Origin of the sequence: Thermoanaerobacterium xylanolyticum LX-11 (genome assembly GCF_000189775.2) — a bacterium.
Classification (GTDB): domain Bacteria; phylum Bacillota; class Thermoanaerobacteria; order Thermoanaerobacterales; family Thermoanaerobacteraceae; genus Thermoanaerobacterium; species Thermoanaerobacterium thermosulfurigenes.
Genome location: NC_015555.1, coordinates 1,829,117 through 1,944,459, shown reverse-complemented (window position 1 = coordinate 1,944,459; position 115,343 = coordinate 1,829,117). Strand labels below are relative to the sequence as shown.

The following is a 115,343-nucleotide window of genomic DNA, read 5'->3' as shown; positions in this document are numbered from 1 at the left end:
ACGACGAGTCCAACTCTGACAGATAAACGTAGTAAATATTTCTGAGTGCTTCTTTTGATATTTTTGTTGCAATGGCATTTTGTACTTTATTGGATTTATCTATATCTGTTGATACGAATACATCATGTCCAAGAAAGTTTATCTGATGATTGACTTCAGAAAAAATATCATTGGGATGTTGATGACGGTAATATGATTCGTATACAACAGTCATGAGGCCATCAAACGACCCGTCGAATATGTAGTTTACCATATATCTACTCTCCTAACTAAGCTATACAATTATCGGCAAATTTTTTAATGTATTATTGACGTCGAATATGCTAAGCTGTCCATCTAAAATGCGATTCTTATTGGTAGTTAGTTTGTTTTTTATTTTGTCTTTTTCTATTTCGCATTCACCGTAGTACTTTCCATTGCATGTTATAAAATACTTTGCTCTTTTTAATACAACTCCAAGCTTTTTAAGTGAATCATAGTTTAGAGAAGATGCTTTTCTTGCTGAGACTATCCGCTTGGCTGTTCTGACACCGATTCCCGGTACTCTGAGAAGCATATTGTAGTCTGCAGTGTTAACTTCAACAGGAAATAGGTTTAGATTTTTCATTGCCCAGTTGATTTTCGGGTCCAATGATACATCAAAATTTGGCTCTTCTTCAGTCAGCAATTCATCAGCCTTGAAATTGTAGTACCTTAAAAGCCAATCAGCTTGATACAAGCGGTGCTCCCTCAAAAGAGGTGGCGATGTTACTTTAGAAATATTGCTGTCATCAGAAACGGGAATGTAAGCAGAGTAATACACTCTTTTAAGGTCATAATATTTATACAGATTTTCTGACAATTTTAATATGGTCCTGTCGCTTTCTGGTGTTGCGCCTATGATAAGCTGTGTCGTTTGCCCTGCGGGCACAAATTTATACGTGTGGCGCATCAGCTTTTTTGACTCACTTTTTTCCAACAATTGATTGTGTATGAAACTCATTGGCTTTATTATTGATTCTTTTGTCTTTTGAGGCGCCAATAGTTTTAAAGATCTCTCCGAAGGAAGCTCGATATTTACGCTCATGCGATCTGCGTAAAGACCAGCCATTCTAATGAGATTTACATCTGCACCGGGAATAGCCTTTAAGTGTATGTATCCGTTAAAATTGTATTCCTCCCTCAGTTTTTTGACAGTCTTAATGAGAAGCTCCATCGTGTAGTCAGGGCTTTTGTATACAGCCGAGCTTAAGAACAATCCTTCTATGTAATTTCTGCGGTAAAAATTTATCGTAATGTCAGCAAGCTCCTCAGGTGTGAATAATGCTCTCTCTACGTCATTTGAACATCTATTTACACAATATGAGCAGTCGTAGATGCAGATATTTGTAAAAAGTATTTTTAGAAGGGATATGCACCTGCCGTCTTCAGACCAACTGTGGCATATACCATAGAAGGATGCATTTCCTATTCCGCCATTTTTGTTTTCTCTATCGCTTCCGCTGGATGAGCATGATACATCGTATTTTGCTGCATCAGCCAATATCCTTATCTTTTCAAGAAGGTCCATATTAAAACACCTCAATGATATTATAACACAAACATACGTTCAGATAAAAGCGCTTATATCATCTTGAAAAAAATTTAATAAAAATTTCTTAAAGCCGATATATAAAAATGAAGTAAATTACAATAGCTTATATGGAGGAGAAAATGGCAAAGATCATAAAGGAACATTACTATAAAAATGATTCAGTGGAGGAGAAGATAAAGCTATTGAAGAAAGAGCTTAATAAAAACATAGTCGACATGGCAAAAGCCCTTGAGATAAGTCAAGAATTAGATAAGCTTATTGTAGAATACATGTCTTGCCAAAAAAGCGTCAAATAAATTCACTAATTTTTTCAAATATTTTGCCGATATAGAAAATAACATGTGAGTTTTGGGAGGTATATATATGATTCAAAATATATCATTAGAAGGAGGAAGTGGAAAGTTAAATAGCTTATTGACTGACAAGATTGATGACGTTAAAGAGATTTTCAAAAATCCTGTCGATGAGAAAACTGTAAAAGACGAAATAAACGACGTCAACAATAAAATCAAGAAAGATGATGGTACATATTTTGAATTTTCTGTACACAAGCCTACAAATACAATAGTGGTGAAAATTGTAGATAGCAGGACAAACGAGGTTATCGACGAGATCCCGCCAGAAAAAATATTGGATTTGGTGGCGGGATTGTGGAAAATAGCAGGGCTTTTTATCGATAGAAAAATTTAGGAGGAGTGTAGTATGGATCCTATTACAATGCAAAACTCTACTACCAGCAACTTGCTTAGAATAAGCGGACTTGCATCAGGAATTAATACTGATCAAATCGTGAGTCAGCTTATGCAGGCTGCGAGTCAGCCCCTTTATCAATTGGAGCAGCAAAAGCAGTGGCTTCAGTGGCAGCAAGAGGACCTTCAGGACATAAATACAAAGCTTTTGACACTAAGGGACAATACACTGTTTAGCATGAAGTTGCAAGGGACATATCTTGCTAAGACGGTTTCATCAAATACCTCAATTGCGACGGCTACAGCAGGTGTAAATGCTGTAAATGGGACATATCAATTAAATGTTAATCAATTGGCGACAGGAGCAACTTCTGCCAGCACTGCTGCCATTGGTGCTTACACGAATAATTCTGATGGTAGTGTGACTTATAATCCTTTAATAAGCTCGGATGTCACAATTCGATTAAATAACAATAGTATTACATTCAAAGCAGGATCAACTATAAACGATATTGTTTCAACAATTAATAGCGTATCAAGTACAACCCACGTTAATGCGACTTATGATACGACCACAGATAGACTATTCTTAATAACAAATTCAACAGGTTCAAGTTCAAAGATTGATTTTAGCGGTACAGATTCTACAGGACTTACATTCTTGACAAGTACATTGAAATTAGGTTTCAATTCCAGTTCATACACTGGAACAGCAGCGTATACTACATATACTGGAAGTGGCACAAGCATATCAATAAATGGTACACAAATAAATATATCAACTAATGAAGATATTAATAGTATAATTAGTGATATAAACAACAATGTTTCTTCTGTAAATGCAAGTGTTGATAGCAATGGTGTTATAACAATAAGTAGCAAAAATGGTTCACAGGTTAGTATATCTGGAGATTATGATTTTTTGTTGAATAATCTTCATTTGCCATTTTCTCAAGGTACAGATGCTTCATTTTCATTTAATGGAGTCAACATGACTACTTCGACAAACAATGTATCTGTTGCAGGTATCAATATAAATCTTACAGGGGAAGGCAAAACAACCCTCTCTGTTCAAACAGATACAGATACGATCTACAATAGTATTAAAAGCTTTGTGGATGCGTATAACGATGTGATCACAACTATAAATTCAAAGTTGACAGAGCAAAGGTATTATGACTATCAACCATTGACAGATGATCAAAAGAAGCAGATGACGCAAGACGACATTACCGCGTGGCAGCAGAAAGCCAGAAGCGGTGATTTAAGTGGAAATGACAATCTTACATCCATATATTACAGCATGAGGACAGCCATATCAGGTACTGTAACAGCTACTGATGGCACACAGATGACATTAAGTTCTATAGGGATAACTACAGGTCAATGGTATGAAGGTGGTAAGCTCTACATAGATGATACGAAACTTAAAAATGCTATACAAAATAATCCGCAGGAAGTCATGGATCTTTTTACGAAAATAACGGAATCTACTACGGATGTAAATGCTACACCTGGCTCAAGTTCAAGTGATGGAATAGCTGCAAGGCTTTACTACATAGTCAATAATGGCATAAACTCTATAACACAAGAAGCTGGTGGGGGGCAGTATCAGCTATATGATAATAGCTTTTTGGGTCAGCAGATAAATGACTTAAATCAGAGGATGTCGGACATGCAAGACCAGTTGAATACATTAGAGCAACAATATTATGATCAGTTTACGCAATTAGAGACGTACATGTCGCAGATGAATTCTCAAAGCCAATGGCTAAGTCAGCAGCTTAATGGATAGAAATTCTTTGCATTACAAAGGAAGGGGAATTGATAAATGATCGATCCGTATATGGAGTACAAGCGAAATTCTGTCATGACAGCAAGCCCGGAAGAATTGGTCTTGATGCTCTACAATGGAATTATTCGCTTTGCAAATGAAGCGAAACAAGCGATAGATGATAAAAACATCGAAAAAGCTCATAACAGCATAACAAGAGCGCAGGACATAGTATTAGAGCTTATGGCTACTCTTGACATGCAGTATGATATATCGAAAAATCTTTACAGCATCTATGACTTTATTTCAAGAAGGTTGATAGATGCCAATTTAAAAAAAGATAAAAAGCCGTTAGACGAAGTGATATCTTTGATAACAGAGCTTAGAGATACATGGGGAGAAGCTATGGGAAAAGTTCGAGCAAAAGTATATTCTAAAGGTTGATATAGTATGGTAAGCGATGTAAAAAAATTGATAGAGTTGGCTGAAAAAAAATTAAATTATTTGAATGAAATGCTTAAATTAAACAATCAGTTAAACATAGCTATAAATTCACAAAAGCTTGATGACATAAAGAACATATTGGAGAAAAAGCAAAACATCATAGAAAGCATTGATGAGATAGACAGTGAATTTTTGCCTATGTACAATCTGTACAAAAAGGTAAATAGGATTGACAGCATTTTTAATACGCCCAGTAATAGTGCAGATAAAAGCGTGTTAAAGGGAATACTGATAGATATAAAGGGTACATTAGAAAAAATAAAAGAAGTCGAAGATAAAAATTTAGAGGATATAAACTGCGCTTTTAAAAATCTGGAAGAAAAAATAAGCGACATATCAAAAGGTAAAAAAGGATATATAGAGTATCTTAAGTATTATACACCTGGCAGCTATTTTGTAGATAAGAAGCGCTAAATGTTTATGCAGTAATAATTATGCAATTTTTAAAATTTTAAAATTTATTGATAAAACTCTTGACTGGTGGTATAATATTACTGTATAGTCTAATTGGCTATACAGTAAATAAATGTCAAAGTGAGGGGATTATTTATTATGTATCAAGACAAGACATTGGTCTGCAAAGACTGTGGGGCAGAATTCGTGTGGACTGCCGGCGAACAAGAATTTTATGCTCAGAAAGGATTTCAAAATGCGCCAGTAAGGTGCAAAGCATGCAGAGATGCTAAAAAGCAGAGAAACAATCAGTTTAACTCCAGGAGAGGAAGAGTTGCTGGAGCAAATAAGTAATCCCCTTCACTTTTGCAAGAAGTAAAGAGGATTATTGAGGGTATTCCGAAAGGGATGCCCTTTAATCATTTTATCCACTTTTCCATAAAAAATTTTTGATGAGTTAACAGAGATTTCGCATTTAAAAATTTATAGAGTGATAAACACGTTGATTTATATAATTTAACTAAGAGCAGCTAGAAATATGTGATTTTCCGTTTTTTACTGGAAATTAAAAGAAAAAATTTGCAAAATAAAAGCATCCTTTCTATAATATGTTTTGCGACAACCTAAATAGAAAGGATGCTGATAAAATGAACAAAAGTTATTTAAAACAAATGCTTATTTACTTCTCTAAGATATACCATCTTGGAGAAAAAATCAATACCCTAAAAGATAAAAGAGCAAAATCTTCAGTAAAAATTTCAACAGTTACCTTTGTAGTATTATTTGGATTTATGCTTCAAATAAGGAGTTTTAATAGGTTGGAACATTGGCTTAAAAAAGGTAAATTTAAAAAAGTATTACCTAAAAAGACTAAAATTCCTCGTATTGACACTATTAGGCGTGTTTTAAGTAATTTTGATTTAGATGGCTTAAATGAACTTAATAATAGTATAATCAAGACAAGTACAAAAAATAAGGTTTTTAGAAAAGGAACTATAGATGGACTAAAAGTTGTTGCAATAGATGGTGTAGAGTTATTTGAAAGCACTAATAAGTGCTGTGATAATTGTCTTACACGAGTCCAAAAGGACGGGATTACTCATTACTTTCATAGGTCAGTAATATGTGCATCTGTAGGTTCTGATCCACATCTTATCATAGGTCAGGAAATGCTTGAACCAAAAAGAGATGCTTCAGATAAAGACGAAGGAGAAATCACAGCAGGCAAGCGTCTAATTAGAAAATTGCATAAAGAATTTCATCATTTTGCAGACATTATAGTAGCTGATGCATTATATTGCAAATCTACTTGGATTAAAGAAGTATTATCAATAGGGATGGATGCAGTAGTAAGGGTTAAAGATGAAAGACTTAATATAGTTAAGGATGCACTTGGTTTATTCAAGTGTCGAGAAGCAGATAAAGAATGGACTGTTAAGAAAAAAAGTAACAATTATATTAAAATAAAGGCCTGGGACGAAGACAATTTTCAAATGCCTAATTCCGACATAGAAGTAAGGTTTATAAAATTTATAGAGGAGATACATAGCTCAAGCAAAGTAGAAACAAAAGAATCATGGATAATAACTACCTCTAAAGTTACTTCAGTAGAAACTCTATGGAAAATAATACATAAAAGATGGGAAATTGAAAACAATGCTTTTCATCAACTAAAAACAGAATGGCACTTAAATCACTGTTTTATGCACAGTCCTGAGGGTGTAGAAACTGTGTTAATGTTTATAATAATAGCATTTAATTTGATGCAATTATATTTCTTCAGGTGTATAAGAAATTTTAGGGAAAAGCATATGCTTCAAATAGATATTATTGAAGATATAAAAGATGAGATATTTATCATAGAAACTGGATGGAGTAATCCACTGTTTGTGAAGACATAATTTGAAACAAAACTGGAAATTCATTATTAAAATTCATGGGGTAAGGGGAAAGTGCAACTTTTTTAGCATCTAAATGGATTTACTATTACCATATATTCAACTAGATGTAAAATATAAAAATTCTTGTAGAGATAAATTTTTTGCTGGAATTTTGATGCGAAATCTCTGTTAATGCTCCTATGAGATGGTATCCTCTTTCAAAATGTTTTCTATTACTTTCTTGTTTATGTACCATGAATCACATAGTCCATATGCTGGTCCTTTAGGTATTGGAAGCATAGATACCATTTCGCATATTCTTTCGATTTTGCTTTTACCACCTTTTTCATAGCGTTCAATACAGTAAGGCAATACTACTTTACCGCAAGATAGCATAATGGTAAGAAGCTGGTGTCCCCAAACTTGCTTCCCTTTTAAATGTGATTGATGAAATCCTGTTGCCTGGATAGTATGTTTAGCCTGTAACGAAGGCTTTGTCTTCTCAGCAATAGTATCATCAAAAATCACAAATATCGGCTTGTTGCTAGTTTGGGATAATTCAAATATAATGCGAATAACTTCTCGCCTTATAGCTCTCCATGCATATTCTATATTCCAAACACCTTGGTTTAAGAATTTGCCAAACGTGGTTCTATGGCAATTAGCAAGGCTTAAATTAACTATATCTGTAACAGTACCACTATAACCTTTTTGAGTGGCAGCAATTATAAATTCTAAAATATGACGAATAACAGGTTTAGTAAAATATAATGCAAAATTTAATTTCATTAAGTACTGGATTATTGATGAATTTTCTGTTATTCTTTTATTATGAGACATTTGCTCCACTCCTATGGTTAATATTGTTATAGTGTAACAACATATTAAATACCATAAAAGCGAGCATTTGTCTCTATTTTTTATTAAATTTTTTCATGTAAGTTTATTATGGTAATTTATGTAAGCAAATTTTCTCATCTATAGGTGATTCCACTGCAAAAAGTCAAAAAACATGGAATTTAGAACCATAATAAGGTATAATTAGAATATAATACATTGTGATAAGAGGTTAAATATATGTTTAAAGAAAATAAAGATCATTTACAACAAAAAATGTTTACTAGTGAATTCTGGATGGATAAACGAGTATTTGAAAGGCTTTCAAACAGTTGGGCACCATTGTATTATGAACATGTATTTTGTAAAATTAATGAGAAACTTTTTGCACCCCTTTATACACAAAATACGGGAAGACCTAACTTTCCTGTCAATATACTTTTGTCCTTAGAGTATTTTAAACATATTTACGATTATACTGACGAAGAGCTTATTAACCAATTTTACTATAATGTTCAGATTGCCTTTGCAATGGGTATAAAAAACGTTGGTGAAATAAATCTTGGAATAAGGACATTATACTACTTTAGAAAACATGTTTATGAGTATATATTGAAACACCCTCAGGAAGAAGATTTAATATTCGGTCAGTTTATAAAACTAATGAAAGAATTTTCGTTAAAAGCTGGTGTAATGACCGATAAACAAAGGATGGATTCCACATTGATTAGTTCGAACATTAAGAAAGCAGGAAGATTAGCACTTGCACTTGACGTTTTGGAAAAGGCAATAAAAAAAGTTCCACATGAATTTTTAAGTGACAAACTTAAAGAAGTAACAAAAGAAGGATATACCAGGACCTTATTGTACAAAACAAAGAGCTCGGAAATTGAAAACAGGCTTGAACATGTTATTGACTTATGTGTGGAATTAAAGGAAATTATTCAAGGTAACGAAAATTTATCAAGCAATAATGAATTATTACTTCTTGAGAGATTGTTAAACGAGCAGACGGTTAAAAATGCCAGTGAGAAAGGATATAAAATAAAAAGAGGCAAAGATATTGCCGGCAATTCCCTTCAGTCTGCATATGATATAGATGCGACATATAGAAAAAAAGCAGAAAAGCAAAGCAGCGGTTATGTACTAAATATTTCCGAAACCTGCGACAATAATAATGAAATTCAATTAATTACAGATTATGTAGTTGAAAAAAACATTGTCAGTGATGTAGAAATAATTAATAGTCGACTGGAAATCATAAAAGAAAATACTGGATGTAAAGAAATTGTTGTTGATGGTGGATATTACGGTAAAAGAACTTTTGATACATCTAAAGATCATGGAATAATAATCAAATATACAGATATGACCGGAGGAAAGCCTGATGAAAATAAAACTAGTGTTTTGGAATTTAAGCTTGATGAGGACAATAAAATACTCCGGTGTCCTGCAAACATAGAACCTTTAGACAGTTACGTTGCCAATGGAGCATCAACAGCACATTTTATAAAAAGTGATTGTGAAGTATGCGAAAAAAAAGAATTTTGTATTGCCAAACCACATAAAGATCTTAATACAGTAAGGATAGAGCACGACACCATAAAAGCAGAAAAAACAAGATCTGAAATTGAAACCAACAAGAAAACAAATGTAAGCAGCAGAGCAGCAATAGAGGGAACAATATCTGAATTAAAAAGAAAACATGGTGCAGATGAAACACGGGTTAGAGGTTTAATAAAAACACGGATAGTTGAGGGTTTAAAAATAACGGCATGTAATATAAAAAGATTTATCATATACATGCAGGAAAAGAGGACAAAAGTGGTAAAGGATGCCACTTATTTTGGCATACCTGTTTCACAGACATAGATAAAAGAAATCAATAGAATAAAAAATTGCAACGAAAATAGGACGTAAATAAGACTGCAGGCTTTTAAAAATGGATATATTTTCAAATAGATTGTATTAATAAACCTAAAGAAGGAGTTTAAATAAAGACTTTTTGCAGTGGAATCATAGGTAAATACTAATTATTTTACATCCAGTCGGTCTACATGAAATGTATCATCTAAAAAATCAAAGCCTTGTTCTTTGAAAAAGTTCCATATCCATTGATTCATACCTATCATTTCCGTAGGATTATAATGAAGGCCAAATAATTTTTGTGCTGGATTTATATAACCGTTTTTTTCAACATTTGCTTTTACTTTGTCTGCAAAGTTCTTTCCGTTAACCATTGAAGCGATTCTGTAAAGATCATCTATCAAATAGCTGTTTTTGTCATTTATGTACGTATTGCTGTTTTGGTATTTTTCTTCATAATATCTTTCAATTTCGTCATCGCTTAATTTTTTGTACTTATCGTCAAAAATGACTGCATCTTTTTGAAGCTTTTTTCTGGAATTTATTTTACCTTTTACATTCCCAAGGCACATAGCTAATACAGGTATAGTAAGCTCTGGCAATTCTAAAAGCTCTTTTATTTCCTCATAGCGTAGATTTGGCGTACCTAAGTAAACACTGCCTATACCTTTTAAAGTGCATGCACATTCAATGCTTTGTGCAACACACATTACATCTTCTAAAGAGATTATAAATTCCAAAAAAGATCTATTCCGCCCATAAGGTGCCATACTTATTTCGCACCATCTTTTTTGCTTATAAAAATCCAAAAGAAATACTAAGACAGTGTCGCATTTTTCAATAAAATTCTGTCCAAGCAAATCTTTAAGCTTTGACTTTTTAACTTTATCCCTTATCTTAATTATAGTGCATGGCTGAGTATTGCCTCCGCTGGCGGCATTTAAACCAACTTCTAATATGTCATTTAAAACGTCATCGTCTATGGGAATATCCAAAAAATTTCTGCAGCTTCTCCTATCCTTTAACAATTCAATTGCATCCATTTGTTAATCCTCCTATTATCCTTGTAAAAACAAGATTATTCTGCACTACTACACTTATTATATAGTATTATACTAATACCAAAGTCAAGTATTTTATATATAAAACTAAAACTTCGCACATAAATAATTACTCTGTTCCTTGAAAACTTAATGCTTTGCCAGAAAAAAGTAATAGTAATTTACACAATTATGCACACTTCGGAAGTCTTTCCTTAAGTTCTTTGGGAATCGCAGCCATAAAAGCATCAAGTAATTGGTCCAGCTGTTCTGAAGATAACGATAGTTTATCTGTTATTGTATCTATGAATACTTGCATAAGTAGATGAAAAGCCTGAATCAGCGTAATATCGGACATTTCATCCTGTATGTAGTAAAATATCTCTCCCATTGTTCGTAAATCTGATGATCGACGGTTCTCTAGTGCAAGCATCATGTATCTGGTAAATACGATTGCTGTATGTGCTGTCATCGCATCGTAAGATAATGAATTGCATTCCTTGCTGAGCTTCAAGTATGATTTACACACTTTGAAAAAGACTTCTATATCCCAGCGCTTCCCGTATATACGAATGATTTCGTCCTCGTTAAGGTTCATATCCGTGGTAATAAGTGCCAGATAGTCTTTTCGATTATTCCTGTTTCTGACAAATACAATTCGAGCAGGAATAGATTTTCCGTCTTTTTCAATGGAAACTTCCACGGATAACAGGTATCTAGACCTGCCTCTTCTTTTTCTGTTCTGCTTGTATATTTCTGTTAACGGCTGCATTATTCCATTATATAGGTAATGCATCTTTGATGTTTTCTTTGCCATTGCAATAACATCATAGCCTATTTCTTTAATAGCAATCAAAGAAGAGGGAGAACAGAACCAAGTGTCAAACAATACATAAGATGCTGGAATCATTGCTTTTTTAGCGGTCTTTATTAATTCCAGAGCTACGGCTGTTGCTTTAGTTTGGGATAGATTCCTTCTTAAATACCCGGCGGAACGCTTGTCCACAGGTATAGCTTCATTGATACGATTCTTTTGATTCTCAGTAGATAAAAGACATCCATTGACTGGGATAAAAGTATTTCCATCTGACCATCCGAGTGTAAGTAGGCGAAAGCCATATTTGTATGTTTTCTTAGCATGGTCATATACTTTTGCTAGTAGTTCTACTTTTTTAGAGCTAGAGCGTTCGAATAAAGAGTCATCAACAATAAGAACATTTACGCGTTTGTCACTTGTTAACCCAGTAATTGTCTCATTTATAATCTGTGCACTAAGCCAAGTGGTAAACCGAATCCAATTAATATGAATAGAGTTTAAGAATCTGTAAACCGTGTCTTTCTTAAAACCAACCTGATTTGTACCCATTAGCATATTCATATACATAGATCTATTGGTAAAGATCATACAGAATAAGTACTCGAAAATAGAAATAACGGGAATACCCTTGCTTTTGTAAGCATTCGATAACCTTAAAGCAGCCGAAATTCTATATTTTTTGAAGAAACTTTTAATCGAAGTAGAAACCTTATTATCAATTTGGTAATTTTGTGTTATACTATTCATAGCATGAGCCTCCAATTGGTTTATTTTTTGATAATTCAATTATACCAAAAATGGAGGTCTCATGCTATTTTATAGCCAAATAATATTGAATTATCAAGGTACAGAGCTACTTTTATAAGTGCGAAGTTTGAGTATAAAATTTTTATAGATTCAGATTCGACAAGCGAATTTCAAAAACGAGAAAGAAGCATTAATTGACTAGATTAAAAAGAACTATTTTTACGAAAAGTTATTGACGAATGGATCTTTGTATGTTATTATATATGAGTAAATGAGCATGTAATAATGCGAAATTACACCGATATTGTTATGAGTTCTAATATATGCTTAATTAAATAATTACGCAAGGAGATGTTTTAAATGAGGAAAATAACAATTTATGAACCAGCAATGTGTTGCCCTACTGGCCTTTGTGGTGTTAGTGTTAATCCTGAATTGTTGAGAATATCAACTGTATTAAATAAATTGAAGAAAAAAGGCGTAGAAATAGAACGATATAATTTAACAAACTCTCCAATGAAGTTTATGACTAATAAAATTGTAAATAGAATGATTAACGAAAAAGGTGTCAACGAGTTGCCTTTCACGCTTGTAGATGAAGAAGTTGTAATAACAGGTAGATATCCAACAAATGAAGAACTCGCACATTTTCTTGATATTCCTGTCAGTTTTTTCGATGAATAAAAGAAAAAAATGCAAATAATTAATTTTGGAGGCAAAATTTCATGATTCAATATTTTAATCTGCAAAATATAAATTTGACTAAATATATGTTTTTTACAGGTAAAGGTGGTGTTGGAAAAACTTCAGTTGCATGTGCTACCGCCGTTGCTTTAGCTGATAGTGGGAAAAATGTTTTTTTAATCAGTACTGACCCAGCTTCCAATCTGCAGGATGTTTTTAATACTAAACTTGACAATAAAGGTGTTTCGATTCAAGAAGTACCAAATCTTGTTGTTGCTAATCTTGATCCAGTTCAAGCTGCAACAGAATATAGAGAAAGTGTAATAAGTCCATACAGAGGGATTCTTCCAGACGATGTTTTAAAAAATATGGAAGAACAACTTTCCGGTTCATGTACTATTGAAATTGCGGCATTTAATGAGTTTTCAAAATTTATAACTGATAAAGAGATTCAAACAAGATATGATTACATTATTTTTGATACTGCGCCTACAGGTCATACGATTAGGATGTTACAACTTCCTTCTGCGTGGAGTAATTTCATTAGCGAGAATACACATGGTACATCATGTTTAGGTCAACTTTCAGGGCTTGAAAGTCAAAAAGAGGTGTATAAGAAAGCTGTTAAAACCTTAACTGATGGAAAACTAACGATGCTTATTCTTGTTTCACGTCCTGAAACAGTACCTTTGGCAGAAGCAGAAAGAGCATCGAATGAGCTTGGGAATATAGGCGTAGAAAATCAAATATTGATTATTAATGGCGTTATGACATCTTATGATGACAAAATATCAGAAAGTTTATTTCTAAAACAGCAAAAAATACTTTCTAAAATGCCGGAAGGGTTAAAATCGATTGTTACCTATATAGTGCCTTTAAGAGGGTATAATATCATAGGCATAGATAATGTTAGGGCGATGCTAAATAAAGATAATTTGACTTTGAGTAAAGAAAAAATCGAAGTAGAGTCAATTCCTGGGCTTAAGGATGTCGTCGAGGATCTCTATACCAATAATAAGAAAGCAATATTTACAATGGGCAAAGGTGGTGTAGGGAAAACGACAATATCAGCCGCAATTGCATTAGGATTATCGCAAAAAGGCAGAAAAGTTCATCTCACAACGACAGATCCTGCAGCACATTTGAAATATGTCATTTCTGAGACTGATGGCATCAGTATCAGCTATATTGACGAGCAAGCAGAGCTCAAAAAGTATCAGGAAGAAGTGCTTTCCAAAGCAAGAGAAACTATGTCTGAAGAGGATTTAGCTTATGTTGAGGAGGATCTAAGATCACCTTGTACTCAAGAGATAGCTGTATTTAGAGCGTTTGCTGAAATAGTTGATAAAGCTGAAAATGAGATTGTAGTCATTGATACGGCACCTACTGGCCATACACTTCTCTTACTTGAATCTGCTCAAAGCTACAATCACGAAATTGAACGTTCAAATGGAGAAGTTCCAGAATCAGCCAAAAAATTGTTGCCTAGACTTCACAATGCTGATGAAACTGAAGTCATAATTGTAACTTTGCCTGAGGCTACACCTGTATATGAAGCAATGCGATTAGAGGAAGATTTGAGACGTGCTGGCATAAACAATAAGTGGTGGATTATAAATTCATCACTATATAAAACTGGAACAAGTAATAAAATACTATTAGCAAAAGCAAGTAATGAAATTGAATGGATTAACAAAGTTGCTGCATATACTAATGGACATTTTGCGGTTATTGCCTGGAGCCCTGATGAAATAAAAGGTGAAAAATTGAAAGCTTTACTAGCTTAAAGAAAAAGCAAGAAAATTAATAGAAGATTATTAAAATAGAAGATTATTAAAAATAAATTGGAGGTAATAAGAATGATAATTACTGATGAAGCAAAAAAAATTCTTGAAGAGGCATTTGTCTCAAATGATTGTGACTGCTTAAAAGCAACATTGCAAAAATCTTGCTGTGGAACTTCTCTTGTGTTTTACTTAGGTAAACTGGAGGATGGCGATGAACCTGTTTCTATCAACGGCATCTCAGTTTTAATGGAAGATGATGTAAGAAAAAGAGCTGAATCTGTGACAATAACAGTTGAGAATGGAGAACTAGCGATTCATGATGATGCATCATCAGGCTGTTGTTAATCTTGGCGGATATTAGTCATCCATATATCACAGTGGTCTTTATAAAAAGGAAGGTCAATGTATGATAATAAGTGTCAGTAGAAGGACAGACATACCTGCATTTTACAGCGATTGGTTTTATAATAGGATCAAAGAAGGTTATGTTTTAGTCAGAAACCCATTTAATTATCATCAAGTAAGCAAGGTGTCTTTGTCTCTTGATGCAGTAGATTGTTTTGTGTTTTGGAGTAAAAATCCTGCAAATATGATCAATAATCTTAATATTATTGATAGCTATCCATACTATTTTCAGTTTACATTGAATCCTTATGACAACAAGATTGAGAAAAATGTCCCAAAGAAATCAGAAATAATTGATACATTTAGGAGATTGTCAGATAAAATAGGACTCAATAGGGTCATCTGGAGGTATGACCCTATCATTATAACCAAAGCTATTAGCGAGGAATATCACTATAAATATTTTGAAGTATTGGCATCGAAGCTTCAAGGTTATACATCAAAATGTATCATAAGCTTTGTGGATTTTTATCCTAAAGTAAAGAAAGGCCTTAAGAATATAGGCGCTTTTGACATTAGCGATGAAGATAAAATAAGGATAGGCAGGAGGCTTGGAGAAATTTCTAAGGCGTATTCCTTAAAAATTGAGACATGCGCAGAAGACATAGATTTATCTCAATTTGGAATAGAGCATGGCAGATGCATCGATCCCCATTTGATTGAGGAAATTTCCGGCCGCAAAATCAAAGAGACAAAAGACAAAAATCAAAGGAAAGCATGTGGTTGTGCATATAGCATTGACATCGGCGCTTATAATATGTGTATGCATGGGTGCATCTATTGCTATGCAAATTACAGTAAAAGTATAGTAAATGCCAATACCAAAAGCTATGATGTCAATGCACCACTATTGTGCAGCAAAATAGATGATAAAGACATTATAAAAGAAAAGTGCATTTGATCATATTTCACTCAAAAACAGAACCCCATTTCGAATTTCTGGATTTCTTATAAATATCTCCATCGCTTTTTTTGACTGTGACTTTCTTGATGCCATCTTTTGTGCACAAATCTAATATTATGTGGCCTTTTCTTATCTGCGGATGTCTTATGATTCTGCTTTTTATCATATTGCAATGTTTTTTTGATACACATATGTACGAGAATTTTTCATCTTCGTATGGAAGCTGGCCGTTTTTGACTTTTCGGTGTATGCTTGTCCTCTGTACACGAGACGAAAAGTGGCACCAGTCATTATCATTTATTGGACATTCATTAGCGTGTGGACACGGGGCGATTACATGCGCACCAAGTGATATCAGAGTTTCCCGGGCTCTTTTTATTATAGAAAAGCCGATTTTAGTTCCTGGCTCTATGATAATCAGTATATCATTAGCAGCACTTTCCCACAGTTTTTTTATTATTTTACTCTGAACATCTTCATTTAGCTCACCGATGGAATACGACGCAATGACTATATCGTGTTTAGGCAGTTCAGATAAATTTTCTAAGTCAGCTTCCAACCAAATAGAATTCTTAATAGAACTATTGTTTGAATTTGCTGATAGATTTTTGCCAATTTTTATCATGTTCTTGTTTTTTTCCAAAAGCGTTATTTGTTCAATATCATTCCATATTGAGGTTGCTGCCCACATTGCAGTACCTGGTCCTGCGCCTACATCTAAAATTGATTTTGGATTAATATTACTGCATATATCTTTTATATCTTTTAAAACTGCATATATGACTGCAAATGTAGCAGGCATCCTGTATGAGATGTATGCAATGGCTTCTTCGTATGAAGAAATGTGCTTGTCATCAGTATTTCTGTAACGATTAGAAATGTCAGAAACTAAAGAAATCAATTTATTTATAGGTATCTTATTTGATTCTTCTTCTATGCCATTTAAAAGGTCTACTGGTATTTCCATCAAAAGAACAGCCCTTTCTATGCGTATTTACTTATATATTATACCATCTTAAATGAATTTATGTTATAATTCAATTTGAGAAATTTTCTATTTCCATAGATGTGTTAAAGGACTTGATGCGATGGTTAAAGAAAAGATAAAGATTTCAGTCAGAGACTTGGTTGAATTCATATTGAGGTGTGGAGATTTAAACAATGAATTTTTTGGTGGCAGCAATTTAAGGGCATTAGAAGGCACAAAGATTCACAAAAAAATTCAAAGTTCTAAAGATGAGAATTACAAAAAAGAAGTAACGTTAAAGTACGAAAGAGAATTTGATGAGTTTATCATTGCTGTAGAAGGTCGCGCAGACGGCATCATTGTAGATAATGGCAATGTAACAATTGATGAGATAAAGACTACGAGTGCCAATTTAGGTGAAATAGATGGATACTACAATCCTCTGCATTTAGCGCAGGCAAAATGTTATGCATACATTTATTCAATTCAAAATGACTTGACTACCATAGATGTTCAACTTACGTATTATCAAATCGATAATGACGAGATTAAATATTTGAGATACACGTATTCTATAGATGAGCTAAAAACTTTTTTTGATGACCTTATTAAGAAGTATTACAATTGGGCAAGCATGTTATACAATTGGATAAAGGAAAGAAACAGTTCCATAGAAAAAATTGATTTTCCATATAAAGATTTTCGAAAAGGGCAAAAAAAGCTTATGGCATCTGTCTACAAATCTATTGAAAGTGGGAAAAAACTTTTTGTTCAAGCTCCAACAGGGATAGGGAAAACCATATCTACAATTTTCCCATCTTTGAAGGCGATGAAAAAAGGATTAACTTCAAAAATATTTTACCTTACTGCAAAGACGATAGCCCGAACGGTGTCAGAGGAAACATTTAATACACTGAGAAGCAAAGGGCTTAAAGTAAAAACATTGGTTTTAACCGCTAAAGAGAAAATATGCTTTAATGAAAAAACCGAATGTACGCCTGAAGCATGTATGTTTGCAAAAGGCCATTATGATAGGATAAATGATGCTATAATGGATATATTTTTGAATGAAGATAATTTTAATCGTTCAAAAATTGAAGAGTATGCTCAAAAGCATATGGTATGCCCATTTGAGCTTTCACTGGACTTATCTTTGTGGTCAGATGTTATAATATGCGATTACAATTACGTCTTTGATCCAAATGTGGGACTTAAAAGGTTCTTTCAAGACAAAACTGATTTTACACTTCTCGTAGATGAAGCGCACAATTTGGTGGATAGATCGAGAGAGATGTTTTCAGCGGAATTATTCAAAAAAGATTTTTTGTCGTTAAAGAAAGAGATTAAGGGTGAAAGCATCAAGCTTGAAAAGGTATTGTCAAAAATCAATTCAATATTTCTTAAATTGAAGAAAAGATGTGGTGAAAAAGGCTACTTTGTCACAGATGAGATATTTAGTGATCTAAATGGATATTTAAGACAATTTATAGGAGAAGTGGAATCGTTTCTTTCAAATGAAAGAAAGTCATTTGTTAAAGATGCCATCATTGATCTGTATTTTGAAGTGATTAGGTATCTTAAAGTTTCTGATATGTACGATGAGTTATATACGACTTATGTTGAGAAAAAAAGCGACGACTTAAAATTCAAATTATTTTGCTTAGATCCCTCTAAGCTGCTTAGTGAAACGCTTAGAAAAGTGCGAAGCACTGTGTTTTTTTCGGCTACACTTATTCCTATAACGTATTATATGTCTTTATTAGGTGGTAGCCGAGAAGATTATGGTGTTTGTCTTGATTCGCCATTTGAAACTAAAAACCGGATGATACTTATTGCGGATGATGTGTCTACAAAATACAAGGATAGAGAAAAAACTTTGGAGGAAATAGTTGGATATATACATACAACAGTGTCAAAGGAAAATGGAAATTATATTGTATATTTTCCATCTTATGAATATTTAAACATGGTGTATGAGATTTACAAGGAGAAAAGTACAGGCTATTTACTTAAGCAGAAAAGCACAATGAAAGAAAATGAAAAAGATGATTTTTTGCGCATGTTTGAGGACGGTCAAAATGGTGTTTTGGCCTTTTGTGTACTGGGTGGTGTTTTTTCAGAAGGCATCGATTTGACAAAAGATCGTTTGATAGGCGCCATAATAATAGGTGTAGGTATACCTCAGATATGTCTTGAAAGGGATATAATTAGAGATTATTTTGAAAGGAAATATGGACTGGGCTATGAATTTGCTTACCTTTATCCAGGCTTTAACAAAGTCTTGCAGTCAGCAGGACGTGTCATAAGAACGGAAGAAGATAAGGGAATAATTTTGCTTATAGATGAAAGATTTTTGCAAAAAAATTACATTAGGATATTTCCTAAAGAATGGTTTCCTTATACAAAGGTGAATCAAAGCAATTTAGGATTTCATCTTGATAGTTTTTGGAGGAGTTTTTAATGGTAGAGGTGTACGCTATAAAAGTAACGAGAGATATTGAAGAAGATGAATACAGTAAACTGTTAGCTTTTGCTTCAGAAGAAAAGAGACGAAGGGTGAACAAGATTAAAAAGCGTGAAGATGCTGTAAGGACGCTTTTGGCAGATATGATGTTTAGGATTATATTGATTGAAAAATTTGGATTAAATAATGAGGATGTTGTAATTTATAATAATGAATATGGGAAGCCTTTTTTGAAGGATAAAAGCATATTTTTCAGCATATCTCATTCATGCCAATGGGTATCTGTAGCCGTTGATAGAAAAAACCTTGGCGTAGACGTTGAAAAAATTAGAGATGTCAATTTGAATGTGGCTAAACGTTTTTTTTCCCGCGATGAGTTTGAAGACATGATGAGGGCGCCGGATAAAATAGATTATTTTTTTACTCTTTGGACTTTAAAGGAAAGCTATGTAAAGACGTTAGGAGTGGGACTTCATATACCGTTAAGTTCTTTCACTATAAAAATTGGTGATGAGATTAAGCTTTTAAGCGAGAAAGATAACAAATATCATTTTAAACAGTATTGCGTAGACGATGACTACAAAATGGCTGTATGTGCTGAAAGTGATTTGTTTTGCAATGAAGTTAACATCGTAAGCATTGATGAAATTTTTAATTTTATATAACTTATGGTATAATTTAGAAAAAAGACAAGCGGTGAAATGTCAAGTAGTATTTTTTGGAACCTTGAAAAATAAAGGCCTCAAAAGTTCTAAAAAAGGCAACACTTAATAAACCTACCATAAATTGGATAATAATGGAAGGAACTTAGAGTATATTCAGTTAAAAATACTTATTAAATCTATCCATTACCTCCTGGTTGGTAGATTTGGCCTTTACTCAGCATAGCAAAGACCAGTCTTACAAGCTTACGTGCCGTTAAGACGAGGGCTCTTTTATGCTGGTGTTTTGTAACCTCATTGTACTTCTTGCAGTAGAAATCAGCATATTCTTTTGCGTGTATCCTTACGCAATTAGCTGCTTCTACAAGATAGTACCTTAAATACTGGTTACCGCACTTAGCTAAAGAGGTATCTTCAGCACTAAAGTTGCCAGATTGATATTTATTCCACACGAGGCCTGCAAATTTAGCTACAGCGCATTCATTTTTAAACCGCTTAACATCGCCAATCTCAGCCACAAGGCCTGCGGCTAGTACATTACCGAAACCTGGAATAGTAGTCAGAGTTTGGTGAAAGCCATTAAGCTGTTTAGAGATTTCTTTGTCAAGTTTTTTTAAGTTGTGACTCAAGAAATCTGATATTTTCAAGAGTCATGGTCAAAGTCATGCTAACAGTATCGCACATGTCAGGATTAAGACGATATGCCCTATTAGCAGCAGACTTAAGTGTCTTAGCAATTTCTTCGGGATTTTTCAATCTATTGTTGCCATGACTCAAGACAAAATCTACAAGTTCCTCCACAGGCATAACAGCGATCTCATCAGGAGTAAAAGAATCAAAAACAGAAGTAGATGCTGAGCCAAAGACGTCGCTAAAAGGACAGTCTTCCTTATATGAAGAGAACTTGAGATAAAGGAGGTTCAAAGCTCTGCTCTTTTCACTGGATATAGTTTGTACCAGATGGTATCTAAAACGAGTAAGGCGCTGTAGCGCAGCATACCTAAAGTCAGGCATAGGAGTAGGGTTTACCCTACCGAATCTGACACAATCAGCAATGATTCTGGCATCAAAATCGTCAGTTTTAGGCAAATAGGTATAAGCCTTTTTAAAACCCTTGACGACACCTGGATTCATAACAAAGAATTTAGGGTTAAAAGGTGCCAGGTCAGGAGAAGAAACCAGGTGAAGATGGAGGTGCCATGCATAATGAGAAGTGGCTTCCATACCAATTTTGACACAGGAAGCATTAATAGCGTTAGCATGAGAAATCACCTCAGAGATGATACAAAGCACCTGGGATATCATTAGAAACCGAAAAAGGTTTCTTAATGAGGTTATTGCCATCTTGATCAATAAAGAAAACAGAATTAGATTGACTGCTTACGTCTATACCGACGAATAAAGTACTGGGCACGTAAATTCCTCCTTTCATTAAAAAAATTGAGAACCAGTACCAGGTTAATCCCTGACAGATTACCGAGAAACAGCCTCGCGATATCAGAACTATATCAATACTCATAGGATACACCGTATGGATGCTGAAACATACGGAAGAGTATGATATGGACAGCAAGCGAGTCAGAACTAAACGAGTAATCCCAGGGGTGCAGTCTTAGACGAGAAGTACCCTAAAGTAGGGTCTTCAGGAGGTTTTCAGAGCGACCCTGAAACCAAATTCTAAAAATAGTTTAACAGAGACAACCTGAAGAAGAAAGAGGGAATTCGTGTACTACAAATGCAAAATGCAGCGATCCAGCATACATCGTATAGAAGATTATATGTTTGGCCGATGTATAGTCAAGCCTAAAATAAACTCACTGCGTTCGGGCTTGACAATCCATCATTCCAAACATAGATAGTAGTTATGCGATGTATGCATAAGTATCAAGTGGCACTTGAGAGAGCTAATAATAACGAAATTAAAAAACAATATTCAATTATCAAGGTTCAATTAAATTTTGTAATCTTTTTAAAGATCGATCTTTTTAGTTGATTACAAATCATATTATACGAGAGAGGTGATGTTATGCAAAAACCAGTTGAACTGACGTATGGATCTAAGACATTGAGAGGTATGATGCACATTCCTAATAGTGCAAGCGGAAAAGTACCAATGATAGCTATATTTCACGGCTTTACTGGTAACAAAGTGGAGTCACATTTCATATTTGTAAAATTGTCGAGGGAGCTGGAAAAGGTAGGCATTGGTAGCGTCAGATTTGATTTTTATGGTTCTGGAGAAAGCGACGGAGATTTTGTAGACATGACATTCAGCGGTGAATTAGAAGATGCAAGAAATATAGTAGAATTTATCAAAAACTACCCAGCTACAGATATTGATAATATAGGTATATTAGGACTTAGCATGGGTGGTGCTATAGCTGCAATTATTGCAAATGAGTACAAAAACATAGTAAAATCATTAGTGTTATGGGCTCCTGCTTTTAACATGAGAGATATAGTTATACTCCAATCTCAAAGCGAAGCAGGGAATTTGCTTAGTCAACATGGATTTTTGGACATAGGAGGTCTTGCCTTAGGGAAAGGATTTGTATCCGATATAGTTAATATCGATATTTTCCAATCTGCAAAAGGATTTGACAAAGATGTACTTATAATTCATGGTACTAAAGATGAAGCTGTTCCATACACTGTATCTGAGGAGATTTTAAAGACAGTTTATAAAGAAAAAGGTCATAGAGTATCAATAGACGGTTCAGATCATACTTTTAATAGGCTTGATTGGGAAAAAAGAGCCATAGATGAGTCTGTAACTTTTTTGAAAGAGAAATTAAGGTAAAAGGGCCAGTTATTGGCCCTTTAAAATTATCCTTCTGCTACAAGTTTTACAATATTCAATATTACCTCCACAGCCTTTTCGATAGCAAAAGTAGGTATGTATTCGTATCTGCCGTGGAAATTGTGACCGCCGGTGAAAATATTGGGAGTAGGGAGGCCCATGTATGAAAGCCTTGCACCATCTGTTCCTCCTCTTATTGGGGAAACATTAGGTTTGACATCAGCTAGTTCCATGGCTTTTACTGCAATATCGATTATCCTCATATCCTTTTCTATTATTTCTCTCATGTTGTAATATTGGTCTTTTAAGTCTATTTCAACAGTGTTTTCACCGTATTTTTCATTTAAGTTGCTAATTAAATTTATCAAGTAATTTTTTCGGTTTTCAAAGTTTTCTTTGTCAAAATCCCTTATTATGTATTGCATGTGGGTTTCTTCTACATTTCCGTCAAAATTGGTCAGATGATAGAAGCCTTCATATCCCTCTGTATTCTCAGGTGTTTCTTCAAGTGGAAGCATGGAAGCAAGTTCTACTCCAATCAACACTGAATTTTTCATTTTGCCTTTTGCCATACCTGGATGGACGTTTCTGCCGTGTATGGTTATTTTGGCTGAAGCTGCATTAAAATTCTCGTACTCTAGCTGTCCAATGCTTTCACCATCGATGGTATACGCAAAGTCTGCTCCAAATTTTTCTACATCAAATTTATCAGCACCTCTTCCAATTTCCTCATCTGGTGTAAAGCATATTTTTATCGTGCCATGCTTTATTTCAGGGTGTGAAATAAGATATTCACAAGCTGTGATGATTGCTGCAACGCCTGCTTTGTCATCGGCACCTAATAGAGTCGTTCCATCTGTTGTAATCAATGATTTTCCTACGTACTGCTTTAATTCAGGGAAATCATTTGGCGACAAGACTACATTAAGATCTCTGTTTAGGACTATATCATTTCCATCATAGTTTTCTATAATCTGAGGATTTACATTTTTTCCTGACATATCAGGGCTTGTATCCATGTGGGCTATAAATCCTACTACGGGTACTTCTTCGTCAACGTTTGATAATATGGTGCCCATTACATAGCCATTTTCATCAACAGATACGTCTTCAAGTCCTATGGATTTCAATTCGTCAGATAAAACTTTTGCAAAAGCCATCTGCCCTTCTGTGCTGGGACATTTCGAAGAGTTTTCATCTGATGTCGTTTCATATTTTACGTACCTTAAAAATCGTTTAACTGCAGTTTCCAATATTACCCCTTCTTTCACAAAATATTCTATAATTTAATTTTATCACTTATAAAAAAATTTTAAAAGAATTAAAGCCTGGGCTATTACCAGGCTTAATAAAATTATACAGAAGTTAGATATCAAAACTTCTCCCAATGGATTACGTCTTGCAATGATTTTTTGTTTCTTGGGGCTGGATTGTCTTGACTGTATCCTAATGGAATGATGGAAATCATCCTTAGATTAGAAGGAACGTTTAGACGCTCATTAATGTCATTTTCATAACTGCGGTCATATCCAGCGACCCAGCATGAAGAAATGCCGTGTGCCTTTGCTGCTAACATGATGTTTTCTGTTGCCGCCGATCCGTCTTCCAGATGATGTCTATTGTCTTTCTCGCAATATACTACGACGCATGCTGCCGCATCTTTTATAAATTTGCCGTATGTAGCCTTCTCTGATATAAACTTTAGAGTCTCTTTATCAGTGACAACCACAAAATGCCATGGTTGAGCGTTGTTTCCTGATGGAGCTAATCTTCCGCAGTCGATGATGTCCTCTAAAATATTTTTTGGTATCGGTTTATCTTCAAAAGTTCTAACAGATCTTCTTTGTTTTAATACTTCTATTGCATCCATTTAAAACACCTCCATCTATATTATAACCACTATAAAATTAATTTCAAAATTTAACGAAATGTTTATTGACGGTAAACTATCATTATGCAAAAATAATAATTAAAGAAAAGATAAGGGGGGAGATGAGATTATGTCAAGGCTTAAATACATTGTTGAGCTTAAAGAATACTATGGTTCAGATTTAAAAAGAATAAATCACGCATTGAAAGTGCTTAATTATGCTGATAGAATTGCTTATGGTGAGCATATTGCAGATGAAAAAACGAAAAAGGTTATATACATAAGCGCAATTTTGCACGATATTGGTATCAAAAAGGCTGAGGAAAAGTACGGTAGTTCATCCGGCAAATATCAGGAAATAGAAGGACCGCCGATTGCAAGAGAGATAATGCTAAAAAATAATGAAGATGAGGATATTATAGATAGAGTTGCATACATTATAGGTGGACACCATACGGCGTCTAAAAATGATGGGATTGATTTTCAGATAATATGGGAATCAGATCTTTTAGTCAACATCGAAGAAGACGAATTGTACGAGGATAAAGAAAATGTGGCAAATATTATTGAGAAAAATTTCAAGACACATACAGGCAAGATGATTGCAAACGATATGTTTCTCAGCTAAAGCTTGATAATATGTATCATATGGTATAAAATATGAGATGTAAAAAAAGATTGGAGGTTTACATATGACAAATGTATTGAACTTTGATTATTCAAATGCGCTAAATTTTGTCAATGAGCACGAAATATCATATCTTGAGAAGCAAGCGCTTCTATCATTAGATATGGTGCTTAATAAGACAGCCCAGGGAAGCGATTTCCTTGGATGGGTTGATTTGCCTAAAGATTATGACAAGGAAGAATTTGCTCGCATTAAAAAAGCTGCAGAGAAGATAAAATCAGATTCAGATGTACTTGTGGTTATCGGTATTGGTGGTTCATATTTAGGTGCAAGAGCAGCGATTGAGATGCTTACACACTCATTTTACAATGTTTTACCGCAATCTGTTAGAAAAGCGCCAGAGATATACTTTGCAGGAAACAGCATAAGCTCTACATATCTTCAAGATTTATTAGAAATATTAGAAGGAAAAGATGTTTCTATAAATGTAATATCGAAATCTGGCACTACTACAGAACCAGCTATAGCTTTTAGAGTTTTCAGAGATTTCCTGGAGAAAAAATACGGAAAAGAAGAAGCAAAGTCAAGGATATATGTTACGACGGATAGAGCGAAAGGTGCCCTTAAAAAACTGGCTGATGAAGAAGGATATGAGACATTTGTGATTCCTGATGATGTAGGTGGAAGATACTCGGTTTTAACGGCTGTAGGTCTGCTTCCTATAGCGGCTTCAGGTATAGATATCGATGAAATGATGAAAGGTGCGTACGATGCATCTATAGTCTTCAAAAAGCCGTATATCAAAGAAAATTTAAGTATGCAGTATGCTATTGTAAGAAATGCTCTTTACAGAAAAGGTAAATCTGTTGAAATTTTAGTCAACTATGAGCCAAGACTTCACTATTTTTCAGAGTGGTGGAAACAGCTTTTTGGTGAAAGTGAAGGAAAAGATCATAAAGGTATTTATCCGGCATCAGTGGATTTTTCAACAGATTTACACTCAATGGGACAATTTATTCAAGATGGTAGCAGGATAATATTTGAGACTGTCATAAATGTTGAAAAGCCACTTAAAGAAATAACGATAAATGAAGACAAGGATAATGTAGACGGGCTTAATTTCTTGACGGGTAAGACAGTTGATTTCGTAAACAAGAAAGCTTTCGAAGGGACAGTGCTTGCTCACAATGACGGCGGAGTGCCTAACCTAATTGTGAATGTGCCTGAGATATCAGCTTACAATTTTGGATACCTTGTATACTTCTTTGAGATGGCTTGTGGAATAAGCGGGTATTTAAATGGCGTCAATCCGTTTGATCAACCAGGTGTTGAAGCGTACAAGAAAAACATGTTTGCACTTTTAGGCAAACCTGGTTATGAAAAAGAAAAAGAGGAATTGGAAAAAAGACTAAAAAGATAGTTATGAAAGATATGCCGATTGGCATATCTTTTTTTGTCAGAAAGGTTTTGTGTATAATATAATATGTGAGAATTGTTTTTGGATGGTGATGAAATGGAAGTAGGCATATCTACGGCTTGTTTTTATCCTGAATTTCTTACTGAGAAGACAATACCGATAATAGCTGAAATAGGCATAAAAAATGTGGAAGTTTTTTTGGAATCTTACAGCGAATATGATGAAGATTATTGCAAAGCTATGAGGGATGATTTAGATAGATACGGCATTGAAGTTAATTCAGTACATGCGATAGGAACTCAATTTGAACCGCAGCTTTTTTCAGCAACTGAAAGGCAAAGGAACGATGCCTCAAAGATGCTCATTAAAGTCTTGAAAGCAGCAAAGATACTTAAGGCAAAGATTTACGTTTTTCACGGACCTGCCGTTAAAAAGGACACGACGCCTAATATTGATTTTGACAAGATTGCGAAATATGTGGATTATATAGCTGATACATCAGGAGAATATGGGATTAAATTTTCTTGGGAAAATGTCTATTGGTGCTGGTTTTCGTATCCGGAATTTGCTACATCAATAAAACAGTCTGTGAAAAGCAGAAATGTTTATTTCACCTTAGATATAAAGCAGGCGATGAAAAGCAAGGAAGACCCATTTGAATACTTAAAATCAATGGGTGATAAACTTATCAATGTTCATTTATGCGATTACGATGATTGGGGCAATCTGTACCTTCCAGGCAGAGGAACATTTGATTTTGCAAAGCTTAATAGAGAGTTAAAAAAATTGGATTACACTGGATCTATTATAATGGAAATCTACAGAAACAACTATAAAGATATTGATGATTTAAAAGAAGGCATTGAATACCTAAAAAGCATCTTTGAAAGATAAAGATAAGGGAGTAAACCCTTATCCTTTAAGCTTTACCGGGTACCATTTGCTTTATTCCGCTTGAATCTAGGGCGATGCCATAGCCATATGCCAGCGTAGAGAAATTCAGTTCGGCTTGTTGTAATGGTATGCCTTTAATAGTGACGTTTTTAAGCTCACCCGTACCTACACCTCTTTTAGCACATTGAAACAAGTAGTTGACGCCTTGAGGCATAAGTCCGAACATTCTGGCACCTACTGTATCTGTTGCTACAGGATCTGTTCCTGCTATTATCATGTTTGCATTGATAGGCTTTCCTTCTGATGGCCCTGTGCCTATCATCGCTTCTTGACCGCTTAATATTGTAAGATCTATAGATATTTTTTCAACCATGGCCCTTATGAAATTGTGAAGGTCATCGTGTATGCCTAAATTTTTTTTGGGAAATCCATGTATTTCTGCGGGAGGCCAGCTTAAAGCTATGTTTTTGATTCCAAGCGATACTGTAGCTTCTTCGTGCATTTTCATTTGAGTGAATGAAATTAGTACATCCATTTTTTCATAAAGTTCATTTACTTTTGTGGATTTTAAAAGACAGTCGTCCAGCAGCAATTCTACGTAAGGGCCATAATTTAAATCTACAAATTCGATGCCTTCTTCTGAAATGACTTTATCAAATCCATTGTCAGATAAAACTTTAGGTGTAGGATCTCCACCAGAGCCAGCGGCAATAACAATCCTGCCAGGATTTTTGGATTTTACGTATCTTATAAGGGCTCTCAACGTATCTGGTCCTACTATCGTACCGCTTTGAGGAGGCTTGCTTTTAACGAAATTCGGCGTTATTACAACGGTATTGCCTGCTTCGATTAGATTTTGCAAAGGTAATAAGTTTAAAGCGGTATTTAAGTTTTGTATCTCATCAGGGCCAGATGCTATTGCTACTACTGGTTCTACAATTTTTCTGTACCTCATAAAATCACCTCATATATATGATTTGCATTTTATCAAAAATTAAAATATCTAAGCAAAAAGCCTAAGTAATTTTAACATTTCAACAAATATTTCATTGACAATTGTACCAGAGGACGGTATCATATAATTTAATAAATTAATATAGTAAACTCTTATCAAGAGTAGCGGAGGGACTGGCCCTATGAAGCTCGGCAACCGGATATCACGGTGCCAATTCCAGCAGCATATCGCTGAAAGATGGGAGCAAAAATATCTCTTCTTTTGGCGAAGAGTTTTTTTATTTTAAGGAGGGGCCGTTTTGCAAAATTCTGAAAATTTGTGTCAAAAGCTTAAAAATAAGCAATTTGTCATAACTGTGGAGATATCGACGCCAAAAGGAGCTGATATTTCAAATTCTATTGAAGAAGCGAAAAAATTATATGGAATAGCAGATGCTTTAAATATAACTGATTGTCCTATGGCAAATATGAGAATGAGCCCTATTGCATTGGCGCATCTTTTGCAAAATCATCTAAACATAGAAACCATATTTCACTTAACATGTAGGGACAGAAATCTTATTGGTCTTCAAGCAGAGCTTTTGGGTGCATATGCTCTTGGAGTTAGAAATATCCTTGCCCTTACAGGAGACGATCCAAAGCGAGGTGATGTGCCACAGGCAACAGGCGTGTACGACGTAGATTCTGTAGGTCTTGTGAAGATAGCAAAGTCGCTAAATGATGGATTTGATTACAGTGGAAATAAATTAGAATCATCTACAAATTTCTGCATAGGAACAACAGCAAATCCAAATGATTTAAGACCTGAATCAATAGAAAAATTAAAGACGAAAATAGAAAGTGGAGCATCTTTCATACAGACTCAGCCTGTTTACGATGAGGAGATTTTATACGGATTTCTTGATGCTGTAAAGCAATTTGATATTCCAGTTTTAGTAGGGGTACTACCCCTTAAAAGCTATAAGATGGCTTTAAACTTGAACGAAAAGGTGCCTGGCATCGAGATACCTGAAAAAATAATAGACAGGTTAAAAGACGGTGAAAAAGGTGAAGGGATAAAAATTGCAATAGAATTTATAAACAAGATAAAAGATAAAGTAGGTGGTGTTCATATTATGCCACTTGGCAAGACAGATATAGTTGTTGACATTGTAAATGGCGTAAAGAACATGAGACAAAATGATATAGAAGAAGTATTGTAGTCATCATAAGGAGATGTTGCAATTGGATATTTTTAAGAATTTAAAGAATAGCATAATCGTCTTTGACGGAGCAATGGGCACTATGCTTCAGAAAAAAGGACTTAAAACAGGAGAATGCCCAGAATATTACAATCTTTTACATCCAGATATTGTGTACGAAATCCACAAGTCGTATATAGATGCAGGGGCAGATGTTATTGAGACAAATACATTTGGCGCTAATAGGATAAAATTAAGATCCTACAATCTTTCGGATAAATTGCCTGAAATAGTCAAAAGTGCAGTGCAGATAGCCAGAAAAGCTGCTGGTGATAAAGCTGTTGCTCTTTCTATGGGACCTATTGGCGAACTGATGGAGCCTTTTGGCAAGCTGACATTTGACGAGGCTTATAATGCTTTTGCAGAGGTTGCTGTAGAAGGGGAAAAAGCCGGTGCCGATTTGGCGCTTATTGAGACTATGTCAGATATATTAGAAGCGAAGGCGGCTATTCTCGCTGTAAAGGAAAATGCTAATTTAAAGGTAATTTGTACCATGACGTTTCAAGAAGATGGAAGGACGCTTATGGGGACAGACCCTGTTACAGCAGTAGTAAGTCTTCAAGGGCTTGGCCTTGATGCCATAGGTGTCAATTGCTCTACGGGACCTGACATGATGGCAGACATAGTGAAGAAGATGGCTGAAGTTTCAAGGATACCAATTTTGGCGCAGCCAAATGCAGGAATGCCTCATTTAGAGGATGGATTGACTCTTTACGACATTACGAAAGAGAAATTTGCCGTCGAGACAAAAAAGCTTTTAGAATGTGGAGCATCTATTGTTGGTGGTTGTTGTGGGACAACTCCAGAATTTATTAAGCTTTTGAAAGCTGAGATACATGACACAGAGAAAAAAACTGCCGTGAAAGAATACACAGCAGTTTCATCAAATACAAAGACTGTTTTCATAGGTAGCGATTATCCTGTGTGTGTAATCGGCGAAAGGATAAATCCTACAGGAAAGAAGAAATTAAGTGCAGCTATCAAAGAAGGAAATTTTAATCTGATCTACGACGAAGCTGTATCGCAGGAAAAGCTTGGGGCAAGCGTACTTGACGTGAATATCGGTGTGCCTGGTATAAACGAAGAGGAATTGATGCCTAGAATCGTTTCACAGGTACAGAACATCGTCAACGTACCATTGCAGATAGACAGTAGCAATGTAAGGGCGATTGAAAAAGCAGTTAGGATAGTCAGAGGTAAGCCTATTATAAATTCTGTCAGTGCAAAAGAGAAAAGTTTACAAGAAGTGTTGCCTATTGTCAAAAAATACGGTACAAGTGTTATAGGACTTACAATAAGTGATGATGGTCTTCCTAAAGATGCAGATGAAAGACTTAGAAACGCTGAGAAGATTGTAAAAGCTGCTTTAGAGTATGGAATACCAAAGGAGGATATAATAATTGATTGTATTGCTCTTACAGTGTCATCTGAGCAGACAGCAGCAATTGAAACATTAAAAGCCATCAAACTTGTTAAGTCTAAGCTTGGAGTAAGTACGGTCATAGGACTTAGCAATGTATCTTATGGATTGCCTGAGCGGCAACTTATAAATACTGCATTTCTTGCGATGGCGATATCATACGGTTTAGATGCTGTTATAGTCAATCCAAATGATAAGATAACAATGGATATATTGAATGCTTCGATGGTCTTATCATCAAGGGATAAAAGATGCGAAAGATACATAAATACATATAAGAAAGATGATGGGATAAATAAGACATCAGTATTATCTGTAGAGAAAAAAACAGATAGTAATGCAAGAGAGGTGCTTTACAGAGATATATTAGAAGGCAAAAAGGCTGATATAGATAGATTAGTGTTGGAAATACTTAATGAAGGCGTAGAACCATTAAGCATAGTAGACAATACGATAATACCTGCACTTAAAGATGTAGGAGATAAGTATGACAAAGGGATATATTTTCTTCCACAGCTTTTAAATTCTGCTGAAGTTGTTGAAAGTGCTTTTAAGGTTTTAAAGGAAAAAATGCCTAAAGGGATGGGCTCAAAGGGTAAAATAATACTGGCAACAGTTGAAGGCGATATACACGATATAGGTAAAAATATAGTAAAAGTGTTGCTTGAAAATTATGGCTATGAAGTTATAGATCTTGGAAAGGATGTCAAACCGTCTAAAATTGCAGATGAAGTTAAGAGGACAAATGCGAAACTGATAGGGCTTAGCGCCCTGATGACAACTACGCTAAATAATATGGAAAAGACCATTAAAATATTAAGAGAAAAATATGATATAAAAATCATGGTAGGCGGTGCCGTACTTACAAAGGATTATGCGATGAAAATTGGAGCTGATTACTATGGCTCAAACGCACAAGAAGCTGTAAGGATAGCAGATAAGGTGTTTAGTGAAATAAATTAAAGCCGGGTATCCCGGCTTTTAAAATATCTTTTTGCTTCTTAAGTGTTCTTGCACCAGATCCAAAGTCTCTCCAAATCTCTGGAAGTGTACAATTTCTCTTTCTCTTAAAAATCTTAATGTATCTTTTACACAAGGGTCATCTGTAAGATTTATAAGGTGTTCATACGTTGCTCTTGCCTTTTCTTCTGCTGCCATGTCTTCATGAAGATCTGCGATTACATCACCCTTTGCTTGAATGTACGCTGCTGTCCAAAGCATTCCTGTCGTATCGCTATAAAAAAGAGCTCTATCGTGTTCTGTGTACTGTTCTCCGAGGCCTTCTCTTCTAAGCTCTTCTACTGGTACGCCTTTTAACAGTTTAAAGACCAATGTAGCGATTATTTCTAAGTGACCGAATTCCTCTGTGGATATATCTGTCAATGTTCCCTTTGCTTGCCCTGTAGGCATTGTGTATCTTTGAGTCTGGTATCTCAACGCTGCAGCTAATTCGCCATCTGGTCCACCATACTGTGCAATTAAAAATTTGGCCATCTTAATGTCTGGCTTACATACATTTGCAGGATATTCTAACTTCTTTTCATACACCCACATAGTATCACCTCTTTAATATTGGTTTTCCCATGGCCATGGGTCATCTACCCACCTAAATCTGTTGCATTGCGAAGGTACTTCGCCAAAAGACATCAATGGACCGTAAAGCTGCTCATATTGCGTCTTTAGAGATCTTGACTGTTGGCTATAGTAGTTGTAATCTCTTAATGCTTTTTGGTCATCAGGATGTGTGTCAAGGTAGAGATTTAAGTCAATACAAGCAAAATCCAATTCCATTATTTTTTTAATGAGAGCCACTTGATTTGCGTCCATTGTCAGTACCCCCTTGATTTTTCCTCATTGTAAGGCTTATCTAATTCTGGGAAAATCGTTCCACGCCTTAAACCTTGTTCAGGAGGATACGATGATACATACCTTTGTATTGGTATATAGGCTTCGGCTAAGCCTTTTTGTCCTGTATCATAACTTTGTATATAAAATCCATTATACTCATACATATATAAAACCTCCATTTAATGTTTTCAATATATAATATTCATAAATATATATTTGTGTGATAAAATGCGGATGCAGGTTGTTTTGACGTATTTTACTTTGTATGGTATATATATTGTATATAAATAGGTTAGGGGTAATGCGATATGAAGAAAAACGAAGAAATAATAATTAATATAGATGATATGAATTTAGAAGGTTACGGGTTATCATATTTAGATGACAGTATTATTAAAGTGAGAGGTGCCATTAAAGGACAAAAGGTAAAGGCAAAAATAAAAAGAATAATAGGTAAGGGAATTGAGGCAGATGTTGTAGATATAATCGAGAGATCACCTTTGGAACATGATAATGTATGTAATCATTTTGGTAAATGTGGCGGCTGTGCATATTTAAATATAAATTATAAAGATCAATTAAAATTAAAAGAAGATTATGTAAAAAGCCTTCTTGATGAAGCAGGAATAAAAGGTTTTGAGTTTTTAGGGATTGTAGGAAGTCCTGATGTTTTTTCGTATAGAAACAAGATGGAGTACACATTTGGAATAGATGATAATGGTATAATGCAATTAGGACTTCACATAAAAGGGCGGTATTATGACATTATAACGACGGAGGACTGCAGGATTGTTGACAGCGATTTTATCGCATGTTTAAAAAATGTTTTGGATTATGCAAAACAGCACAGCTTGCCACACTATAATATAAAGACACACGAAGGCTACATGAGAAACTTAGTCATTAGAAAAGCGGCAAATACAGGTGAAATTCTCATAAATATCGTTACAACATCCCAGAAAAAACATGATTTTAGTAAACTGGCAAGTGAGCTTAAAAATATAAAATTAAAAGGAAAACTTGTCGGTATATTGCACACCGTAAATGATAGCTATTCTGATGCGGTTAAATGTGAAAAACTTGAAGTGCTATATGGCAGAGACTATATAATGGAAGAAATACTGGGCCTTAAATTTAAGATAAGCGCATTTTCATTTTTTCAAACTAATTCAAAAGGTGCCGAGAGACTCTATAGTGTAGCAAGGGAATTTGCAGGTGATATATCCAATAAAATTTTATTTGACTTGTACTGTGGCACAGGAACTATAGGAATGATAATGGCACCACTTTCTAAAAAAGTCGTAGGCATAGAACTTGTTGAAGAAGCCGTCGATGCTGCACGAGAAAATGCTAGATTAAACGGGCTTAATAATATACAGTTTATAGCAGGCGACGTCGCACAAAGGATAAAAGAGATAAATGATAAGCCAGATGTGGTCGTATTAGATCCTCCAAGACCTGGAGTAAATCCAAAAGCTGTAATGGACATCATAAAATTAAACCCAGAAAAGATAATTTACGTATCATGCAATCCTGTGTCACTTGTTAGGGATTTGAAAATGCTGATACAGAGGCAGTACAAAGTGGAAAAGGTAAAATGTGTTGACATGTTTCCTCACACATATCACATAGAGACGGTGGTTCTGTTGACAAATAAAAAAGTATAGAAAGTTGGAGAATGTTCTTCTATGTGTTCATAATTTCAGAGGATAGGTTCTAATAAAAGAGCTGACATTGATTTTACTGTACTTGACATTTTGGAAAGAGGAATTATTAAAAAATACAAAATAGAATTTGATTAAAAACTATGGAGGTTTAAGAATAATGAGAAATGAAGCTACTTTAGATGAATGGAAAGAGTTGTACGATGTTGCGAACAAAATAAAAGAGTTAAAGCCATGGGAGTATTTATATGATATGGATATAATAACAATGTTACTGCCCGGTGCGGAGGAACCTGTCTACTGCAGCATAATGGGCAAAGGTGGAGAATTTTTCGGCATTGGTACTTATATGGGATTTGATGCAATGAACAATTTTTACACGATGGCTAAAAGAGATGATATACCTGATATACAAAAAATAAGGTTTCAAGACGATAATGTGCTTATGTGCCATTTTGGGAATAGGGAAGAATTGACAAAAGAAGAGTTAAAGCTTGTAAAAGATTTGGGGCTTAAATTCCGCGGCAAAAACAATTGGATTTATTTTCATTCGTTTAAAAAAGGTTATGTGCCATATCTATTAGATAAAGAAGAGGTCTTATTTGAAATGGAAGTTTTTAAGCATTTATTTGAAGCGCTTAAAGATTATGTTGATGGAAATGTGAAAGTTAATTTTGAAAAAGGCAATACTCTACTTCGCATGTACAATAAAACGAAAAACTTGTGGACTAATCAAGAAGCACCAATTCTTTTACCTGAGCCTGACTATCCACAGCTTGTTTTACAGGATGAATTGCTTGTAGAAAGGATTAATAGACAAGAAGCCAATAAAAGCAAAATAGAAGTCGACATAGCTTATTTGACTGGTGCTATAAGAGATGAAAAATACGATGTTCCTGTCATGGAGAGATTATGTATTTTAGCAGAAAGCACATCAGGACTTATAGTAGATCAGGATTTTATTTTCCCAGACGATAACGAGATGGAAATCATATTTGGTATGACGGTTAATTATATTTTAAATTATGGTAAACCTGATACTATCATTGTAAGAGATGACTATGTATTAAATTTATTAGACGATTTGTGTAAAAAAGCCGGCATAAAGCTAAAAGTCAAAGGAAAGTTAAAAGCCATTGATTACTTTGTAGAAAATTTTTTAAGGTATAGGTTTTAACAGTGGCTTGTTGTAAATACAGTTATTTCACTGGATTTTTATTTGGAGAAATTGCAGTCATATATTATAATGAAGAAAAAGACCTCTGTCTTTTGAATGTATTTTAGGAGGAAATTTATGTTATATATAGGATGTCACTTATCGGTTTCAAATGGATATAAGGCTATGGCGGAAGAAGCGTTAAAGCTTGATGCCAATACGCTGCAATTTTTTACGAGAAATCCAAGGGGAAGCAAGGCAAAGGATATAGATAAAAATGACTGCAATTCATTTGTAGAAATTGCGAATAAAAATAATTTTTCTAAAGTTGTCGCACATGCACCATATACTCTAAATCCGTCATCACCTGACGATAGGACGAGAGAGTTTGCTAAAGAAGTCATGGCAGACGATCTTATGCGGATGGAATATCTCCCAGGTAATCTTTACGATTTTCATCCAGGGAGCCATGTGAAGCAAGGCGTTGATACAGGGATAGAGTATACGGCAAATATGTTAAATCAAATATTAAAGCCAAATCAGTCTACAATCGTGCTTTTAGAGACTATGGCAGGAAAAGGCTCAGAAATAGGAAAGACATTTCAAGAATTAAAACAGATTTTAGACAGAGTAGAATTGCAAGAGAAAATGGGTGTGTGCTTTGATACATGCCATGTTTATGATGCGGGTTATGATATAGTAAATAATCTTGACGGCGTATTAGAGGAATTTGACAAGATCATAGGGTTAGATAAACTTTTTGCTATACACTTAAATGACAGCAAAAATCCGAGAGGAAGCCATAAAGATAGGCATGAAAAAATTGGTAAAGGTTATATAGGGATAGATGCTATAGCAAGAGTCATAAATCATCCAAGTTTAAAACATCTGCCATTCATATTGGAGACGCCCAATGACCTTGAAGGCTACGGAGAGGAAATAAAATTCTTAAGAAGCCTTTACAATGGTTGATTTTTGACGATCCGGAGGACTTTATATGTTTGACGTATGCTTATTGGGTACAGGAGGTATGATGCCTGTACCTGGCAGAAACCTATCTTCACTCATATTGAGGTATGGTGGTGTATCTATATTGGTGGACTGCGGTGAAGGCACGCAAGTTCCGCTTCAAAAATTAGGGTGGGGCTTTTTAAATATAGATACGATATTTTTCACGCATTACCATGCAGACCATATTATGGGACTTCCTGGCATAATATATCAGATGATAAACCAAGAACGGAAAAATAAGCTTAATTTAATGGGCCCTGAAGGAATAGACGTATTGAAAAATCTTTTAAATGTTCTTTTTGTGGAGATACCGTTTGAAATTGAATATACTGAATTAAAAGATGGATATTCCTTAAATGTCGGGGAAATAACAGTGAAAAATGTCGTGGTTCAACATACATCATTGTGCTTTGCTTACAGCTTCGAAGTTAAAAGGCTTCCGAAATTTGATGCAAAAAAAGCAAGGGAATTAAACATACCATTAGAGTACTGGCATAGACTTCAGCACGGCGAAAGCATTATAAAAGACGGCAGTGTAATCTTCACACCTCAAATGGTATTAGGTGAAGACAGAAAAGGCTTAAAAGTAAGTTATTCTACTGATACTCGTCCTACAAAAGATCTTATAAAAATTGCTGAGAATAGCGATCTTTTCATTGGAGAAGGAATGTACGGCGATCCGCTAGATGAAGAAAAAGCGATAAAAAAGTACCATTCCACGTTTTTAGAGACAGCTTTAGTGGCAAAAGAAGCTAACGTGAAAGAGCTTTGGCTGACTCATTTTAGCCCATCATTAAAAAATCCAGACAAATATCTAAAGTATGCTAAGGATGTATTTGAAAATAGCGTTGTCGGATATGACATGATGACAAAAGAATTGCGCTTTAAAGACGTATAAAAATAGTTTCATTTATGTTAGAAAATGATAAAATAAAGTATAGACATTTGCTTAAAATAATTTTTATGATATAATAAATAGAAGTTATTAACGCAAACAAATGAATAGGAGGATTTACTTAATGAGCAGTAATCTTAAAAAAATAGAGAACAGTGTTGCAACAATCGAGTTAAATATTCCAAAGGAAAAATTTGAAGAAGGATTAAACTTTTCATACAAAAAAAATGTAGGTAGATTTAACATACCGGGTTTTAGGCGCGGAAAGGCTCCGAGGATTATCATAGAAAGGTACTATGGTGAAGGTGTGCTTTATGAAGATGCTATAGAGCATGTATTTCCGGATGCATATCAAGAAGCGATTGATACTCTGAAGCTTGAGCCGATAGATAATCCAACAATTGACATTTTACAGATTGGAAAAGGCCAAGATTTAATTATAGAGGCAGTAGTGCCAGTATTGCCTGATGTAGAGCTTGGACAGTACAAGGGTATAGAAGTCAAAAAAGTAGAGTATAATGTTAAAGACGAAGATATTAATAATAGACTTGAACAGATGAGACAGAGTAATGCGAGAGTAGTACCAGTGGAAGACAGAGCAGCTCAGATGGGCGATATAGTTGACATAAGCTTTGAAGGATTCTTAGATGGCGTACCGTTTGAAGGCGGCAAAAGCGACAATTACTCATTAGAGTTAGGCTCTAAGACATTTATTCCTGGATTTGAAGAGCAAATCGTTGGACATAACGTTAATGAGGAGTTTGATGTAAATGTCAAATTCCCTGATGACTACAGGGCTGAAGAGTTAAAGGGAAAAGATGTAGTATTTAAAGTAAAGATATTTTCAATAAAGCACAAAGAATTGCCAGAGTTAAATGACGATTTTGCAAAAGACGTAAGCGAGTTTGATACTTTAGATGAATTGAAAGAAGACATAAAGAGAGAATTGCAAGAACAGTATGATTTAAGCGCTAAAGAAGAAATGAAAGAAAATGTAGTAAAAGCAGTTGTAGAGAATTCTAAAGTTGACATACCAGAAATAATGGTAGATAGGCAAATTGACATATCTTTAAGAGATCTCGATTACAATCTCAGATATCAAGGATTGGATCTTGATAAATACTTAGAGATAACAGGAAAGACAGAAGAAGACTTGAGGAAAGAAATGCACGATGATGCAGCTTTGAGAGTTAAGACGCAGTTAGTCATCGATAAGATAGGTAAAATAGAGAATATAACTGCTACAGATGAAGAAGTAGATAAAAGACTTAGTGAAATGGCAACAAATTACAATGTAAAATTAGAAGATTTGAAGAAAGAGCTGACTGAGTCACAGATAAACAATATAAAAGACGATATAGTCTACTTTAAGACGATTGACTTTATTTTTGAGAATAGTAAAATTATAGATAAAGAGGAGTGATAATATGAGCTTAGTGCCTATAGTTGTAGAGCAAACAAATAGAGGAGAGCGCTCTTACGACATATACTCAAGGCTTTTAAAAGACAGGATAGTCTTCTTAGGAGAAGAGATAAACGACGTATCAGCAAGCCTCGTCGTTGCTCAGCTTTTGTTTCTAGAGGGAGAAGATCCTGATAAGGATATTTGGCTTTATATAAATAGCCCTGGTGGTTCTATAACATCTGCATTCGCTATATACGATACGATGCAGTATATAAAACCTGATGTTGTTACGATGTGTGTCGGTATGGCAGCATCGGCAGGTGCCTTCTTACTTGCTGCAGGCGCAAAAGGCAAGAGATTTTCGCTGCCAAACAGCGAGATAATGATACATCAGCCATTAGGAGGCACGCAGGGTCAAGCTACAGACATAAAGATTCACGCTGAGAGAATTATAAAAATGAAACAAAAACTAAATAAGATATTGTCTGAGAGGACTGGACAACCATTAGAAAAAATTGAAAGAGATACAGAAAGGGACTTTTTCATGGATCCAGAAGAAGCAAAAGCTTATGGGCTCATTGATGAGATATTAGTTAAGAGAAAATAGGCCCCGGAAGAGGTGAAAAAATGGCTAAATATGATAATCAAAAACAGTTGAAGTGCTCTTTTTGCGGGAAGTCACAGGATCAGGTAAAAAGATTAGTTGCCGGTCCAGGCGTATATATCTGTGACGAATGTATAGAGCTTTGCCAAGAAATCATCGATGAAGAATTTGAAGAAAATATCGATGTAGAGATAGGTGAACTTCCGAAGCCAAAGGAGATAAAAGAGTTTCTTGACCAGTATGTAATAGGTCAAGACAAAGCGAAAAAAGCGTTGGCAGTAGCGGTTTACAACCATTACAAGAGGATCAATAGCAGAGTAAAATCTGACGATGTTGAGCTTCAAAAAAGCAATATTCTCATGTTAGGCCCTACTGGTTCTGGCAAGACGCTTCTTGCACAGACATTAGCAAGGATGCTTAATGTGCCGTTTGCAATAGCAGATGCTACATCACTTACGGAAGCGGGTTATGTAGGTGAAGATGTGGAGAACATCCTTCTTAAGCTTATTCAGGCGGCAGATTACGACATAGAAAAGGCAGAAAAAGGCATTGTGTACATTGATGAGGTTGATAAGATAGCCAGAAAATCAGAGAATCCGTCGATTACGAGGGATGTCTCTGGTGAAGGTGTACAGCAAGCACTTTTAAAAATTTTGGAAGGTACTGTGGCAAATGTTCCGCCTCAAGGTGGACGGAAACACCCTCATCAAGAATTCATACAGATTGATACTACGAATATCTTGTTCATTGTTGGCGGTGCATTTGATGGCATTGAAAAGATAATAGAATCCAGGATAGGCAAAAAGTCATTAGGATTTGGATCAGAGATTCAAAGCAAACAGGAGAAGAAAATAGGTGAAATCTTAAAGAATATAATGCCTGAAGATCTCTTGAAATTTGGACTTATTCCAGAGTTTATCGGAAGGCTTCCGATTGTTGTGACACTTGATTCTCTTGATAAAGATGCTTTGATACGAATACTGACAGAGCCTAAAAATGCGTTGACAAAGCAGTATGAAAAGCTGTTTGAATTGGATGGGGTGAAACTTGAATTTGACAAAAAAGCCCTAAGCGTTATTGCTCAAAAGGCAATAGACAGGAAGACTGGTGCGAGAGGATTAAGGTCAATACTTGAAGAGCTTATGCTTGATGTGATGTATGAGATACCATCCAGCGATAATATTGAGAAGTGCATCATAACGGAAGAAACAGTATTGAACAATGCTCCACCTACGATTGTTTATTCAGAGTCCCAAAAGACAAAAAAGAGAGTCAAGAAATCTGAGTCTGTATCGTAGTTAGTAAGTATATAAAAACCTCCTTCTATCACATAATATCAGATGTAGAAGGAGGTTTTTTATGACACAAAATATTGAAATGACATATGAAGAGAGGCAAAAATTCATTCAAATGCATCTTGATGAACCTCTTAAAGAAAAGTGCAGAGTGCAAAAAGTTGATGATATTTTGGGACAAGATGAAGCTGTACTAAAAATATTAAATAATTTGCGGAGCCAAAATCCTAAAAGCATGATATTAACTGGTCCAGGTGGTACGTGGAAAAGAGATATTTTAAGAACGTGCTTTAAAGAGGTTAAAAGTAGTGAAGAAAGCTTCTTTAAAAGCGGAGAGTTCGTTGAATACTACCCTGATAAAAAGTACAATGATGATTTTATTCGCGATTCATTGTTTGGATATGTATTTGAAATAGATTTTGGCTCCCGTAAGATAAAAAAAATAAAAATAGGGCTTGTCACAAGGGCGAATAATGGGATTCTCTACATTGATAATTTAGAAAACTTGACATCAAACAATATTTTAAAGCTTTTAGATGTGATGAAATCGAAAAAAGTGTACTATGAAGACAGATTGATTTTAAATGTTTCAGATCATGTGAAACGCTTTTTAAAAGAAGGATTTCCGGCAGATTTTCGTCTTGCTGTTAATGTAGATGATTCTGCACTTTTACCAGATGAATTGCTAGATTTATGCGAAATCATTCAATTTAAGGAATACGATAAAAGAGTATTGGCAGATATAATCAAAAATTCTGCCAACAAGGGAATGTTTTATGTTGATGATGAAGTGTGTATAAAAATTGCTGATGCTGCAAAAAATGGAGAAGATGCTATAGGTATGCTTCAACATCTGGCTATTAAAGCGCTAAAGCATGGGAGAGATGAGATAACTGCAGATGATTTGAAAAGTGTGATCTTTTAACTTTTGAGATTAGAATGTTTTAATGTATAATATATTTATCATAAGGCAAATAGGCAAAAGAGGTGACTTTATGGACAAGAAATACATATTACCGATGGTTCCACTAAGAGGCATAACAGTGTTCCCGTACATGGTCATGCACTTTGATGTAGGAAGGGGAAAATCCGTTAAAGCTATTGAAGAAGCAATGCTTAGAAACCAACTCGTCTTTTTGGTTACGCAAAAACAAGCTGATATAGACGAACCTTCAATAGATGATATATATAGAGTAGGCACAATAACGAAAGTAAAACAGATGCTTAGACTTCCAGGAGAAGTCGTAAGAGTTTTAGTTGAGGGCATCTCCAGAGCAGAGTTAAAAAATCTTATTAGCGATGAAAGTTTTTATGAAGTGGAAGTTTTAGAGAAGATAGATTCAGAGGTGGAGAAAGACAGCGAATTAGAAGCATTGATGAGAAGTGTAACATCAGCTTTTGAAGAATATATAAGCATTTCATCAAAAATACCTTTGGATAGCATTTATAATGTTGTAACGATTGAAGAACCTGGGCGGTTAGCTGACGTAATAGCAGAACATTTAAGCTTAAATCAAGACAAGAATCAAGAGCTTTTAGAGTGCTTTGATCCGAGAGAAAGGTTGGAAAAATTATTAGGATTTATCTTAAAAGAGCTTGATATACTGGAAATTGAGAAAAAGATAAACATGCGGGTTCACAAGCAGATAGACAAAAGTCAAAGAGAATACTATTTAAGAGAACAATTAAAGGCAATAAGGGCAGAACTTGGTGAAGCTGACGAGATTGATCAAGAAATAGACGAGTATGAAGAAAAAATCGAATCAAAGGATTTGCCTGATTATGTAAAGGAAAAAGCGAGAGAAGAATTAAGAAGGTTAAGCAGGATGGGGCCAGGCTATCAAGAGGCTTCTGTCATAAGGACGTACATCGATTGGCTTTTGGACCTTCCGTGGAATGAAGAAACGAAAGATGTGCTTGATATAAAAAGAGCTGAGAAAATATTAAATGAAGATCACTATGGATTAAAAAAAGTCAAAGAGAGAATATTAGAGTTTTTGGCCGTGAGAAGTTTCCACGAGAAGATGAAAAGCCCTATTTTGTGCCTTGTAGGGCCTCCAGGAGTAGGTAAGACTTCTTTAGGAAAGTCAATTGCAAGAGCCATGAACAGAAAATTTGTGCGGCTGTCATTGGGTGGAGTAAGAGATGAAGCCGAGATAAGAGGTCACAGAAGGACGTATGTCGGCGCCATACCAGGCGGCATAATTAATTCATTGAAGATTGCAGGTTCAAAGAATCCGGTGTTTCTTCTTGATGAGATCGATAAAATGAGCTCTGATTTTAGAGGTGACCCGGCATCGGCCATGCTGGAAGTCTTGGATCCAGAGCAAAATTCTACGTACAGAGATCATTACATAGATTTGCCATTCGATCTGTCGAAAGTGTTATTTGTAACAACAGCAAATACACTTGATACGATACCGGCTCCGCTTTTAGATAGAATGGAAGTCATATACATTTCTGGATATACTGAAGAAGAAAAGTTGAACATAGCTAAAGAGTATTTGATTCCAAAAATTTTAAAAGAGCACGGTGCTAATGAAGACATCATAAAGATACAAGATTCGGCAATCGTAGGTATAATATCTGAGTACACCAGAGAAGCTGGTGTAAGGTCGCTTGAGCAAAACATTGCAAAAGTCGTGCGAAAATCCATAAAAGCTATAGTAGAAAATAAAGAAAAGTCTATAAAAGTAGGCAAGAAAAACCTGCAAAAGTACCTTGGAAAGCCAATATACAGGGTAGATAAGGCCAATCTAAAAGATAAAGTAGGCATGGTGACAGGACTTGCGTGGACGAGAGTTGGCGGTGACACACTTACAGTTGAAGCGACCACGATGCCTGGAAGCGGGAAACTTACACTAACAGGTCAGTTGGGAGATGTGATGAAAGAATCAGCACAAGCAGGTTTTAGCTACATAAGATCGAATGCAGATGCTTTGGGGATAGATAGCGATTTTTACAAAAATTTAGACATTCACATACATGTGCCTGAAGGTGCGATACCGAAAGATGGTCCATCAGCAGGTATAACAATGGTAACTGCTATGGTATCTGCAATAAAGAAAGTTCCTGTAAAAGGCGATATTGCCATGACAGGTGAGATAACTCTTACTGGTAAGGTTTTGCCGATAGGTGGCTTAAAGGAAAAAGTGTTGGCGGCGCATAGAGCAGGCATTTTTAAAGTAATTGCACCTGAAGGCAACAAAAGGGATTTAGATGAGATACCACAAAGCGTCAAGAAGAAAATGGAATTTAAATTTGTATCAAACATAGACGAAGTTTTAAAATTGTCGTTAGTAGGTGATGAACAAATATGAAGGTAAAGTCTATCGAACTTAAGGTTTCAGCATACAACAAGACGCAGTATCCAAATGATGGACTTAAGCAAATTGCAGTAATAGGCAGGTCCAATGTAGGAAAGTCATCTTTTATAAATGCAATAGTAAATAGAAACAATTTTGCAAGGGTAAGTCAAAAACCTGGAAAGACACAAGGTATTAATTTCTACATTGTTAACAATACTTTCTACTTAGTTGATCTTCCTGGCTATGGCTATGCAGAAGTATCAAAAGAGCTTAAGAAGCAGTGGTCTATAAACATTGAAACGTACTTAAATACATCAGCATACTTGGTAGGTGCTATAATGTTGGTTGATATAAGGCATAAACCTACAGATGACGATGTCTTAATGGTTAACTACTTAAAAAATAGAAATATAAATTTTCAAGTAGTTGCTACAAAGTCAGACAAGTTGAAAAGATATGAGATGCAGATGTCTTTGAAAGTCATATCTGATACGCTTTCGGTTGATAAGGAGAAGATCATACCATTTTCTTCACTAAAAAAGGCAGGTGTAGATGATGTCTACACCTACTTAGATTCAATTGTTGAAGCCAATGGTACGACAATTGAGTAAAATTTTTTAATAAAATTATTGATTTTAATAACAATAAATATTAAAGTATATAAAATGATTGACGATATAATGGATGAGGCGAAAAAGCCGGAATTTTTGTTTTGATTAAGCATATATAAGTAAATAAGCGAATAATGATAAAGAGAAAAAATTCATGCTAAATTATTGCATGAAAATAGGATTTGAAATTTACATCATGAAGTATTATAATTGTATTTATCAATGAGCGAAAGGGGTGATATAAGTGGAAATAGGACAATCGGTAGTGTTTACAATTCCCATACTTGGAGGCATTCCTGTCACAACTACAGTCGTAGTTACATGGATAATAATGGCCATATTGACGATAGCTTCTCTCATAGTCACCAGAGGTTGGAATCAAGTTCCTACTGGAGTGCAGAATTTTGTTGAGACTATCATAGATGGCTTAAACTCTTTCACAAAAGATGCATTAGGAGAGTACTGGGCATCATTTGCGCCGTACTTAGGGACTGTTGCCTTGTATCTGATACTTGCAAACACTATCGATTTATTTGGTTTGACACCTCCTACAAAAGACTTAAGCGCAACCTCAGCTTTGGCAATCATGTCTATCATAGTCGTCATAATCGCTTCGATTAAGGCTAAAGGCTTGAAAGGCTATGCAAAATCATTTTTTGAACCGATGCCATTCTTTTTCCCAATGAAAATTCTTGATATGTTTACAAGACCACTGTCACTTGCAGCCAGGTTATTTGGCAACATCATAGCAGCCTTTATTATCATGGGCTTAATAAGCAAAGTAGTACCAATAGTCGTACCAGCCATATTCAGCATATACTTTGACTTATTCGATGGTGCACTGCAGATGGTGGTGTTTGTATTTTTGACGATGCTTTATATTGAAGAAGCAGTTGAATAGTAATATAATTTAATTTAAAGCGATTTAGCTGATGATTTAAAATTTTAACAAAAAATGTAATTAAAATTAATTAAAAGGAGAGATGAAAATGAATTTATTGGCTATAGGAGCAGGAATAGCTGCAATTTCAGGTATTGGAGCAGGAATAGGTATAGGTATTGCTACAGGAAAGGCGGTTGAAGCTGTATCAAGGCAGCCAGAATCCAGAGGCAGTGTAATGCAGTTTTTACTCCTTGGAGGTGCTTTGTCTGAAGCAACAGCCATTTACGGTCTTTTAGTTGCCTTTTTGATAATATTCTTCATGAAACCATAATGATACGAAAGAAGGTAATAAATTGAGCCTTATAAATCCGTATACTTTTATTTTCACCATCATAAATCTTGTCGTCTTGTATTTGATATTGAGAAAGTTTTTGTTTAAACCAGTTACACAATTCATGGAAGAAAGGTCACAGAGGATAAAGAATTCTCTGGATGAAGCAGATAGAAAGGTTCATGAAGCTAACGAATTAAAAGCACAATACGAAGAAATATTGAAAAAAGCAGATGATGAAGGGAAGGCTATCATCGACAGAGCAGAAAAGTATGCAAAAGAAAAGGCAGAAAAGATTATAGAAGAGGCTAACATAGAAGCAAAAGCCATAATAGAAAGGGCAAAAGAAGAAGCTGAAACTGAGAAGATAAAAGCTATGCACGATCTTAGGGTTAGCTTGTCGCACCTTATAATAGAAGCTGCATCAAAGGCTATTGGCAATATCAACATCGATGACGATAAGATCATCAACGAGGTGGTTAAGGAGGCAGGTGCATCTTGGAACAAGTAATAGCAAAAAAATATGCACGTGCTCTTTTTAACGCAGCAATAGAAAATGACAGCATAGAAAAATACTACAGTGAGCTTAAAAGCATATCTGAAATGTTAAAAAACAGACAAATATACAAAATTATTACAACAAGAGGTATCTATATCAAGCAAAAGATGCGCTTGATAGATGATATTTTGAATGGTTATGATAAAGAAGTCATAAATTTTATAAAATTGATCATATCAAAACACAGGGAACACATCTTTCAGGAGATTTTTAATGAATATGAGAAATTGTATTTAGATTACAAAGGCATCATAAATGCCACATTAATCTCTGCACACCCATTGGACTCAAAGACACTTGACGCTATTAAGAGCAGATTGGAGTCGAATTTCAAAAAAACAGTCAATTTGAATCCTACAGTTGATGAGTCTATACTGGGTGGATTGAAGATTTTAATAGGAAATAAAGTTATTGATGGCTCTATAAAAGGAAAACTTGAAACTATGCTTAAAAATCTAGTAAGTGCAAGCTGAAAAGACTTTAAAAATAGAAGGTGAATATATGGATATAAAACCTGAAGAAATCACATCAATTCTGGAAGACAAAATAAAGAATTTTGATTTTGCTATTAAAACAGAGGACGTAGGGCGTGTTATAACAGCCGGAGATGGCATAGCGAAGATATACGGTCTTGATGAAGCCATATACGGCGAAATGGTAGAGTTTGAGAGTGGCGTATACGGCATGGTGATGAATCTTGAAGAAGATAGCGTAGGTGTAATTGTCTTAGGGGATCCTGAATCTATCAAAGAAGGTACAATAGTAAAAAGAACAGGAAAAGTTGTGGAAGTACCTGTTGGATATGGCCTTTTAGGCAGAGTCGTAAATCCATTAGGTCAGCCTTTGGATGGGAAAGGCCCTGTAAAAAGTGATGGCACAAGGCCTGTGGAGTATCCAGCACCACCTATAATAAAGAGAAAGTCTGTCGATACACCGTTGCAGACAGGTATCTTGGCAATTGACGCTATGATTCCGATAGGCAGAGGTCAGAGGGAACTCATAATAGGAGATAGGCAGACAGGAAAGACTGCTATAGCGGTAGATACTATAATAAATCAAAAAGATAAAGGTGTCTACTGTATATACGTTGCAATTGGACAAAAAGCTTCGACTATTGCTGGACTTGTAAATACATTAGAAAAGTTTGGGGCTATGTCATATACGACAGTAGTAGCATCTACTGCCAGTGATTCAGCAGCGCTTCAATATTTGGCACCATATGCAGGCTGTGCGATGGCAGAACACTTTATGTACGACAAAAAAGACGTCCTCATAGTCTATGACGACCTATCAAAACATGCTGTGGCATATAGGACGATTTCGCTTCTTTTGAGAAGGCCACCAGGAAGAGAGGCATATCCTGGAGATGTATTTTACCTCCATTCAAGGCTTTTGGAACGTTCGGCTAAGCTATCCGACGACATGGGTGGCGGCTCGATTACGGCATTGCCGATAATAGAAACACTTGCAGGCGATATTTCAGCTTACATTCCTACAAACGTCATATCAATAACAGATGGTCAGATTTATCTTGAGTCAGAGCTTTTCTATTCAGGTATAAGGCCTGCCATAAATGTGGGTCTTTCGGTATCACGTGTCGGTGGTGCTGCTCAGAAAAAAGCCATGAAAAAAGTATCTGGAAGAATGAGATTGGAACTGTCGCAGTACAGGGAGTTAGAGGTCTTTGCACAGTTTGGATCTGATCTGGACAAATCTACCCTTGATTTGTTAAGACAAGGTGAGAGAATTGTTGAGATAACAAAGCAGTCAAGGTATCAGCCTATTTCAATGGAAGATCAGGTTATAATGATATACACAGTAATGAATAAGTACCTTATGGATGTGGAGCTTCAAGATGTTAAGAAGTTCATAAAAGATTTGTTGGAGTTTATTGACATAAATCATCCTGATATAAAGAAAACTATACGGGAGACAGGAAAATTAGAAGATGATACGATTGAAAAGTTGAAGGCGGCTATTGAGGAGTACAAGAGCAAATACGCATCGAAAGGTGATGCATAATGGGAAAGCGAGACATTCAACTCAGGATAAAAAGCGTAAAAGAGACCCGCAAAATCACAAAAGCTATGAATCTCATATCAGCCGCAAAGTTTAGAAAAGCAAAAACTATGCTGGACAACGTGAGACCTTACTATGAAAAGATACAATCAACTATGGAAGATATACTTATTCATAGCGGTGAAGCAACTTCACATTATTTTGAAAGACAGCATGAAGCAAAAGGCACAAGGAAAAAGGCAGTAATTGTCATAACTGGTGACAAAGGATTGTGCGGTGGATACAACCACAATGTCATAAAAAAAGCAGAAGAAGTCATAGATGGTGATACGCAGAATCTGATGGTCATTGGCGAAGTTGGCCGCAGCTATTTTCTTGAGAAAGGTTACAATGTGGATGTGGAATTTTTATACACAGCTCAAAATCCTACCACATCAGCAGCAGGTGAGATATCTGATTTATTAGTTGATATATACGACAGAGGAATAATAGACGATATTTACGTTGTTTACACTGAGATGGCTGGTCTAAGGCAGATTGTAAAAACAGTAAAAATCTTGCCTTTAGATATAAAGAATTTCAACAGCGATAAAGATGTCAAAATTCTAAGCGATATGATATACGATCCATCGCCGACAAAGGTTTTTAACCTTTTGGTTCCTGAGTACATCAAAGGTCTGGTGTATAGCTTTTTGGTAAATGCTTTTGCATCAGAACACTTTTCGCGGATGGTTGCGATGGATGGAGCTACATCAAATGCTGACAAGATGATTGCGAAGTACACATTAGAGTACAATAGATTGAGGCAGGCTTCTATAACGCAAGAGCTTTCTGAGATAATCGGAGGTTCATCCGTTTAGGCTTTAAAAATTTTTAAATTGAATGGAGGCTAATATGAATAAGGGTTATATAACACAGGTAATAGGACCGGTTGTTGATATACGTTTCGACGAAGAATTGCCGCCAATCAACAATGCCATAAGAATCCCATTTAAAGGTGATGAGATAATTGTAGAAGTATCTCAGCATACAGGCGACAACACTGTAAGGTGTGTTGCGATGTCGTCTACAGATGGACTAAAGAGAGGGATGGAATGTTTTGATACAGGCGGGCCAATTTCTGTACCGGTGGGCGAAGGTACGCTTGGCAGGATGTTTAATGTGTTAGGCAAGACGATGGACGAACTTGGCGAAGTAAAAGCAGACAAGTACATGCCTATACACAGAGATGCCCCCAGTTTCGAAGAGCAAAGCCCAGTCACAGAAATCTTAGAGACTGGCATAAAAGTCATAGATCTTCTTACACCATATGCAAAAGGCGGTAAGATAGGTTTATTTGGAGGAGCTGGCGTTGGCAAGACAGTTTTAATTGAAGAGCTTATAAGAAATATAGCGACAGAGCATGGTGGATATTCCATTTTTACAGGTGTTGGTGAAAGAACTCGTGAAGGTAACGATTTGTGGCACGAAATGAAAGAATCTGGCGTCATAGACAAGACAGCATTTGTCTTTGGACAGATGAATGAGCCGCCAGGAGCCAGAATGAGAGTTGCTCTTACAGGACTTACTATGGCTGAATATTTTAGGGATGAAAAGCATCAGGATGTGCTTTTGTTCATCGACAATATTTTCAGGTTTGTTCAAGCAGGTTCAGAAGTATCTGCACTTCTTGGAAGAATGCCGTCTGCCGTCGGTTATCAGCCTACACTTGCGACAGAGTTGGGAGCACTCCAAGAAAGGATAACTTCCACAAGAAGCGGATCAATAACATCTGTACAGGCTGTTTATGTGCCTGCAGACGATTTGACAGACCCTGCACCTGCAACTACATTTACACATCTTGATGCAACTACGGTTTTGTCAAGAAGCATCGTTGAGATGGGTATATATCCAGCAGTAGATCCGCTGGATTCCACGTCAAGAATATTGGAACCAAATATAGTTGGTGAGGAACATTACACTGTTGCAAGACGCGTTCAGGAAATACTTCAGAAGTACAAAGAGCTTCAAGATATAATAGCAATACTTGGCATGGATGAATTGTCAGATGAAGACAAGCTTACAGTGTACAGAGCAAGGAAGATACAGAGATTTTTATCACAGCCTTTCTTCGTTGCCGAAACATTCACGGGAATACCAGGCAAATATGTGCCATTGAAGGAGACAATAGAAGGATTTAAGAAGATTGTCAACGGTGAAATGGACGACATACCTGAAGCAGCATTTTTCATGGTAGGAAACATCGACGAAGTGTACAAAAAGGCCGAAGAAATGAAGTGAGGTGCATAACATGGACAATAAGTATCACCTCGAAGTATTGACTCCATATCGCAAATTCTACGATGGCGATGTGGAGGAAATCATTGTTACTACAAGTGCTGGTGAAGTAGGAGTCCAAAAAGGTCATATTCCGATGACTGTCGCATTAGGAATTGGCACACTTAAGATAAAAAACGACAACGAATGGAAAGAAGCCAGCATTTCAAATGGCTTTATGGAAGTAAAGCAGGACAATGTCGTAATACTGGCTAATGCTGCAGAATGGCCTGAAGAGATAGACATAAAAAGGGCTGAAGCAGCTAAAGAGAGAGCTGAAGAAAGGCTAAGGCAAAAGAAAAGCCAAAAAGAATATTTTCTCGCTAAGGCAGCATTGAGGCGTGCCCTCGTTAGAATGACGATTGCAAAAAAATACAAAAATATATAAAATTTACCTCCACCATTGTGTATAAAAATATCCTATTTAGACCAAAATCTAAATAGGAGAAAATAGTGGAGGTGTTTTTATATGAAAAAATTAATAGCTTCTGTATTTGCATTCATAATTTTGACAGGAATATTTAATGTTTATGCCACCGAAAATTCAACTGTTATTTCAAAAGAAGAAGCCATATCTATAGTGAAAGAAAAATTAGGAGACATAAAATACGACAGTGAGAATATTCAATACAGAGAATTTACAAATAAAGACTCTGTATGGATCTTAAGCTACACAAAAAATGACGTTTTTGAGAATACCACTGTCACTGTAGACGCTACGACAGGTGAAATAATAAGGTACAATTTTATAAGCGATTTTAAAGGCAACAAGAATATAAAGCGAAACGATGCGAAAAAGATAGCAGAAGAATTTTTAGATAAAGTGCGACCTAAGAATTTAGGCAAGTACAAGTACGATGCAAATTACAAAAATGATAGCTACAATGAATACGGCTTTAAATGGAGAAGAGAAGAAAATGGCATTGTGTTTCTGTACGATACAATAAATGTTTCTGTAGATAAAAAAACAGGTTTAGTCACTCATTACACATATGATTGGACAGATGGGGACTTGCCTACACTGAAAAACGTGATCGATATAAATGAGGCTACAAAGCTTTTTAAAGAATATCTAAAACCTAGATTGGTCTATACGGTAATTTACAGTAGAAATAAAGGCGATGTAAAACTTGTATATGTTTTACCATCGCCTCAATACATGATAAATGCGTATACAGGCGATATAATAGATATAAATGGAAACGCAGTAAAGCTAAGTGCTCCAAGCAATGCAGATATTAAAATGGATGTGGAGCCTGTATTAAGCAAAGTATCTGTAGACAAAGATGAAGCATTTAAGGTAGCAGCAAAATATGCAGGAAGCGATTATGAATTAAAAGATACAGCTTACATGGAAAAATACGGTGGGCTTAATTTAAAAGTATGGACATTCTCATGGAATAAACTAAATGGAATAGGATATTTGCACGTTGCTGTAAATGCAGATACCGGAAATGTAGTTGATATTTTAAAAAGCACTAAAAGCGGTTTCAATTTATCAATTTCCCGGGAAACAGCTCTCAATAAAGCGGAATCATTTGTAAGAGAAAATTTTAAAGAGCTATTACCGTACATTGATTTTGGATTTAACAATGCAAATCAGAAAAATGAAAGTATCTATGGGTACCACTTTGTCTTCCCACTAAAACATTACAACATACCTTTCATAAACAATGGCATAACAGTAGATGTTGATGGAGATGGAAACATATCTGCATATACTTACAAAAACTACGATATACTTTATCCAAAGCCTGTCAACATTATGAAACAAGATGAAGTTACAATTAAATACTTAAAAGCATGCAATTTTTCACTGAAATACTACAAAACTGCAAATGGCATAATACCGGTTTATACAGTGGACGACCCTGTTGAATCAAGCTTAATAGATGCAAAGTCAGGTGAAGTAATAAAACCATATTAAAAAGGGCTTTTTAAGCCCTTAAATTATCTTTAGACGGCATTTCAGATAGAATCATGCTTGTTATCATGAGAAATCCTCCTATGATGGATCGCAATGTCATGATTTCTCCAGATACTAAATAAGCAGTTATGGCTGAAAAAACTGGTTCTAAAGAGAATATGATGGCAGCATGCGTGGCTGATGTATTTGCCTGCATCGTATTTTGAACTGCCAATGCAAACGCCGTTGCAAATATACCTGTCAATATTAGGGCAAACCAAACGGTTTTATCAGTTGGTATTGTAGGTTTCTCATATACAAATGAAAGAATTCCGCTTAATAGTGTTACGACGAATATCTGAATTATTGCAAATGATATTGTATCAACTGATGGCGCGTATTTTGCTATCAAGACTACCTGAAACGCAAAAGATACGGCACAAAGGAGGGTTAGAAAGTCTCCAAAGTTAATTTTCAAGTCAATATTAGCTGTCATGAGAAATAACCCGCCAAGTGCTAATAATACGCTTAACCATGATGTCTTTGACAATTTAGCTTTTAAGAAAAATGCTTCCAATATAGGCACAAGCACCACATTAAATCCAGTAATAAAGCCAGACTTTGAAGCAGTCGTGTATTTTAAGCCAAGTGTCTGAAATGCATAGCCCAAAAAAAGCATTATGCCTACAATGATAGAGACTGCAAATGTATTTTTATCAATATGAAGCAGCCTCTTGCCAAACATAATGACAAGAATGATAAGTGCTATGGAAAATCTTAAAAATAAAAAATTATAAACTGGCAATATGCTTGTAGCGTTTTTTACTACGACAAATGTAGACCCCCAGATGACAGTTACTAAAAGTAGCATTATATCGCTTTTTAATTTTTTAGACAATATTTAAGCCTCCCTTAAATCATGGTCTGAAACGTTGTGCAATTGGCATTCGCCTTCCTACGCCAAATGCTTTTGTGGTGACTTTGAGACCTGGTGCTGCTTGCTTTCTCTTGTATTCGGCGCTATTTACCTTTCTTATCACATCTTTTACCAATGCTTCATCATAGCCTCTTGATACGATCTCACTTATCGATTTATCTTCTTCTATGTACAGCTTTAATATATCATCCAGTATCTCGTACGGTGGCAGAGAATCTGTGTCTTTTTGATTTGGCCTAAGTTCGGCTGATGGAGCCTTTTCTATAGTGGATATTGGAATGATGATATTTTCTCTATTTATATATTTTGCAAGCTCATATACCATTGTCTTTGGAACATCAGATATTACAGCAAGTCCACCGCTCATGTCACCATACAGTGTGCAGTATCCTACAGCTATTTCTGATTTGTTTCCGGTTGTCAGGACCATGTGACCTTCTCTATTTGATATGAACATGAGATAATTGCCTCTTATTCTGGCTTGCAGATTTTCTTCTGCAAGGTCACCTACAATATTGCCATCTTTATTAAAAATAGATATATAGCTTTTAAAGACATCTTCAATAGGTATTACCCTATACTCAATATTGAGATTTTGTGCCAGGTCTCTTGCATCGTCTTTGCTACCTTCTGAGGAATAACGAGACGGCATAGATACACCAAGTACATTCTCACGCCCTAATGCTTTTACTGCAAGGGCGCATGTGACAGCAGAGTCAATCCCGCCGCTTAAGCCTACCACTGCCTTTTTAAAGCCGGTCTTTCTAAAATAATCTCTAAGCCCTAAAATCAGCGCATCGTGAACCCACGATATGTTTTCATTTATGTCTTTAAGAGGCGCAAGATATTCAAGCTCATCAGTATCGATAAAAGCGAGATCTTCGCAAAAAGCCTTAAGATTTACCACTCTTTCGCCATTTGAATTTATTACGAAGCTGTTTCCATCAAAAATCAGCTCGTCATTGCCGCCTACTTGATTTACGTATATAAGAGGCAGCTTGTATTTTTTTGATATTTGCTTTACCATTTTGACTTTTAATTCATGCTTTCCAAGATTGTATGGTGATGCAGAAATATTTATAAAAATGTCTGGATTTAGGCTGTACTGCTCTTCTAATACGTCAATATCGTACCTTGGCCTCTCCCAGAAATCCTTGTCGTTCCAAATGTCTTCACATATATTAATTGCAAGCCGCACTCCTTTAAAATCTATGCAAGCGCGCTTTTTAGCTGGTTCAAAATACCTTTGCTCGTCAAATACATCGTAATTTGGCAAAAGGGTTTTATCTGCTTGTCCTACAATTTTGCCGTTGTAAAGGAGAAGTGCTGAGTTGTGAAGCAAGTAGTCTTTTTCTTCATCTCTTGTAACGGTTCCTACAATGACACCGATGCCTTCTGTCTCAGGTAAGAGAATATCATTAAGCATTCTATCTGCAGTTTCTAAAAAATCAGGGTTGTATAGCAGGTCCTTTGGAGGATATCCGATTATAGACAATTCGGGAAAGACTATGAGATCCATCTGGGCTTTTTTAGCCTCTTTTATATTCATGATTATCTTTTCGCAATTGTTTTTTATATCTCCAACGGTTGGATTCAATTGTGCCAATGCTATCTTCATATAGTATCACCTCGAATTATTTTCATAAAGATATTTTAGCACATAATAAAAAAAAATACACCAGCATAAGCGGTGCATGATATAAATTACTGCCACTTTATGATTTTCTTTTCGATGTAGACTAATAGTACGTACATAAGTGCGGCCAGGATAGACAGTATAAGAACGCTTGTCATTACTATGTCTAACTTAAATACTTGCCCTCCATAGACGATAAGGTATCCTAATCCCGCTTTTGATACCAAAAATTCTCCTGTTATGACACCGACCCAAGACAAACCCATGTTGATTTTTATGGCAGACATGATAGTGGGGATACTGGCAGGCAATATGCATTTTGTAAGTATTTGAAATTTGGTGGCACCAAACGTCTTTAGAAGTTTTATCTTATCTTCGTCCACTTGTTTGAACCCTGTCTCAAGGCTTATAATAGTCACAATCAGCGATATGGCCAGACCCATCGTTATAATAGGTGCTTCGCCATTGCCCATCCAGACTATAAATATCGGTCCTAATGCGATTTTAGGTAGGCTATTCAAGACGATCAGGTATGGTTCTGCAACTTTTGAGGCAAAGTTAGACCACCAAAGCAATACGGCTATCACTATGCCAGAAAATGTTCCAAGAGCAAATCCGACAAGCGTCTCGCTTAATGTGACCCATATATGCGTAAAAAGTGAGCCGTCTTCGCTTAAGTTTATGATGGTTTTTATCATGCGAGAAGGTTGGCTAAATAAAAACGGATCTATAAGCTTTAGCCTTCCTGCTATTTCCCATAAGGCAAAAAAAGCAATGAGTATGGATAGTTGAGTGATTTTGATGGCTAGATTTTTTCTTTTCACTTTTTTTAAAAATTCTATATGCTCTTTTGAGATGTTTTGCGATACTTCATACATGAACATCGAGCTCCTTCCAGATTTCGTTGAAGTATTCTTTAAATTCAGGTGCTTTTCTACATCCTATAGGTGACCGGTTGTCACACGTAAGATGTATCTCATATATGTTTTTTACGACCGCAGGTCTATTAGACAAGACGACGATTCTGTCGCACATTGCGATGGCTTCAGAGATGTCGTGTGTGACTATGACTGCTGTCTTTTTGACATTTTTTAAAATAGTCCACACTTCATCAGATATTGCAAGCCTAGTTTGATAGTCAAGGGCTGAGAAAGCCTCATCGAGAAGCATGATGTCTGGTTTTAAGGCCAATGTCCTGATTAGTGCTGCTCTCTGCCTCATTCCGCCAGATATTTGGTTAGGGTAATGGTATTTAAAATCGGATAATCCATATCTTTCCAAAAGGTCTTCTACGTTTTTTATAGAGTTTTCATTGACGGCACCTTGTATCTCAAGACCTAAAAGGACGTTTTGCATGATGTTTCTCCATTCAAAAAGATGATCTTTTTGAAGCATGTATCCGACCTTACCGTTTACAACGACACTTCCTTTTGACGGCTTTAAAAGGCCGGCTATTATGGATAAAAGTGTGGATTTGCCGCATCCGGAAGGTCCTATGACACCTACGAATTCACCTTCACACACATTAAATGATACGTCTTTTATAGCTTCTGTTTCGCCTTTTATCGTATGATAGTTTAAAGATATGTTTGAAAGCTCAACCATTACTTTCCTCACCAGATGCACCTCCTGTCATATTTAAGCATACTTACAGGGGACAATCTTTCGGTTGTCCCCACAATACTATTTCTTTATGGTTGCGACAGCCTTATCGGCGAAAGTGTTGTCGATTAAAGCATTTGGATCTACTTTGCTATCAATCTCACCAGCGTTTAATAAGACATTCTGAAGAGCATCAAAATCTGATGGCTTCATCTGTGGTGTAGTGCCCCATGCATCTATGCTTTTATACCTGTCGATTACCTTTGCTATTATATTAATATCAGTATCTGGGAAAAAAGACTTTATGTCTTCAGCTACTTGTTTTGATGAATGAGATTGCACGTATAGCATGCCTTTGTAAACTGCATTCGTGAAGTGTTGGATGATGTCAGGATGCTCTTTTATATAGCTTTTTCTTGCGTTAAATGTTGTATAAGGCACATCGTGTCCAGCGGCACCTACAGATGCCACGATGTATCCGCCTTTTTCACTTTCCACTTGTGATGCAGTTGGCTCAAAAAGTGCTACGTAGTCTGCATCTGATCTCATAAAAGCACCTGCTGTCGCTGTAAATTGAAGATTCGTTACGAGATTTACATCTTTTTTAGGGTCTATACCATGCTCTTTCAGTATATATTCGAGAGTCATTTCCGGCATTCCACCAGGTCTTCCGCCTATTATCTTTTTGCCCTTTAGATTTTCCCACTTGAAATTAGGCTCTGGTTTTTTCCCAACTAAGAAAGAACCGTCTTTTTTTGTAAGCTGTGCAAAATTTACGAGGTAATCTTGTTTTCCTTCCTTGTACACATAGACAGTTGTTTCTGGACCTTGAAGCCCAATGTCAGCTTGACCTGATACAACTGCTGTTGCAGCTTTGTCGGAGCCTTGTGCGGTTGTTATCTCTAATTGCAGTCCTTCTTCTTTGAAAAAGCCTTTATTGACTGCTACATAATATGGTGCGTAAAAAATCGAATGTACGGTTTCAATAAAGTTTATCTTTGTAAGCTTTTGCTCTTTTGCTTTGCAACCGGTAAATAAGAAAGATGTAAGTACAAATATGAGTATAAGAGTGAAAATAAGTAATTTTCTGCTTCTCATGTGAATACCTCCTATTTAATTTGATTTCAGTTTATTATATTCTATCAATTGGAAATGGTGATTGGATAAAGATGAAGTTTTTTTCACACTGCATTTTGTTAAATGATTTCAAAAGAAGGAAATTAAGTTTTTTTGTCGAATAAGATTACTTGTGCATTTTTATAAAATATATAAAGGAGAATCGATATGGCACAAAAAGCAGCAAAAAAGAACAAGGTCACCATTAATGTTTCTAAAAGAAGCACAAATTACATAAACGCGATAAATGTTGTATTTTACATATCGTTGCTTCTTCTGGTGGCTTTACCGCCGTATTTTCGCGGTATGTACTTTGACAATGAGTTTTTACCTACTATATGCATTACTTCAGTTGTGGTCGTAATATGGTCATTGATGAAGATTATAAAAAAAGAGCCGATAATTTCTGAAAGACTGGATTATGCCGCAATATCAATAATAGGAGCATATCTCATCTCTACGTTTTTTGCTGTAAATATAAGATCTGCAATAGGGGAAGTATTAAAGTACGTTGATTATGTGTTTGTATATTTTTTGGTCAGCAGACTTGCCAATGACAAGAAAAAAATATGGATACTTTTGAATGTACTCGTTTTAAGCTCATTTGGAGTAGCTTTCGTAGGTCTTTTGTCTGCAGCGGGATATGTTAATTACAATGGTTCATGGGTTGGAGGAAGGATTAATTCCACATTTCAATACGCCAATACTGCTGCATCGTTTTTGATGGCGTTTTTGCTTGTAAATTTTGCACTCATATCGTACACAAAAAACAGGTATTTAAAAGCACTTTATGGAGTAGAAGCTTTTATGCAGCTTTATGCTTATGTTTTTACATTATCCAGAGGCGCTTGGGTGATGTTTCCGTTTCTGTTCTTGTTCCTTATAATAATGATGCCAAAAGGGAAAAGGGTAGAGCCATTCGTTTACCTGATAGGTGTAATCATAGCGTCAGCGTTGCCAATACTTAAATTTAACTCTGTCGTAAATGGACCAAAGCCTCACAATTTGGTTATGTGGATACTTGTAGGATGCATCTTAGCATTATTATTCACGTACATTGTAAGTTTTTTGGTTGAAGTTGTAAACAAGATAAGCTTAAAAATAGGCATATCCATAATCGTCATTGTGGGTGTGCTATCAACTGTAGCGGGTTATATGGTATTGACAACGGAAGTGCCACTTACACTAAGTCATAGCCAAAACGAAGCGGATAGCGGTAAAAGCGTCATAAGATTTGTCGACGTCGATGCGGATAGAATATATGTGTTGAAGTACGATGTCATATCAAAGAATGATGATAATAAAGATTGGGCGTACGATATTACCATAGAAAGCAGAAATGACCTTGATCAGCCTACAAAGATAAAAGATGTGTACGATAAAGAGGCTTTCAGTGGTGAAAAGACGATAGAATTTTCTACTTTGAAAGATACGAAAAGATTAGCCATTACTTTTACAAACTACTTTAAAGGTACTTCTGTCACATTTGACAAGGCGTACATTTATCCTAAGAATGATCCAAGTGCTGTACAAAATATAATGCTTAAATATAAATACCTTCCTGAAAATGTGGCGTCAAGGATACAAGACATAAGCTTGACAAGCCACAGCAGTTCTGAGCGAATGCAGTTTTACAAAGATGGATTTAAGATTTTTAAAGACTATCCGCTTTTTGGTGCAGGTGGAGGTGCTTGGGCGTCACTTTACTTCAAATATCAGTCATACCTGTATTGGACGACGCAGACACATAACTATTTCATGCAGGTCTTGCTTGATACTGGTTTAGTCGGAGCTGCAGCGATGATATTCTTCTTGGTGATGTTGATACTGTCTGTTATAAAGCTTTATAAGGCTGAGATAGATATAGATGAAAGTATACTATTGGCAGCAGCTACGGTAGGCATATTGAGCATATATGCCCATGCCGCTATGGATTTTGACCTTTCGCTGTCTGCTGTGACAATAGCCCTATATTCCCTTATCGGTATAATAAACAGCATAAGCATAGGTAAGGCACATAAAAATATAGCTGCCGCGAAAGGGAAAAAATCATACACTGGATACTACAGTTTCGGTGTTTTGATAGTCGGTATAGTTGTCGTATTTATGTCTTTCTCACTTTCGACTGCATTGAGATATGCAGAGAAAGGAGACCAATTTGCAAAGACTAACAATATACCTCAGGCAATGCAGTATTACAAAAGTGCTGTTTCTTATGATCCATGGAATGCAAAGTACAGGATGTCTTATGGCCAGACATTGGCAAGTATAGCTGACCAGACAAAAGATGCGGCAACTTATCAAGAGGCAATGACCCAAGAACAAAAAGCGGTTGATTTAGAGCCGTTTAACTCTCAGCTTTTAGCACAGCTTGGAGCATTCTATCTATCACATGGGCAGATAGATAATGGGCTTAAGTATGTTAAAAAAGCCGTCGATGTACAGCCTTTAAGACCAGAAAATTATCAGCAATTGGCAGATGCCTATAACAAAGTCGGGATGTTTTACCTGCAAAACAATGATAAAGCAAAAGCGAAAGAATATCTTGAAAAGGCTGTAGATGTTGAAAACTTGTTTAATAAGGCTAATTCAAAGTCAGAAGAGCCAAAACCTATGACGGATGTTACAAAGCAAATAATACAAAATTCAAAAGAAGTATTGAAGGGGATACAGTGATGTATCCTTTTTTGTATCCATATTGTACTGATTGACATGTTTGCATTAAATAGATACAATTGATTTAAATTAATAAAATTGTTATATATTGAATAGGGGGAATAAGTACAATGAATGAAAGATATGAGTTAAATAAAAACCTGGCTCAGATGCTAAAAGGTGGAGTCATAATGGATGTTACAACGCCTGAACAGGCTGTAATTGCAGAAAAAGCTGGTGCAGTTGCGGTAATGGCACTTGAAAGGGTACCTGCTGATATAAGGGCACATGGCGGCGTAGCAAGGATGTCAGATCCAAAGATAATAAAAGCGATAAAAGAAGCTGTTTCAATACCTGTCATGGCAAAAGTCAGGATAGGACATTTTGTGGAAGCACAGGTTTTGGAAGCTTTGAAGATAGATTACATCGATGAGAGTGAAGTGCTGACACCTGCAGATGAATCATATCACATAAACAAGTGGCAGTTTAAAGTACCATTTGTTTGCGGTGCAAGAAACTTAGGCGAAGCATTAAGGAGAATTGGCGAAGGTGCTTCAATGATAAGAACTAAAGGTGAAGCAGGCACAGGAAATGTAGTTGAGGCAGTAAGGCATATGAGGACTATCAATGCTGAAATCAAAAAGCTTACGACTCTAAGTGAAGAAGAGCTTATGGCAGCGGCAAAGGAATTGCAAGCACCTTATGAATTAGTAAAATATGTAGCAGAAAACGGGAGACTGCCAGTTGTGAATTTTGCAGCAGGGGGGATTGCAACGCCTGCAGACGCTGCGCTGATGATGCAGCTTGGAGCAGATGGAGTCTTTGTAGGTTCAGGCATATTTAAATCAGAGAACCCTCAAAAGCGTGCTGAAGCAATTGTAAAAGCTACCACATATTACGACAAACCAGAGATAATAGCAGAAGTATCAGAAGGATTAGGCGAAGCAATGAATAGCATCGACATAAGGGATCTTTCAGAAAAAGACCTATATGCAACTAGGGGTTGGTAAAATGCGAGTTGGTGTTCTTGCTATACAAGGTTCTGTAAAAGAACATGTAGATAAACTAAAAAGATTAAATGGTATAATACCCGTAGAGGCAAAAGATAAAGAAACTTTGAAAAACATAGATGCACTTATATTACCTGGCGGGGAAAGCACTGCCATAGGAAAAATGCTTAATGACTTTGACTTAAAAGATACCATAGTAGATCTTTACAGGTCGGGTGTGCCAATATGGGGAACGTGTGCAGGTATGATATTGATGGCTAAACACATAGTAAATGATGATAAAGTTTATCTTGGCATTATGGACATAAAAGTGCGCAGAAATGCGTATGGAAGTCAGCTTGATAGCTTTACTGCAAAACTTAGTATGCCTGACGTATCAAAAGATAAAATAGATGCAGTGTTTATAAGAGCGCCTTATATTGAAGATGTAGGAGAAAATGTAAAGGTGCTATCTAGATACAATGGGAAAATAGTGGCTGCAAGGGAAGGAAACCTTTTTGCTACATCATTTCATCCAGAGCTGACGAATGACTTAAGCTTTTACAAGTATTTTTTAAGGCTGCATTAAATACAGCCTTACTTTATATTTTGCATACTTTAAAATTTCATTAAAAATTTTGATAGTAAAAGAAGGATTTTCAAATTTTATGTCGAATAAATAGAAAGTAGTAATAATATCCAGTAACATTTATGCTGATGTTTCGGCACTCATAAATATTACTGGTGATCATAGAAGCTTTATAAGCGGAGGCGGTGAATTTATTCACTGGTGTCCGTATGGCGAAGCTATACCTATTTTGAGGGAAATGTGATATAATTTAAGGAGAAAGAAAATAAAATGAATGATTGGCACAGCGATTTTGTAACAGCCATAAAAGAAGAGCTAAAAGATGAAAAAGTTGAAATAAAACAAGAAGAATATCTATCAAAAGAGCCTTTAAGAATAGATGTCATAATAATAAAAAAAGAAAAAGATGTAAAAATTAATAAGAGAGTAGGACAGATATTTAAAAGATACAATATAATAGAATACAAATCTCCTGATGATTATGTATCAATAGATGATTATTTCAAGGGATTAGGCTATGTATATCTATATAAATCAATAATGAATGCTTACGATAAATCACGAAAAGAAGTTGATGACATAAAGATAGATGAATTAACACTGACATTTGTATGTAACAATCTTCCCAAAAAGCTCATATCATTTTTAACAGAACATAAAATTAAATTAGACAATTCAGATAGTGGTGTTTATTATATAGATAATGAATGGATACCGGTACAGATAATAGTATTATCTGAGTTAGAAAACGTAGAAGAAAATTATCCATTGATGGTTTTGTCAAATAACATGCACTTTAGAAATGCTATAGAGAAAGTAATATCAAGTATAAATGAAGCAAAAGAATACGACAATAAAATAAGATTAATTGAGGCGGCATTTAGAATAGATCCGGGTATAGTTTCGGAGGTGATTAAGATGTATGCAGACAGATTAAGTGAAGAGCAGATGAAATATGTAATAAACAATTTAAAAGAAGCGAACTTCAAAATATATACTGAGGAAGAATTAAAAAAGAGTATGGAAAAAGGCATGGAAAAAGGTATTGAAAATCTCGTCATAAGATTATTGAAGAAGAAATTTGATGATGTACCTGAAAAGTATTTAAGGTTAATTGAAGATGTAGATGAGAAAACATTGCTTCAAATAGCAGATAATATATTTGAAATTAATAAGATAGAAGACTTAGAAAAATATATTGTAAATTAACATTATTGATAGTGTAATATAGAGGAGAAAAAGAGTGAAGGATAATAATTTAGATATATCTTATCAGAATAACGATATAATATTAAAATCAATGGCACAAGAATTTAAAGATAAATCGCTTAAGTTTTATGGAATAAATGTACCTAAAATAGTGACAGTTATACCTGCAAATTTACCATCAATTGAAGTTAAGGAAGATAGGCTGGATTTTATATTTCTTTTGGAAGATGACACATTGCTGCATATGGAATTTCAAACGACAAATAAAAAAGCTGATATAAAGAGATTTTTGCAGTATGATGCAAGACTGTATAATAAATATGAGAGAGCAATAAGAACTGTTGTAATATATTCTGGTAAGATAGAAGAAGCGATTGGTAGATTAGACATTGGATCAATAATATATAAAGTAGATCAAGTATTTTTAGTAAAATATGATGGTGATAAAATATATAAAGAATTAAACGAAAAAATTGAAAGTAAATTACAACTGACAGATATAGATAAATTGAACTTAATATTTTTACCACTTATGGGGAGCAAAAAAAGCAGTGATGAAATGGCAATAGATGCGGTAGAACTTGCGAAAAAAATAGAAGATGAAGATGAAAAGACGTATATGATTGGTGCATTAATAGGGATAAGTGATAAATTTTTGACTGAGGAATATAAAAATAAATTGAAAGGAGCGATAAGAATGACTAAGATAGCCGAAATGTTGATACAAGAGGGAAAGACTGAAGGCAAAATTGAAGGAAAGGTTGAATTAATAATTAAACTTTTAAATAAAAAATTTGACAAAATACCGGAATTGTATGTAAAAAGAATGTATGAGTTAAATATAGATAAGTTAGAAAAGATAGGCGAGAATATTTTTGATATAAAAAAGATAGAAGACCTAGATAAATACTTTAATGAAAATTAGAAAAAGGTAATCAACCTTTTATTTTTTTGTGCATGGATATTTATGACGAAACAATAAGCTTAGAGACGGCATTTAGAATAGATCCGGGTATAGTTTCGGGGGGTGATTAAGATGTATGCAGACAGATTAAGTGAAGAGCAGATGAAATATGTAATAAACAATTTAAAAGAAGCAAACTTCAAAATATATACTGAGGAAGAATTAAAAAAGAGTATGGAAAAAAGCATGGAAAAAGGTATTGAAAAGGGTATTGAAAAAGGCATGGAAAATCTCGTCATAAGATTATTGAAGAAGAAGTTTGATGATGTACCTGAAAAGTATTTAAGGTTAATTGAAGATGCAGATGAGAAAACATTGCTTCAAATAGCAGACAATATATTTGAAATTAATAAGATAGAGGACTTAGAAAAATACTTTAATAATAATTAGATCGATAAAGGTAATTAAGCCTTTTATTTTTTATAAAAAATATTAAAGGGAATTATACGAAATCATAATTTAGGATAATAATATTAGAGATATGCGGAATAAATTATTAATTAATGAATATAAATATTTTGCCTAAAATATTTATATTGTACTTTGATATTATTGGGGGTTGTAAAATGCTCTATTTAAAAATAAAAAGATTGATAGATATAATCCTTTCATTATTAGGGCTAATCATTCTTTCTCCAATATTTTTGATTTTAATCATTGCAATTAAGATCGACTCTAAGGGTCCAGTGTTATTTAAACAAAAAAGAGTCGGAATTCATAAGAGTTATTTTAATATATTAAAGTTTAGAACTATGAGAGTGGATACTCCCAAGGATATACCAACACATATGTTAGAAAATCCTGACCAGTGGATTACTAATGTTGGTAAGTTTCTTAGAAAGACAAGCTTAGATGAGTTACCGCAGATGATAAATATTTTAAAAGGTGAAATGAGTATTATTGGACCTCGTCCTGCTTTATGGAATCAATATGATTTAATAGAAGAAAGAGATAAGTATGGCGCTAATGATATTAGACCAGGTCTTACTGGTTGGGCACAGATAAATGGTAGAGATGAACTGCCCATTGAAATTAAGGCACAACTCGATGGAGAATATGTTGAGAAGTTGAGCTTTTGGATGGATGTTAAATGCTTCTTTAAAACAATCATAAATGTTATTAAGAGTGACGGAGTTGTCGAAGGCGGGACTGGAAGATTAGAAATTGATAATGAAAAATCAGCTAGCAAGTCTACATAGTTGAGGTGAAAAAATGCTATTAGTTACGGGCATTACAGGTCATAGTGGAAAATATTTTTTACAAGAACTTATTAAAAATAAATATGAAGGTCCTATCCGTTGCATTGTTAGAGAAACGTCTGATACTTCATTAATAGATAGCAGTGGACTTAATATTGAGAAAGTTGTTGGCAACTTAAATGATCAAGAATTTATTGACAAAGCTATGGCTGGCGTAGATACTGTACTACATATAGCTTCTATTTTTTATTCAGTAAACATAATTAAAGCAGCAGTAAAGAATAATGTGAAGAGAGCAATATTAGTTCACACAACAGGTATTTATTCAAAATATAAAAGTGCATCAAAGGAATATAAAGAAATTGAACAAACTATCGATAAAATTATCAAGCAAAGTAATTCATCAATTGGTCTTATATATCTTAGACCTACAATGATTTATGGATACATAAATGACAAGAATATGATCGTTTTTATAAAGATGGTTGATAAACTAAGATTATTTCCAGTTATTGATCATGGAAAAAACTTACTTCAACCTGTTAATGGGCGAGATCTCGGTAAGGCTTATTATCAGGTACTTACAAGTTCAAATATAATGAATGGTGATTATATATTATCTGGTGATAAACCAATATCAATGTTAGAGATGTTTAATGTCTGTATAATGGGGTTAAATCCCTCAGCTTAAGCTGAAACCTTTAGGTCAACGAATAAAAATAAATAATCACTTCTAGTAAAAAATAAACTAGAGGTGATAAATATGCAAAATTATAGAAAGTCGTCACATGCTACATATGATCTAAAATATCATATAGTATGGATAACAAAATATAGAAAACCGGTATTGGTTGGGAAAATAGCTGAAAGGACAAGAGAACTAATAAGAATGGTATGCAAAAATAATGAAGTAGAAATATTATCAGGACATGTATCAAAAGATCATATACATATACTAGTGTCGGCACCACCACATTTGTCAGTAAGTAAGCTAGTGCAATATATAAAAGGATATAGTTCGAGAAAGCTGCTAATGGAGAATAAGGAGCTTAACAAACAATTTTGGGGACAACATTTATGGGCACGAGGATATTTTGCAGCAAGTAGTGGCAATGTAACAGATGAAGTGATAATAGAGTATATACAAAATCAAGACATAGAAGAAAATCAAAAGAATGATAATTTTACTTTAGGCGAGTTTTAAGCTGCTTAAGCGGCATATCCAACCCACCTGCTTTAGCAGGTGGTGGTTGAGTTTAATAAGTGAAAATTTAAATAAGAGAACAGTTTTTATTAGTGTACCTTTAGGGTTAGGAGTATTTTTGGCAAGATGCCTTAAGGTATGTACTTTTGGAAAAGTAGATTATATAGAAAAAGTACAGCGTATGGGCGAAGATAGAAGTTTTTCTCATGATGCTGCAAAAAGAGACTTTGGATATAGACCAATGACATTTGAAGAAGGTTTGAAAATAGAAGTTGATGAATATTTAAAAACAGTTAAGAGTAATGTAGGTGCATAATTGATATGAATATATTAGTTGTATGCCAGTATTATTATCCTGAGCCATTTAGAATAACAGACATATGTGAAAGCCTTGTAAAAAGTGGTCATAATGTAACAGTTTTGACAGGTCTTCCTAATTATCCAGAGGGCTATATACTTGACGATTATCGTCATGGGAAGAAAAGGAATGAAATAATAAATGGTGTTAAAGTTATTAGATGTTTTGAAATAGGTAGGGGAAAAAGTAAGCTAAAATTATTTTTAAATTATTTTAGTTATACTATATCAGCAACTTTAAAGGCATTATTTATAAAGGAAGAATTTGATGTTATCTTAGTAAATCAGCTTTCACCTGTCATGATGGGAATTCCGGCTATAGCATATAAAAAAAAGCATCATAAAAAGATGTTACTCTATTGTTTAGACTTATGGCCTGACAGTTTAGCAGCAGGAGGAATTAAAGAAGATTCAATAATTTATAAAATATTTTATAATATTTCAAAATGGATTTATTATTCAGCGGATACCATATTGGTTACTTCCAGCATGTTTAAAGATTATTTTAAAGATGTACTTGAAATAACTAATATCGAGATAAAACACTTACCACAATATGCAGAAGATTTGTTTATTCAAAACGAAAATGAGTCATCTGGTTATAGTGCGGTTCAAGATGATAGTAAGCAATATAATTTTGTCTTTGCAGGCAATATTGGTGATATGCAAAGTGTTGAAACAATAATTAAAGCAGCTAATGAGTTACGAAAATATTCTAATATATTGTTTCATATAGTTGGCGATGGTTCAAAGTTAGATGATTGCAAGCAACTTGCTAACCATTTAAAACTTTCTAATGTAATTTTCTATGGCAGACGTCCACTTGATGAGATGCCGGAATTCTATGGAATGGCTGATGCCATGCTAGTTACATTAAAAGATAATAAGATTTTATCATATACATTACCAGGAAAAGTTCAAACTTATATGGCAGCAGGAAAACCTATTATTGGTTCTATTAATGGAGAAACGAAACGTGTTATAGAACAAGCTGGCTGCGGTTTATGTTGTAAAGCGGAAGATTATAAAGGGCTAGCTGATTTGATATTAGAATTTTGCAATGATGATAAAAAAGATAATATGGCAATGAATGCTAGAAAATATTATTTTGAAAACTATAGTAAAGAAAGATTTATGTCTATATTAGAACATGAATTAACAAATATGGAGGCTTAAAAATGTTCAAAGATAAAACTTTATTAATAACAGGAGGTACTGGTTCTTTTGGAAATGCTGTACTTAAGAGATTTTTAAATACTGATATAAAAGAAATTCGTATTTTTTCTCGTGACGAGAAAAAGCAAGATGATATGCGAAAGTTATATAAAAATGATAAGATTAAATTTTATATAGGTGATGTTAGAGATATAGCTTCTGTAAAAAATGCAATGCATGGAGTAGATTATATATTTCATGCAGCAGCATTGAAACAAGTACCATCATGTGAATTTTTCCCACTTGAAGCCGTAAAGACTAATGTTATAGGAACAGATAATGTTCTAACAGCAGCTATAGAATATGGTGTTAAAAAGGTTATATGTTTATCTACAGACAAGGCAGCTTATCCAATAAATGCGATGGGCATTTCAAAAGCTATGATGGAAAAAGTGCTTATTGCAAAGTCCAGAACTGTATCACCAGATAGAACGGTTATTTGTGGCACAAGATATGGCAATGTTATGGCATCTCGTGGTTCTGTCATTCCTCTATTTGTTGAACAAATTAAAAGTGGACAGCCAATAACAGTAACTAATCCTAAAATGACAAGATTTTTAATGAGTCTTGATGAAGCTGTGGAGCTAGTTATATTTGCTTTTCAGCATGCTAAAAGTGGAGACATAATGGTTCAAAAATCTCCTGCATCAACTATAGGTGACTTAGCACAAGCAATTAAAGAATTATTTGATGCTGATAATGAAATAAAAATAATTGGTACACGACATGGTGAAAAACTATATGAAACACTATTAACAAAAGAAGAATACTTACATGCTGAGGATTTAGGCAATTACTTCAGAGTTCCTGCAGACAATAGAGATTTAAATTATGATAAGTATTTTGTTGAAGGAGATGTAAAACTCTCGACGGAAATAGAATACAATTCAAATAACACAGAAATTTTAAATGTAGAACAAATTAAAGAAAAACTATTAAAACTTGATTATATTAAAAAAGAATTAGAAAAGTGGCACGCTGCCAAAGAAGCAGCAGTTACTAAATTATCATAATTGAAAGGCAGGAATAGCCATGAAAATTCTTGTTACAGGTGTAAGAGGTTTTGTTGGCAAAAATCTTATAGCAGAGCTTAATAATAAAAGATATAAAAATATATATAAATTTGATAATGATACAGATAAATCACTTCTTGATGAATATACAAAAGACTGTGAATTTGTATTTCATTTAGCAGGGGTAAATAGACCTAAAGATGAAAAAGAATTTATGGAAGGCAATTTTGGCTTTACATCAGAACTTTTGGATTTATTAAAAAAGCATAATAATAAAGCACCAATTTTAATCACCTCATCTATTCAAGCGGAATTAGATAATCCATATGGCAAAAGTAAGAGAGCAGGAGAAGAATTATTATTTAACTATAGCAAAGAAACAGGAGCAAAAGTTTTAGTATATAGATTACCAAATCTTTTTGGGAAGTGGAGCAGACCTAATTATAATTCAGTTGTAGCAACATATTGCTATAACATAGCAAGAGGTTTAGATATACAAATTAATGATCCAGAGACAGAACTTACTTTATGCTATATAGATGATGTTTTAGATGAATTTATAAGAGCATTAGAAGGCAGAGAAACTAGAAATGGAGAATATTGCTATGTTCCAGTAGTACATAAGATTAAATTAGGAGATTTAGCAGAAACAATAAAAAGCTTTAAAAAAAGCAGAAAAGATTTGAGTATTCCTAACATGGATAATGAATTAATTAAAAAACTTTATAGCACATATTTAAGCTTTTTGCCGGAAAATGAGTTTTCGTATGATTTAAATATGCACTGTGATGATAGAGGTTCATTTACAGAGTTTATAAGGACTCCAGATAGAGGACAACTTTCAATAAATATAACAAAACCGGGAATTACTAAAGGGAATCACTGGCACCATACAAAAAATGAGAAATTCTTAGTAGTAAGTGGTAAAGGAATAATTCGTTTTAGGAAAGTAGATTCGGACGAAATTATAGAATACAAAGTTAGTGGAGAAAAGCTACAAGTTGTAGATATACCTACAGGTTATACTCATTCCATTGAAAATGTGGGTGATACTGATTTAGTAACTATTATGTGGGCAAATGAAGCATTTAATCCTGAAAAGCCAGATACATATTATTTGGAGGTTTAATTGATGAAGAAGCTAAAAGTCATGACGGTAGTTGGGACAAGACCTGAGATTATAAGATTATCTGCTGTCATAAACAAATTAGAAGAATCAGAGGCAATTGAACATATATTAGTACATACTGGGCAGAACTATGACTATGAATTAAATGAAGTATTTTTTAAAGATTTCAAATTAAAAAAACCAGATTATTTTCTTAATGCAGCTACTGGAACAGCAATAGAAACTATAGGAAATATTCTAATAAAGATAGATCCTATTTTAGAAGAAGTTAAACCAGATGCTTTTTTGGTGTTAGGAGATACAAACAGTTGTCTTACTGCGATAGCGGCTAAAAAAAGGCAAATACCAATATTTCATATGGAAGCTGGAAATAGATGTTTTGACCAAAGAGTACCTGAAGAAACTAATAGAAAAATAGTGGATCATATATCGGATATAAACTTAACTTATAGTGATATTGCAAGAGAATATTTAATAAGAGAAGGCTTTCCATCAGATAGAATTATAAAAACTGGAAGTCCAATGTTTGAAGTCTTAAATTCAAGAAAAGAAGATATTGAAAAATCAAATGTCCTAGAAAGATTAAATTTAAAAGAGGGGCAATATTTTGTAGTATCAGCACATAGGGAAGAAAATATAAATTCAGAGAAGAACTTTTTAAATTTAGTAGATAGTTTAAATACAATTGCAGATATTTATAAATTGCCAATTATATTTAGTACGCATCCAAGGACAAGAAAAATGATTGAATCAAAAGAAATAGAATTTAATCCGCTGATATCACTTATGAAGCCTCTTGGATTCAATGACTATGTTAAACTTCAAATTAATTCAAAGGCAGTTCTAAGCGATAGTGGAACAATAAGTGAAGAATCTTCAATACTTGGTTTTAAGGCACTCAACATTAGAGAAGCTCATGAAAGACCAGAAGCAATGGAAGAAGCAGCAGTTATGATGGTTGGACTTGAAAAAGAAAGAATTTTGCAGGGACTAGAGATATTAGAGACACAGCAAAAAGACACTTTAAGAAGAGTAGCTGATTATAGTATGCCTAATGTATCTGAAAAAGTTCTTAGAATAATATTGTCTTATACAGATTATGTGAATAGAGTGGTGTGGGGGAAAAACTGAATGTATGAACCATTAGTGAGTGTCGTAATACCATTTTATAGTAGAGTAGACTGGCTAATTGAAGCGACAGAAAGTGTCTTGGCTCAGACATATAAAAATATAGAAATTATTATTGTAAATGATGGTTCTCCAGAAAAAATTTCTGAATTTCTAGAGAGATATAGTTCAAAGATAACATATGTCTATCAGGAAAATAAAGGTGCTGCAGCTGCAAGGAATGTAGGAATTAAGTTAAGTAAAGGTGAATATATTGCATTTTTAGATGCTGATGATGTTTGGATGCCAAATAAACTTGAGCTGCAAATATCTATGATGATTGAAAAAAATTCATGGTGGTCTCATACTAATTATGTAACTTTTGGGCTTGGTAAAAAAGAAAAAATAATTGATGTATCAAATTTTAATGGAGATATATTTCCTTTATGTATTATATCAAGTCCAATTGCAACGCCCAGTGTAGTTATGAGAAAGTGTATATTTATTGATAATCCTAATATTCGATTTGATGAGACTATGAAATATGGCGAGGACTCAATGCTTTGGTTACAAGTTTCTATTAAATATAAACTTTTAGCAATACATCAACCTCTTGTGAAAGTGAGAATTAGAGGTTCTAATTCAGCATTAATGGCTTATTCACAAATTAAAGCTAGAGCAGATATATGGGATAAAATCAAGACTGATAAAATATTTAATTGCAAAATAAAGTTAAGTATTTTTATTAAAATAGCATTTTGCTATTGTTCAGTTTTATATAAATTATTAAATAATTTAGAAAATAAATTAGATGAGAATTTTATCGAGATTATTTCAAAATTTTTATATGTATTTCCTTGGATAATATTTAAAATTGAAAAAAAATATCTTCTTAATAATAGGAATAGGTGAAAATTATGAAAATAGTACATATATGCTTAGCTGGATCATATAATGACAATTGGAACTATCAAGATAATATTATACCTAAATATCACAAAATTGCAGGACATGATGTGACTGTAATTACATCGATTTTTATCAATAGTAAAAATAATGTAGGGTATGAGAAAGTAAGTCCTGGAGAGTATTTTCTGGAAAATGGAGTTAAAATTATAAGAATTCCATTTATAAAATTCATATTAAATAATGTAGTTGAGAAATTACGATTATACCAAGGTACATATGAAAAATTAGAACTAGAAAAACCAGATTTTATTTTCATACATGGACTTCAATTTCTTGACATATACCAAGTTGTTAAGTATCTTCGTAAAAATAGAAGAGTTAAAGTAGTAGTGGATAATCATGCTGACTTTTCTAATAGTGCTAGGAATTTTTTATCTAGGAATATTTTACATAAAGTGATATGGCGGTATTGTGCTCAACTGATAGAGCCATATACTACTAGGTTTTATGGTGTTCTACCTGCAAGAGTCGATTTTTTAAAAACTGTATATAAACTTCCAGAAGAAAAAGTAGAATTACTTGTTATGGGGGCAGATGATGAAAAAGTAAAGGAAGCAAGGAATGAAAATGTTAAAAAAGAAATAAGAGAAAAGTACAATATTAAGCCAGATGATTTTTTAATCATTACGGGTGGAAAGATTGATAATGCTAAAAAACAAACTTTACTTCTTATGGAAGCTGTTAAGAAAATTAAAAGCGATAAAGTAAAACTGATAGTTTTTGGCTCAGTAATAGAAGATCTAAAAGATGAAGTGAATATTTTGGCAGATGGAGAAAAAGTGCAATATATTGGATGGATTCCAGCTGATAAAACATATAATTATTTTGCAGCAGCAGATTTAGCTGTATTTCCAGGAAGGCATTCTGTTTTTTGGGAGCAAGTTGTAGGCTTAGGTATACCTATGATTGTAAAGTACTGGGAAGGAACAACTCATGTTGATGTCGGTGGAAATTGTATATTTCTTTATAAAGATTCAGAAGAAGAAATAAGAGAGAAGATTTTATATTTAATTGATAATCCAGAAGTATATAAAAAGATGAAAGATGTGGCTGAAAAGAATGGGATTAAAAAATTTTCATACTCAAGTATTGCTAATCAAAGTATAAACGTCAATTAAAAATATCAACATCATATATATATTAAATATAATAGCTTTTGAAATTTTTAATATAATGGTATTTGCTTATAATTTTATTTATTTTTATAAGAGGGACTGGTTATTTCATGAATACATTATTAACGATAAATAAACAACGAAAAAGAATATCAATTTCTATATTAATGATACTAACAATAATAGTTTATATTCTCTTTGCTTTTAAAAGGATTAAATTTTCTTTTGCTTCTAAAATTGATGATATACCATTAAATAATGAAGTTTGGTTGTTTCCTATTATATTAATCTTTAAATATTTAATAATTAAAAAAGAAAGATTATTTGATAAAAATTTAATTATTTTATATTGCGGATTGATTATAGATATCTTAATAGGTGGATTTAATATGGATAGTCCAGCTCAATATATTTATGCTATATTACAACTTATGGTTCCTATGTTTTTTATATTTTCAATTACAAAGAATGATCTTCTTTATATTGATTTATTTATAAAATTATCAATTATGTTTTGCTTAGTATATTCTTTATTAGCAATTGTTACATCACGTAATTATGGCCTATTTTTAGAAATATTAGGAGATAGAATAAAATATCAATATTTATCACAATATCGTGCTTCATTAATGTTAGGCTCTAGCATAACAGTTAGTTATTATTTAAATATGATGCTTCCGCTTTGCTTTTATTTTTACTATACAACTACTGAAAATAAATGGAAAATATTAAGCTTTATTACGATAATTCTAAATTTTATTGCAACTTTAGTTTTATTATCAAGATTATCTTTTTTTATATCAATTTTTGTAATGGTATATTATTTATTATTTAGTAGAAGTAATAATTTAACTAGACTTAAAAGAATTGAAATTATAATTTTAGCGATAGGAGTTGGAATTTATAGTTCAAAAATTTTTAATTTATCGCGTTTGTTTATTGGATTTAATGATGAATCTACATTAGAAAGGTTAAAAGCTATAAATTTAGGGATTTATCTATTTATCCAATATCCTATATTGGGAACAGGATTAGGTAGATACTTTACCCGTGTATATTCAAATCGAAATATTTTAGTTGATGGTATTCAAGGATTGGTAGACCCACATAACACATATGTTATGGTTTTGAGTGAAATGGGTATTATTGGATTTATTATATTGACTATGATATTTATCAGCATAATAAGTAAGTTTAAGTATATTGAAGATACAATATTAAGAAAAACTGCTTATATGACAGTTATTGTTTACATTTTAGGTGCTTTTGGAGGTTCACAATTACTCAATGAAATAAGTTATTCTACACTATTATGGATTTATTTCTCGCTATTTAGAGCTGTAAGTATACGTGATTATAGTTATAAAAAATCAAATAGCAAATTAAAACAATAAGGAGATAATAGCATGAAAATAATGTTTATTGTTTATCATGATATTCATACTGAAGCACGTACTCAAGAAATTTTACAATGTGCAAAAAAAATAGGAAAAACATTCTTTGTATCATTTTCAAAACCTGATAATCAAGAAGGAGTTATTTCATTATTAACAGGCAATGGCATTAGAAATTATAGAATGTTTATATTTGATGCTATTAAATATATAAGGCAAATAAAACCAGATGTAGTTATTTTACATGATAATTATACGGCTATAATATTAAGATGGCTGTTATTGCATAAAAAAAGACCATTTATAATATATGATTCTAGTGAATTGTATATAGATACTAAGCCAAGAAGAATTAAAGAATATATTGCAAAAATAATGCAGTATTATGAAAATAAATATTTAAGATATGCTGATGTGATAATTGCTGCAAATAATGAAAGAGCTAGCATAATGAAAGAATATTTTCAGCTAGAAAAGATGCCATTAGTTTTCGATAATATTCACCGCATTGATGATGCCTATAATAAAGAAGAATGTGATAATAAATTTGGAATTTTGTTTAAAAAAAATAAATTTACAGCCGTATATGCAGGAGGGATTAGCCGAGATCGAATGACATATGAATTGGCAGATGCATTTGGAAAATTGGGAGACGATTTTAGCCTTATAATAATTGGTAATGCTAGAGAAGATGAAAAGGTATATTTTGAAAAGTATATCGAAGAAAAAGGATATAAAAATGTTTCTTATCTTGGTTTTATTTCACGTGCTGAATTTAGATATTTGCTAAACAGAGCAAATATAAGTATTTCCGCATTTTCACAAGATACAATAAATAATAAATTTTGTGCTTCAGGAAAAGTATATGAGAGTCTTTTTGAAGGAACCCCAATTCTTGTCACAGAAAATCCACCATTAAAAGAACTTTGCATAAAATATCATGTTGGAGTGAGTACTAATAATTTTGCTGAGGGTCTGAAAGAATTAAAAGAAAATTATACGATGTATTGTGAATATGTAAACAATTATATCAAAAAATTAAATTATAATGAAAGAATAGATAAATTAACAATTGCTTTGAAAGAAATGATAGAAGGGAATATAAGATGTTAGTATATATGCATGGATATGAAAAGTTTTATAATTATACTGAAAAACTAGACAGACAAAACAGCAAAAATCAGTAAGAACGTAATTTATGAATAATGAAGAAAAGTGTTGAATAAAATTGTTGCTGAATATGAAGTACACCCAAATTAATTAAGTTACTGAAAAGCATAGTTTATCAGTAAAAAAATTGATGAAGTAGAAAAAGTCAAAAAGTCGTATAAAAAGGAAATACCAACTATAAAAAGTCAATAGAAAAAAATAAAAAAATTTTTCAAAAAGGTGAGTAAAAATGTATGACAAATAAACCGATTAATACCAAATCAAAAGTAAATATATGTAATTAATATAATTTACTAACAATCATTTTTAGAAAGTTTTACTTCATAAGCATAGTTATTTTTTAAGACAGCATAAATAGTATAGCAAAGCTTGCGTGAACAACTCCCACAGCTGTAAGGCGGTGTTTGTCTTCCGAACGTTTCTTTTGCTAAAAAGCCTTAAAAGCAGGATCACAATTAGTAGCAACTAATGTAGCATTAAAAAAGAGCTTTCCAAAGATAAGTGGAATCTCGCTTACTCATTTTATTATTTGTACTGTTATATTTTCCTAATTGTATATAGAAGCCTCAATGGCTATAAAAAATTTGGCAAGTGGACTGGTGTAACTTTAAGCGAAGAAAACAAGAAACAGTTTTATATACCAGAAGGTTTTGCACATGGCTTTTGCTACTATCAGATGAAGCAGAGTTTTGCTACAAATGTACTGATTTCTACCATCCAGATGATGAAGGCGGTATAATATGGAATGATCCTGATATTGGGATCGAATGGTCTATAGATGGAATTGAGGAAATTATATTATCTGAGAAAGATAAAATGTGGCCAAGATTGAAGGAAATTTTGCTTTAAAATAGAATTGCAGAAATGAGGGGTAGCATGAAAATATCAATAGCAGGAACGGGTTACGTTGGACTAGTCACAGCAGTATGTCTTGCAGAAATAGGACACAATGTAACCTGTGTAGACATTGATGAGAAAAAGATAGGAATTTTAAATGAAGGAAGATCTCCTATCTATGAACCCGGACTTGAAGAATTGATGGTTAAAAACAAAGAAAGGCTAACATTTACAACTGATTATAAAAATGCTTATAAAGATACTGATGTTATATTTATAGCTGTTGGGACTCCAGAGAAAAAAGATGGTTCGGCGAATTTGCAGTACGTATTTGGAGTTACTAAACAAATAGCAGAATCAATTCAGCAAGATTGTATCATCGTAGTAAAGTCAACAGTTCCAGTCGGAACTAATGATAAAGTTGAACGGGTGTTAAGAGAAAATTTAAAGAAAGATGTACATGTTGAGGTGGCTTCAAATCCCGAATTTTTATCACAGGGTACTGCTGTAAAAGATACATTAAATGCGAATAGGATTGTCATAGGAGTCGAAACAAAATATGCAGAAGAAGTATTGAGAAAAGTATATGACGGTTTTGGACTTCCATATGTGATAACAGATAGAAGAAGTGCTGAAATGATAAAATATGCATCAAACGATTTTCTTGCTTTAAAAATTTCGTATATAAATGAAATAGCAAACTTATGTGAAATAGTTGGTGCTAATATAGAAGATGTTGCAAAAGGCATGGGGATGGATCCTCGTATAGGAGATAAGTTTCTAAAAGCTGGCATAGGTTATGGTGGTTCGTGCTTTCCAAAAGATACGAAGGCGCTAAATTGGCTAGCGAATTTTAATGATTATGAGTTAAAAACTATTAAAGCTGCAATCGAAGTGAATGAAAATCAAAAGATAAAACTTATTAAAAAGGCAAGAAAATATTATGATAATTTTAGTGGTTTAAATGTCGCAGTCCTCGGGCTTACATTCAAACCAGGTACAGATGACTTAAGGGAAGCACCGTCACTGCAGAATATACCTATTCTTCTAGAAGATGGAGCTAATATTAAAGCATGGGATCCTGTCGGAATTGAAAATTATAAAAAGATATATCCTAAAGAGATAAAGTATTGCAATACGATAGAAGAAACGATTAAAGGTGCTGATATATGCTTTATTTTTACTGAATGGCCTGAAATTAATAAATTTGATATATCGTTATTTTCAAAATTAATGAAATATCCTTTGATTCTTGATGGAAGGAATTGCTACGATTTAGAAAAAGTTAAGAAAGCTAAAATCATTTATGAATCAGTAGGAAGAAATACAGTTAATAATTTGCTAGAAAAATAAATATTTTCAAAAGAATTTTTTGGTTTTTTCTGAATGAATTAATAATAAATAAAGATTTTATTACAGGGGGCTTATTTTATGACTGATTTAGAAATTAAAAAACTATTTATAAATCTTAATATAGATACTGAAAAAAAAGAAGCAAGTTTAGTAATAATGGGTTAATTAAAGAATATAAAATTATATATTTTTATAAATATTCGAATTGTTCAAAGGAGGTTAATTATGCCAAGCTGGAATCAGATTTTATATGAGGTTGCTTTATCTGGTAGTACATATGATTTAATAAGGTGTAAATACCTAAAAGAATTATTTGATTACACGTGAAGAAATACAATCATTTATTATTCCGGATGGCTTCAAAAATGGGAAATTGCAACAAATACAATTGGGTATGACTATAAAAATAATGATGAGGATAAAACTGGTTTTATGTCTTGTATACATACATTAGATAGATCTAAAGGGTTGAATTTAATATTGTACACTCCCGGCGGTGAATTAGCAGCTACTGAATCACTTGTTTATTCCTTGAGGGATATGTTTGGCAATAATAAACGGGTTATTGTCCCAGAAATAGCAATGTCAGCAGATACAAAGATTGTTTGTGCTTCACAGATAATTATTATGGGGAAACATTCGAGTTTAGGACCTATTGATCCTCAATATAGTGGGCTTCCTACCTATGGTGTTATTGAGGAAGTGGAAAAAGACATATTCAGAATTGTCTTCGGCAAGAAACCAAAACGAGCATAAAAAATTTATATTCAGTTCATCTGCAACAGTAAATGGAGAAAATATAGTTCTATTTGTATATATACGTTGAAGCTTTTTCCTAAAATACATCCATAAGGTCAGACAAAAGCTATAAGTGACGGAATTTTAACTGATAATGCAAATGTAAATCTTAATTTTGCTGCTTCATCACTGAGGTATTTCAATTCGGTGAAACATATGAAAGCGGATTAATTGGAGGATCATAAATGTAATTCCTCATAATCTATGTCTTATATAGCACAAGTAGTAAAAGGGAAACTTTAAAAGCTAATGACATACAGAGTGAGTGTGGTGATACTATGATAAGAAGGATGGAAGTAGACGAAAAAATAAAAGTTTTCATAAGCTCTCAATGCGGTATTGAAAAATATGATCATGTTCGCAAAGAACTAAAAAGACTTATTGAAGGAACTGGGTTTGCAAAGGTATATTTATTTGAAGAGAGATTAGCTTCGACTCAAACTGCCGAACAAGATTATCTTTATGCTTTAGATGATAGTGACGTATGTATCTTTTTAATTGATAATGCTGATGGAGTTACACCAGCGGTATTGCGTGAGATAAAAAGGGCAAAATCTCACCCCAAAAAATCACTTTATTTATTTTGCAAAGAAAAGCAAGAAGAGCCAACACAAATTCAAAAAGAATTAATTGGTGCTCATGGTGCAAAATACTATATAGTTAATACTTTTGAAGAATTTATAAACAAAGGATATGAAAGTCTGATTAATGACATAAGTAATGTATATAGTAATTATTGCAAAAATAGATATATAGACCCTGAATTTACACTAAATCAAGGAACAAATATGGAAATTGGCGCTATTGCGTCTGAAGCGTTGGAAAAGAGGTTATTTGAAGGTATAAAGAAAACAAAGCTCTATCTAAGTAGACAGATATTAAACGAGGTACAAAAAGAGGTCAGTGAAACAAGTGAATTAGATTTATATTGTGAGGATTTTTTACATGTTCTTTTTGGAGAAAAAAACATAAGAGAGTGCAATATTTTTCTTCTATTATCAACGCTTGAAAATTTACAGAGTAAGAAACTACATGAGGTGGTCGTCAATCGGTGGAAAGCAATCCAGTATTTTTGGAATGATGATATCGATAGGTGTATAACATATGAAGAAGCAGCATTAGAGATTGCTAAAAAAAATTCTTTATCAAATTGGATTGTTCAAGACATCTTGATAGATTTGAGGAACTTATATATGTTACAAGGGCAACAAAACAATCAAATCGTCTTTAATAGTGAAGCTCAGAAAGAATTAGATAACGAGTCTACTGTACTTTTTTATCCTCTTATTGATAGATATGATAAGTCTCTTTACGAAGAGATAACGAAACAGAATATAAAATCCTTAACAAGATCCCCGTATACCGTTTCATGGGGTAATAACATAGATAAATACATTGATTACTTATCCAATGTTTATGTTACATCCGTGTTTAATGGTTCATTAACTCACATTTTGATAATTATTGATCGACTAAAGGATATTGCTTTTAATTTATGTAAAGAATATAGTGATTGGCAATTCAGGGTTTTGCTATTAAAATTGTCTATAAGACAGGGGAATAAAAAAGAAACAAAGGAATTTATTGAATTTTTTAATGATGTAATTGGTAAGATGAATTCATCTGATTCCATAGAGATATATAATTTTTGTAATTCTGTTCCTATTAAATATCAGCGAGATATTGCTAAATTGGAGGCTTTTAAATATTTAGGTTATTATTTTTCTGATAAAGATTATGAAAATATATCTAAAGAAATTATCAGTTTAATTGAAGATTGGATTACATCAGAAAAACGCAATATTGCTGTAGGGGATTATATATTTGAAGCTTTGAAGGAGAATTGCTACAGAATTGATAGAAATATCATTATAAGAATTTGCCTTGATATATTTGATAAAAAATTGTATCGGTTCTATGATAAGGCACTGGATTTGATTGCAAATGTGGGACTAGAAAATATAGATAATGATCTTGCAAAAAAAACTATAAATGAGATTAATAAAATCGTAACTGATGAAACCATTAGAAGCAAATGTAATAATTTGGAAAGTGCTATTATTTCTATTCGACGATCAAAAAGAGATTATACAGATAAATTACATGAAAGTGTTTCAAAATTTATGCCAAACTTTTATGAAGAAACGTATAAGTTAGAGACGATGATAGATTCTCTGGAAAATAGTGAAGAATATATTTTCAAATATGTTTATAAAATCAAAGAACGAAATCAAACTCAAGGAAAAGATGGTAAATATTCTTTATATGCCTATAGTCTTTTTACGATTATAAAAAATATTATAGACATGAACAAAATAGATAATAATGATAAATTATTAAGTACAATTCTTGAAGTATCATTGGAGACTTTACTTTGTCCTAAGCAATTATTATTGGAGAAAGTCGAAGCTATCAAGCTAATAATATATATGAAGCTGAACTCAACATCTGAAATGTATGATTTTGAAAAATTCTTTTGCCAGATAGAAAGTAAAAAAGACGTTGTAGTTGATGGTTTTTGTGATCACTTTTACAAACAAACTAATATAACTATACAATTTTGTTATATGCTGATGAAAATGGTATTTGATAATCTTGATAATGGAGAATTACTTGAATATTTAGGAATGTATAATGAGCTTGAAGAATCTGAGAAAATTGAAGCTTTAAAAGCTTTGATATCAGTATTTGAAAACAATTATTGCAGTAAGATTAATGATAATATCTTATTCATGTTTCTACAATTTGTTTTAGGATTATCTCATGATTCAAATCATGACGTAAGATATTATGCAGTAAAAACACTTTTACTTATGATATCGCCAGCAACTAAAGATCCAATTTTTACTCGATTATCAAAAATGATGGATTATGATAGTGCATACATAAAAAATTTGATTATTAATCAAGCAGAAAATTTGATAAATATTTACCCCGATATTTTAAACTTTATTATACAAAAAGCAAGTGTTGATAACCACTATGTAATTAGAAAGCGCGGATGTGAATTAATTGCAAAAAATAGATTATAATCTCAATGATCATATATTTTATTACTGGGATCATCAACTATCTATGTTTTTAGTAACAACTGCATAGATAAAGAAAATATTGGTCAGATTCAAGGGATATTTAGAGTTATGGAGAAGCAAAAGCTAATAACAGTCTTTTCACAATTGATATGTAAATTTATTGCTCTAAATATAAAGTGTCATATATTTTAGAAAGAACTTTCCCAAGGTTTATTGAATGAATAAAATAATTCAGCAAAGCATATATGAATGGCGAATGATTTATAGCAATTAAAGGTATTAAAATTTAGTGAAACAAGTATACATAACAGGTTTGATTTCAAAATAATAATTTGGATTGAATTTTATTGGAAGTTAATTTGCAAAAATGATAATAGCTGACATCAATGAAATGAGTTATATAAGTAAATTATTAACAAATCAAAAAAGGTGAATCAAAAATGAAATTACAAAAAGTAGCAATCATAAAAAAAGGCATAGACATCGGAAGGATCATTCCCTTTAATAAAGATGAAAGTAAGTATGACTTTAAAATAAGTTTCGCAGCAAATGATTATGAAGTAAATATGTATCGATTTCTTTCGTTCGTACCTGAAAAGGTTGAGATAGAAGATATGACAAGTTGGGAAATTTCATATCATAGAAGCACTGCATTAAGGCCTACTATTATCCATCTAAAGGAAAAGAAAAATCATCCTGAGTATAAACCACTTCCTCTGCATCGTTTAGTAGATCCGACATTACATAATGAGTTTCCTATTCCATTTATGAGAATAGCAATTTCATCAGATTTTTCTAGGAAAATTTATAATTCAAAGTCTAGGAAGAATATTTTGTTTGATATGGAAGATGCCAATGTGGCTGAATTTTATCTAACTCATATAGATTTCAATTACGAAAGATTTGCAAGAAAGTGGCCTACGATTAGTTTAAAGCTTATGGTGGCTTTATTTGAGTTTTTTGCAACAAATAACCTGCTTACTGATAATAATAACAAGTTTAAGTATTTTATACCATCAGATGGTGGCGTGCGTGCTGTAGCTGAAGAATTTATAGTAAATAATGGTATGAAATTTTATATTAATCTATACAATAACCCTGAATTGATCGGGGAAAAAATTAAGGCTACTTTTATTGAAAATGAGTTTGCTGATGCCCTTCTTGGACTGCCGTTGATTGGCTATGAGAATGAAAAGGGCAAGGTTGAAATGATTCCAGCATACCAAGAGGGCTTGAGCCGAGATACCATGTCAAAAGAAGAGAAAAGAAAATGGGAATATAGATTTAATAAGATGCGAGACAAGCTGGAAAGAGAGATTAGAAAAGTAAAGAGATCTAGTTTTATAAAAAGTAATGAAATAATCTAGATGAAAGTGTTTTTATTTATGAAAGGGAATTTAATATTTTATATAGAATATATGTCATAGAATTTATTAAAGTTATTTATTATCAAAATTAGCTTTTAAAATATTAAAAGAAGAAGGGACATTATTATGGGGAAAAGCATAAGAAAGTATATACTTATTCTTATAGACGTATTGTTAATCAATATTGCTTTTTTTATGGCCTTTTTCTTAAGATTTGATTATCATGTAGTAGAGCCGTATTTTACATTGTATAGGCAATCATTTATAATTTTTACATTAGCAAACATATCTACATTTATATTTTTCAAGCAATACCATAAGATATGGCGGTATGTCAATTTAAAAGATTTGATAGACTTGATGGTCGTTATAACAATGGGAAGTGCCGTATCATCACTTATATTATTTTTATTACAGATACATTTGCCAAGGTCTATTTATCCATTAAGCTGGCTTTTAAATATTATATTGATTATTTCAAGCAGGATGTTTTATAGATATATAATGAGCAATTCTAAAGTAAAAATAAAAAATATAGTTTTTAAAAATACTCTTATAATAGGTGCTGGAAGTGCCGGGCAAATGTTAATAAGAGAATTAAGAGCACACCCTGAAATTGGATTAAAGCCTGTAGCTATTCTTGACGATGATAAATCAAAGATATATAGGAGTATGGAAGGTGTACCTATTGTAGGTACATTGGATGATATAATTAAAGCAGTCAAGGAAAATGAAATTGATGAAGTGATATATGCAATTCCTTCTGCGTCAAGGACGGTATTGAGAAAAGTAATTGATAGTCTAAGTGAATTACATATGAAAGTAAAAACTCTTCCTGGAATATATGAACTAGTGAATGGCAAAGTATCTGTTAGTCAGTTACGAGATGTAGACATAAATGACTTATTAGGAAGAGATCCAATAAAAATAGATTTAGACGAAATAAGCAGTTACATAAAAGGTAAGAGGGTAATGGTAACTGGTGGAGGTGGATCGATAGGTTCAGAATTATGCAGGCAAATAGCGAAGTTCAATCCATCACACCTTATAATTCTTGATATCTATGAAAACAATATGTACGATATACAGCAGGAATTATTGAGAAAATATCCAGACCTAAGAATGACGTGTCTTGTGGCTAGCATAAGAGATGAAAAAAAGTTAAATATCATATTTAAAGAATATAAGCCTGAAATAGTTTTTCACGCTGCTGCACATAAACACGTTCCATTGATGGAAGATAGTCCACATGAAGCTGTTAAAAATAATGTATATGGAACATTAAATCTTGTCAGATGTGCTAATACATATGGTGTTAAGCGCTTTGTCATGATTTCAACTGATAAAGCTGTTAATCCTACAAGTGTAATGGGTGCAACAAAAAGGATTTGCGAAATGATAATTCAGTCTTTTGACAGAATGAGCAAAACTGAATTTGTTGCAGTTAGATTCGGCAATGTTTTAGGCAGTAATGGCAGTGTAATACCATTGTTTAAAAAACAAATAGCAGAAGGCGGACCTGTAACAGTTACACATGAAGATGTAAGAAGATATTTTATGACAATACCAGAAGCGGTTCAATTGGTAATACAAGCTGGTGCTATGGCAAAAGGTGGAGAGATATTTGTACTTGATATGGGAGAGCCTGTAAAGATTATAGATCTTGCGAGGGATTTGATACGCTTATCTGGTTTTGAACCAGATGTGGATATTCCTATTAAGATTACAGGGCTAAGACCTGGTGAGAAATTATTTGAAGAATTGCTTATGACAGATGACAAATATACGTCAACAAAACATGATAAAATCTTCATTGAGAAGCCAGGATTTAATGACTATGATGGCTTAGTTTTGACATTAGAAAAATACAAGTCAAAAATAGATGATATGGATACATATGAGATAAAAGAATTTATAAAGTCGATTGTACCTGAGTATAATACACCTGAACATGTGACATTAGATGAAGTTGTCGCTACAACAATAAATAGCAAGTAAAAAAATTTTTTTCGAATGTAGAATGTGCTTATCGGGAAGCTGAGGTTTAGTTTAGATGAAGACTTAACAGAGATGATTAAGTATTATAAAGTAAAATATATGTAAGATGATGTTTTGCATTGATAGGCGAGAAGTGAAAGACTCATTGCAACCATTTTGCATAGAAAATGTTATAATTCTATACAGAGAAAGTGCATTTTTAATTTGCTCTAAAGACAAGGCGCAGAATGTGAAAGATATATTGAAGGAATTAGAAAGGGGGAAAAGTGGAGTATTTATAAACATAAATTCTGGATGAATTTCTGGTTTATATTTTTAACAAACATATCGAAATATTTTGTAATGTAAGATATATCAAATAACAATTTTTATAATAATGAGCTGCTGATAACTTATTTTTTCAATATAGATATTAGTGGTGCCGTAGGGATATTGCATGCTTTATAGAATGATTTAAATCTAACTTCCGAAGATACTTTATATATGTTTCATTGTATAAAATTTACGTGGATTTGCTGGTTGCTATAACAAATGGGAATATAGTATTATTGAAAAATTTCTTATGTATAATAAAAGGATTTTTAAATCTACTATCGAATATATTAAGTATAAATTAATGAGAGAGGTAATGAAAATGGATAAATTAAATTTATTTCAAGAAACCATAGGTTTTTCAATAGTTAAGGATAATAAAATATTAAAAACGGACGAAATTAATTATATAAGAGATTATTTCTCAAATGATGGATATACAGGATATTCATTAGTGCCAGATGGTACAGGTATTCTTCTTTATAATTCAGAAAATTTAAATGATACATTTGTTTATAATAGTGAGTTAATACAATTAAATAAGCCAAATATAGTTTTAGATAAGAATACTATTAAAATTCAGTTATCACGTTTATTTGAGATAATGAATAGAATAAATGTGATGATAAAGAATTATGGTATAAAATTAATAGGAGTTAGTAAAGTTAATGAATCAGATAATAAAATATATAGTTATTGTATAAAAGACGAATTTTTAAGCAATATTAGAAATAATGATATTAATTTAAATGGCATTGGATTAAGATTATCTTATCAATTAGGTAATTTTGTAATAAATCATTATATAGAACCGTATTTTAACGACAAAGATTTTATATATTCTGTTATTGATGCAAATACTAATTATCAGAATCCTATTGATATAACTTTTGATTTTGTATATAACGATTTTATAAAAATTATTGATCAATATAAAAAAGGATTCAAATTTTTTAAATGAGGTGAGTCATATGGCTCAAAAGCAGCTTCCTAATACAATTTATTGTTTATTGAAGAAAAAGGGATTTTATGATATGACGTATAAAGAAAGACAACAAAAACATAAAATTTTTATGGATAAAATGAAGAATGCATTGTCTACAGATGAGAAAGTATTGTTGAACAATATTTTAAAAGAAGAAGAGGGGGAGTATACTAATGGTAGGTATAAGCCCTTTAAATAAAGCTAATGTTTTAAATATTAATAATGATATAATATTAGATAATGTAATAGCAACAGATACAAATGCTATAATGTATGCATTTGGTTATCCCACATGTATAAAAGATGGTATAATAGAAAATAGTAATATTAACAATTTATTACAAAATCAATATTATAGTTTTTTTGATAAGGCAGCCAGTAATGATACTATTATTACATATACACATACAAATATTTGTGAGATCCGTACATTAAGTCAAAAACTGGTTTCAAAAAGAAAGGCTAAAGAAGAGAATTTATCGAATTTTAAATGGAAAGATATATATTCTAAATATGACTATTTAAAGGAAGAAAGCAATAATTTAAGTAATATAATAATATCTACTATAGAACAATCACCATATTTTTTATATTTGGAACAATTAACATCTATAGAAATCATAAATTTAGAGAATCAATTATTATTGAACGCTTCTATTGATTCAAATGATGCTACGATTATTGCAAATGCTTTGGCATATAAAATCAATTCAATTCTAACTAATGATATGCAATATGCTAATGTCAGAGGTATTAATATTTATACATCTAATCCCAAAATGTTAATTGGAACAAATAATAATTTAATAGATTTTAATACAACATGTAAATTTTACAAAGAATATTTAAATGAGAATTTAATTGGTAAAGTGAAAGATGAGTAAAAAATATTACATGATTGAATTTATATTATATTAATTGAGGTTTAGTTTTATAACCAGAAAATATGTTGATAAAGCCTGTGGGCAAAATATTACAGCATGTATCGGGCTAAATGCAAAGAGACTCGATGAAAATTCTCCCATGGTTGTTGTTCTATCTGATGATACGATAACAGATAAAGACCCAAATATTAAAAAACGTGATAGAAAAAGCAATTATAAATGATAGTCTAGTCACAATAGGAGTAAGATTTTCTCAATCAGAAACTGGATATGAATACATAAATTTCAAAAAGATAACACATAAGATATTAAACAACAGTCCTGTACATAAAGTTGAGAAATTTGTAGAAAAGCCGAATTATGAAACGGCGATAAAATATGTTGAAAGCGGAGACTATCTATGGAACAGCGGCATGTTCATATGGAAGACATCAACAATACTAAATGCGATAAAAGAATATATGCCACAATTATACAGTGCATTAAATGTATAAAGGAAAACTTTGATTCAGATGAGATAGAAAAAATCTTATACGAGGAATATTCAAAACTTGAAAGCATATCGATAGATTACGGCATAATGGAAAAAGCCAAGAATGTGTATGTAGTACTGGGAGATTTCGGATGGGATGATGTAGGAAGCTGGACATCAATAGAGAGATTGTACGAAAAAGACGAGAACGGCAACGTCATAAAAGGCAATGTCGTAAGTGTTGATACAAGGAAATGCATTATAACAGGAAGCGATAAACTCATCGCAACACTAGGTATAGAAGATGTCATAATCGTAGACACAGAAGATGCACTTTTAATATGCTCTAAGGATAAAGCACAGAATGTGAAACCAGTATTGAAGGAGCTAAAAGAGAAAAAAAGCGAGTATTTGTAAAAAAAGTTCAGTAGGAGACAAAAATAGAGAAGTTGAAAAAGAAATACTTAATCAGATAATAGGATTAAGTAAAAGTGAGGCAGTTTAGTAGTTCAAAATTTTAAGTAATCTACAACATTTATAAAAATTATTAAAAGTCCCTTTCATGGTAAAGATTGTTAAAACATTAACCATGAAGGGGGCTTTAATAATAATTTATTATTGAATGACTTAGCTTGCATTGGGGGTATGACTAAATGAACTCTCAAAATAGTATGTATTATCGTAATGAATTTCAAAAATCAGAATTAGAAAATTTACCGATTGAAGACAGAAATGCAAATTGGTATTATGTTCATAATAGTAAAAGAATTGGCCCTGTTTCTGCAAAAGAAATTTACCAGCTTGTTAAAAATGGCAGATTGGATTCAAACTCGTTAGTATGGCGCAAAGGTTTTAAAAATTGGACAAAATTATCTCTTACGGCATTTGCAACAATCACTAATAATGTACCACCGGTCTTAGGAAGTGAAGTCAATAATTCCTACGTTTGGTGGCTAGCTTTTATACCTATAGTTGGAATTGTAATTGAAAATGCATTATCTTTTATTTTAAATAAAAGTATAGATAGATTATGGCATATTACGTATATATTAAATTGTATTTTTGTTTCGGCTGATAAAAAAAGATTACAAGAAGCAGGGTATAACACTAATAAATTAGGTTCCTTTTGGTTTGTACCGATTTATTTATTTAAAAGAGCGAAACTTTTAAATCAATCAAAATCGTATGCCATAGTATGGTGTGTTACATTTGCATTAATAACTTTTTCTCCATCTACGATATTAAGTAATAGCATACTAAATTTGGGATATGGCGATTCGATTCTGATTAATTCTGTTAAAAATAGTCATATAGATGGATATCCATTGAAAACTTTAGGTGAAGCAATTGACGGATATATAAAAGATGCAAAGTGGACATCTTTTGTAGACAGTGATAATAGTAAATACGTAAATGTAGAAGGAATAATTAACTATAATGGAAAGCCTGCAAAAATTTTGTTGCAATATAAAGTAAATACCCATAATAATACTTATAGTTTTAATGCTATGGAAATCGATGGTGAACCGCAAAGTGCATTATTATATTTGAATCTTATAAAAGAAATGTTTAGTGCAAATAGTGATATTTCGGCTGCTCAAAACAACACAAATGATAATGCAGCGAATACTAATGTTGCAAATAACAATATTGATAATACGACTACTAATGAAGAGAATAGTGAAGATAATGTGGCAAGTGAAGAACAACAACCTTATGGCAGTGATGAAATATATTTTAAACCGTATACTAATTCCAAATATGGATTTTATATAGAGTATCCAGATTATTTTAGTCAAAAAGATTTATCGGTTGATGGTAGTGGACTAGAGTTTGTAACAGGCGATAATACGACTTTAGAAGTATATGGAGAAAATAATATATACCAAAAAGATTTAGAAACATATTACATCAATGACTTAAAGAATATAGATGGAGAAATAAAATATAAAGCATTAGGTGATGACTGGTATGTAATATCTTGGGAAGATAGTAGTTTCATCCACTACAAAAAAAGCTTTATTGGCAATGGAAGTATTAACACTTTTATTTTTACATATCCGAAAGAACAAGCTGCTTACTATAATGACATTGTTGAATATATAGAAGATTCTTTTAAACCTGGTGATTTGAGCATGCCACATTAATGAGATTCAATAAAACAAGAAATTTTAGGCTTAATACACTGATATCTGTTGAGATAGGTTGATTGGTATTACTTGTTGATTTATTTTAGTGGATTTAAAGGGGCAATATGATGAGTGATTACTTAAATATAATCAGCTTAATTATCGAATTGTTTTCGAAAGAGAGATTTAGACATCCAAGAATATTTAATAGATTGATAGTTGGCATTATATTTATTTTTTTGCTTATTTATTTTTATGTATTTGGATGGATAACAAGTCAAGACAGAACTGTAATGATAATACTTTTTAGCCTTATATTTTTGTATGCTTTTATTGCTTATAAAGCGGTCAATGGTCCAATAGGGCTATCAAGAATGAAATTAAATGAAATAGAAAGTGTTATTGAACAAGGTTTGAGTTGGAATAGAGATGATTTATTTTCCAAGATGCCTATTTATTTTATTGATTTCACTGAAATATATAAATATAAAACACTACAAGCTAGATATTTTATTGAACGTAATGATTTTAAGAAAGCCTATGAAATATATAATAGTATAGATGAAAGAAAACTATTTAAAAATGAAATGAAAAAATTGTATCAAAATAAAGCATTCACTCTAATCTATTTAGGGAATATAAGCAAAGCAGATGAGCTATTAGAAACAGTAAAAGAAGAAAAAGACCCCATATACCTAATGTTAAAATCTATAATATTTGAAAATGCAGGTAATATTGATACTGCATCTAAATATTTGCAAAAAGCACTAAACAATATTCCAGGTGATGATAGTGAAATTAACATTAAATTTTTAGTTTATAATAACTTTGGACGTATAAGGCGTATAGAAGGAAATGATATAGATACAATTTATTATTATGGAAAAAGTGTAGAGTTAGCAAAGAAACAAAAGAATAAGCAACTTTTACATGTATCTTATCAAAATCTAATTCATTCATATTTATTACAAGGTGAATATGATAAGGTAAATGAGTATTTTGAAGAATATCAAGAATTTATTGATATTAATATATTAAATGACTTAATTGAGTTATATAATTTTATTATAGAATTGGATAGTCAGAAATTAGATTTTAATAGTTTAAGAAAAAATGTAGTAGATGGTTATTTTAAATTAAGGGATAAAATAGATGGTATAAAAAGACTTTGTTTTGATGTAAATGCCCTGAGGTTTATGTTTAATGCTAACATAGATCTTGATAATGTATTGGAAGAAATAAATAAGAATATTGAATGTTATTTTTCAATAAAAATGCCGGATAAATATTTTTGTTTTAAAGAAATTATACAAGTCTTAAAAGGAGTAATAAATTACAGTTATTATCAAAAATTTTATCCATTATACCAAAAGATTTTTATTTATATGAGGGATTTGGCTTTGTCAGATATAGAGAACTATATTGATAGTTTAAAAGATTATGAAGTTAATGAAAGATGTAAACTCGAAACAGAAAAAACGTTCTTGATAAAATATTATAATAAAACATATGATTTTAATAAGATATACAAAAATATGATAGATATAAAGGATATATACGGGAACAATGGGATGTTCATAGATATGATAGAAATGGATCTGAATATTGTGGATGAATGTTTTTATGCCTGTAGATATGTCGAAGAACATAATGAACCGCTTAATAAGATAATAGAACATTTAAAATTAGCTGAGGATAATGTGCCTAAAATAAAAAATCATCCTAAAGCAAATGAATTTAATCTTAGATTAGCTTACTACTTTTTAGGATTGGGAGACAAAATTAAAGCGAAATATTATTTTGATAAATTTGAAGTATCTGGTGTTGCCATTGCAAATTATGCATTTTGGTTACAAGGATATTACAATATTCTAAAATTAAATTTATAATGGTAATGTATATTGCATTGGGAAGATGAAGAAACCTATTTAGGAGTATTGAAAACAGCAATAGAAAAAGCAAAAGCAGGCAACAATCTTGTCACAATAGGTATAAAGCCGCAGCATCCAGAGACTGGATATGGATATATAAACTTTAAAAAGATTACAAATGAAATAATAAACAACAATTCTGTACATAAAGTAGAAAGATTCGTAGAAAAGCCGGATTATGATACAGCAGTGAAATACGTTGAAAGCGGGGACTACCTATGGAATAGCGGCATGTTCATATGGAAGACATCAGCAATACTAAATGCGATAAAGGAATATATGCCACAATTATACAGTGCATTAAATGTTATAAAGGAAAACTTTGATTCAGATGAGATAGAAAAAATCTTATATGAGGAATATTCAAAACTTGAAAGCATATCGATAGATTACGGCATAATGGAGAAAGCCAAGAATGTATATGTAGTGCCGGGAGACTTCGGTTGGGATGATGTAGGAAGCTGGACATCAATAGAGAGATTGTACGAAAAAGACGAGAACGGCAACGTCATAAAAGGTAATGTCGTAAGCGTAGACACAAAGAAATGCATCATAACAGGAAGCGATAAACTCATTGCGACTTTAGGCATAGAAGATGTGATAATCGTAGACACAGAAGAGGCACTTTTAATATGCTCGAAGGATAAATCGCAGAATGCGAAAGAAGTATTTAAGGAGTTGAAGGAAAAAAATAGCGAGTATTTATAAAGGCAAAAATTATTCGATTAATTTTTCCCTTTCATAAGTTCATAGGTATATGAATACATTATATGGGAAATAATTATTATAAGGCACTATAGACTTAGAAAGGGAAGTATGATAATATGGTGATTAAGGAACAATTATGTTTTGTTATAGAAGAAGGTGAAAATATGATTAATTTGGAATTTTATATTACAGATTATGGATATACTGATTATAATGGAAATAAGTTTATTCCTGGATCAACTTTGAAAGGAATGTTGCGTAGTTATTTACTTAATTATGAACAACGCAGTATTAATGATGATATTAAAGACTTTTTTAATTGGCTATTGGATAATTTAAATAACGATATAAAAGCGATAAAAGAAAATAATTATGTATGGTTGTATGAAGAATATTGCAAAACCAAGAAGTCGCTGAAAGATAAGAAAGATAAAGTTAGTAACTATTTCTATCTAAATTTTTTAGATTATGATTCAATACAAAGATTGAAAAAGATATTTTTGAATTATAAAGAGGAATATGAAATATTTAAAAATTATAAAAAAGATATTGTATTCTATAATGATTTATTGGGATGGTACAAAGACATACCTGATGATGTAATTATGTTTATTGAGAATTTGTATAAAAAACAATTTGAAAATTATATTGATACATATATAACTGAGAGCAAACAAATGAAGATGTTAAATTGTGATGATAGTGAAGGCAGCTATGCTGCATAAGGGTGAACAAAATGGAAGATAATTATAAAGAAATGATAAAAAATATAGAATTGGTTAATATTTACTTATCTAAATTAAATTGTATAAGAACGAGTGATCATAAGAAATTACTACAGGGAATAAATGTTAATTTTAATCATAATTTTGAATTAGGTGAATTACGAGGAGATAATTTCGATTGTAAAGCAAGTTTTAATGTAAAGGGAGTTAAAGAGGATATAGAAATATTAGAGATAAATGCCGAGTTCATAGCTACTTATCATTTAGAGAATGCTTCAAATATTGATAAAGAATTGATAGATAAATTTGTGAAAATAAATTTACCTTTAAATGTTTGGCCATATGGTCGTGAATTGATTTCCTCTATGACTGTTAGAATGGGGTTACCACCATTAATTTTAAGTACATATAAAATAGTTTAGGTGAAATTATGGGGTATAAAATTATAAATAGAAAGATAGATTACCAGGCAGATCATATAATTAAAAAGCTTGGTGATTTTTTATTATCAGATAAAAAATTCCTAAATATATTTACAAAAATTATAATTGATGAAAAACGTAATTTAACCGAAAAACACATAAAAAAATTAATTCAAAGATATGTGGATGCAATGATTATTAGTGAATATGAAAGTGAAATTTTTTTGAAATTGTGTAATGACTTTCTATGCTATGATATAAGAGGTAATTTATTAGAATATATAGTTCAAAAATTAGGGCCTTTTAAATTAGAGGGAAAAAATTGTGATTATACGTGTAGAACTATAATTATCTATAATGAGGAAAAAATAGGTGATGCTGATTTTGATTTAGTATTTTTTAATAAAGATTTTGTTGAACATATAACCAAAGAATATATCTGTATTGATAAAAGTGATGGAGAGTTTATTGAATGCAAGACAGATATTAAAACATTTATAAGTGAAGAAATTTCAGAAAGAAGTCGGAAAAAGTTAGATTTTATAAAAGCAGTATATAATTGTTTTAAACAAAATTCTTATAGCTTTTTTTATATTATCACATTTAGAAGAGAGATTACTATTTTTAAAAATATTTTGGAAGGAAATAATTATGGATTTATAAATATAATTGGCGGTAGGGAATTATATGATAAAATTTCGCTTTAACAAAGGTCTGAATCAAAAATTTCTACAGAAAGCAATTTGAAAACTATACGGATGTTTATATAACTGATAAGAAAAGATAAAGAGAATAATTGGAGTGAGGTGGAATTTTTGATTTTTACAAAATTTGTACTTTTTATAATAAAATCAATCCCAGATTTTACTGATGTTTTTTGTTTTGGTATTGTAGTTATTGCTTTTATTACTTACTTTTGGACTCATAGGAAACCTAAACGATATGTTAAACTTATTGATTCATACATAGAAAAAATTCAAAATACATCAGATAAAAATATGTTGCTAGAAGAACTTATTGAATTGACAGATGAGATAATAGAAAAAGAAAAAAATGACAAAGATATAACTGAGTTGCTTAAAAAGTTTAAAAGTATGTGCTATAGTGGCAATATAAAAAATGCTATAGATGTGTTTGATTATACTGCCCTGGTTGAGATTCCAGGCAAGCGAAAGATATTTAACATGATGCCGGGTGTATTTACAGGCCTTGGTATTTTAGGTACTTTTGTTGGACTTGTTTTAGGTTTAAGTGATCTAAATTTTTCAGGTAATACTCAAGTACTGGAGCAAGGAATAAATAATTTAATCTCGGGAATGTATCTTGCTTTTCTTACATCAATTGCTGGTCTTATTTCTTCATTGGTTTGGTCTTGGGTTGATAGGAAGCTACTCAATTATTATAGAAAAAAAATAGACACACTTCATTCTTTGTATAAAAATATTTTTGATGAGAAGGGGATAGATTATTATCTTAAGGAAATAAGGGACATTCAAGAGGAACAAAAAACATACATGCAAAAATTTGTATCAGATTTATCTCTTGAGATCAGCAATGTATTTTCAAATATACTGGAGCAGAGAATATTTCCTGAGTTTGCTAATATCGTAAATCAATATGTCACATCTAAAATTGTGGAATCCTTTGATAATTCAATTGGTGAGATTAAACAATCCAGCGAAATATCTAAACAAATGATTGAAAAATTTGCTAATCTAGCGTACGAAAACCAGCTGGAAGGGGTTAATAAGATTATCGATAAGTTTATTGAAGGTATGGATACGTCACTAAAAGGAAAATTTACGGATCTTGGTGAGTCAATTGACGAGATGATAAAGTGGCAGCAAATGGTTAAAGAAGGCATGAATGAACTCATGGAAAAATTGTCAAATAACATACTGAATTTACAAGATGTTAATAAGGCTATTGAAAACGCAATTACAAATTTCTCTGATTATTTCGATAAAGTAAATGCAGCTAATGAACATCTTGTTGAAAACATATCGAAGTTGGAATCGGTCTCTTTGAATGTAAATATGCTTGTTGAAGATATGTTAAAAATGATGAATGAAATTAACCAGCAAAAGGATTTATTATTAAAAGACAAAACAGAACATGTTCAAATTGTATCTAATTATATATCGGAAATTAATGAAAAGTTTGAGTTACTGCAGACGAGTTATGCCAATATAAGTAAGAATATCGATATTTTAAACAACAGCCTTAAACAATCAATGGACGAGTTTGCTAATAAGACGCATGAAGGGCTTAAACGAAGTCTATCTCTATTCGATGAAGAGCTTGCCAATATAATAAGTTATCTAAATTCAACATTGAGTGAAATTAAAGAATCTGTGGATGAATTGCCGAAGGTTATTATGGAATTTAAGAGGACTTTGAGAAGTGAAGACAAGGAGATGAATACAATTGAAGGATGAAGATAATGTACATGATTATTGGCAGTCTTATTCGGACTTGATGGCAGCGCTACTTTTAATGTTTGCACTTTTAATTGTTATTATGATTTATAAATATGCTAGTATTGCTGTCGAGCTAAATGCACAAAAGGCAAAAGTTGATGAAATAATTGGTGTTAGGGCTCGCATCATAAATCAGCTTTTAAATGAATTTAAAAATTCAGATCTTTCTCTTAGCATAGATCCTCAAACAGGTGCAATAAGTTTTAGCGAAGGTATATTTTTTGATAAGGATAAGTTTGAGCTAAAAGATGAAGGTAAAAGATATTTAAATGAATTTTTCCCCAGGTACATATCGATACTTATGGATCCGAAATTTAAAAAATACATTTCCCAGATAATTGTCGAAGGGCATACTGATGATACCGGTGACTATGTGTACAACCTGGAGCTTTCTCAGAAGAGGGCTTTTGAAGTTGTTAGGTATATATTGCAATCTGATATAAAAGGTATCGATTCTAAGGTAAAATCGGATTTGATGCCGTATATAACAGCTAATGGTCGTTCATACAGCCAATTGATTATTGAAAATGGGAAAGTAAATAGAGAAAAATCCAGAAGGGTAGAATTTAAGTTTCGCTTAAAAGAAGAAGAAATGATACTGGAGATGCAAAAAGTCCTAGGGAAGGGTTCTACAAAGTGAGTAAATATGATTTTCTTTATATACCTTATAAATTGATAGAAATCAAAAATTCTATAGTATCCAGTAATGTTAACAAAGTAGTATCTTTTAAGAAATATAATGATGCAGAAGAAAGGCTTTTGTTGTTACAAAAAATAGATAAGACACCATATAATGATATACGAGATATGGCTTTTTCTCTTAATAATCGTGAATTGTATATTTTGATTAATTATCTTGCTGGCGATGATTTTACCATCGATCCTGATAAAGTTTATGAAATTATAAGGTTGAGGTTTAAAAAGAAATTTGCAAATATGCTCTGGGAACTGTATCAGAATAATTATTTTAAAAAAACATATGTACATTATTTTACAAAGTTTTGCAATGAATTTAAAGAAGCTTTTATAGAACTTTTTCGAGATGAAAAGATATTACAATTTATTAATGAAATAGTAGTTAGAGACGATGTAATTAAATTTGTTTGTGTTAATATAAGTAAAACAAGACTTGATTTAGATAAATTTTTTAATACATTTAAAATTAGTGAAAAGTTAAGACTTGGATTGGATATAAAAAAATATTTTTATTTATATTGCGATAAAGAATCTTATATAAGGAGTAATCCAGAGGTTATTCTGGATATAATAAAATCTTATAATCAAAAAGAATTATTGATGTTTGTTGAAAACTACGTGATAAATGTCTTCTTTTCTGAACTTGACTCAAAAATAATGAAATATATTTTGGAATATAATAAAATGCCTGAAAATAGAGAAATAGATTTTTTCTGGAGAGATGTTTCTGAACCAGTATGGAATAGATGTAGAAAATGGTATTTAGATAATTTGATGAAAGAACACCTTGATGGCCCCAGATATAATTTTTGGTCAGAATATATTGATTATATTAAGGATTTTAATGTGGTTAGAAGGAATAAACGTAATCAAGCAATCTATTTTATATATTTTAATAAATTTGTAGTAGTTGAATTTGATCCTATTGGTGCTGCATATATATATAAATTAGATATTTTTAAGCAAAGGTTTGGACCATTTGCCAATGAAAGTAGTTCAAAAAGTGATAATTTTTTTAAAGATGAAAGCATTGCAATAGCTAGGATAATACACAAAGGAAAATGGGAATTAAGAGCTTATAACACTGTATTGTTGCTGTTAAAGGGTGGTTTAGATTGATAAATATATCTAATTCGTTAACTGATGAAGGCATCAAAATAGTAAGTAATGTTCAACAGAGAAAAAATATATTTGAAATAAAAATACCGCTTTTTTTAAATCCAGTAGAATACTTTAAAAACATTTCAACTAAAGAATTGGAAAAATTAAATGTACTTGAAGACTTATGGCAGCAAGGTATTTTACAGGATAAAGATAACTCATACATTATACCTTATGAATTTTTATACAATATTGATGAAGAAAAGAGGCGTATACTTAGTCTTCCTATTGAAGATAATGCTATTAAAGTTCATATAAAGGCGAGAGGTATTTTTGGGAGTAATGATTTTAAGTTGATACCAGAGGTATACGTAAAAGATGAGAAGATGGGGCCTTTGGATAGAAGAATTAATAATATAATATTACACAAAGGCTGTATGTATTTAATACCATTAAATCTCTATAGCCTTTTACAAGAAATAGACGCGTATAAGCCGACTGATGATCCTATTTCACAAGCAAAGATAGTTGCAAAGGTTAAATATAAAGCTAAGACAGCTAATGTGACTTTTGATAGATTTTTAGAAAGCGAAGAAGTTTATTATTCTGAAAAATTAGATGTAGATATAATTAAGTATGATGATGATCACCTTCAGATTGTACCTGTTTTAGGGGATGAAATTGATAGCCTATTAAAGGACAGTAAAGATAAGGTGTTAAAACAGTACAATACTCTATACGGTGAGGGTATAAAAAGGAAAAGAATTTTTTTCGAAGATGAGGTTCTTAAGAATTATAATAAAATCGTTAATCGAGGACATCTTAGAGGATCTGAGATTCCTAAGTTTCTGATTGATCCATATTCAATTTTGCCTGAAGATATAGATTTGTCTAATTTCAGTAAGCGAGTGAAGGAATTAGGTCTTAAGGTATACAGGGCTAATCCGTACATAAATATAAAAAAGGATAAAGATTCCGGATGGTTTGATTTTGAAGTGGGAGGAATCATACATGAAGATGTAGGCTCTTTTGATGAAGATGTTGATAATGTACAGGAGTATGGATTAACAGGTGATGATAAAATAGATGTTCTTGAATACAGTCAGTTGGTCCAAAAGGCAATTGAAAGTGGAGAAGATTATGTAAATTATAAGGGCAAGTGGATAAAGATTGATATAGAGCAGGCAAATAGGTTTTTAAATATAGCTAATAATGAATCATTTTCAAAGGTGCAAAAAATAGATATTACCAGATTGCCTTATGTCTTAAAAATATACGAAAATTTAGATGATCTGGAATACAATGAGACTGCATTAAACTTGAAAAAACAATTTATAGGTGATTTTAGCACAAGAGATTTTACATATCCTATGTATTTGAAGAATTGTCATCTGTATGAACATCAAAAAGAAGGATTTTTATGGTTTAAGGGCTTATACGAAAATCACCTCGGTGGGTTGCTTGCTGATGATATGGGCTTAGGCAAAACTTTACAAGTAATTAGTTTTTTATGTTATCTAAAAGAATGTAATGAACTAAAACCTACATTAATCATAGCTCCATATACTTTGTTAAATGTTTGGGAAAACGAGATACGAAAGTTTTCTGAAATTACTTCTATATATAGGCATTCTGGCTATCAAAGATATAAAACACCTGAGATACTTAAGAATTATGAAATTATATTGACGACTTATGAGACGCTTGTCAGAGATCAGCTGTTGCTGGGGCAAATAGATTGGAAGGCTATTGTTTGCGATGAAGCCCAAAGAATAAAAAACAGCACAACTTTGACTACTTCAGCTGTCAAAGCCTTAAAGGCCAAAATCAAAATAGCCATGACTGGCACTCCAGTAGAAAATAACCTTGGTGAACTATGGTGTATAATGGATTATGTTCAACCGGGCCTTTTATCAAGTTACCATGATTTCAGAAGAACATATCAGAAACCTATAGAGGATGCTATAGGCAATAAAAATGAAGAATATTTAGCAATAAAAAACAAGCTATTAAATACGATAAGACCTGTGTACCTTAGAAGAACAAAAGATGGCATTTTATCACTTCCTGCTAAGAATGAGATTTTTCCTGAAGTAGAACTTACGACTTTTCAGGAGAAACTATATTGTCAGTTGATAGAAAATTACAAAAATAACGAGAAAAAGGAATCGCCCCTTGGTGTCTTGCAAAAGTTAATGGAGTTGTGTGCGCATCCACGCCTTATACAAGATGACGGAGATGGGGATACCTATAAGTTTATAAATGAGTCTGGAAAACTTCAACGCCTAATAGAGATTATGAATGAAATAAAACTAAAAGGCGAAAAAGCGGTAATATTTACCCATTATATAAAAATGCAGACGATATTGAGAAAAGTTATCATGGATGTTTTCGGAATAAATTGCCTTGTAATAAATGGTAACATCAAAGGCGATAGGATGAGCGTTATTGATAAGTTCAGAAAATCTCCGGGATTTAATATTATTATACTTTCTACAAGAGCTGCTGGCGTAGGCATTACTATAACAGAAGCCAATAATGTTATTCATTATACGAGGGATTGGAATCCAGCTGTTGAAAAACAGGCCACAGATAGAGTTTATCGAATAGGCCAGACTCGTGAGGTAAACATATATTACCCTATATGTACAAGCAGCAGAGGAAAAACAGTAGAAGAACGTTTAAATGAGGTGTTGCAAAAAAAGATTCAACTTCTTAATGAAGTGATTATACCATCGAGATACGTGAATATAGAAGAAGAAAATTACGATTATCTGTTGCAAGATTTTTCCGCTTGGTCTATGTAACTTGTTTTGACAAAAAACTTCGAGGTGAAGATTTTACAAATACATATTTAAGGTCAAATATATGATTCCAATGTAAAAATATAAAAATAATTAAAGCAAAAGCAGATGAGATAGATTTAAAGAGTAAGGGAGTGATATAGTGAATATAGATATTGATGAAATATTAAGTCCCAAGATTAAAAAACACTGTTTATCTTTGTATTTAGAAGGCCATTATGACTGTGCATCACATAAGGCGATGGTTTTGGTTGAATTAGCATTAAAGGAAAAAGCAAGAATTGCTGGAGATGACAGTAGAAAATTATATGGAATATCATTGATAAAAGAATTATTTTCTAATAATGATAATGAAAAGCAGAAAAATACTATACATATAAAATTAAGAGTTCCGCTGGGAGATGAACAGCAAGAAAATGCTAAACGTATGTTTAGTGGTGTATTTGCATATTACAGAAATTATTGTGCACACGATGGAAGAAAAATAACAAGAGAAATATGCTTAAGAATTATGATAATTGCAAGTGAATTATTAGATTTGATTGATGCTTCATCACTTAGTTATGAAGATATTGGCGGTATAGATGGAATACTTAAATTTGGTAACTTTGAAAATAGATTAGTTTTATACAATTTACTAAAATTTCTCGAAAATACTTGGGTATTAGATAGTGACATTAATTCATTTTATGAAGAATTATATGAAAATGGTTTTACAGATTCTCAATTTAAAGTATTGACTGAACTTGATTTAGTCCGTTATGTAACTAATGATAATAATTATGATTTTGATACAGGTGATTTCATTGGAATAGGAAATTTTGAGTTAACTGATTCTGGTAAAAAAGTTTTAAGAAATATAGAAATTGTTGAAAAATTAAATAAGTGTGATTTCGGAAACTAATTTCCAACGTCATACTATGGCATAAATTAAAAATTAGATACAGAAAATAACAAAGCCTTTGCGATAAAATACTGAAAAGAGGAAAGAAAATGTAAAATAATGAAAATCAATTTAAAAAAAGAGTATAAGAAATAAAGCCTAATAAAATAGGTTTAAAAATTAACAGTATATGGAATCTCAATATTTATGCTGCTCTACCTAATAATCCATCAAGCATAGAAATAAAATCAAACTTAGATTTTTTCAATCTAGCATCAAGATGGATATTAATAGAATGTATCATAATCCAGAAAGACCAACGCTTTTTGCCTCTGGTTTTAGATAGCTCCAACTCATAGTCATTAAGAAGCCTTTTGTTAACACGCTCAGAAGAAGTTCGCTTTTTCATCTCGCATTTCCATTCATCAGAACCACGTGGAATGACGGTAAACAAGCGAGGATCAGATGAAGGCTTCGTATAAACGGTTCTACCATAATCAGAAGAGGAGCACTTATCTTTACAATTACATGAATCAACTTTACCAGTCGCAAAAGGACAGCGCCATTTAATTCTGTTACGGTCTTTCATAAAACCATTGTAAACCATAGGTAATCCTGCCATACAGACAGGAATACCATTTTCATTGATTTTAATAGTACCTTGGTACTTGCTGTTGTTTTTATTCTTCTTATTAAGCGGAATTACAGGTTTAATATTCCACTTATTAAGAAGATGATAAGTAGGGTAATTATCATGAGCACAATCACCAATAAATTTATCAAAAACGAAATCAGGATACAAAGCCCTTGCTTCAGACAAAGCAATAATAGCAGTAACACCATCATAACGAGGAGCCTCAACCAAGCGAAGATAAATCGGAATATCAGATTTAAGCTCTTCGTTGTATGTCACTAAAAAATAACCAGAATAACCATAAAACCATGTCTCATGATAACTATCCCAACCATAGCGAGCATCGGGGTCAGAGAACTTGCGATGGCAGTCACAATTAAATATACCCTTATTAGCACAATCACAAGTTCTAATACCGAAAGGACTTCCGCCGGTTTTAATGCAAGTACCGTCACCGGAAATAGTAAGTTTTTCAATATCACCGAGGATGCCAGCATTGGCGGAAGGCCTAACAGCAACATCGGCAAAAATTTGTTGAAGAAGCTTCTCAGGTCTTGACTCAAAAATTTTACCCTGTAAAGCCAAATCAACAAATTTCTGTATAATACCAGGGTGGCGTGGTGGAAGCTTCTGATTTTTAGCAAGTTTTTTACGTGGTTTGCGTTTAAAAGGATGGAGAGAATCCTGTCGGTCTTTTTCAATATCAGGATCCTCAAGCCATAACCTGTTAATCAAGTCATAATGAGTACCAACACCAGGAATATTATCAGGAGACACGCCAATCATGTAACACAAAAGGTCATCATGATGAAGCATGTAAACCCATTTAGTAATACTGTGACATTTAAGAAGAGACATAAGTACAAAAGACCGAAAAACTTCAGGCTGATTTTTGGCTGGAGAACCAGTATTAGAGTAATAAGGTTCCAGTACAGATTTAAGAACATCAAGATCTAAATTATAGAGTTTAGATAAAGCTTCATTATAGAGTTTAGATAAAGCTTCAGAAAATTGAATGACACGATTTTTATCTGAAGCATAAATGGGTTGAATATTTTCGACAAGGAAAGACTGATAATCAGAATGCGAACGCCATGCGCCCAACATAAAATCACCTCAATAACAAGTAGTATGGTAAAAACACCATCCATTTCGATTATTGGGGCGATTTAAAAAAGTCAAGATAGAATGCAACCATATATGTTAAAAAAAGGAAAATATAAAGAAAAAATCTTACAATGTAAATAAAGATGTAAATGAATTGGAAATCGAAAAAGGATTTCAGAATGAAATTTTGGGGGATAAATTTAAAAAGATGTCTCCTGAAATTCAGATATATCAGGCAACAGAAGTTGCCGAGAATATTCAATAACTAAGAGGAGAACAAGAACACAAATGGCGATTTTGTATACTGGGCGAAAGTTCGGATGTTAATTATGAAAGGCTTGATATATCATAATGATTTAGTGAAATAAAACGATATAATAGTGGGGAGTACCATTATGAAAAAATATTTTAGAGATCCATTATATAATTTTATTATAATTAATGAAACTTGGATCTTAGATTTGATAAATAGTAAAGAGTTTCAAAGATTAAAACAGGTAAAGCAACTTGGAACATCAGAGGTTACATATTACGGTGCCAATCATACTAGATTTTCACATTCTATAGGTACTATGTATCTAATGGATAAAGCGCTAGGACAATTAAAAAATGTAATCAATATAGATGAAGAGACGAGGAAAATAGGATTAGCTGCGGCTTTATTACATGATATTGGTCATGGACCATTTTCTCATGTATTTGAGAAAGTAATGAGTACGAATCATGAACAATGGACGATTGACATTGTACTTGGTGATACTGAGGTAAATAGGATATTAAAAACTGTTAATAGTGATTTTCCTCAAAAGGTCGCTGAAGTAATTAAAAAAGAGTATGAGCATAAATTTGTTAGTTATTTGTTATCAAGCCAATTGGATGTAGATAGAATGGATTATTTATTGCGGGATAGTTATTATGTAGGTGTAAAGTATGGGCTATTTGATGTAGATATGATTATAAAATCTATGTTAGTGTGTGATGACAATATAGTTATAGATTATAAGGGATTGTATGCAGTAGAGCAATATGTACTTGCTAGACATTATATGTATTGGCAGGTATACTACCATAAAACTACAAGAGGATATGAATTGTTGCTGCAAAATATTTTAAAAAGAGCAAAATACTTATATGAGCAAAATTTACTGGATATTAAAATAGATTTATTGATTCCCGTTTTTAAAAATGAGAAAATAAATGTAGAAGAATATATACAATTGAACGATAGTGTTATTTTATATGCGATATTATCATGGAAAAATTCACGAGACAAGATATTAAGAGATTTATGCTGTAAATATTTGTATAGAGATTTATATAAGGCTTATGAAATTGAACAATCTTTTCCTTTCAGTCTAGATGCAATAAAAGAAATACTAAAAAATCAAAATATGGATGCTGAATATTATCTTGCACTTGATAGACCTAGTAATGTGATATATGATTATTATGTTGAAGGGGAGGAGGGAGAAAAGCCACCTATATTAATTAATAGTATGGGCAAAAATAAATCTATTACTAGATTTTCTGAATCAATAAAAGCTATATCAGGCAGCCAAAAGATTAAATATTATCTATATTTTCCGAGATATAATTATGATGGCGTAAATATAAGTGATGATATAATTAAATATTTGGAGGAGTTAAAAAATGAGTGATACATTGAAGGAATATGCTAATATTATTGAGTTATTAAATATCGCCGGAGAAATTGATGGTCGTAAAAAAATTCAAAAAATAGTTTATATACTAAAAAACTTAGGAGTAAATTTTGTGGAGAATTTTTATTTCCATTATTATGGTCCATATTCAGATACTTTGACAATTGAGTTGGAAGAGCTTAAGATGATGAATATAATTGAGGAAGAGAAAAATGATAACGGGTTATTTCCAAAGTATAAATATAAATTAAAAAAAGAAATAGATATACAACATAATCTTGACAAATATAAGGATTTAATTGAAGAGCTAAACAATCAAAAATCCAGATTTTTGGAATTGGTTTCAACAATTATTTATTTTGAGCATGAAGGATATCCAAGAGATAAAATTGTTAATAAGATAAAAATCGTAAAATCTGACAAAAATTATACTGATGAGGAGATAGATTCAGCGTTCAATTTTTTGAAAGTAATACATGATGAATATGGATTTGATACTATTTAATTTTTTATAGAAAATAACGTTAAGTGACGGTTTAGCTTCCATCAAAAATCCCGAATTTTAGAATTGGAAAAATACCTATGCCATGTAAGATAAAAAAGAAATTTTTTATGTGAGGTTTAGATATGTTTTTTATTACATATGATACATGGAAAGCGGTTTGTGATATGTATTTTAAGCAGAAAATAGGAAGGCTAAAATCATATATCCAATGGTTTCCATTTTCTAAATTAAATATACATGATAAAGAAAAAATAAAAAGCAAAGAATTTTTTCAACAATATATTCAAAGTGGAGCAGCAGTTTTATTTCCTAAATTTCTATTTAGAACAAACAATTATATGCAAAAAAGTGATGGAAGTTTTAGAAATTCGAGTTTACTCTCTCCTCTAAGTTATCTTTTATTTGAATCGATAGGTAAAACAATATCTAGTGTATATCATCCTAAACGTCCCAGCGATATTTCTGTTTTTTATGCTGGTAACTTTGACGAAATGAGATGTTTTTATAAATATGATTATGATGCATTTTGTAAAGAGATTAATGCAGAATTGGAGAATTATGATTATTTTATAAAGACTGATATTAGAGACTTTTTTAAAAATATCAATTTAAATAAACTATTTTCGAGAATAGATCAGGTATCTAATGAAAATTGTGTAAGTATTACACAGTATCAATTACATTTATATAAAGAATTCATTTATTATTGTGGAAATGGTAATTTTCCATTGATAGAAAACAGTGTAGCTACTTCATATTTAGCAACAATAATATATTTAGATGATATAGATGTAAGATTGAATGAATTTATTATCAACAAAATACCTGAAATAAAAAGTTTTAAAATGGTTAGGTATGTTGATGATTTATATATATTGATTCAAACAGATCAAAATTGTGGCAATTTAAATAATGTTTTCAATGATATAATTAATGAATATTCGTCAATTTTATATGAATATGATTTAGCTGTTAATTCATCAAAGGTTACATTGAAAAAAGTTTCTGAATTAAATGGAGCATTCCTGTAATAAAAAAATATAAGATTTGAAATAAAAAGTACCTCCTGATAAAATACAAGATGTCGATTGTTCATGAACACGACTCTCAAAATAACAAGGAGGTACCTAATATGAAGTATAACCAAAATTTAAAGATATTGCAAATAACAGAAAAGACATTAATTGTAGGTGTAGACATTGCTAAAGAGATACACCACGCTAGAGCTTTTGATTTTAGAGGAATAGAATACGGTAAGCGTATTGAATTTAGCAATGACATTGATGGAATGGAAAAATTCTTTAAATGGGCTGTAGAAATTATGAATAAAAGCAACAAAGAGCATTTGATGGTTGGTATGGAACCAACGGGACATTATTGGCTTTGCTTTGCACAGTTTCTTAGAGATAAGAACCATAAGGTGGTATTGGTAAATCCATTCCACGTAAAAAGAAGTAAAGAATTTGATGACAACTCGCCAACTAAAAATGACAGGAAAGACCCTAAGACAATTGCAATGCTAGTTAAAGATGGAAGATATGTTGAACCTAATATACCTGATGGTATATACAGCGAGCTTAGAATTGCAGTAGACATAAGAGAAATGCTTACAAAGGACTTAAACAAGATAAAAAACCGGGTTGCAAGATGGCTTGATATATATTTCCCTGAGTTTAATAAAGTTTTTGCAGATTGGGAAGGGAAAGCGGCACTGATAACATTAAAAGAATTTCCAACGCCTACAAAGATAATAGGTATTAGAGCTGAGGAAATACTTGCAGCTTGGAAGAAAGAAGTTAATCGTGCTGTAGGTATAAAGAGGGCTTTAAAGCTTATAGAAGCTGCGAGTCAAAGTGTTGGTAAAAGAGATGGCATTGAAATGGCAGAGATAGAGATAAAAATTATACTTGAACAGTACGAAATGATAGTAAAGCAGATTAAAGAAATAGAAAGCAAAATAGAAGAGCTTTTTATGCAAGTACCTGATGCTAGTGAAATGCTAGGTATAAGAGGTGTAGGAGTAATAACAGCAGCAACATTTATTGCTGAAGTTGGCGATATAACAAGATATGAGCATCCAAAGCAAATCCAGAAGTTTGCGGGTTACAATCTGGTTGAGAATAGTTCAGGGCAGCATAAAGGGCAAACCACCATAAGCAAAAGAGGAAGAAGGAGACTAAGAAGTGCTTTATACAAAATGATGATGCCCATACTTGCAAACAACAAAGAATTTCAGGAATTACACAAATACTACACCACAAGAAAAGAAAACCCGCTAAAAAAGAAACAGTCCATAATAGTTTTATGCTGCAAGTTAATCAGAGTATTTTTTGCCATACTGAAAAAAGGAGTAAAATACGATGGAAATAAGATGTTAAGAGACATAAAAAGACCAGAGATTAGGAATGCTGCATAAATTGCACCGCCGTGGTGATGATACACCGCAGCCACTCGTCAGTCAAGGGCAAGGACCACGTCTCAGCTTTGCTGCGTTTCACTTCACAAAGCTAACCCTTGACAGCCTCGCTCCTGCGATGGTTTGAATAATTAAGCGGTGCCAAAAATAAGACAAATAAAGTTAAAAACTCAATTTAAAAACTTAGTGTAAAATTTTTTTAGGTGAAAAAGCAGGAAAATAGCGATGAAATGTAGAAATAAGACCTCACCATCCTCCCAAAAGGATGAGTTAGAAAATAAATAGGAAGGTGAGGTCTTATGAAAATAATTCAACATACACTTCAAAAATTCCTGCTTGTTGTAGAAAAAATTATTGGATTACTTGATGGAAAATATACCTATTTGGAATTTGAAGAAGAACTTAAAAAAATTCTAAATGAATTAGGAAAAGAGATTTGTGCAGATGTACTTCATGAACTTGATCAAAGCATATATAAAGAAAAAACTAAAAGAAAAAACTGGGTGGTAGTCCAAAAAGATTGTGAAAGGACAATAACAACTGTATTTGGAGATATCACATACAAAAGACGGTACTATAAAAACAAAGAAACAGGAGAGAAGGCATATCTTGTAGATAAAGCTGCTGGCATCCAAAAATATGAAAGAATAGATGCTGAGCTTAAAGCTGATATAACGGATCTTTCTACAATACTCTCATATCAAAAAACCACTCAGGAACTTAAAAGGAATGGAGCTAACTGCAATGTAAGCCGGCAAACAGTTATGAACACATTAAGAAAAATAGACAACCTTCAAACATATGAAAAGCTAAAGACTAAAAAAGAAATAGAAACTTTATACATAGAAGCTGATGAAGATCATATACATCTTCAAAACGGCAAACCAGACATTGTAAAATTAATATATGTACACGAAGGAAAACAAACAATAACAAAAGGTAGAAATGAACTAAAAAATGCCGTATACTTTTCAGGTGTATACGAAGGAGAAAAAGTAGAAGAGTTATGGAAAGAAGTATGGGAGTACATTGTAAACACATATAACGAAGACAAAATAAAACGCATATACGTATCTGGAGATGGAGCAGAATGGATAAAATTCGGAGTAAAATATCTGCCTAACGCCGTATACGTATTAGACCTATTTCATCTACAAAAATACATAACAGCTGCAATAAAAGAAGATAAAAAAACAAAGAGAGAATTATGGAAAGCCATATTTAAAGCAGACAAACAAAAAGTCAATGAGCTTTTAACACAAAAATACAAAGAACTAGAATTAAACGGAACAGAAAATCCCGTAACGAAGTGCCAAACATATATAAATAACAATTGGGATGGAATAAATTCATACAGCCTTTACAAAAAAGAAATAACAGGATGCAGTGCAGAAAGTCATGTAAGTCATGTACTTTCAGAGAGGCTATCAAGCAGACCAATTTCATGGAGCAAGGTTGGGGCTCACAAAATGGCAAAATTAAGAGCAATAAAAGCAAGCGGTATATCACTGAAAGATGTCGTATTAAAACAGCAATATGAAAGCTTAAAGCCAATAGAAATACCAAAGCAAACAATATATAAAGCAAAACAACAACTAAAGAAAATAAAATCAACTTATGAAAACATGATAAGCTTGCCAATATTGCAAAATAAAAAAACATTAACAAGTCAGGCTATAAAATCATTACTATTGAGAAATGCCATTTAAAAGTATGCATATATATTGAAGATTGTAGTTTTAGTTATTATTATGGGGAGCTTATTTGAGTTACCTATCACATGTAAAATTCATGAATAAATAGCATTGATATACATGATGGCTTCTTTGAAGAGCGTGAGAATCTGAGAATGAGTGAGATATTAAAAGAAAATCAAAGATTATAGAGTGAGTGGCGATTTTATGCTATCAAGAAGTTAAGAGACTTCAACACTAAAAAACTTTTCTTAAAATCCAGCTATCAATACTCATCCTTAGAGTGATAGTGAGGTCTTTTTTTAAAAAAAACCTAAAAATACTTGACACGATCGACAAAGAGAGCCGGAATTGTCAGGTTGGTAATTTCACCATAAGGGCATAAGACCCAGCAATGGAGCATAACTGACATTCACCTCATGTAAGGCAGAACGAAGGAATTAAGGACAAAGATCCTGTGAGACATGGGAGGGTATGCCACATGAGCTTAAGTGGAAACCATAGGCCAAAATATGGAAAAACAATAGAAGCTTATTTAGGTTACCTACCACATGTAAAATTCATGAATAAATAGCATTGATATACATGAGGGCTTCTTTGAAGATTGTGAGAATCTGAGAATGAGTGAGATATTAAAAGAAAATCAAAGATTATAGAGGGAGAGTTGAAAAAATCTCTATATGATGAATATTTTAATGGAATAAAGTTTGAAATTGAAGAACTAGCAAATGATAATGTAATTACCTTTTTAAATAATATTGAATCTGCGCTATTATATGGCGATATTACTGTTGACGATTATAACGAAATAATTAAGAAATCATTTTTGATTGAGGATGTTGAATTTACACCACAAGAGATTTTTAATTATTTTATTTTTGAAAAATCTAATGTGTTTCAGAATAAAGAAGTAATAGAAACAATAAATAGAATAATATGTAAAAACATTTCTTTTATAAGTTTAGATCCTAAAAGATTAACTATTATGATTTTAAATACAAAAAGCGATATGGCAATTAAAGCTTTTTTAAATCAACTTTTTAATCGTCATAGAGCGAAAAAATGGAATTCATATGATACTACAATTGCCATAAATTATTTAATTCAAAGAGGATTTAAACATAGAGATCTATTAGATGTTATAAAATTATATTGTACGGATTTATATAATTACTATGTTTATTTTTGTAAAAATTCTTTTATTTCATCACTGAATGATGTTGACACAAATAAATTTTGTAATGCCATAAAACCTGATCATAAGACTTATTATCTGTATATTATGTATTTATTCGAAGAACAAAAAGGTAATATGATATCAGCTTTTGCTTTTTTTAAAAATTATTTTGATAGAGTAACTGCTCATATAGCATTTGCGTCCCATTATGATGATAGTAGAAAACCAAATTATAAATTATTTTATAAAGAGAGTGAGCATAAAAAATTTTATAATTCCATTAATGGAGGAGCAGAAATCATTCATAACGCGCATGTTTTAAGAAATTCAAATCCACTTTCCCATTCAAGTGCAGAATTAGTAGAAAATAATAATTCAACAGGTGAATTAAAGCAATTTATTAAAGATATGAAAGGATTAATAATTAGTATTTGTAAAGAAAAGGGATTAATTTAACCCATAAACACAAGGAGACGGTTCTTTTGCGCGTTAGTCATCTTTAGCATGACTCATAATCCTATGCGAAAAAGATAAATGCGGCAATGTTGTGAGCGTAGATACAAAGAAATGCATCATAACAGGAAATGATAGCTATCGCGATGCTCGGTATAGAAGATATCATAATCGTAGATACAGATTAATATGCTCAAAAGATAAAGCGCAGAATATGAAAGAAGTGCTGCAGAAGTTAAAAAAGAGGAAAGCAGAGTATTTATGATATATTTTTAGCGAAATATATCGAAATATTTTTGCTATATGTATTGTTTTTTAGGAAAAGGAGGAACAATTTTGTGAAGCGGGGCAAATCAAAAACAGTTGGTTATATTTTAGCGCTCTTTTTTGGTGGTTTAGGTGCTCACCTTTTTTATTATGGTAAGTATTTAAGGGGTATTCTTTATTTGGCATTTAGTTGGACAGGTATTCCTATATTATTGGGATGGATAGACATGTTTTTTATTCATAAATGGCATCAGCAATATCTCGAAAGCCATAAGAACTCTCCGGAATCTTTGCAGGAAAAGCCACTTCAATCAATTACTTCACGAGTGGAGAAAACCAGACCCGAGGAAGTCGAATCTGAAAAATCAGTTTTATCAGATAGAGAAAACGAAATGATGTTTTATAGGGAAGAAGAAATTATTTTGCCAGAATATGCACATCTCAAGACACCTTCTTACATCAAAGAAGAAATTCAGCAAATTAAAAAATCATTTAAGCATAAAGATCTGAACAGACCGGTCATCGAAATATCTTTTCATACTCATGAGACTTATTTCATGGAAGATTCGATTAAATATGCTAATCAAATGGGTGTTAAAACTGAATTTGTTCCTTTGCAAGTTCATTGGACGACATTTCGAGATCTCGATGAAAAACAAAAGAAATGGTATTTTTATTGGAGACACCAGACGTTAAAAGGGAATTATTTGGATACAGATTTAAGCTATGTGATTTTATTTGTTTATGAATTGATCAATTATACTTTTAATCAAAATGCAGCATTTAATGTCAGTATGATGGTTCGTTTACAACAGGCATATAAAGAAAGAATTCCCAACTTGGACAGATATCTTTCAGAGTGGATTAGAGATATGTTAATTGAGTTAAATGAAGTTGAGCTGGCTCGTAAATGGGGATTAGGAGCTGAACCTTATTATCAGACGAATTTTTATCAAATATTTAAAGACCACGAAAAAGATATTGGCCCAATACCTATTAAAGAGTGGCAAAAAGTTATTAGAGGATATTCAGAAACCAACTTTTTCGAAATGAACAAACAAAAGGTTTATGCTACATTTAAGGAGGCATTAAAATTATTCCAAAAAATAAACATTGAAGAAGGGTTCGATTTAGAAAAGGCTTGGTTAGAACAAAAGAAAAAAACGGCAACGTACTATTTGTTTAAAAGTGCAGTGATTGGTCGAAATGTTGGAAGCCGAGTTATTGAATATACGGAATACGTACCGACAGAATATTTTTATAACGAGATCACTGCTTTATTTCGTATTTCTGAAAATGTTACTCGGTTGTGTAACGGTGTTAAGAGACAAATCCAAGCAAATGAAGAGTTACTTCCTCCTGGTTTCAAAAAACGTTTATTAGAAGAGATGAAAAACAAAAAAGTATATGAAATTGATGAAGATGTAGGAATCAAAAGTCGTTTTTCGCATGTTGTAACAGATAAAATTGAGGAGAAGGGGAGCCGAATTCCTCCAAAGCCCAATGAAACATTAGAAACAAAAACAGCTAATAATGATTCTAACAAATCCTGGATAACAGAATTGGACGGTAAACAAGTTGAAGTATTGAAACGAAGGCATCAGGCTTTTCTTTCAGAGTTTTCCAGCGATGAACAGGATGAGGATAAAAGTACAGAGAGAGAAATTAAACCAATGTCTAATGTGGAGAAAACAAAACTTGACATTCCCGAGCGGCCGACAATTACACTGAGTGACGATGATGTGGATGTCGAAGGATTTCTTTCCTCATTAACGGAAGAAGAAATTAAATTTATTAGCACATTTTCTAGCAAAAGGAGAAGAATCGACGTGGTGAATGATGAGATAAGAGATAAAGGAATTCCCGCTGCGGTTTTTATTAACGAAATCAATACAAAAGCAGAGGAATACTTAGATGATGTGTTTATTGAACAGATAGGCGATGATTATGTGATAAACGAAGAATTAGTATGTGTATTGGAGGAAATAGAGAGGAGTAAAACAATATGAAAATTAAAAGGCGTGATTCAGCAGATATTTTAAATGCATTAGCTGGTGGGGTAGTTCCCAGTCGAGGCCTTCAATATATAATAGTTGGTCGTGAAGCTGAAATGAGACAAATAAAAGAGGATCTAAATGATATTAAGGAAAATGGAAGTTCGTTAATTAAATTTTTTATTGGAGCATACGGAACTGGCAAAAGCTTTATGCAAAATTTTGTTCGTCAGATAGGTCTTGATGAAGGGTTTGTCGTTGCAAAAGCTGATTTTACTCCACATAGGAGATTATACGGAAATGATAACCAAGCTGTTGCTTTGTACAGCGAGCTAATGAGGAACTTATCTACTAAATCAGTTCCACAGGGTAATGCTTTACCGGCGATTTTGGACCAGTGGATAACAAATATTCAAAATCAGGTGGTACAAAAATTGGGCTATGACCGGCCTATTTTGAATGATCCTACCTTTATTCAAGCAGTTGAAAAAGAAATTATTGATGTTGTTTCACACTTGGATGAGTTAACGGGGGGATATGATTTTGCAAATGTATTAGGCATTTATTATCGGGGTTTTGTAGAGCAAGACAGGGAAAAGCAACGCCGTGCTTTGAGATGGATACGAGGGGAGTACCTGGCAAAAACCGATGCTATTCGTGATTTAGGAATTCGCGAAATTATCAATGACAACAATTATTATGGATATTTGAAGGTGCTATCGAAATTTGTACGCCAAATAGGATATTCAGGATTAATCATTAATTTAGATGAGGCAGTTAATTTATATAAAATTACGCACCGAGAAGCAAGAGAGAAAAATTATGAGTATATTTTAATGATATATAATGATATTTTACAAGGAGCGGTTGAAGGTTTATATATTACCTTCAGCGGTACACCTGAGTTTTTGGAAGATGAAC

102 protein-coding genes, 5 pseudogenes and 1 riboswitch (2 of these 108 running past the window's edge) are annotated in these 115,343 nt (G+C 32.8%); of the genes and pseudogenes, 88 read left to right on the top strand and 19 right to left on the bottom strand.

Features of this window, described 5'->3' with window-relative positions; translation table 11 throughout:
- Both THEXY_RS09505 and THEXY_RS09500 read right to left on the bottom strand, forming a co-directional pair.
- Positions 1-253 carry the beginning of a TIGR03915 family putative DNA repair protein gene (locus THEXY_RS09505; RefSeq protein ID WP_013788621.1) on the bottom strand. The gene continues 482 nt to the left of window position 1, outside the view, so only the first 253 of its 735 coding nucleotides appear in the window; its start codon is at positions 251-253; its stop codon lies off the left edge, out of view.
- A gap of 21 nt (positions 254-274) precedes the next feature.
- Positions 275-1,549 (bottom strand): putative DNA modification/repair radical SAM protein, encoded by a 1,275-nt coding sequence (locus tag THEXY_RS09500; protein WP_013788620.1) that lies wholly within the window; start codon positions 1,547-1,549, stop codon positions 275-277.
- Between the two features lie 143 nt (positions 1,550-1,692).
- On the opposite strand from THEXY_RS09500, the gene THEXY_RS09495 reads away from it, so the two are divergent.
- The 7 genes from THEXY_RS09495 to THEXY_RS09465 all read left to right on the top strand — a co-directional run bounded on the left by THEXY_RS09495 (position 1,693) and on the right by THEXY_RS09465 (position 6,834).
- Positions 1,693-1,869, top strand: coding sequence for an aspartyl-phosphate phosphatase Spo0E family protein (locus THEXY_RS09495; protein ID WP_013788619.1), 177 nt, complete (start codon positions 1,693-1,695; stop codon positions 1,867-1,869).
- A gap of 67 nt (positions 1,870-1,936) precedes the next feature.
- Positions 1,937-2,263, top strand: a complete 327-nt coding sequence (locus THEXY_RS09490; protein WP_013788618.1) for a flagellar protein FlaG — start codon at positions 1,937-1,939, stop codon at positions 2,261-2,263.
- Positions 2,264-2,275: 12 nt separating this feature from the next.
- Positions 2,276-4,057, top strand: a complete 1,782-nt coding sequence (gene fliD, locus THEXY_RS09485) for a flagellar filament capping protein FliD (protein ID WP_013788617.1) — start codon at positions 2,276-2,278, stop codon at positions 4,055-4,057.
- Between the two features lie 36 nt (positions 4,058-4,093).
- Positions 4,094-4,480, top strand: a complete 387-nt coding sequence (fliS, locus tag THEXY_RS09480) for a flagellar export chaperone FliS (RefSeq protein WP_013788616.1) — start codon at positions 4,094-4,096, stop codon at positions 4,478-4,480.
- A 6-nt stretch (positions 4,481-4,486) separates the two neighbouring features.
- On the top strand, positions 4,487-4,954 hold the full coding sequence (gene flgN, locus THEXY_RS09475) for a flagellar export chaperone FlgN (RefSeq protein ID WP_013788615.1): 468 nt from the start codon (positions 4,487-4,489) through the stop codon (positions 4,952-4,954).
- A gap of 138 nt (positions 4,955-5,092) precedes the next feature.
- On the top strand, positions 5,093-5,287 hold the full coding sequence (locus THEXY_RS09470; RefSeq protein ID WP_013788614.1) for a zinc-ribbon domain-containing protein: 195 nt from the start codon (positions 5,093-5,095) through the stop codon (positions 5,285-5,287).
- A 293-nt stretch (positions 5,288-5,580) separates the two neighbouring features.
- Complete coding sequence (locus THEXY_RS09465) at positions 5,581-6,834, top strand: transposase (RefSeq protein WP_013787621.1); 1,254 nt, start codon at positions 5,581-5,583, stop codon at positions 6,832-6,834.
- Positions 6,835-7,003: 169 nt separating this feature from the next.
- Here THEXY_RS09465 and THEXY_RS09460 read toward each other — a convergent pair.
- Positions 7,004-7,653, bottom strand: a pseudogene (locus tag THEXY_RS09460) (transposase family protein); the annotation flags it as partial.
- A gap of 237 nt (positions 7,654-7,890) precedes the next feature.
- Between THEXY_RS09460 and THEXY_RS09455 the strand changes: the two are divergent.
- Positions 7,891-9,522 (top strand): transposase, encoded by a 1,632-nt coding sequence (locus THEXY_RS09455; protein WP_013788612.1) that lies wholly within the window; start codon positions 7,891-7,893, stop codon positions 9,520-9,522.
- Positions 9,523-9,683: 161 nt separating this feature from the next.
- Here the strand turns inward: THEXY_RS09455 and THEXY_RS09450 are convergent, their stop codons facing one another.
- Together THEXY_RS09450 and THEXY_RS09445 are read right to left on the bottom strand one after the other, a co-directional pair.
- Positions 9,684-10,559, bottom strand: coding sequence for a nitroreductase family protein (locus THEXY_RS09450; RefSeq protein ID WP_013788611.1), 876 nt, complete (start codon positions 10,557-10,559; stop codon positions 9,684-9,686).
- A gap of 187 nt (positions 10,560-10,746) precedes the next feature.
- Complete coding sequence (locus THEXY_RS09445) at positions 10,747-12,120, bottom strand: IS4 family transposase (RefSeq protein ID WP_013787204.1); 1,374 nt, start codon at positions 12,118-12,120, stop codon at positions 10,747-10,749.
- 360 nt (positions 12,121-12,480) lie between these two features.
- On the opposite strand from THEXY_RS09445, the gene arsD reads away from it, so the two are divergent.
- From arsD to THEXY_RS09425, 4 genes are all read left to right on the top strand, one after another.
- Positions 12,481-12,804 (top strand): arsenite efflux transporter metallochaperone ArsD, encoded by a 324-nt coding sequence (gene arsD, locus THEXY_RS09440; RefSeq protein ID WP_013788610.1) that lies wholly within the window; start codon positions 12,481-12,483, stop codon positions 12,802-12,804.
- Positions 12,805-12,845: 41 nt separating this feature from the next.
- On the top strand, positions 12,846-14,591 hold the full coding sequence (gene arsA / locus THEXY_RS09435; protein ID WP_013788609.1) for an arsenical pump-driving ATPase: 1,746 nt from the start codon (positions 12,846-12,848) through the stop codon (positions 14,589-14,591).
- A gap of 72 nt (positions 14,592-14,663) precedes the next feature.
- Positions 14,664-14,936 carry a hypothetical protein gene (locus THEXY_RS09430; protein ID WP_013788608.1) on the top strand — a complete coding sequence of 91 codons (273 nt, stop codon included), beginning with the start codon at positions 14,664-14,666 and terminating at the stop codon, positions 14,934-14,936.
- Between the two features lie 61 nt (positions 14,937-14,997).
- Positions 14,998-15,897 (top strand): DUF1848 domain-containing protein, encoded by a 900-nt coding sequence (locus tag THEXY_RS09425; RefSeq protein WP_013788607.1) that lies wholly within the window; start codon positions 14,998-15,000, stop codon positions 15,895-15,897.
- A gap of 7 nt (positions 15,898-15,904) precedes the next feature.
- Here the strand turns inward: THEXY_RS09425 and THEXY_RS09420 are convergent, their stop codons facing one another.
- A complete protein-coding gene (locus THEXY_RS09420) occupies positions 15,905-16,867 on the bottom strand; it encodes a small ribosomal subunit Rsm22 family protein (RefSeq protein ID WP_013788606.1) in 963 nt (320 codons plus the stop codon).
- Between the two features lie 121 nt (positions 16,868-16,988).
- Between THEXY_RS09420 and THEXY_RS09415 the strand changes: the two genes are divergently transcribed.
- Complete coding sequence (locus THEXY_RS09415; RefSeq protein ID WP_013788605.1) at positions 16,989-19,328, top strand: helicase C-terminal domain-containing protein; 2,340 nt, start codon at positions 16,989-16,991, stop codon at positions 19,326-19,328.
- Positions 19,328-19,996, top strand: coding sequence for a 4'-phosphopantetheinyl transferase family protein (locus THEXY_RS09410; RefSeq protein WP_013788604.1), 669 nt, complete (start codon positions 19,328-19,330; stop codon positions 19,994-19,996). Before THEXY_RS09415 ends, THEXY_RS09410 begins: the two co-directional genes overlap by 1 nt.
- Positions 19,997-20,172: 176 nt before the next feature.
- Here THEXY_RS09410 and THEXY_RS13040 read toward each other — a convergent pair.
- Positions 20,173-21,407: pseudogene (locus THEXY_RS13040) on the bottom strand (IS110 family RNA-guided transposase).
- Positions 21,408-22,019: 612 nt separating this feature from the next.
- Here THEXY_RS13040 and THEXY_RS09400 point away from each other — a divergent pair.
- Entirely contained in the window at positions 22,020-22,793 is a 774-nt protein-coding gene (locus tag THEXY_RS09400) for an alpha/beta hydrolase (RefSeq protein ID WP_013788603.1), read from the top strand.
- Positions 22,794-22,819: 26 nt separating this feature from the next.
- On the opposite strand, the gene pepT is transcribed toward THEXY_RS09400, so the two are convergent.
- Both pepT and THEXY_RS09390 read right to left on the bottom strand, forming a co-directional pair.
- Positions 22,820-24,046 (bottom strand): peptidase T, encoded by a 1,227-nt coding sequence (pepT, locus tag THEXY_RS09395; protein ID WP_013788602.1) that lies wholly within the window; start codon positions 24,044-24,046, stop codon positions 22,820-22,822.
- Positions 24,047-24,165: 119 nt separating this feature from the next.
- Entirely contained in the window at positions 24,166-24,663 is a 498-nt protein-coding gene (locus tag THEXY_RS09390; RefSeq protein WP_013788601.1) for a nitroreductase family protein, read from the bottom strand.
- 130 nt (positions 24,664-24,793) lie between these two features.
- On the opposite strand from THEXY_RS09390, the gene THEXY_RS09385 reads away from it, so the two are divergent.
- The 3 genes from THEXY_RS09385 to THEXY_RS09375 all read left to right on the top strand — a co-directional run bounded on the left by THEXY_RS09385 (position 24,794) and on the right by THEXY_RS09375 (position 27,602).
- On the top strand, positions 24,794-25,291 hold the full coding sequence (locus tag THEXY_RS09385) for an HD domain-containing protein (protein WP_013788600.1): 498 nt from the start codon (positions 24,794-24,796) through the stop codon (positions 25,289-25,291).
- A 64-nt stretch (positions 25,292-25,355) separates the two neighbouring features.
- Positions 25,356-26,711 (top strand): glucose-6-phosphate isomerase, encoded by a 1,356-nt coding sequence (locus tag THEXY_RS09380; RefSeq protein ID WP_013788599.1) that lies wholly within the window; start codon positions 25,356-25,358, stop codon positions 26,709-26,711.
- A 93-nt stretch (positions 26,712-26,804) separates the two neighbouring features.
- Positions 26,805-27,602: a sugar phosphate isomerase/epimerase family protein gene (locus THEXY_RS09375; protein ID WP_013788598.1), complete on the top strand. Its 798-nt coding sequence runs from the start codon at positions 26,805-26,807 to the stop codon at positions 27,600-27,602.
- A gap of 25 nt (positions 27,603-27,627) precedes the next feature.
- Here the strand turns inward: THEXY_RS09375 and THEXY_RS09370 are convergent, their stop codons facing one another.
- Entirely contained in the window at positions 27,628-28,557 is a 930-nt protein-coding gene (locus tag THEXY_RS09370) for a DUF362 domain-containing protein (protein ID WP_013788597.1), read from the bottom strand.
- A gap of 149 nt (positions 28,558-28,706) precedes the next feature.
- Positions 28,707-28,801: riboswitch (SAM riboswitch) on the top strand.
- Between the two features lie 54 nt (positions 28,802-28,855).
- Here THEXY_RS09370 and THEXY_RS09365 point away from each other — a divergent pair.
- Both THEXY_RS09365 and THEXY_RS09360 read left to right on the top strand, forming a co-directional pair.
- On the top strand, positions 28,856-29,758 hold the full coding sequence (locus tag THEXY_RS09365; protein WP_013788596.1) for a methylenetetrahydrofolate reductase: 903 nt from the start codon (positions 28,856-28,858) through the stop codon (positions 29,756-29,758).
- A 13-nt stretch (positions 29,759-29,771) separates the two neighbouring features.
- A complete protein-coding gene (locus THEXY_RS09360; RefSeq protein WP_195890935.1) occupies positions 29,772-32,180 on the top strand; it encodes a homocysteine S-methyltransferase family protein in 2,409 nt (802 codons plus the stop codon).
- An 18-nt stretch (positions 32,181-32,198) separates the two neighbouring features.
- Here the strand turns inward: THEXY_RS09360 and THEXY_RS09355 are convergent, their stop codons facing one another.
- From THEXY_RS09355 to THEXY_RS09345, 3 genes are read right to left on the bottom strand one after another with little or no spacing between them, the layout of a single operon-like run.
- Positions 32,199-32,771 carry a manganese catalase family protein gene (locus tag THEXY_RS09355; protein WP_013788594.1) on the bottom strand — a complete coding sequence of 191 codons (573 nt, stop codon included), beginning with the start codon at positions 32,769-32,771 and terminating at the stop codon, positions 32,199-32,201.
- A gap of 12 nt (positions 32,772-32,783) precedes the next feature.
- Complete coding sequence (locus THEXY_RS09350; RefSeq protein WP_013788593.1) at positions 32,784-33,044, bottom strand: spore coat protein CotJB; 261 nt, start codon at positions 33,042-33,044, stop codon at positions 32,784-32,786.
- Positions 33,045-33,046: 2 nt separating this feature from the next.
- Positions 33,047-33,229, bottom strand: coding sequence for a spore coat associated protein CotJA (locus THEXY_RS09345; RefSeq protein ID WP_013788592.1), 183 nt, complete (start codon positions 33,227-33,229; stop codon positions 33,047-33,049).
- Positions 33,230-33,373: 144 nt separating this feature from the next.
- Between THEXY_RS09345 and rlmD the strand changes: the two genes are divergently transcribed.
- The 19 genes from rlmD to THEXY_RS09250 all read left to right on the top strand — a co-directional run bounded on the left by rlmD (position 33,374) and on the right by THEXY_RS09250 (position 53,049).
- Entirely contained in the window at positions 33,374-34,732 is a 1,359-nt protein-coding gene (gene rlmD, locus THEXY_RS09340) for a 23S rRNA (uracil(1939)-C(5))-methyltransferase RlmD (RefSeq protein WP_013788591.1), read from the top strand.
- 157 nt (positions 34,733-34,889) lie between these two features.
- Entirely contained in the window at positions 34,890-35,906 is a 1,017-nt protein-coding gene (locus THEXY_RS09335) for a DUF7309 domain-containing protein (protein WP_013788590.1), read from the top strand.
- A gap of 117 nt (positions 35,907-36,023) precedes the next feature.
- Positions 36,024-36,857: a deoxyribonuclease IV gene (locus tag THEXY_RS09330; protein ID WP_013788589.1), complete on the top strand. Its 834-nt coding sequence runs from the start codon at positions 36,024-36,026 to the stop codon at positions 36,855-36,857.
- 25 nt (positions 36,858-36,882) lie between these two features.
- Positions 36,883-37,794: a ribonuclease Z gene (locus THEXY_RS09325; RefSeq protein WP_013788588.1), complete on the top strand. Its 912-nt coding sequence runs from the start codon at positions 36,883-36,885 to the stop codon at positions 37,792-37,794.
- A 121-nt stretch (positions 37,795-37,915) separates the two neighbouring features.
- Positions 37,916-39,214 carry a trigger factor gene (tig, locus tag THEXY_RS09320; RefSeq protein WP_013788587.1) on the top strand — a complete coding sequence of 433 codons (1,299 nt, stop codon included), beginning with the start codon at positions 37,916-37,918 and terminating at the stop codon, positions 39,212-39,214.
- Positions 39,215-39,218: 4 nt separating this feature from the next.
- Positions 39,219-39,803 carry an ATP-dependent Clp endopeptidase proteolytic subunit ClpP gene (gene clpP, locus THEXY_RS09315; RefSeq protein ID WP_013788586.1) on the top strand — a complete coding sequence of 195 codons (585 nt, stop codon included), beginning with the start codon at positions 39,219-39,221 and terminating at the stop codon, positions 39,801-39,803.
- Positions 39,804-39,823: 20 nt separating this feature from the next.
- Positions 39,824-41,098 (top strand): ATP-dependent Clp protease ATP-binding subunit ClpX, encoded by a 1,275-nt coding sequence (clpX, locus tag THEXY_RS09310; protein ID WP_013788585.1) that lies wholly within the window; start codon positions 39,824-39,826, stop codon positions 41,096-41,098.
- A gap of 61 nt (positions 41,099-41,159) precedes the next feature.
- Complete coding sequence (locus THEXY_RS09305; RefSeq protein ID WP_013788584.1) at positions 41,160-42,020, top strand: sigma 54-interacting transcriptional regulator; 861 nt, start codon at positions 41,160-41,162, stop codon at positions 42,018-42,020.
- A 70-nt stretch (positions 42,021-42,090) separates the two neighbouring features.
- Positions 42,091-44,415, top strand: coding sequence for an endopeptidase La (gene lon, locus THEXY_RS09300; RefSeq protein ID WP_013788583.1), 2,325 nt, complete (start codon positions 42,091-42,093; stop codon positions 44,413-44,415).
- Positions 44,412-45,014, top strand: coding sequence for a ribosome biogenesis GTP-binding protein YihA/YsxC (gene yihA / locus THEXY_RS09295; protein ID WP_013788582.1), 603 nt, complete (start codon positions 44,412-44,414; stop codon positions 45,012-45,014). The genes lon and yihA overlap by 4 nt, the downstream gene beginning before the upstream one ends.
- A gap of 244 nt (positions 45,015-45,258) precedes the next feature.
- A complete protein-coding gene (locus tag THEXY_RS09290) occupies positions 45,259-45,915 on the top strand; it encodes a F0F1 ATP synthase subunit A (RefSeq protein WP_013788581.1) in 657 nt (218 codons plus the stop codon).
- Positions 45,916-46,003: 88 nt separating this feature from the next.
- Entirely contained in the window at positions 46,004-46,228 is a 225-nt protein-coding gene (atpE, locus tag THEXY_RS09285) for an ATP synthase F0 subunit C (RefSeq protein WP_013788580.1), read from the top strand.
- 22 nt (positions 46,229-46,250) lie between these two features.
- On the top strand, positions 46,251-46,739 hold the full coding sequence (atpF, locus tag THEXY_RS09280; protein ID WP_013788579.1) for a F0F1 ATP synthase subunit B: 489 nt from the start codon (positions 46,251-46,253) through the stop codon (positions 46,737-46,739).
- A complete protein-coding gene (gene atpH, locus THEXY_RS09275; RefSeq protein ID WP_013788578.1) occupies positions 46,727-47,260 on the top strand; it encodes an ATP synthase F1 subunit delta in 534 nt (177 codons plus the stop codon). The genes atpF and atpH overlap by 13 nt, the downstream gene beginning before the upstream one ends.
- A 28-nt stretch (positions 47,261-47,288) precedes the next feature.
- The gene (gene atpA, locus THEXY_RS09270; RefSeq protein ID WP_013788577.1) at positions 47,289-48,809 is read left to right on the top strand and encodes a F0F1 ATP synthase subunit alpha; all 1,521 of its coding nucleotides are present in this window, start codon (positions 47,289-47,291) and stop codon (positions 48,807-48,809) included.
- Positions 48,809-49,666 (top strand): ATP synthase F1 subunit gamma, encoded by an 858-nt coding sequence (atpG, locus tag THEXY_RS09265; protein WP_013788576.1) that lies wholly within the window; start codon positions 48,809-48,811, stop codon positions 49,664-49,666. Before atpA ends, atpG begins: the two co-directional genes overlap by 1 nt.
- A gap of 34 nt (positions 49,667-49,700) precedes the next feature.
- Positions 49,701-51,086 (top strand): F0F1 ATP synthase subunit beta, encoded by a 1,386-nt coding sequence (gene atpD / locus THEXY_RS09260; RefSeq protein WP_013788575.1) that lies wholly within the window; start codon positions 49,701-49,703, stop codon positions 51,084-51,086.
- 10 nt (positions 51,087-51,096) lie between these two features.
- Positions 51,097-51,510: a F0F1 ATP synthase subunit epsilon gene (locus tag THEXY_RS09255; RefSeq protein ID WP_013788574.1), complete on the top strand. Its 414-nt coding sequence runs from the start codon at positions 51,097-51,099 to the stop codon at positions 51,508-51,510.
- A gap of 81 nt (positions 51,511-51,591) precedes the next feature.
- Positions 51,592-53,049, top strand: a complete 1,458-nt coding sequence (locus THEXY_RS09250; protein ID WP_013788573.1) for a YcdB/YcdC domain-containing protein — start codon at positions 51,592-51,594, stop codon at positions 53,047-53,049.
- Positions 53,050-53,059: 10 nt separating this feature from the next.
- Here THEXY_RS09250 and THEXY_RS09245 read toward each other — a convergent pair whose 3' ends face one another.
- The 5 genes from THEXY_RS09245 to THEXY_RS09225 form a co-directional block, all read right to left on the bottom strand.
- A complete protein-coding gene (locus tag THEXY_RS09245; protein ID WP_013788572.1) occupies positions 53,060-53,926 on the bottom strand; it encodes a DMT family transporter in 867 nt (288 codons plus the stop codon).
- A 19-nt stretch (positions 53,927-53,945) separates the two neighbouring features.
- Positions 53,946-55,583: an NAD+ synthase gene (locus THEXY_RS09240; RefSeq protein WP_013788571.1), complete on the bottom strand. Its 1,638-nt coding sequence runs from the start codon at positions 55,581-55,583 to the stop codon at positions 53,946-53,948.
- Positions 55,584-55,669: 86 nt separating this feature from the next.
- Positions 55,670-56,479, bottom strand: a complete 810-nt coding sequence (locus THEXY_RS09235) for an ABC transporter permease (protein WP_013788570.1) — start codon at positions 56,477-56,479, stop codon at positions 55,670-55,672.
- Positions 56,472-57,218: an ABC transporter ATP-binding protein gene (locus THEXY_RS09230; protein WP_041592116.1), complete on the bottom strand. Its 747-nt coding sequence runs from the start codon at positions 57,216-57,218 to the stop codon at positions 56,472-56,474. The genes THEXY_RS09235 and THEXY_RS09230 overlap by 8 nt, the downstream gene beginning before the upstream one ends.
- A gap of 66 nt (positions 57,219-57,284) precedes the next feature.
- A complete protein-coding gene (locus THEXY_RS09225) occupies positions 57,285-58,301 on the bottom strand; it encodes an ABC transporter substrate-binding protein (RefSeq protein WP_013788568.1) in 1,017 nt (338 codons plus the stop codon).
- 186 nt (positions 58,302-58,487) lie between these two features.
- Here THEXY_RS09225 and THEXY_RS09220 point away from each other — a divergent pair, with 186 nt between their 5' ends.
- From THEXY_RS09220 to THEXY_RS09030, 40 genes and pseudogenes are all read left to right on the top strand, one after another.
- Complete coding sequence (locus THEXY_RS09220; protein WP_013788567.1) at positions 58,488-60,995, top strand: O-antigen ligase family protein; 2,508 nt, start codon at positions 58,488-58,490, stop codon at positions 60,993-60,995.
- A 110-nt stretch (positions 60,996-61,105) separates the two neighbouring features.
- Positions 61,106-61,984: a pyridoxal 5'-phosphate synthase lyase subunit PdxS gene (pdxS, locus tag THEXY_RS09215; RefSeq protein WP_013788566.1), complete on the top strand. Its 879-nt coding sequence runs from the start codon at positions 61,106-61,108 to the stop codon at positions 61,982-61,984.
- A 1-nt stretch (position 61,985) separates the two neighbouring features.
- Positions 61,986-62,552: a pyridoxal 5'-phosphate synthase glutaminase subunit PdxT gene (pdxT, locus tag THEXY_RS09210; RefSeq protein ID WP_013788565.1), complete on the top strand. Its 567-nt coding sequence runs from the start codon at positions 61,986-61,988 to the stop codon at positions 62,550-62,552.
- A 270-nt stretch (positions 62,553-62,822) separates the two neighbouring features.
- Positions 62,823-63,761, top strand: a complete 939-nt coding sequence (locus THEXY_RS09205) for a DUF4351 domain-containing protein (protein WP_013788564.1) — start codon at positions 62,823-62,825, stop codon at positions 63,759-63,761.
- Between the two features lie 34 nt (positions 63,762-63,795).
- Positions 63,796-64,686 (top strand): DUF4351 domain-containing protein, encoded by an 891-nt coding sequence (locus THEXY_RS09200; protein ID WP_013788563.1) that lies wholly within the window; start codon positions 63,796-63,798, stop codon positions 64,684-64,686.
- A 111-nt stretch (positions 64,687-64,797) separates the two neighbouring features.
- On the top strand, positions 64,798-65,115 hold the full coding sequence (locus THEXY_RS09195; protein ID WP_013788562.1) for a DUF4351 domain-containing protein: 318 nt from the start codon (positions 64,798-64,800) through the stop codon (positions 65,113-65,115).
- A gap of 176 nt (positions 65,116-65,291) precedes the next feature.
- Entirely contained in the window at positions 65,292-65,924 is a 633-nt protein-coding gene (locus tag THEXY_RS09190) for a sugar transferase (protein ID WP_013788561.1), read from the top strand.
- A gap of 13 nt (positions 65,925-65,937) precedes the next feature.
- Complete coding sequence (locus THEXY_RS12410) at positions 65,938-66,615, top strand: SDR family oxidoreductase (RefSeq protein WP_083815339.1); 678 nt, start codon at positions 65,938-65,940, stop codon at positions 66,613-66,615.
- Between the two features lie 72 nt (positions 66,616-66,687).
- The gene (tnpA, locus tag THEXY_RS09180; RefSeq protein ID WP_013786953.1) at positions 66,688-67,128 is read left to right on the top strand and encodes an IS200/IS605 family transposase; all 441 of its coding nucleotides are present in this window, start codon (positions 66,688-66,690) and stop codon (positions 67,126-67,128) included.
- A 46-nt stretch (positions 67,129-67,174) separates the two neighbouring features.
- Positions 67,175-67,444: a hypothetical protein gene (locus THEXY_RS09175; RefSeq protein WP_049781462.1), complete on the top strand. Its 270-nt coding sequence runs from the start codon at positions 67,175-67,177 to the stop codon at positions 67,442-67,444.
- Positions 67,445-67,449: 5 nt separating this feature from the next.
- Entirely contained in the window at positions 67,450-68,661 is a 1,212-nt protein-coding gene (locus tag THEXY_RS09170; protein WP_013788560.1) for a glycosyltransferase family 4 protein, read from the top strand.
- 2 nt (positions 68,662-68,663) lie between these two features.
- Positions 68,664-69,713, top strand: a complete 1,050-nt coding sequence (locus THEXY_RS09165) for a nucleoside-diphosphate sugar epimerase/dehydratase (RefSeq protein WP_013788559.1) — start codon at positions 68,664-68,666, stop codon at positions 69,711-69,713.
- Positions 69,714-69,732: 19 nt separating this feature from the next.
- Positions 69,733-70,842 (top strand): capsular polysaccharide biosynthesis protein CapF, encoded by a 1,110-nt coding sequence (locus THEXY_RS09160; RefSeq protein ID WP_013788558.1) that lies wholly within the window; start codon positions 69,733-69,735, stop codon positions 70,840-70,842.
- A gap of 3 nt (positions 70,843-70,845) precedes the next feature.
- Positions 70,846-71,973 carry a non-hydrolyzing UDP-N-acetylglucosamine 2-epimerase gene (gene wecB / locus THEXY_RS09155; protein ID WP_013788557.1) on the top strand — a complete coding sequence of 376 codons (1,128 nt, stop codon included), beginning with the start codon at positions 70,846-70,848 and terminating at the stop codon, positions 71,971-71,973.
- On the top strand, positions 71,974-72,861 hold the full coding sequence (locus THEXY_RS09150; RefSeq protein WP_013788556.1) for a glycosyltransferase family 2 protein: 888 nt from the start codon (positions 71,974-71,976) through the stop codon (positions 72,859-72,861). It begins immediately after the preceding gene.
- Positions 72,862-72,866: 5 nt separating this feature from the next.
- Positions 72,867-74,036 carry a glycosyltransferase family 4 protein gene (locus THEXY_RS09145; RefSeq protein WP_013788555.1) on the top strand — a complete coding sequence of 390 codons (1,170 nt, stop codon included), beginning with the start codon at positions 72,867-72,869 and terminating at the stop codon, positions 74,034-74,036.
- Positions 74,037-74,143: 107 nt separating this feature from the next.
- Positions 74,144-75,427 (top strand): O-antigen ligase family protein, encoded by a 1,284-nt coding sequence (locus THEXY_RS09140; RefSeq protein WP_013788554.1) that lies wholly within the window; start codon positions 74,144-74,146, stop codon positions 75,425-75,427.
- 12 nt (positions 75,428-75,439) lie between these two features.
- Positions 75,440-76,540, top strand: a complete 1,101-nt coding sequence (locus tag THEXY_RS09135) for a glycosyltransferase (RefSeq protein WP_013788553.1) — start codon at positions 75,440-75,442, stop codon at positions 76,538-76,540.
- A 586-nt stretch (positions 76,541-77,126) separates the two neighbouring features.
- A pseudogene (locus THEXY_RS09130) lies at positions 77,127-77,446 on the top strand (dTDP-4-dehydrorhamnose 3,5-epimerase family protein).
- A 27-nt stretch (positions 77,447-77,473) separates the two neighbouring features.
- Positions 77,474-78,787 (top strand): UDP-glucose dehydrogenase family protein, encoded by a 1,314-nt coding sequence (locus THEXY_RS09125; protein WP_013788552.1) that lies wholly within the window; start codon positions 77,474-77,476, stop codon positions 78,785-78,787.
- A gap of 336 nt (positions 78,788-79,123) precedes the next feature.
- Positions 79,124-79,543 (top strand): SDH family Clp fold serine proteinase, encoded by a 420-nt coding sequence (locus THEXY_RS12225; RefSeq protein ID WP_349265821.1) that lies wholly within the window; start codon positions 79,124-79,126, stop codon positions 79,541-79,543.
- Between the two features lie 320 nt (positions 79,544-79,863).
- A complete protein-coding gene (locus THEXY_RS09115) occupies positions 79,864-82,617 on the top strand; it encodes a hypothetical protein (RefSeq protein ID WP_013788551.1) in 2,754 nt (917 codons plus the stop codon).
- A gap of 440 nt (positions 82,618-83,057) precedes the next feature.
- Entirely contained in the window at positions 83,058-83,984 is a 927-nt protein-coding gene (locus THEXY_RS09110) for a hypothetical protein (RefSeq protein ID WP_013788550.1), read from the top strand.
- A 126-nt stretch (positions 83,985-84,110) separates the two neighbouring features.
- Positions 84,111-85,982, top strand: coding sequence for a polysaccharide biosynthesis protein (locus THEXY_RS09105; RefSeq protein ID WP_013788549.1), 1,872 nt, complete (start codon positions 84,111-84,113; stop codon positions 85,980-85,982).
- A 106-nt stretch (positions 85,983-86,088) separates the two neighbouring features.
- Positions 86,089-86,280, top strand: coding sequence for a cupin domain-containing protein (locus tag THEXY_RS13035; RefSeq protein WP_432416171.1), 192 nt, complete (start codon positions 86,089-86,091; stop codon positions 86,278-86,280).
- Between the two features lie 336 nt (positions 86,281-86,616).
- A complete protein-coding gene (locus THEXY_RS09100) occupies positions 86,617-87,255 on the top strand; it encodes a hypothetical protein (protein WP_013788548.1) in 639 nt (212 codons plus the stop codon).
- A gap of 10 nt (positions 87,256-87,265) precedes the next feature.
- Positions 87,266-87,478 (top strand): hypothetical protein, encoded by a 213-nt coding sequence (locus THEXY_RS09095; RefSeq protein WP_013788547.1) that lies wholly within the window; start codon positions 87,266-87,268, stop codon positions 87,476-87,478.
- Positions 87,453-88,163, top strand: coding sequence for a hypothetical protein (locus tag THEXY_RS12560; RefSeq protein ID WP_013788546.1), 711 nt, complete (start codon positions 87,453-87,455; stop codon positions 88,161-88,163). The genes THEXY_RS09095 and THEXY_RS12560 overlap by 26 nt, the downstream gene beginning before the upstream one ends.
- Positions 88,164-88,219: 56 nt before the next feature.
- A pseudogene (locus tag THEXY_RS12960) lies at positions 88,220-89,052 on the top strand (mannose-1-phosphate guanylyltransferase); the annotation flags it as partial.
- A gap of 236 nt (positions 89,053-89,288) precedes the next feature.
- Positions 89,289-90,782: a DUF4339 domain-containing protein gene (locus THEXY_RS12220; protein ID WP_013788545.1), complete on the top strand. Its 1,494-nt coding sequence runs from the start codon at positions 89,289-89,291 to the stop codon at positions 90,780-90,782.
- A gap of 110 nt (positions 90,783-90,892) precedes the next feature.
- Entirely contained in the window at positions 90,893-92,653 is a 1,761-nt protein-coding gene (locus THEXY_RS09075; protein ID WP_041592115.1) for a hypothetical protein, read from the top strand.
- A 21-nt stretch (positions 92,654-92,674) separates the two neighbouring features.
- A pseudogene (locus THEXY_RS09070) lies at positions 92,675-93,403 on the top strand (mannose-1-phosphate guanylyltransferase); the annotation flags it as partial.
- A gap of 116 nt (positions 93,404-93,519) precedes the next feature.
- Positions 93,520-94,128, top strand: coding sequence for an RAMP superfamily CRISPR-associated protein (locus THEXY_RS09065; protein ID WP_013788542.1), 609 nt, complete (start codon positions 93,520-93,522; stop codon positions 94,126-94,128).
- An 11-nt stretch (positions 94,129-94,139) separates the two neighbouring features.
- Positions 94,140-94,550 carry a protein-export chaperone SecB gene (locus tag THEXY_RS09060; protein ID WP_013788541.1) on the top strand — a complete coding sequence of 137 codons (411 nt, stop codon included), beginning with the start codon at positions 94,140-94,142 and terminating at the stop codon, positions 94,548-94,550.
- Between the two features lie 8 nt (positions 94,551-94,558).
- On the top strand, positions 94,559-95,257 hold the full coding sequence (locus THEXY_RS09055) for a hypothetical protein (protein WP_013788540.1): 699 nt from the start codon (positions 94,559-94,561) through the stop codon (positions 95,255-95,257).
- A gap of 108 nt (positions 95,258-95,365) precedes the next feature.
- Positions 95,366-96,988, top strand: coding sequence for a MotA/TolQ/ExbB proton channel family protein (locus THEXY_RS09050; protein WP_013788539.1), 1,623 nt, complete (start codon positions 95,366-95,368; stop codon positions 96,986-96,988).
- Positions 96,978-97,670 (top strand): OmpA family protein, encoded by a 693-nt coding sequence (locus THEXY_RS09045; protein ID WP_013788538.1) that lies wholly within the window; start codon positions 96,978-96,980, stop codon positions 97,668-97,670. The genes THEXY_RS09050 and THEXY_RS09045 overlap by 11 nt, the downstream gene beginning before the upstream one ends.
- Positions 97,667-98,845, top strand: a complete 1,179-nt coding sequence (locus tag THEXY_RS09040; protein ID WP_013788537.1) for a hypothetical protein — start codon at positions 97,667-97,669, stop codon at positions 98,843-98,845. Before THEXY_RS09045 ends, THEXY_RS09040 begins: the two co-directional genes overlap by 4 nt.
- On the top strand, positions 98,842-101,634 hold the full coding sequence (locus tag THEXY_RS09035) for a DEAD/DEAH box helicase (RefSeq protein WP_013788536.1): 2,793 nt from the start codon (positions 98,842-98,844) through the stop codon (positions 101,632-101,634). Before THEXY_RS09040 ends, THEXY_RS09035 begins: the two co-directional genes overlap by 4 nt.
- A 139-nt stretch (positions 101,635-101,773) precedes the next feature.
- Positions 101,774-102,535 carry a TIGR02391 family protein gene (locus THEXY_RS09030; RefSeq protein ID WP_013788535.1) on the top strand — a complete coding sequence of 254 codons (762 nt, stop codon included), beginning with the start codon at positions 101,774-101,776 and terminating at the stop codon, positions 102,533-102,535.
- 184 nt (positions 102,536-102,719) lie between these two features.
- Here the strand turns inward: THEXY_RS09030 and THEXY_RS09025 are convergent, their stop codons facing one another.
- Positions 102,720-104,255 (bottom strand): hypothetical protein, encoded by a 1,536-nt coding sequence (locus THEXY_RS09025; RefSeq protein ID WP_013788534.1) that lies wholly within the window; start codon positions 104,253-104,255, stop codon positions 102,720-102,722.
- Positions 104,256-104,650: 395 nt separating this feature from the next.
- On the opposite strand from THEXY_RS09025, the gene THEXY_RS09020 reads away from it, so the two are divergent.
- The 9 genes from THEXY_RS09020 to THEXY_RS08985 form a co-directional block, all read left to right on the top strand.
- Positions 104,651-105,913 carry an HD domain-containing protein gene (locus tag THEXY_RS09020; protein ID WP_013788533.1) on the top strand — a complete coding sequence of 421 codons (1,263 nt, stop codon included), beginning with the start codon at positions 104,651-104,653 and terminating at the stop codon, positions 105,911-105,913.
- A complete protein-coding gene (locus THEXY_RS09015) occupies positions 105,906-106,421 on the top strand; it encodes a YwgA family protein (RefSeq protein ID WP_013788532.1) in 516 nt (171 codons plus the stop codon). The genes THEXY_RS09020 and THEXY_RS09015 overlap by 8 nt, the downstream gene beginning before the upstream one ends.
- Before the next feature lie 122 nt (positions 106,422-106,543).
- On the top strand, positions 106,544-107,452 hold the full coding sequence (locus THEXY_RS09010) for an AbiA family abortive infection protein (protein WP_013788531.1): 909 nt from the start codon (positions 106,544-106,546) through the stop codon (positions 107,450-107,452).
- A 101-nt stretch (positions 107,453-107,553) separates the two neighbouring features.
- Complete coding sequence (locus tag THEXY_RS09005; protein ID WP_013788530.1) at positions 107,554-108,837, top strand: IS110 family RNA-guided transposase; 1,284 nt, start codon at positions 107,554-107,556, stop codon at positions 108,835-108,837.
- A 299-nt stretch (positions 108,838-109,136) separates the two neighbouring features.
- Positions 109,137-110,546: an ISLre2-like element ISTxy1 family transposase gene (locus tag THEXY_RS09000; protein ID WP_013788529.1), complete on the top strand. Its 1,410-nt coding sequence runs from the start codon at positions 109,137-109,139 to the stop codon at positions 110,544-110,546.
- Positions 110,547-111,162: 616 nt separating this feature from the next.
- On the top strand, positions 111,163-112,164 hold the full coding sequence (locus THEXY_RS08995) for an AbiA family abortive infection protein (protein ID WP_083815337.1): 1,002 nt from the start codon (positions 111,163-111,165) through the stop codon (positions 112,162-112,164).
- Between the two features lie 91 nt (positions 112,165-112,255).
- Entirely contained in the window at positions 112,256-112,426 is a 171-nt protein-coding gene (locus THEXY_RS12555; protein ID WP_230197575.1) for a hypothetical protein, read from the top strand.
- A gap of 73 nt (positions 112,427-112,499) precedes the next feature.
- Positions 112,500-114,437, top strand: coding sequence for a TerB N-terminal domain-containing protein (locus tag THEXY_RS08990; protein ID WP_013788527.1), 1,938 nt, complete (start codon positions 112,500-112,502; stop codon positions 114,435-114,437).
- Positions 114,434-115,343 carry the 5' portion of an ATP-binding protein gene (locus tag THEXY_RS08985; RefSeq protein ID WP_013788526.1) on the top strand. 422 nt of this gene lie beyond the right edge of the window, so 910 of the gene's 1,332 nt are visible here — the first part of the coding sequence; its start codon is at positions 114,434-114,436; its stop codon lies off the right edge, out of view. Before THEXY_RS08990 ends, THEXY_RS08985 begins: the two co-directional genes overlap by 4 nt.

Excerpts from the sequence above, each read along its gene's own strand:
- THEXY_RS09220 (WP_013788567.1), top strand. The coding sequence starts at position 58,488 with ATGGCACAAAAAGCAGCAAAAAAGAACAAGGTCACCATTAATGTTTCT.
- THEXY_RS09455 (WP_013788612.1), top strand. The coding sequence starts at position 7,891 with ATGTTTAAAGAAAATAAAGATCATTTACAACAAAAAATGTTTACTAGT.
- arsA (WP_013788609.1), top strand. The coding sequence starts at position 12,846 with ATGATTCAATATTTTAATCTGCAAAATATAAATTTGACTAAATATATG.
- THEXY_RS09000 (WP_013788529.1), top strand. The coding sequence starts at position 109,137 with ATGAAAATAATTCAACATACACTTCAAAAATTCCTGCTTGTTGTAGAA.
- THEXY_RS09170 (WP_013788560.1), top strand. The coding sequence starts at position 67,450 with ATGAATATATTAGTTGTATGCCAGTATTATTATCCTGAGCCATTTAGA.
- THEXY_RS09420 (WP_013788606.1), bottom strand. The coding sequence starts at position 16,867 with ATGGAAATACCAGTAGACCTTTTAAATGGCATAGAAGAAGAATCAAAT.
- THEXY_RS12410 (WP_083815339.1), top strand. The coding sequence starts at position 65,938 with ATGCTATTAGTTACGGGCATTACAGGTCATAGTGGAAAATATTTTTTA.
- THEXY_RS09350 (WP_013788593.1), bottom strand. The coding sequence starts at position 33,044 with ATGGACGCAAATCAAGTGGCTCTCATTAAAAAAATAATGGAATTGGAT.
- THEXY_RS09335 (WP_013788590.1), top strand. The coding sequence starts at position 34,890 with ATGAGAAATGAAGCTACTTTAGATGAATGGAAAGAGTTGTACGATGTT.
- THEXY_RS12560 (WP_013788546.1), top strand. The coding sequence starts at position 87,453 with ATGGTAGGTATAAGCCCTTTAAATAAAGCTAATGTTTTAAATATTAAT.
- THEXY_RS09195 (WP_013788562.1), top strand. The coding sequence starts at position 64,798 with ATGTATGCAGACAGATTAAGTGAAGAGCAGATGAAATATGTAATAAAC.
- rlmD (WP_013788591.1), top strand. The coding sequence starts at position 33,374 with ATGAAGAAAAACGAAGAAATAATAATTAATATAGATGATATGAATTTA.
- THEXY_RS09415 (WP_013788605.1), top strand. The coding sequence starts at position 16,989 with ATGGTTAAAGAAAAGATAAAGATTTCAGTCAGAGACTTGGTTGAATTC.
- THEXY_RS09375 (WP_013788598.1), top strand. The coding sequence starts at position 26,805 with ATGGAAGTAGGCATATCTACGGCTTGTTTTTATCCTGAATTTCTTACT.
- THEXY_RS09205 (WP_013788564.1), top strand. The coding sequence starts at position 62,823 with ATGAATGATTGGCACAGCGATTTTGTAACAGCCATAAAAGAAGAGCTA.
- pdxS (WP_013788566.1), top strand. The coding sequence starts at position 61,106 with ATGAATGAAAGATATGAGTTAAATAAAAACCTGGCTCAGATGCTAAAA.
- atpD (WP_013788575.1), top strand. The coding sequence starts at position 49,701 with ATGAATAAGGGTTATATAACACAGGTAATAGGACCGGTTGTTGATATA.
- atpG (WP_013788576.1), top strand. The coding sequence starts at position 48,809 with ATGGGAAAGCGAGACATTCAACTCAGGATAAAAAGCGTAAAAGAGACC.
- THEXY_RS09385 (WP_013788600.1), top strand. The coding sequence starts at position 24,794 with ATGTCAAGGCTTAAATACATTGTTGAGCTTAAAGAATACTATGGTTCA.
- tnpA (WP_013786953.1), top strand. The coding sequence starts at position 66,688 with ATGCAAAATTATAGAAAGTCGTCACATGCTACATATGATCTAAAATAT.
- THEXY_RS09105 (WP_013788549.1), top strand. The coding sequence starts at position 84,111 with ATGGGGAAAAGCATAAGAAAGTATATACTTATTCTTATAGACGTATTG.
- THEXY_RS09390 (WP_013788601.1), bottom strand. The coding sequence starts at position 24,663 with ATGGATGCAATAGAAGTATTAAAACAAAGAAGATCTGTTAGAACTTTT.
- THEXY_RS09250 (WP_013788573.1), top strand. The coding sequence starts at position 51,592 with ATGAAAAAATTAATAGCTTCTGTATTTGCATTCATAATTTTGACAGGA.
- THEXY_RS09015 (WP_013788532.1), top strand. The coding sequence starts at position 105,906 with ATGAGTGATACATTGAAGGAATATGCTAATATTATTGAGTTATTAAAT.
- clpP (WP_013788586.1), top strand. The coding sequence starts at position 39,219 with ATGAGCTTAGTGCCTATAGTTGTAGAGCAAACAAATAGAGGAGAGCGC.
- THEXY_RS09145 (WP_013788555.1), top strand. The coding sequence starts at position 72,867 with ATGAAAATAGTACATATATGCTTAGCTGGATCATATAATGACAATTGG.
- THEXY_RS09255 (WP_013788574.1), top strand. The coding sequence starts at position 51,097 with ATGGACAATAAGTATCACCTCGAAGTATTGACTCCATATCGCAAATTC.
- THEXY_RS09020 (WP_013788533.1), top strand. The coding sequence starts at position 104,651 with ATGAAAAAATATTTTAGAGATCCATTATATAATTTTATTATAATTAAT.
- THEXY_RS09225 (WP_013788568.1), bottom strand. The coding sequence starts at position 58,301 with ATGAGAAGCAGAAAATTACTTATTTTCACTCTTATACTCATATTTGTA.
- THEXY_RS12220 (WP_013788545.1), top strand. The coding sequence starts at position 89,289 with ATGAACTCTCAAAATAGTATGTATTATCGTAATGAATTTCAAAAATCA.
- THEXY_RS09370 (WP_013788597.1), bottom strand. The coding sequence starts at position 28,557 with ATGAGGTACAGAAAAATTGTAGAACCAGTAGTAGCAATAGCATCTGGC.
- THEXY_RS09060 (WP_013788541.1), top strand. The coding sequence starts at position 94,140 with ATGGAAGATAATTATAAAGAAATGATAAAAAATATAGAATTGGTTAAT.
- THEXY_RS09150 (WP_013788556.1), top strand. The coding sequence starts at position 71,974 with ATGTATGAACCATTAGTGAGTGTCGTAATACCATTTTATAGTAGAGTA.
- THEXY_RS09055 (WP_013788540.1), top strand. The coding sequence starts at position 94,559 with ATGGGGTATAAAATTATAAATAGAAAGATAGATTACCAGGCAGATCAT.
- yihA (WP_013788582.1), top strand. The coding sequence starts at position 44,412 with ATGAAGGTAAAGTCTATCGAACTTAAGGTTTCAGCATACAACAAGACG.
- THEXY_RS09425 (WP_013788607.1), top strand. The coding sequence starts at position 14,998 with ATGATAATAAGTGTCAGTAGAAGGACAGACATACCTGCATTTTACAGC.
- arsD (WP_013788610.1), top strand. The coding sequence starts at position 12,481 with ATGAGGAAAATAACAATTTATGAACCAGCAATGTGTTGCCCTACTGGC.
- THEXY_RS09410 (WP_013788604.1), top strand. The coding sequence starts at position 19,328 with ATGGTAGAGGTGTACGCTATAAAAGTAACGAGAGATATTGAAGAAGAT.
- THEXY_RS09445 (WP_013787204.1), bottom strand. The coding sequence starts at position 12,120 with ATGAATAGTATAACACAAAATTACCAAATTGATAATAAGGTTTCTACT.
- lon (WP_013788583.1), top strand. The coding sequence starts at position 42,091 with ATGGACAAGAAATACATATTACCGATGGTTCCACTAAGAGGCATAACA.
- THEXY_RS09500 (WP_013788620.1), bottom strand. The coding sequence starts at position 1,549 with ATGGACCTTCTTGAAAAGATAAGGATATTGGCTGATGCAGCAAAATAC.
- THEXY_RS09125 (WP_013788552.1), top strand. The coding sequence starts at position 77,474 with ATGAAAATATCAATAGCAGGAACGGGTTACGTTGGACTAGTCACAGCA.
- THEXY_RS09165 (WP_013788559.1), top strand. The coding sequence starts at position 68,664 with ATGTTCAAAGATAAAACTTTATTAATAACAGGAGGTACTGGTTCTTTT.
- THEXY_RS09025 (WP_013788534.1), bottom strand. The coding sequence starts at position 104,255 with ATGTTGGGCGCATGGCGTTCGCATTCTGATTATCAGTCTTTCCTTGTC.
- tig (WP_013788587.1), top strand. The coding sequence starts at position 37,916 with ATGAGCAGTAATCTTAAAAAAATAGAGAACAGTGTTGCAACAATCGAG.
- THEXY_RS09075 (WP_041592115.1), top strand. The coding sequence starts at position 90,893 with ATGAGTGATTACTTAAATATAATCAGCTTAATTATCGAATTGTTTTCG.
- wecB (WP_013788557.1), top strand. The coding sequence starts at position 70,846 with ATGAAGAAGCTAAAAGTCATGACGGTAGTTGGGACAAGACCTGAGATT.
- clpX (WP_013788585.1), top strand. The coding sequence starts at position 39,824 with ATGGCTAAATATGATAATCAAAAACAGTTGAAGTGCTCTTTTTGCGGG.
- THEXY_RS09450 (WP_013788611.1), bottom strand. The coding sequence starts at position 10,559 with ATGGATGCAATTGAATTGTTAAAGGATAGGAGAAGCTGCAGAAATTTT.
- THEXY_RS09110 (WP_013788550.1), top strand. The coding sequence starts at position 83,058 with ATGAAATTACAAAAAGTAGCAATCATAAAAAAAGGCATAGACATCGGA.
- THEXY_RS09235 (WP_013788570.1), bottom strand. The coding sequence starts at position 56,479 with ATGTATGAAGTATCGCAAAACATCTCAAAAGAGCATATAGAATTTTTA.
- THEXY_RS13035 (WP_432416171.1), top strand. The coding sequence starts at position 86,089 with ATGATGTTTTGCATTGATAGGCGAGAAGTGAAAGACTCATTGCAACCA.
- THEXY_RS09325 (WP_013788588.1), top strand. The coding sequence starts at position 36,883 with ATGTTTGACGTATGCTTATTGGGTACAGGAGGTATGATGCCTGTACCT.
- THEXY_RS09360 (WP_195890935.1), top strand. The coding sequence starts at position 29,772 with ATGTTGCAATTGGATATTTTTAAGAATTTAAAGAATAGCATAATCGTC.
- THEXY_RS09005 (WP_013788530.1), top strand. The coding sequence starts at position 107,554 with ATGAAGTATAACCAAAATTTAAAGATATTGCAAATAACAGAAAAGACA.
- THEXY_RS09115 (WP_013788551.1), top strand. The coding sequence starts at position 79,864 with ATGATAAGAAGGATGGAAGTAGACGAAAAAATAAAAGTTTTCATAAGC.
- fliD (WP_013788617.1), top strand. The coding sequence starts at position 2,276 with ATGGATCCTATTACAATGCAAAACTCTACTACCAGCAACTTGCTTAGA.
- THEXY_RS09345 (WP_013788592.1), bottom strand. The coding sequence starts at position 33,229 with ATGTATGAGTATAATGGATTTTATATACAAAGTTATGATACAGGACAA.
- fliS (WP_013788616.1), top strand. The coding sequence starts at position 4,094 with ATGATCGATCCGTATATGGAGTACAAGCGAAATTCTGTCATGACAGCA.
- THEXY_RS09495 (WP_013788619.1), top strand. The coding sequence starts at position 1,693 with ATGGCAAAGATCATAAAGGAACATTACTATAAAAATGATTCAGTGGAG.
- THEXY_RS09330 (WP_013788589.1), top strand. The coding sequence starts at position 36,024 with ATGTTATATATAGGATGTCACTTATCGGTTTCAAATGGATATAAGGCT.
- THEXY_RS09380 (WP_013788599.1), top strand. The coding sequence starts at position 25,356 with ATGACAAATGTATTGAACTTTGATTATTCAAATGCGCTAAATTTTGTC.
- flgN (WP_013788615.1), top strand. The coding sequence starts at position 4,487 with ATGGTAAGCGATGTAAAAAAATTGATAGAGTTGGCTGAAAAAAAATTA.
- THEXY_RS09430 (WP_013788608.1), top strand. The coding sequence starts at position 14,664 with ATGATAATTACTGATGAAGCAAAAAAAATTCTTGAAGAGGCATTTGTC.
- THEXY_RS09470 (WP_013788614.1), top strand. The coding sequence starts at position 5,093 with ATGTATCAAGACAAGACATTGGTCTGCAAAGACTGTGGGGCAGAATTC.
- atpA (WP_013788577.1), top strand. The coding sequence starts at position 47,289 with ATGGATATAAAACCTGAAGAAATCACATCAATTCTGGAAGACAAAATA.
- THEXY_RS09065 (WP_013788542.1), top strand. The coding sequence starts at position 93,520 with ATGGTGATTAAGGAACAATTATGTTTTGTTATAGAAGAAGGTGAAAAT.
- THEXY_RS09190 (WP_013788561.1), top strand. The coding sequence starts at position 65,292 with ATGCTCTATTTAAAAATAAAAAGATTGATAGATATAATCCTTTCATTA.
- THEXY_RS09400 (WP_013788603.1), top strand. The coding sequence starts at position 22,020 with ATGCAAAAACCAGTTGAACTGACGTATGGATCTAAGACATTGAGAGGT.
- THEXY_RS09355 (WP_013788594.1), bottom strand. The coding sequence starts at position 32,771 with ATGTGGGTGTATGAAAAGAAGTTAGAATATCCTGCAAATGTATGTAAG.
- THEXY_RS09095 (WP_013788547.1), top strand. The coding sequence starts at position 87,266 with ATGGCTCAAAAGCAGCTTCCTAATACAATTTATTGTTTATTGAAGAAA.
- THEXY_RS09305 (WP_013788584.1), top strand. The coding sequence starts at position 41,160 with ATGACACAAAATATTGAAATGACATATGAAGAGAGGCAAAAATTCATT.
- pdxT (WP_013788565.1), top strand. The coding sequence starts at position 61,986 with ATGCGAGTTGGTGTTCTTGCTATACAAGGTTCTGTAAAAGAACATGTA.
- THEXY_RS09160 (WP_013788558.1), top strand. The coding sequence starts at position 69,733 with ATGAAAATTCTTGTTACAGGTGTAAGAGGTTTTGTTGGCAAAAATCTT.
- THEXY_RS09490 (WP_013788618.1), top strand. The coding sequence starts at position 1,937 with ATGATTCAAAATATATCATTAGAAGGAGGAAGTGGAAAGTTAAATAGC.
- THEXY_RS09010 (WP_013788531.1), top strand. The coding sequence starts at position 106,544 with ATGTTTTTTATTACATATGATACATGGAAAGCGGTTTGTGATATGTAT.
- THEXY_RS09135 (WP_013788553.1), top strand. The coding sequence starts at position 75,440 with ATGAAAATAATGTTTATTGTTTATCATGATATTCATACTGAAGCACGT.
- THEXY_RS09100 (WP_013788548.1), top strand. The coding sequence starts at position 86,617 with ATGGATAAATTAAATTTATTTCAAGAAACCATAGGTTTTTCAATAGTT.
- THEXY_RS09140 (WP_013788554.1), top strand. The coding sequence starts at position 74,144 with ATGAATACATTATTAACGATAAATAAACAACGAAAAAGAATATCAATT.
- THEXY_RS09465 (WP_013787621.1), top strand. The coding sequence starts at position 5,581 with ATGAACAAAAGTTATTTAAAACAAATGCTTATTTACTTCTCTAAGATA.
- atpE (WP_013788580.1), top strand. The coding sequence starts at position 46,004 with ATGAATTTATTGGCTATAGGAGCAGGAATAGCTGCAATTTCAGGTATT.
- THEXY_RS09240 (WP_013788571.1), bottom strand. The coding sequence starts at position 55,583 with ATGAAGATAGCATTGGCACAATTGAATCCAACCGTTGGAGATATAAAA.